106 protein-coding genes and 3 pseudogenes (2 of these 109 only partly in view) are annotated in these 115,343 nt (G+C 51.9%); 50 read left to right on the top strand and 59 right to left on the bottom strand.

Annotated elements, in window-relative coordinates; genetic code table 11:
• On the top strand, positions 1 to 72 hold the 3' end of the coding sequence (locus tag QQL62_RS12285; protein WP_284379692.1) for a protein tyrosine phosphatase family protein. 255 nt of this gene lie to the left of the window's left edge; only the last 72 of its 327 coding nucleotides appear in the window; the start codon falls outside the window, past its left edge; its stop codon occupies positions 70 to 72.
• Positions 73 to 91: 19 nt separating this feature from the next.
• On the opposite strand, the gene QQL62_RS12290 is transcribed toward QQL62_RS12285, so the two are convergent.
• The 3 genes and pseudogenes from QQL62_RS12290 to QQL62_RS12300 form a co-directional block, all read right to left on the bottom strand.
• Positions 92 to 709 (bottom strand): globin domain-containing protein, encoded by a 618-nt coding sequence (locus QQL62_RS12290; protein ID WP_284379695.1) that lies wholly within the window; start codon positions 707 to 709, stop codon positions 92 to 94.
• Positions 710 to 796: 87 nt separating this feature from the next.
• Positions 797 to 1,777, bottom strand: a complete 981-nt coding sequence (locus QQL62_RS12295; RefSeq protein WP_284379697.1) for a glutathione S-transferase family protein — start codon at positions 1,775 to 1,777, stop codon at positions 797 to 799.
• Positions 1,778 to 2,057: 280 nt separating this feature from the next.
• Positions 2,058 to 3,268, bottom strand: a pseudogene (locus tag QQL62_RS12300) (GTP-binding protein).
• Between the two features lie 103 nt (positions 3,269 to 3,371).
• Between QQL62_RS12300 and QQL62_RS12305 the strand changes: the two are divergent.
• Positions 3,372 to 3,791 (top strand): RrF2 family transcriptional regulator, encoded by a 420-nt coding sequence (locus QQL62_RS12305; RefSeq protein WP_284379700.1) that lies wholly within the window; start codon positions 3,372 to 3,374, stop codon positions 3,789 to 3,791.
• Here QQL62_RS12305 and QQL62_RS12310 read toward each other — a convergent pair.
• The 3 genes from QQL62_RS12310 to rtcR form a co-directional block, all read right to left on the bottom strand.
• Positions 3,788 to 3,976 (bottom strand): hypothetical protein, encoded by a 189-nt coding sequence (locus QQL62_RS12310; protein ID WP_284379705.1) that lies wholly within the window; start codon positions 3,974 to 3,976, stop codon positions 3,788 to 3,790. The two genes, QQL62_RS12305 and QQL62_RS12310, sit on opposite strands and share 4 nt — an antisense overlap.
• An 89-nt stretch (positions 3,977 to 4,065) precedes the next feature.
• Positions 4,066 to 4,194 (bottom strand): hypothetical protein, encoded by a 129-nt coding sequence (locus QQL62_RS12315; protein WP_284379707.1) that lies wholly within the window; start codon positions 4,192 to 4,194, stop codon positions 4,066 to 4,068.
• Positions 4,195 to 4,429: 235 nt separating this feature from the next.
• Positions 4,430 to 6,001, bottom strand: a complete 1,572-nt coding sequence (gene rtcR / locus QQL62_RS12320) for an RNA repair transcriptional activator RtcR (RefSeq protein ID WP_284379709.1) — start codon at positions 5,999 to 6,001, stop codon at positions 4,430 to 4,432.
• Between the two features lie 435 nt (positions 6,002 to 6,436).
• Here rtcR and QQL62_RS12325 point away from each other — a divergent pair, with 435 nt between their 5' ends.
• From QQL62_RS12325 to QQL62_RS13505, 3 genes are all read left to right on the top strand, one after another.
• A complete protein-coding gene (locus tag QQL62_RS12325; RefSeq protein WP_284379712.1) occupies positions 6,437 to 7,852 on the top strand; it encodes an RtcB family protein in 1,416 nt (471 codons plus the stop codon).
• A gap of 385 nt (positions 7,853 to 8,237) precedes the next feature.
• Positions 8,238 to 8,534, top strand: coding sequence for a hypothetical protein (locus tag QQL62_RS12330; RefSeq protein ID WP_284379715.1), 297 nt, complete (start codon positions 8,238 to 8,240; stop codon positions 8,532 to 8,534).
• Positions 8,535 to 8,657: 123 nt separating this feature from the next.
• Entirely contained in the window at positions 8,658 to 8,864 is a 207-nt protein-coding gene (locus tag QQL62_RS13505) for a spore coat protein U domain-containing protein (protein WP_431355782.1), read from the top strand.
• A 44-nt stretch (positions 8,865 to 8,908) separates the two neighbouring features.
• Here QQL62_RS13505 and QQL62_RS12335 read toward each other — a convergent pair whose 3' ends face one another.
• The 6 genes from QQL62_RS12335 to QQL62_RS12360 form a co-directional block, all read right to left on the bottom strand.
• Positions 8,909 to 10,219, bottom strand: a complete 1,311-nt coding sequence (locus QQL62_RS12335) for an HlyD family type I secretion periplasmic adaptor subunit (RefSeq protein ID WP_284379717.1) — start codon at positions 10,217 to 10,219, stop codon at positions 8,909 to 8,911.
• A complete protein-coding gene (locus tag QQL62_RS12340; RefSeq protein ID WP_284379721.1) occupies positions 10,219 to 11,916 on the bottom strand; it encodes an ATP-binding cassette domain-containing protein in 1,698 nt (565 codons plus the stop codon). The genes QQL62_RS12335 and QQL62_RS12340 overlap by 1 nt, the downstream gene beginning before the upstream one ends.
• Positions 11,917 to 11,964: 48 nt before the next feature.
• A complete protein-coding gene (locus tag QQL62_RS12345; protein ID WP_284379724.1) occupies positions 11,965 to 12,663 on the bottom strand; it encodes a TIGR02466 family protein in 699 nt (232 codons plus the stop codon).
• Between the two features lies 1 nt (position 12,664).
• Positions 12,665 to 13,867: a DUF4344 domain-containing metallopeptidase gene (locus QQL62_RS12350; RefSeq protein ID WP_284379727.1), complete on the bottom strand. Its 1,203-nt coding sequence runs from the start codon at positions 13,865 to 13,867 to the stop codon at positions 12,665 to 12,667.
• Positions 13,868 to 13,940: 73 nt separating this feature from the next.
• Positions 13,941 to 14,294, bottom strand: a complete 354-nt coding sequence (locus QQL62_RS12355) for a hypothetical protein (RefSeq protein ID WP_284379730.1) — start codon at positions 14,292 to 14,294, stop codon at positions 13,941 to 13,943.
• A gap of 103 nt (positions 14,295 to 14,397) precedes the next feature.
• The gene (locus QQL62_RS12360) at positions 14,398 to 16,305 is read right to left on the bottom strand and encodes a toxin-activating lysine-acyltransferase (protein ID WP_284379732.1); all 1,908 of its coding nucleotides are present in this window, start codon (positions 16,303 to 16,305) and stop codon (positions 14,398 to 14,400) included.
• 491 nt (positions 16,306 to 16,796) lie between these two features.
• On the opposite strand from QQL62_RS12360, the gene QQL62_RS12365 reads away from it, so the two are divergent.
• Positions 16,797 to 17,066 carry a transposase gene (locus QQL62_RS12365; RefSeq protein ID WP_284379734.1) on the top strand — a complete coding sequence of 90 codons (270 nt, stop codon included), beginning with the start codon at positions 16,797 to 16,799 and terminating at the stop codon, positions 17,064 to 17,066.
• Positions 17,067 to 17,167: 101 nt separating this feature from the next.
• On the opposite strand, the gene QQL62_RS12370 is transcribed toward QQL62_RS12365, so the two are convergent.
• From QQL62_RS12370 to QQL62_RS12420, 11 genes are all read right to left on the bottom strand, one after another.
• Positions 17,168 to 18,475, bottom strand: a complete 1,308-nt coding sequence (locus QQL62_RS12370) for a TRAP transporter large permease (protein WP_284379737.1) — start codon at positions 18,473 to 18,475, stop codon at positions 17,168 to 17,170.
• On the bottom strand, positions 18,472 to 19,035 hold the full coding sequence (locus QQL62_RS12375) for a TRAP transporter small permease (RefSeq protein ID WP_284379741.1): 564 nt from the start codon (positions 19,033 to 19,035) through the stop codon (positions 18,472 to 18,474). The genes QQL62_RS12370 and QQL62_RS12375 overlap by 4 nt, the downstream gene beginning before the upstream one ends.
• Before the next feature lie 170 nt (positions 19,036 to 19,205).
• Positions 19,206 to 20,222, bottom strand: a complete 1,017-nt coding sequence (dctP, locus tag QQL62_RS12380; RefSeq protein WP_284379743.1) for a TRAP transporter substrate-binding protein DctP — start codon at positions 20,220 to 20,222, stop codon at positions 19,206 to 19,208.
• A 286-nt stretch (positions 20,223 to 20,508) separates the two neighbouring features.
• Positions 20,509 to 20,964, bottom strand: a complete 456-nt coding sequence (locus QQL62_RS12385) for an OsmC family protein (protein ID WP_284379746.1) — start codon at positions 20,962 to 20,964, stop codon at positions 20,509 to 20,511.
• A gap of 43 nt (positions 20,965 to 21,007) precedes the next feature.
• Complete coding sequence (locus QQL62_RS12390) at positions 21,008 to 21,898, bottom strand: SMP-30/gluconolactonase/LRE family protein (protein ID WP_284379749.1); 891 nt, start codon at positions 21,896 to 21,898, stop codon at positions 21,008 to 21,010.
• Positions 21,895 to 22,104 carry a tautomerase family protein gene (locus QQL62_RS12395; protein ID WP_284379750.1) on the bottom strand — a complete coding sequence of 70 codons (210 nt, stop codon included), beginning with the start codon at positions 22,102 to 22,104 and terminating at the stop codon, positions 21,895 to 21,897. The genes QQL62_RS12390 and QQL62_RS12395 overlap by 4 nt, the downstream gene beginning before the upstream one ends.
• Positions 22,105 to 22,255: 151 nt before the next feature.
• Positions 22,256 to 22,987 (bottom strand): response regulator transcription factor, encoded by a 732-nt coding sequence (locus tag QQL62_RS12400; protein ID WP_284379752.1) that lies wholly within the window; start codon positions 22,985 to 22,987, stop codon positions 22,256 to 22,258.
• 20 nt (positions 22,988 to 23,007) lie between these two features.
• On the bottom strand, positions 23,008 to 24,303 hold the full coding sequence (locus QQL62_RS12405; RefSeq protein ID WP_284379755.1) for a GAF domain-containing sensor histidine kinase: 1,296 nt from the start codon (positions 24,301 to 24,303) through the stop codon (positions 23,008 to 23,010).
• A 33-nt stretch (positions 24,304 to 24,336) separates the two neighbouring features.
• Positions 24,337 to 25,251, bottom strand: coding sequence for a 2-dehydro-3-deoxygalactonokinase (locus tag QQL62_RS12410; protein WP_284379758.1), 915 nt, complete (start codon positions 25,249 to 25,251; stop codon positions 24,337 to 24,339).
• A 151-nt stretch (positions 25,252 to 25,402) separates the two neighbouring features.
• Positions 25,403 to 26,023: a 2-dehydro-3-deoxy-6-phosphogalactonate aldolase gene (locus QQL62_RS12415; protein ID WP_284379761.1), complete on the bottom strand. Its 621-nt coding sequence runs from the start codon at positions 26,021 to 26,023 to the stop codon at positions 25,403 to 25,405.
• Positions 26,024 to 26,442: 419 nt separating this feature from the next.
• Complete coding sequence (locus tag QQL62_RS12420) at positions 26,443 to 27,177, bottom strand: FCD domain-containing protein (protein WP_284379763.1); 735 nt, start codon at positions 27,175 to 27,177, stop codon at positions 26,443 to 26,445.
• Between the two features lie 135 nt (positions 27,178 to 27,312).
• Between QQL62_RS12420 and QQL62_RS12425 the strand changes: the two genes are divergently transcribed.
• From QQL62_RS12425 to QQL62_RS12495, 15 genes are all read left to right on the top strand, one after another.
• On the top strand, positions 27,313 to 28,410 hold the full coding sequence (locus tag QQL62_RS12425) for a mandelate racemase/muconate lactonizing enzyme family protein (protein WP_284379766.1): 1,098 nt from the start codon (positions 27,313 to 27,315) through the stop codon (positions 28,408 to 28,410).
• 37 nt (positions 28,411 to 28,447) lie between these two features.
• Positions 28,448 to 29,428 (top strand): sialic acid TRAP transporter substrate-binding protein SiaP, encoded by a 981-nt coding sequence (locus QQL62_RS12430; RefSeq protein WP_284379768.1) that lies wholly within the window; start codon positions 28,448 to 28,450, stop codon positions 29,426 to 29,428.
• Positions 29,429 to 29,497: 69 nt separating this feature from the next.
• Positions 29,498 to 30,049, top strand: a complete 552-nt coding sequence (locus tag QQL62_RS12435) for a TRAP transporter small permease (protein ID WP_284379770.1) — start codon at positions 29,498 to 29,500, stop codon at positions 30,047 to 30,049.
• 2 nt (positions 30,050 to 30,051) lie between these two features.
• Complete coding sequence (locus tag QQL62_RS12440) at positions 30,052 to 31,329, top strand: TRAP transporter large permease (protein ID WP_284379771.1); 1,278 nt, start codon at positions 30,052 to 30,054, stop codon at positions 31,327 to 31,329.
• A gap of 141 nt (positions 31,330 to 31,470) precedes the next feature.
• Positions 31,471 to 32,037, top strand: a complete 567-nt coding sequence (locus QQL62_RS12445) for an ImuA family protein (protein ID WP_284379774.1) — start codon at positions 31,471 to 31,473, stop codon at positions 32,035 to 32,037.
• Positions 31,979 to 33,457 carry a Y-family DNA polymerase gene (locus tag QQL62_RS12450; protein WP_284379777.1) on the top strand — a complete coding sequence of 493 codons (1,479 nt, stop codon included), beginning with the start codon at positions 31,979 to 31,981 and terminating at the stop codon, positions 33,455 to 33,457. Before QQL62_RS12445 ends, QQL62_RS12450 begins: the two co-directional genes overlap by 59 nt.
• Positions 33,454 to 36,837 carry an error-prone DNA polymerase gene (locus QQL62_RS12455; protein WP_284379779.1) on the top strand — a complete coding sequence of 1,128 codons (3,384 nt, stop codon included), beginning with the start codon at positions 33,454 to 33,456 and terminating at the stop codon, positions 36,835 to 36,837. The genes QQL62_RS12450 and QQL62_RS12455 overlap by 4 nt, the downstream gene beginning before the upstream one ends.
• Positions 36,838 to 37,106: 269 nt before the next feature.
• The gene (locus QQL62_RS12460; protein WP_284379781.1) at positions 37,107 to 37,832 is read left to right on the top strand and encodes a GntR family transcriptional regulator; all 726 of its coding nucleotides are present in this window, start codon (positions 37,107 to 37,109) and stop codon (positions 37,830 to 37,832) included.
• Positions 37,833 to 38,972 (top strand): enolase C-terminal domain-like protein, encoded by a 1,140-nt coding sequence (locus QQL62_RS12465; protein ID WP_284379783.1) that lies wholly within the window; start codon positions 37,833 to 37,835, stop codon positions 38,970 to 38,972.
• A 48-nt stretch (positions 38,973 to 39,020) separates the two neighbouring features.
• On the top strand, positions 39,021 to 40,055 hold the full coding sequence (locus QQL62_RS12470; RefSeq protein ID WP_284379785.1) for a transporter substrate-binding domain-containing protein: 1,035 nt from the start codon (positions 39,021 to 39,023) through the stop codon (positions 40,053 to 40,055).
• 58 nt (positions 40,056 to 40,113) lie between these two features.
• On the top strand, positions 40,114 to 41,250 hold the full coding sequence (locus tag QQL62_RS12475; protein WP_284379788.1) for an amino acid ABC transporter permease: 1,137 nt from the start codon (positions 40,114 to 40,116) through the stop codon (positions 41,248 to 41,250).
• Between the two features lie 3 nt (positions 41,251 to 41,253).
• Positions 41,254 to 42,336: an amino acid ABC transporter permease gene (locus QQL62_RS12480; RefSeq protein WP_284379789.1), complete on the top strand. Its 1,083-nt coding sequence runs from the start codon at positions 41,254 to 41,256 to the stop codon at positions 42,334 to 42,336.
• On the top strand, positions 42,329 to 43,066 hold the full coding sequence (locus tag QQL62_RS12485; RefSeq protein ID WP_284379791.1) for an amino acid ABC transporter ATP-binding protein: 738 nt from the start codon (positions 42,329 to 42,331) through the stop codon (positions 43,064 to 43,066). The genes QQL62_RS12480 and QQL62_RS12485 overlap by 8 nt, the downstream gene beginning before the upstream one ends.
• Positions 43,063 to 43,989: an ornithine cyclodeaminase family protein gene (locus QQL62_RS12490; RefSeq protein ID WP_284379793.1), complete on the top strand. Its 927-nt coding sequence runs from the start codon at positions 43,063 to 43,065 to the stop codon at positions 43,987 to 43,989. Before QQL62_RS12485 ends, QQL62_RS12490 begins: the two co-directional genes overlap by 4 nt.
• 2 nt (positions 43,990 to 43,991) lie before the next feature.
• A complete protein-coding gene (locus tag QQL62_RS12495) occupies positions 43,992 to 44,915 on the top strand; it encodes an aminotransferase class IV (protein WP_284379796.1) in 924 nt (307 codons plus the stop codon).
• Between the two features lie 266 nt (positions 44,916 to 45,181).
• Here QQL62_RS12495 and QQL62_RS12500 read toward each other — a convergent pair whose 3' ends face one another.
• The 8 genes from QQL62_RS12500 to QQL62_RS12535 form a co-directional block, all read right to left on the bottom strand.
• Entirely contained in the window at positions 45,182 to 45,952 is a 771-nt protein-coding gene (locus tag QQL62_RS12500; protein ID WP_284379798.1) for an SDR family oxidoreductase, read from the bottom strand.
• The gene (locus QQL62_RS12505) at positions 45,949 to 46,989 is read right to left on the bottom strand and encodes a zinc-dependent alcohol dehydrogenase (protein WP_284379801.1); all 1,041 of its coding nucleotides are present in this window, start codon (positions 46,987 to 46,989) and stop codon (positions 45,949 to 45,951) included. Before QQL62_RS12505 ends, QQL62_RS12500 begins: the two co-directional genes overlap by 4 nt.
• Complete coding sequence (locus tag QQL62_RS12510; protein WP_284379803.1) at positions 46,986 to 48,086, bottom strand: mandelate racemase/muconate lactonizing enzyme family protein; 1,101 nt, start codon at positions 48,084 to 48,086, stop codon at positions 46,986 to 46,988. The genes QQL62_RS12505 and QQL62_RS12510 overlap by 4 nt, the downstream gene beginning before the upstream one ends.
• Position 48,087: 1 nt before the next feature.
• The gene (locus QQL62_RS12515) at positions 48,088 to 49,083 is read right to left on the bottom strand and encodes an ABC transporter permease (protein WP_284379806.1); all 996 of its coding nucleotides are present in this window, start codon (positions 49,081 to 49,083) and stop codon (positions 48,088 to 48,090) included.
• Positions 49,084 to 49,088: 5 nt separating this feature from the next.
• Entirely contained in the window at positions 49,089 to 50,084 is a 996-nt protein-coding gene (locus QQL62_RS12520; protein WP_284379808.1) for an ABC transporter permease, read from the bottom strand.
• A complete protein-coding gene (locus QQL62_RS12525) occupies positions 50,084 to 51,604 on the bottom strand; it encodes a sugar ABC transporter ATP-binding protein (protein WP_284379811.1) in 1,521 nt (506 codons plus the stop codon). The genes QQL62_RS12520 and QQL62_RS12525 overlap by 1 nt, the downstream gene beginning before the upstream one ends.
• 65 nt (positions 51,605 to 51,669) lie before the next feature.
• A complete protein-coding gene (locus tag QQL62_RS12530; protein WP_284379813.1) occupies positions 51,670 to 52,644 on the bottom strand; it encodes an ABC transporter substrate-binding protein in 975 nt (324 codons plus the stop codon).
• 58 nt (positions 52,645 to 52,702) lie between these two features.
• The gene (locus QQL62_RS12535; protein WP_284379815.1) at positions 52,703 to 54,169 is read right to left on the bottom strand and encodes an aldehyde dehydrogenase family protein; all 1,467 of its coding nucleotides are present in this window, start codon (positions 54,167 to 54,169) and stop codon (positions 52,703 to 52,705) included.
• Positions 54,170 to 54,380: 211 nt separating this feature from the next.
• Between QQL62_RS12535 and QQL62_RS12540 the strand changes: the two genes are divergently transcribed.
• The 4 genes and pseudogenes from QQL62_RS12540 to QQL62_RS12555 form a co-directional block, all read left to right on the top strand.
• A complete protein-coding gene (locus tag QQL62_RS12540) occupies positions 54,381 to 55,982 on the top strand; it encodes a GMC family oxidoreductase (RefSeq protein ID WP_284380068.1) in 1,602 nt (533 codons plus the stop codon).
• A 121-nt stretch (positions 55,983 to 56,103) separates the two neighbouring features.
• Positions 56,104 to 56,811 carry a FadR/GntR family transcriptional regulator gene (locus tag QQL62_RS12545; protein WP_284379817.1) on the top strand — a complete coding sequence of 236 codons (708 nt, stop codon included), beginning with the start codon at positions 56,104 to 56,106 and terminating at the stop codon, positions 56,809 to 56,811.
• A 172-nt stretch (positions 56,812 to 56,983) separates the two neighbouring features.
• A pseudogene (locus QQL62_RS12550) lies at positions 56,984 to 57,175 on the top strand (transposase); the annotation flags it as partial.
• Positions 57,158 to 57,312, top strand: a pseudogene (locus QQL62_RS12555) (integrase core domain-containing protein); the annotation flags it as partial. The pseudogenes QQL62_RS12550 and QQL62_RS12555, both read left to right, overlap by 18 nt.
• A gap of 144 nt (positions 57,313 to 57,456) precedes the next feature.
• On the opposite strand, the gene QQL62_RS12560 reads toward QQL62_RS12555, so the two are convergent.
• From QQL62_RS12560 to QQL62_RS12625, 14 genes are all read right to left on the bottom strand, one after another.
• Positions 57,457 to 58,152 (bottom strand): RraA family protein, encoded by a 696-nt coding sequence (locus QQL62_RS12560; RefSeq protein WP_284379819.1) that lies wholly within the window; start codon positions 58,150 to 58,152, stop codon positions 57,457 to 57,459.
• Positions 58,149 to 58,832 (bottom strand): alpha/beta fold hydrolase, encoded by a 684-nt coding sequence (locus QQL62_RS12565; protein ID WP_348520668.1) that lies wholly within the window; start codon positions 58,830 to 58,832, stop codon positions 58,149 to 58,151. The genes QQL62_RS12560 and QQL62_RS12565 overlap by 4 nt, the downstream gene beginning before the upstream one ends.
• A 2-nt stretch (positions 58,833 to 58,834) precedes the next feature.
• On the bottom strand, positions 58,835 to 59,962 hold the full coding sequence (locus tag QQL62_RS12570) for a cobalamin-independent methionine synthase II family protein (protein ID WP_284379821.1): 1,128 nt from the start codon (positions 59,960 to 59,962) through the stop codon (positions 58,835 to 58,837).
• 19 nt (positions 59,963 to 59,981) lie between these two features.
• Complete coding sequence (locus QQL62_RS12575; RefSeq protein ID WP_284379823.1) at positions 59,982 to 60,950, bottom strand: cupin domain-containing protein; 969 nt, start codon at positions 60,948 to 60,950, stop codon at positions 59,982 to 59,984.
• A gap of 4 nt (positions 60,951 to 60,954) precedes the next feature.
• On the bottom strand, positions 60,955 to 61,923 hold the full coding sequence (locus QQL62_RS12580) for a nuclear transport factor 2 family protein (protein ID WP_284379825.1): 969 nt from the start codon (positions 61,921 to 61,923) through the stop codon (positions 60,955 to 60,957).
• Positions 61,920 to 62,939, bottom strand: coding sequence for a LacI family DNA-binding transcriptional regulator (locus QQL62_RS12585; RefSeq protein ID WP_284379827.1), 1,020 nt, complete (start codon positions 62,937 to 62,939; stop codon positions 61,920 to 61,922). Before QQL62_RS12585 ends, QQL62_RS12580 begins: the two co-directional genes overlap by 4 nt.
• Entirely contained in the window at positions 62,939 to 63,697 is a 759-nt protein-coding gene (locus tag QQL62_RS12590; RefSeq protein WP_284379829.1) for an SDR family NAD(P)-dependent oxidoreductase, read from the bottom strand. Before QQL62_RS12590 ends, QQL62_RS12585 begins: the two co-directional genes overlap by 1 nt.
• Positions 63,694 to 64,701, bottom strand: coding sequence for an ester cyclase (locus tag QQL62_RS12595; protein ID WP_431355774.1), 1,008 nt, complete (start codon positions 64,699 to 64,701; stop codon positions 63,694 to 63,696). Before QQL62_RS12595 ends, QQL62_RS12590 begins: the two co-directional genes overlap by 4 nt.
• Before the next feature lie 27 nt (positions 64,702 to 64,728).
• Positions 64,729 to 66,057, bottom strand: coding sequence for a histidinol dehydrogenase (gene hisD / locus QQL62_RS12600; RefSeq protein ID WP_284379834.1), 1,329 nt, complete (start codon positions 66,055 to 66,057; stop codon positions 64,729 to 64,731).
• A gap of 8 nt (positions 66,058 to 66,065) precedes the next feature.
• Entirely contained in the window at positions 66,066 to 66,599 is a 534-nt protein-coding gene (locus tag QQL62_RS12605) for an ester cyclase (protein WP_284379835.1), read from the bottom strand.
• Entirely contained in the window at positions 66,596 to 67,480 is an 885-nt protein-coding gene (locus QQL62_RS12610) for a carbohydrate ABC transporter permease (protein WP_284379837.1), read from the bottom strand. The genes QQL62_RS12605 and QQL62_RS12610 overlap by 4 nt, the downstream gene beginning before the upstream one ends.
• Positions 67,480 to 68,505, bottom strand: coding sequence for a carbohydrate ABC transporter permease (locus tag QQL62_RS12615; RefSeq protein ID WP_284379838.1), 1,026 nt, complete (start codon positions 68,503 to 68,505; stop codon positions 67,480 to 67,482). Before QQL62_RS12615 ends, QQL62_RS12610 begins: the two co-directional genes overlap by 1 nt.
• Positions 68,506 to 68,563: 58 nt before the next feature.
• Positions 68,564 to 69,793 carry an extracellular solute-binding protein gene (locus QQL62_RS12620; protein ID WP_284380072.1) on the bottom strand — a complete coding sequence of 410 codons (1,230 nt, stop codon included), beginning with the start codon at positions 69,791 to 69,793 and terminating at the stop codon, positions 68,564 to 68,566.
• Positions 69,794 to 69,872: 79 nt separating this feature from the next.
• Positions 69,873 to 70,922, bottom strand: coding sequence for an ABC transporter ATP-binding protein (locus tag QQL62_RS12625; RefSeq protein WP_284379840.1), 1,050 nt, complete (start codon positions 70,920 to 70,922; stop codon positions 69,873 to 69,875).
• A 156-nt stretch (positions 70,923 to 71,078) separates the two neighbouring features.
• Between QQL62_RS12625 and QQL62_RS12630 the strand changes: the two genes are divergently transcribed.
• Positions 71,079 to 72,065 (top strand): ester cyclase, encoded by a 987-nt coding sequence (locus tag QQL62_RS12630; protein ID WP_284379843.1) that lies wholly within the window; start codon positions 71,079 to 71,081, stop codon positions 72,063 to 72,065.
• A gap of 647 nt (positions 72,066 to 72,712) precedes the next feature.
• Here QQL62_RS12630 and QQL62_RS12635 read toward each other — a convergent pair.
• On the bottom strand, positions 72,713 to 73,108 hold the full coding sequence (locus QQL62_RS12635) for a RidA family protein (protein ID WP_284379846.1): 396 nt from the start codon (positions 73,106 to 73,108) through the stop codon (positions 72,713 to 72,715).
• 87 nt (positions 73,109 to 73,195) lie between these two features.
• Between QQL62_RS12635 and QQL62_RS12640 the strand changes: the two genes are divergently transcribed.
• On the top strand, positions 73,196 to 73,915 hold the full coding sequence (locus QQL62_RS12640; protein ID WP_284379848.1) for a helix-turn-helix transcriptional regulator: 720 nt from the start codon (positions 73,196 to 73,198) through the stop codon (positions 73,913 to 73,915).
• A 480-nt stretch (positions 73,916 to 74,395) separates the two neighbouring features.
• Here QQL62_RS12640 and QQL62_RS12645 read toward each other — a convergent pair whose 3' ends face one another.
• On the bottom strand, positions 74,396 to 76,660 hold the full coding sequence (locus QQL62_RS12645; RefSeq protein WP_284379851.1) for an adenosylcobalamin-dependent ribonucleoside-diphosphate reductase: 2,265 nt from the start codon (positions 76,658 to 76,660) through the stop codon (positions 74,396 to 74,398).
• A gap of 91 nt (positions 76,661 to 76,751) precedes the next feature.
• Between QQL62_RS12645 and QQL62_RS12650 the strand changes: the two genes are divergently transcribed.
• A complete protein-coding gene (locus tag QQL62_RS12650) occupies positions 76,752 to 77,183 on the top strand; it encodes a DUF1489 family protein (RefSeq protein ID WP_284380074.1) in 432 nt (143 codons plus the stop codon).
• Position 77,184: 1 nt separating this feature from the next.
• On the opposite strand, the gene panC is transcribed toward QQL62_RS12650, so the two are convergent.
• The 4 genes from panC to hisS are packed head-to-tail and all read right to left on the bottom strand — an operon-like array spanning position 77,185 to position 81,315.
• Positions 77,185 to 78,039 carry a pantoate--beta-alanine ligase gene (gene panC / locus QQL62_RS12655; RefSeq protein ID WP_284379854.1) on the bottom strand — a complete coding sequence of 285 codons (855 nt, stop codon included), beginning with the start codon at positions 78,037 to 78,039 and terminating at the stop codon, positions 77,185 to 77,187.
• On the bottom strand, positions 78,036 to 78,734 hold the full coding sequence (gene hisG, locus QQL62_RS12660) for an ATP phosphoribosyltransferase (RefSeq protein WP_284379858.1): 699 nt from the start codon (positions 78,732 to 78,734) through the stop codon (positions 78,036 to 78,038). The genes panC and hisG overlap by 4 nt, the downstream gene beginning before the upstream one ends.
• Positions 78,731 to 79,825, bottom strand: coding sequence for an ATP phosphoribosyltransferase regulatory subunit (locus tag QQL62_RS12665; protein WP_284379861.1), 1,095 nt, complete (start codon positions 79,823 to 79,825; stop codon positions 78,731 to 78,733). Before QQL62_RS12665 ends, hisG begins: the two co-directional genes overlap by 4 nt.
• On the bottom strand, positions 79,825 to 81,315 hold the full coding sequence (gene hisS, locus QQL62_RS12670; RefSeq protein ID WP_284379864.1) for a histidine--tRNA ligase: 1,491 nt from the start codon (positions 81,313 to 81,315) through the stop codon (positions 79,825 to 79,827). Before hisS ends, QQL62_RS12665 begins: the two co-directional genes overlap by 1 nt.
• Before the next feature lie 96 nt (positions 81,316 to 81,411).
• On the opposite strand from hisS, the gene QQL62_RS12675 reads away from it, so the two are divergent.
• Entirely contained in the window at positions 81,412 to 81,624 is a 213-nt protein-coding gene (locus tag QQL62_RS12675; RefSeq protein ID WP_284379867.1) for a SlyX family protein, read from the top strand.
• A gap of 223 nt (positions 81,625 to 81,847) precedes the next feature.
• Here QQL62_RS12675 and QQL62_RS12680 read toward each other — a convergent pair whose 3' ends face one another.
• The 3 genes from QQL62_RS12680 to QQL62_RS12690 all read right to left on the bottom strand — a co-directional run bounded on the left by QQL62_RS12680 (position 81,848) and on the right by QQL62_RS12690 (position 87,206).
• On the bottom strand, positions 81,848 to 82,165 hold the full coding sequence (locus QQL62_RS12680) for a hypothetical protein (RefSeq protein ID WP_284379869.1): 318 nt from the start codon (positions 82,163 to 82,165) through the stop codon (positions 81,848 to 81,850).
• A gap of 76 nt (positions 82,166 to 82,241) precedes the next feature.
• A complete protein-coding gene (gene dnaE, locus QQL62_RS12685; RefSeq protein ID WP_284379871.1) occupies positions 82,242 to 85,694 on the bottom strand; it encodes a DNA polymerase III subunit alpha in 3,453 nt (1,150 codons plus the stop codon).
• 48 nt (positions 85,695 to 85,742) lie between these two features.
• A complete protein-coding gene (locus QQL62_RS12690) occupies positions 85,743 to 87,206 on the bottom strand; it encodes a M20 family peptidase (protein WP_284379873.1) in 1,464 nt (487 codons plus the stop codon).
• A 120-nt stretch (positions 87,207 to 87,326) separates the two neighbouring features.
• Between QQL62_RS12690 and QQL62_RS12695 the strand changes: the two genes are divergently transcribed.
• Together QQL62_RS12695 and QQL62_RS12700 are read left to right on the top strand one after the other, a co-directional pair.
• A complete protein-coding gene (locus QQL62_RS12695; RefSeq protein ID WP_284379876.1) occupies positions 87,327 to 87,680 on the top strand; it encodes an ArsR/SmtB family transcription factor in 354 nt (117 codons plus the stop codon).
• Position 87,681: 1 nt separating this feature from the next.
• A complete protein-coding gene (locus QQL62_RS12700) occupies positions 87,682 to 88,173 on the top strand; it encodes an SRPBCC family protein (protein WP_284379879.1) in 492 nt (163 codons plus the stop codon).
• Here the strand turns inward: QQL62_RS12700 and QQL62_RS12705 are convergent.
• Positions 88,136 to 89,416, bottom strand: a complete 1,281-nt coding sequence (locus QQL62_RS12705; protein WP_284379882.1) for a TCR/Tet family MFS transporter — start codon at positions 89,414 to 89,416, stop codon at positions 88,136 to 88,138. The two genes, QQL62_RS12700 and QQL62_RS12705, sit on opposite strands and share 38 nt — an antisense overlap.
• A gap of 150 nt (positions 89,417 to 89,566) precedes the next feature.
• On the opposite strand from QQL62_RS12705, the gene QQL62_RS12710 reads away from it, so the two are divergent.
• From QQL62_RS12710 to QQL62_RS12735, 6 genes are all read left to right on the top strand, one after another.
• On the top strand, positions 89,567 to 91,345 hold the full coding sequence (locus tag QQL62_RS12710; protein ID WP_284379885.1) for an acyl-CoA dehydrogenase family protein: 1,779 nt from the start codon (positions 89,567 to 89,569) through the stop codon (positions 91,343 to 91,345).
• Between the two features lie 223 nt (positions 91,346 to 91,568).
• A complete protein-coding gene (locus QQL62_RS12715) occupies positions 91,569 to 92,564 on the top strand; it encodes a taurine ABC transporter substrate-binding protein (protein WP_284379888.1) in 996 nt (331 codons plus the stop codon).
• Positions 92,565 to 92,616: 52 nt separating this feature from the next.
• Complete coding sequence (locus tag QQL62_RS12720; protein WP_284379890.1) at positions 92,617 to 93,420, top strand: ABC transporter ATP-binding protein; 804 nt, start codon at positions 92,617 to 92,619, stop codon at positions 93,418 to 93,420.
• Entirely contained in the window at positions 93,420 to 94,751 is a 1,332-nt protein-coding gene (locus QQL62_RS12725; RefSeq protein WP_284379893.1) for an ABC transporter permease, read from the top strand. The genes QQL62_RS12720 and QQL62_RS12725 overlap by 1 nt, the downstream gene beginning before the upstream one ends.
• A gap of 70 nt (positions 94,752 to 94,821) precedes the next feature.
• Entirely contained in the window at positions 94,822 to 95,523 is a 702-nt protein-coding gene (locus QQL62_RS12730; RefSeq protein WP_284379895.1) for a M48 family metalloprotease, read from the top strand.
• 29 nt (positions 95,524 to 95,552) lie between these two features.
• Complete coding sequence (locus QQL62_RS12735; RefSeq protein WP_284379899.1) at positions 95,553 to 95,792, top strand: hypothetical protein; 240 nt, start codon at positions 95,553 to 95,555, stop codon at positions 95,790 to 95,792.
• 81 nt (positions 95,793 to 95,873) lie between these two features.
• Here the strand turns inward: QQL62_RS12735 and gltX are convergent, their stop codons facing one another.
• A complete protein-coding gene (gene gltX, locus QQL62_RS12740; RefSeq protein ID WP_284379900.1) occupies positions 95,874 to 97,190 on the bottom strand; it encodes a glutamate--tRNA ligase in 1,317 nt (438 codons plus the stop codon).
• Positions 97,191 to 97,299: 109 nt separating this feature from the next.
• On the opposite strand from gltX, the gene QQL62_RS12745 reads away from it, so the two are divergent.
• Positions 97,300 to 97,941 (top strand): thermonuclease family protein, encoded by a 642-nt coding sequence (locus tag QQL62_RS12745; RefSeq protein WP_284379904.1) that lies wholly within the window; start codon positions 97,300 to 97,302, stop codon positions 97,939 to 97,941.
• Positions 97,942 to 98,021: 80 nt separating this feature from the next.
• Positions 98,022 to 98,894, top strand: coding sequence for a DMT family transporter (locus QQL62_RS12750; RefSeq protein ID WP_284379905.1), 873 nt, complete (start codon positions 98,022 to 98,024; stop codon positions 98,892 to 98,894).
• A 5-nt stretch (positions 98,895 to 98,899) separates the two neighbouring features.
• Here QQL62_RS12750 and QQL62_RS12755 read toward each other — a convergent pair whose 3' ends face one another.
• Positions 98,900 to 100,558 carry an NAD+ synthase gene (locus QQL62_RS12755; RefSeq protein WP_284379907.1) on the bottom strand — a complete coding sequence of 553 codons (1,659 nt, stop codon included), beginning with the start codon at positions 100,556 to 100,558 and terminating at the stop codon, positions 98,900 to 98,902.
• A gap of 160 nt (positions 100,559 to 100,718) precedes the next feature.
• On the opposite strand from QQL62_RS12755, the gene QQL62_RS12760 reads away from it, so the two are divergent.
• From QQL62_RS12760 to QQL62_RS12800, 9 genes are all read left to right on the top strand, one after another.
• The gene (locus tag QQL62_RS12760; protein ID WP_284379909.1) at positions 100,719 to 102,158 is read left to right on the top strand and encodes an MORN repeat-containing protein; all 1,440 of its coding nucleotides are present in this window, start codon (positions 100,719 to 100,721) and stop codon (positions 102,156 to 102,158) included.
• Between the two features lie 651 nt (positions 102,159 to 102,809).
• A complete protein-coding gene (locus QQL62_RS12765; protein ID WP_431355776.1) occupies positions 102,810 to 103,181 on the top strand; it encodes a cupin domain-containing protein in 372 nt (123 codons plus the stop codon).
• 2 nt (positions 103,182 to 103,183) lie between these two features.
• The gene (locus QQL62_RS12770; RefSeq protein WP_284379911.1) at positions 103,184 to 104,722 is read left to right on the top strand and encodes a 2-isopropylmalate synthase; all 1,539 of its coding nucleotides are present in this window, start codon (positions 103,184 to 103,186) and stop codon (positions 104,720 to 104,722) included.
• Between the two features lie 185 nt (positions 104,723 to 104,907).
• The gene (locus QQL62_RS12775) at positions 104,908 to 105,948 is read left to right on the top strand and encodes a rod shape-determining protein (RefSeq protein WP_284379915.1); all 1,041 of its coding nucleotides are present in this window, start codon (positions 104,908 to 104,910) and stop codon (positions 105,946 to 105,948) included.
• Between the two features lie 34 nt (positions 105,949 to 105,982).
• On the top strand, positions 105,983 to 106,879 hold the full coding sequence (gene mreC / locus QQL62_RS12780) for a rod shape-determining protein MreC (protein ID WP_284379917.1): 897 nt from the start codon (positions 105,983 to 105,985) through the stop codon (positions 106,877 to 106,879).
• Positions 106,872 to 107,411 carry a hypothetical protein gene (locus QQL62_RS12785; RefSeq protein WP_284379919.1) on the top strand — a complete coding sequence of 180 codons (540 nt, stop codon included), beginning with the start codon at positions 106,872 to 106,874 and terminating at the stop codon, positions 107,409 to 107,411. Before mreC ends, QQL62_RS12785 begins: the two co-directional genes overlap by 8 nt.
• On the top strand, positions 107,408 to 109,303 hold the full coding sequence (gene mrdA / locus QQL62_RS12790; protein ID WP_284379921.1) for a penicillin-binding protein 2: 1,896 nt from the start codon (positions 107,408 to 107,410) through the stop codon (positions 109,301 to 109,303). The genes QQL62_RS12785 and mrdA overlap by 4 nt, the downstream gene beginning before the upstream one ends.
• Positions 109,300 to 110,439: a rod shape-determining protein RodA gene (rodA, locus tag QQL62_RS12795; protein ID WP_284379923.1), complete on the top strand. Its 1,140-nt coding sequence runs from the start codon at positions 109,300 to 109,302 to the stop codon at positions 110,437 to 110,439. The genes mrdA and rodA overlap by 4 nt, the downstream gene beginning before the upstream one ends.
• On the top strand, positions 110,439 to 111,386 hold the full coding sequence (locus tag QQL62_RS12800; protein ID WP_284379929.1) for a 2-hydroxyacid dehydrogenase: 948 nt from the start codon (positions 110,439 to 110,441) through the stop codon (positions 111,384 to 111,386). The genes rodA and QQL62_RS12800 overlap by 1 nt, the downstream gene beginning before the upstream one ends.
• On the opposite strand, the gene QQL62_RS12805 is transcribed toward QQL62_RS12800, so the two are convergent.
• A complete protein-coding gene (locus QQL62_RS12805) occupies positions 111,383 to 112,156 on the bottom strand; it encodes an SseB family protein (RefSeq protein ID WP_284379934.1) in 774 nt (257 codons plus the stop codon). The genes QQL62_RS12800 and QQL62_RS12805 overlap by 4 nt on opposite strands.
• A 157-nt stretch (positions 112,157 to 112,313) precedes the next feature.
• Complete coding sequence (locus QQL62_RS12810) at positions 112,314 to 112,907, bottom strand: uracil-DNA glycosylase family protein (RefSeq protein ID WP_284379936.1); 594 nt, start codon at positions 112,905 to 112,907, stop codon at positions 112,314 to 112,316.
• A 272-nt stretch (positions 112,908 to 113,179) separates the two neighbouring features.
• Here QQL62_RS12810 and QQL62_RS12815 point away from each other — a divergent pair, with 272 nt between their 5' ends.
• Both QQL62_RS12815 and QQL62_RS12820 read left to right on the top strand, forming a co-directional pair.
• On the top strand, positions 113,180 to 114,481 hold the full coding sequence (locus tag QQL62_RS12815; protein WP_284379939.1) for an extracellular solute-binding protein: 1,302 nt from the start codon (positions 113,180 to 113,182) through the stop codon (positions 114,479 to 114,481).
• Between the two features lie 64 nt (positions 114,482 to 114,545).
• A protein-coding gene (locus QQL62_RS12820; protein WP_284379942.1) for an ABC transporter permease subunit crosses the window boundary here: on the top strand, positions 114,546 to 115,343 show its 5' portion. It continues 84 nt past the right edge of the window; only the first 798 of its 882 coding nucleotides appear in the window; its start codon is at positions 114,546 to 114,548; its stop codon lies beyond the right edge, outside the window.

Below are 115,343 nucleotides of genomic sequence, written 5' to 3' on the forward strand. Positions count from 1 at the left end.
GCGCCCAAGCCCATTTTGGCATATTGCCGCACTGGCAATCGCTCGGCAGTCCTATTTCAAGCGGCGCGCTAGCCACGAAAAATTCACTAAATTACCCCCTGACATAGGGGCCATTGGTGTTCCCAAAGTAGCTTCGGTTTTCAAAGTCAAATTCCCTAGCATATTTCACCATAAAATGCGCAAGGAATGTATTTATGCTGATCCTGATACGCGGGTCGGTCTCCATGAAATCATAGGGGCTATCAAGCGTTTTCCGCATCAACTCAGACCACCGTTGCGCGCCCTTGTCATTCATCAGTTGCAGCGCATTATGGGTGTGGTGGAGGCTGAGTCGATACTCAGCGCCATGATAAAATGGGCCACCGCCCATTACATCAATCCACATGGCCGCTTGGGTATTTACATGATGATACATCGGGCCGACATTTTCAAAAACAGATGTAAACCACGCCTCATCCTGATACACTCGCGTATAAAAATCTCTGACAATGCGTACAATCGGGCGCTTGCCCAAAATCGAATATAGTTGCCAAAATTGAATAGGTTCATCGGGGTCATCGGGCGCAGTCAGCGAAACAACCTCTGCGATGCTATCGGCGTTTTGGGGTAATATCCCCCTCTCTATCGCGGATTTGATATAATCTTTCTGGCTCTTTTCGCTCATATACCCATGACTGGTCGCATAGCGCGCGAGGCTGGTTGTTGTCATTGCATTCCTCTTTCACGCCCTTGATCTAGCGCGGCCGGATTACTGCCCCCCATTATGCGCCAGCAAGCAGACTTGGAGGGCGCGCCGCTAGCCCAGACGTGCACGGTCATGGGGGCTGGTAAAATCAACAAATGGGCCCTTGGGGATGATCCGCGTAGGGTTTACACTGTTTTGGCTGGCGTAGTAATGGTTTTTGATGTGTTCCATATTGACGGTCTCGGCGATGCCTGGCTGTTGGTACAAATCCCGCAGATACCCCGATAGATTGGCGTAGTCTGAAATCCGACGGATATTACATTTAAAGTGTGCCACATATACGGCATCAAACCGTACGAGTGTGGTAAACAGGCGCCAATCGGCCTCGGTGATTACGTTTCCGCACAAATAGCGCTGACGCTCCAGGCGTTGGTCCAACCAATCAATCGTTGCAAACAGAGGGGCCACGGCCTCGTCATAGGCCTCTTGGGTGGTCGCAAAACCCGCCTTATAAACGCCGTTGTTTACCGTGTCATAAATACGCTCGTTTAGCGTATCAATTTCCCCACGTAGAGGCTCTGGATAGAAATCACCGGGCTTGGCGCCGATGCCATCAAAGGCGGAATTGAACATGCGAATAATTTCGGGCGATTCATTAGATACGATTGTCTGGGTTTTCTTATCCCACAGCACAGGCACAGTTACGCGGCCAGAATAATCCTGCGCTGCGGCGGTATAGATCTCGTACATATACCGCGCGTTGTGAATGGGGTCATCGATGACGCCATCCCCTGCCTGAAACGTCCAGCCGTTTTCGGCCATGTACCAATGCACAACAGAGATCGGGACCATCTTTTCCAGGCCCTTTAGCGCCCTAAATATAAGGGTTCGATGCGCCCACGGACAGGCCAGAGACACATAAAGATGATAGCGATCCGGCTCTGCCATAAACCCTGCATCACCACCCGGCCCTGCAGAACCATCAGCGGTAATCCAGTTCCTAAACTGCGGGGCCTTTCGTATAAATCGCCCCCCCGTTTCCGATGTATCATACCATTGATCTACCCAACGACCGTCTTGTAGCAATCCCATATTCTATACCTCTGTTAAGCGCACCCCCAAGTGGCGCCGCCCCACCAGCGTAGGCAAGAAATTCGGTTGCGGCAATGATATAAACACCGCCGCACCACCGTCGACCTATCCTCAGAACCACCTACAAAGCCATACTAGCGATATAGCCCTCGCTCAGGCACAAGCGTATCCAGACATGCCCTTGGCAGTTTTTTAGGCTTTACTGTGTTGATCCGCAGCTGAAAAACCACGCTCAAGACGGCCCGAGCCTCCATCTCTCTGCGTTAATGGCGTATCATGATTATGCGGCTTCCTCGGCGCGGCGCCACATTGGGAAAGGATCAGGGTAATCGGGCAAATCGTCTGGGCCAGCGGCCGCCAATGCAGGCACCAAACACCCATCAAGGCGCGCCCTTAGCGCAGGCCAATCTATGCCCGCCCCAATGAACACCAGCTCTTGGCGGCGATCCCCCAAGGCTCTTGCCAATGGGTCTGCATATAATCCCGCACACCCTCGTGATCTGGCCAGCTTTCTTTGGGTACCGATGCCCACCACGTACCCAGCGGCGTGATGCTGGACAATGCCCCAGCAAGGGAAAATTCCGCCACCCAGCCCGGTCTGGTAGAAATCCAGAAATGCCCCTTGGCGCGAATTACGCCAGATAATTCTCCATTTAATGCATCCATGATCTTTGCAGGTACAAAGGGGCGACGCGCCCGATAAACGAAGGACGCGACGCCGTATTCCTCGGTCTCTGGGGTATGATCCGCAAACCCATAAAGCTCTTTAGCCCACATCGGGTGTTCCTGCACCTTTTCAAAATTAAATAGCCCCGTATCAAGGATTTCTTGCACAGGCACATCCGAATGATCGGTCTCGATAATTTTGGCATCGGCATTCAGGCTGCGAATGATCTTGCGCGCTGCATCCACGCGCTGCGGCCCCGCATCCGTCACCTTGTTCAGCACAACAACATCCGCAAATTCAATCTGATCAGTCAACAAATGCACCAATGTGCGCTCGTCCCCCTCGCCCAGTGTTTCGCCGCGATCCTGTAGGAAATCATGGCTGGCAAAATCAGTCAGTAGGTTCACGGCATCCACAACCGTAACCATGGTGTCCAGACGCGAAACATCCGATAAGCTCTGGCCCGTCTCATCACGAAAATCAAACGTGGCGGCCACGGGCAATGGCTCGGAAATACCAGTGGATTCGATCAGCAGATAATCAAAGCGCCCCTCAGCGGCTAGGCGGCGCACCTCTTCCAGCAAATCGTCCCGCAGAGTACAACAGATGCACCCGTTCGACATTTCAACCAATGTCTCGTCTGTGCGGCTTAGCTCGGTGTCGGCACGCACCAAATCAGCATCAATATTGACCTCTGACATATCATTTACAATCACAGCCACCCTGCGGCCCTCGCGATTGTTTAGGACGCGATTTAATAGGGTTGTCTTTCCAGCTCCTAAAAAACCAGAAAGAACCGTGACGGGAAGGCGGATTTCAGACATAATATCTCCAGTTGTCAGCGAACACATCACGAAACTTAAATAGTTACGAGAATAATGCAACAGCAAATGTTACGTATGAATTCCCATTGAAGGATCTACCCCGATGAAACGCAACTCTCGCCTGTCACTGGCCCTGCACACCCTGGGCCATATGGCCGTAAATCCACGAAAAATGCGCACATCGGCCGAAATCGCCGAACATGCCGGCACCAACCCCGTGGTGGTACGCCGCGTCCTTGGAAAATTACGCCAAGCAGGCCTGCTGATCTCCGAGAAAGGCCACGCTGGCGGTTGGCAGTTGGCCCGTGAACCACAGGAAATCACGTTGGCGGATATCTACTTGGCGTTAGACGAGAGCCTGATCGCCACTGGGCGTACAGAGGAACCCTCGCGCTGTTCTGTGGAACATGCCCTACATCAAAAGGTCGCATCAGTGATGGCTGATATTGAGAAAAGCCTGATCGAGAGACTAGCCAGCACCACAATCGCCGAGGTCGGGGGCGCAGAGTCCGGCCACCTTTAGGCCTGCGCTGCCCTATGGGCAATCGACCCTAAATTGCCTGTGCCACCCGCATTGGCCTGCATCAAATAGCGGGGGGGGTCGCGCGTTCCTGCTAGGGGAAACAGCCCCGCCTCGGTGCTGGCCGCCCCCTTGCGATCCAGCCAGCCACCCTTGTGACGCGCCAACAGGTTGGGCGGCACATCCACGATCAGTTCTAGTTTCTCGTGCAGGGCCTTTGCGGCGCGCTTTGCGATAATCTGGCCGTTAATACCCTCCTAGAGGACTGCGTGATCCGTTATACCTCACAGAAATGATTGCCCCCGCCAATGGTGCCCAAGGACTGTGGAAACGCATCAGAAGTATAAAAAGTGGTGATGGCCGCGCAACGATCCGACGCAGATCCATCTAAGATAGAATTGCCCATAGAGTATTCCTAATTTTAAATTTTGGAAATCTGACCTGTGGTCAGCATAGATGATCCAAGAGGAAGGCGTCTCGCCCTAGGCTTGGATCCACCCGTTCAGGGCATGAAACAAAATAGTCATATAAATGCCCCTTCGATTGAGCGTTAAAATCAGGTCACACGACCAGCAAGGGCCGCGTCATAGGCTCATAGCCCCCGCCTGATCAACACACCCGACACCAATGCCGCTACTGTTCTATTCGGTCACGCTTGTCCAGCTTAGGTCAAACTTGTTTAGGTATTTCTTTAACCGGTCTGCATCGTTTTTGCTCTTCTTTTGCACACGTGATGCGCCAAACAGACGCCGCCCAGCCGCGCTTAGGCTTTCGCTTTCGCGACAGGCACGAATTACATGGGCCAGCTGCACGCGATCGAACTCATCGACATCGCTGATAGATCCGCCCATGACATCCGCCAATAGCTTGGTGTCCGCGTTCTCGGCAGTATTTTCCCACTGTTGGCTTAGCGTTTCGATCTCGCGCTCGACCATTGCCAATGTAATGCGCCCGCGCGGCGCCAATGTGCACATGCGTTGCATTGATGCGCTTAGATCGCGAAAATTACCTGCCCAATGGGTGGCGGGATTGGTTGCAAATTGTGAATACCGCTTGGCCGCATCCGCATTAAAGCTGAACCGCATACCCAATAATTTTTCGACACGGGCCAGTTCAAAATCCAAATTTGGCTGAATATCTTCGGGGCGCTGGCGTAATGAAGGCAGATGAAATGTCCACAGATTAAGCCGCGCAAACAGATCGGGGCGAAATTTCCCTTGCGCCACCAGCTGGGCCAAATCCCTGCTGGCCCCAGCGATCAAATGAAAGCGGCTGGTCACTTCGTAATCAGATCCCAGCGGAAAGTATTTGCCACTTTCGACCGCGTGTAAAATAATCGCCTGCTCATCCAAGCCCAGCTCGTCGATTTCATCCAAGAACAGGATGCCGCCATTGGCCTCTTGCAAAAGCCCGCCGCGCTCTGATTGCGTGCCCATCGCGCCGCGCCGATGGCCAAACAACGTCGACATCGCCCGTTCGCCCTTTAGAGTGGAGCAGTTCACATGCACCAAACGCCCTTTTACACGGCGGCGCTGTAGTTTTAGCTCGTAGAGGCGCGATGCCAGCTCTGATTTTCCCGTGCCCGTAGGGCCCAGCAACAACAAAGGCGCATCCGAGGTGGTGGCCACCAGTTCCATGCGTTCGATCAAGGCATTGAAATCACTGCTTCGCGTTTCAATCCCGCCCTTTAGCAGGGTGTTATATTCTTGGTGGACCAGATCAAAGCGTTTTTGCAGTGCATTATATTTGGAAAGATCAAGATCAACGACCTGAAAAGATCCCGCAGTGTCATCACCCTCGCGTGGTGGGCTGGTTTGAATCAATTTGGCAGGGATATGGCGCGACTCGGTTAGCAGGAACCAACAAATTTGCGCCACATGCGTACCCGTGGTCAGATGCACATGATAATTCTCGCGTTCGTCATCAAACCCATAGTCGCGTGCAAAATCAAACAAGGCCCCATACATCTCTTCGAAATCCCATGGGTCTTGGAAATTAATTTCCTGTAGCAAAACCTCGGTTTCTGGGCTGATGGCTGTGATGCCCTGTTTTACGTCATGGGCCAGACGACGATACCGCATATCATGGATCAGCTCGAAACGCGCCACAGGGAAATCTGCATGCTGACACAGCTGTATCGATGGGCGCCATTTGCGTTTGCGGCCCATATCCAATTGCGTGCCAAGGAATCCAATCACAACGTTTTTCTTCATATCTTATCTTAAATTATAAACTCGTATAAATTTCAATAGCTATATTCTTAGAGAAACCTCTCATTCCTAATTTTACTCAACAAAACCAACCAGTTACGCATTTTGTTATTTTCCTTCCTGCCTGACCTCTTTTCCACCAAACAAGTAGAAAGAAACAGAAAGGACGAAAGCAATGGCAAATACATCTCTATTCGCATCATACAAAGGGCCACAGCGCCTGCCCATAACAGCCCAAAAAGCGTCTTGCGAAACCCTGTCCCTCTGACCTGAAATTAATGAAATAAGGAAACATTTCTTGGCGAATGCCGATGGAACTACATCTGATATGTCGTTGTCGCGGGTTCGATTCCCGCTCTTGTAAATGCAGGATAGCTCAGTTGGTAGAGCGCGCCCGTTTCATCCCCTTGTCGTCAAGGTTTTACAAAGGATAAAATTATGACTGATACACAAACAGAAATCACATCCGAGCTTTTGAAATCTTGGGGGCATACCCCAAGCCCTGCTTTTGGCAAGGCCTTGGCCGAGGGTCAGGCGGCTTTGACTGCGGGCTACGACCTAGAACAAATCCGCGCAAAACTGCAGCGCCTTGTCCCGCCCCCTGCGCTGCCTACACTGCCGTTACACGGGGTTGGCGAAATCCCTTTTCACGTGAACATTGATGCTCAGGATGCGGACGAGGTGAAGAACGTAGAGGATGTGAAAAACACCATGACTATGGTGATGCGCACGCCAACGGTTGTCTCTGGCGCAATCATGCCCGATGCCTGCCCCGCAGGCCCTATCGGCACCATCCCAGTGGGCGGCGTTGTTGCCGCGCGAAACGCGCTTCACCCGGGCATGCATTCTGCGGATATTTGTTGCTCTGTTATGTTGTCCAACCTTGGCGATGCAGACCCAAAGGCCGTGCTAGATGCCGCGCAATCCATAACTCATTTCGGCCCAGGTGGGCGCAAGCAGGGCCAGCGCTTCACCGTCAGCCAAAAGCTGATCGATGCCTTTGCGGCCAACCCTTTTCTAAACAGCCAGAAAATGCGCCGCATGATGGTTGAGCATATGGGCACCCAAGGCGACGGCAACCATTTCTTGTTCGTGGGTAAATCCCGCGCAACGGGCGATACCTGTATGATCACCCATCACGGGTCGCGTGGGCCGGGGGCTGTTTTGTACAAGTACGGCATGGAGGTGGCGGAAAAATTCCGCAAGAAATTGTCACCCGAAACGCTGAAACAAAACGCATGGATTCCTGCGGATACACAAGAGGGGCGCGATTACTGGGATGCCCTGCAATTGATCCGCAAATGGACCAAGGTCAATCATAGCGGCCTGCACCAAGCAACGGCGGATGCCATCGGCGCAGGCGTAAAGGATCGTTTTTGGAACGAGCATAACTTCGTGTTTAAACGCGAGGATGTGTATTACCATGGCAAGGGTGCCACCCCTGCTTGGAACGATTACGCATCCGATGCCACAGGGCTGACCTTGATCCCGCTGAATATGTCAGAACCGGTGTTGGTGGTGAGAGGCAAAGACCGCGATCACGGCCTAGGCTTCAGCCCGCACGGCGCCGGCCGCAATTATTCGCGCAGCGAGCACAAGAGGCGCAAGGTTGGCATAACGCCCGAGCAATTGCTGATGGCCGAAACCGCTGGCTTGGACATCCGGTTTCACGCGGGGCCAGTTGATGCCTCTGAATTGCCGTCCAGCTATAAATGCGCCGATACGGTGGTTGAGCAGATCAAGAAATACGATCTGGCCGAAATCACCGACTATATCGACCCATTTGGTTGCATCATGGCGGGGGATTGCCCCCCACCGTGGATGTCCAGAAAGGCCCGTAAAGGCCGCAGATAAAACACCACCAGCGGGCCAACCGCTGGTGGTTTGATGCAAAAACATGCCCCAATCACGGCATTTTCTGCTGTCATATCTGTAGAGTTTCACAGAAATTTGCCATAGGTCGCCCCCAACAGGCCCAGAAACCCTATAAATCAATCATTGGCCGCAACCCCTATATCAACATAACCCCGGATAACGCCACCTTGCTCAGAGCAGCCAGAAATTTACTCTTATTTAATGCGCACACCACAGCCTTTCCAGTGATCCCGATGCACCTGCATGGGGCTAGACAGGTGGGTCATGTAAATTCGAATTTGCAAAGACTGCCGCTCTCAGCTTAGCGTTGGATCTAACCCTATGTTAAGCTATCAAAGACCTTTATGTGATTACGGCCTTGCTGTTGTCATTCACAACAGCTGCGCGCGCGGCAACCTGTGGTGTGGTTGTCTCTGATATTAGTATTGCCAATATCGAGCTGCGATCAGGCGTTAGCAATCAAGCAATCTCCAGCCTTACATTTACCAGCGCCGCTCCGTTGCTTGGCTTGGTTGGTGCTTGTATCCGCCTTGGGGCTGGCTCTGGCGGTTTTGGCACATCCAACAGCCCACGCGACCTATCCCATGGCTCGGGCCCCGGCGGCGGTAAATTAACCTATCAGCTTCGGCCAAATGGCTTCAACAGCTCGAATGGGATCTGATCTGACCGCTTTATTGTGGTGCCCATATCACCCAAGGCACGCCATCGGACGGATCCGGGGCGTATTCCTCGATCTTCAGCGGATCAGATGCGCTGATTGAATACGACATGAACAGCTGTTCAGATACGGGGGCGCAACACACCTTGGGGTGATCTGCCCACCAATGACGTGGGTTCAATGGTCATTGGCTGCGCCCAAACATTCAATGCCTATGGGCGCGTGCATCAAGGCCTGGCACCCGCATTCGGCTCATACGCAGACTTGGTTATTGTCACGGTCGAATATTCGGTTCGCAGGCCACCAGCTGGCACTGCGAAACCGATAGGTTGATATGATCAAAGGCATGGGGGCCTTGCTGATCTACCCGCAGAAACCTACCTGTCGCGAAATGCCTTCTGGAAATAACTTGCGATCGGTCTGGTCAAATAGGCAATGGGTTTTTCTGGTTGCGTAGAGATAAAGGCCGTTACGTCCATTCCGCTGACCAGCTTTTGGTGCATCAGGGCTGCATTCTCACGGTGCGAAATTTCCACAAAGGCCTCGTAGACGTATTTTTTGCGAATAGGATCCAAGGTCACATCGGCAGCAATATGCGAAATCCGACCCGATAGAATAGGCAAGGCACGCGCATTGTAGGCGCGAAATTGCAGACGCGCATCTTGTTGTTGAAACACTTGATCAATATCCACGCTTTCCACTTGGACAATGGCCTGCATGGTCTCTTGCTGGGGAATTATATCCAAAATTGGGGCCGCCGCGCGGATAACAAACCCATTCCCCGTCACCTTTAGGTTATGGATTGTACCGGCGATCGGGGCGCGCAGAACCGCCAAGCGCTGTTTGTAAATCACCGCCGAACGCTTGGCGATGGTTTCCAAAATCTCTGGCTCGATACGATCCAGTTCAATTTGGGCCTGATTGCGGGCCGTGTCCAGCGCATTGCTCTCGGACAGCTGATGCTCATTTAGCTTTTCCAGCAGCTCTCGCTGAACCGCACTCAGGCGCCCTATTTCGCCCGCTCTGTTGATGCGCTGTCGTTGCAGTGCTGAAACCCCAGATTGCCTTGCCCAGCCCGCGGCAAACAGACTGCTCTCATCAGAAAGCTCCTGCTCGATTACCGCCAGTTCGTCACGCTGTGCAGATATCTGCACATCGACCGCATCAATCTGCGCCTGCACCTGATCTATGCGGTTGTCGATGAACGCACGCCCGCGCAACAGCTGATCCCTATGGCGCTGTAACACGGCCTCTTGCGAGGCGATCCGCTCGGCCAATCCATTTATTTCTCCAATTTCAGAAATCAGCCCCCCCAGTTTGGGCAGGTGATCCAATCCGTCTCGCTCGGCGATCAAGCGGATGCGCCGCGCCAACAGCTCCGCCAAGATTTCATCGATAGACAATAGCTCTATCTTCAGCTCTTTTGAATCCATGCGCGCGATCACATCACCCGCGTCCACATAATCACCCTCGCGCACTAACACATCGCTAACGATACCGCCTATTGGGTGGCTTAGCACATGGGTGTCTTCCACTGTTTGCAGACGACCATGGGCAATAACCGCACCAGATATTTCGACCGACACAGACCAATACCCCAGCCCCAACACTACCAACAAAATGGCCCCAAGCCCAACCCGCAGGGGCATCCCATCCCTAATCGCAGCAGTAAGCCCTACAGGGTTCATCAACCGCCCCCCGCCATCAACAGCACCGCATCTTGTGTTTGCTTATTACCGTGCACCAGACGACAACGACGCTGCGCAAGGCGATATAAATCGGATTTAAACGGCAGAGTGCTGGCCCTGCGCTCCAGCAGAACTAAGCTGCCCCCACTTGCAACATAGGCTTTGAGCGTCTCGGTGCATTGGGGCAAAAACACATCACTTAGATAGGTTGAGGGCTGATCAATAACCAAAAGATCAGGCTGACGATAGACCGCACGCGCCAAGGCCAATAATTCTCGCATGGATTTTGCCAAGGGCAAGCCCAACTCGTCTATCTGGGTTTGATAGCCCTGTGGCAACTCTAGGATTTGGCGGTGGATTTGTGCAAACTGTGCGGCGCGTTGAATTTCCGCACGATCCTCTGCTTGGTCAAAACCCGAAATATTGTCAGCCAAACTACCTTTTACAAAGACAGGAATTTCCGCCACATATCCAATAGTTTTTGCCAATTCATCGGCGCTAAGCACGCTGGCGCGCACACCGCCGATTAAGACCATCCCAGAAAAGGGCCGCGCCGCCCAGACCATCGTTTCGCCCATAACGCTCTTACCACATCCCGCAGGGCCCTCTATCTGCACAATTTTTCCGCGCCCAATTTTCATGTTCAACTGCTCCAACAGGGGCTCTTGCGTTAACCCAGCCCGCAGATGCACATCGCGCAGCTCTAGTACCGGGGCCCCCTTCACAGGCGCCACAGCAATCCTGTGATCTGCGCGGTGGCGTTGCGCAAAAGTGGCGCCAATAACAGACCAATTTTCTCGGCATTGTCGCAGGCCTGGGATGGTTTTTAAAAACGCAAGAAAAGGTAGGAACACTCGGTTCAGCATAACCACACTGGCCACCATCCCCCCAATCGTCAGCTGATTTCCCAGCACCAGCCCCGCGCCCGCGCTGATTACAAAAACCGCAAATAACCAGCGGATCGTAGAGAGCGCTACATTAAACCCAACCGCAATATCATTGCTGTTCACGGACGCATTGCGCGACAGCCGGCGCTTATCTAACAGCCATTTCGCCTTGCTATCGCCGCCATATTGCCCGGATAGCCAAACCCCTGATTTCTCTAATGTGCGCATTGCACCTGTGGCCTGTTTCGAAATTTGCTCAGCACTGTGGCGCAGATTGGATGTTAGAAACCGCCCGCTAAAAAATACTGCCCCCAAACAGGCCAACCCCAACAGCGACAACAGGCCGATGATCGGGCTAATGATAAAAACAATCCCAACAAAAATCGGAATCCACACCACATCCACCAAGTTCAACAGCCCGCCAGATTGAACAAAGGCCCGCAACGCATCCAAGCGCCCCAATCCAAGGCTGTTTTGCTCATTACTATTGGTCGAATATGGGGGCAGCAACAGCAGATCAGCCTCCAGATCACGCTGAATTGCCACCGCAAATCGCACCAGTAACCGCCGCCGTGCATAATCGATAAACCCCATGGCCACGATTAACAAAGATGCAATCAACGTTAACGCCATAAGGGTTTCGATCGAGCGCGCATTCAACACCCGATCATAAACCAACAGCATAAAAAACGGGGTGGCCAAAGACAAAATGGCCACCACAAAGCTGAACCCGAAGGCCCAAAACAACAGCCAGCTGTGCGTCCAGAAGGCGCGCCAGTGCTTGTTTTGGAAACTCTCTTCACCAGACATCTTACGCTCCGGGATTATGAGGTGGCATTTTGCACAATGGAAAAATAATCAGTCTTTTTCCTGAGCCAGATTAAAGCTGATGATCACCCGATCCCCTGCAGGGCCTTTCTCGGTTGCCAGATTTGGGGCCACCGAATGGTAAAGCCAGCTGGGGAATATCAGCAATTTACCGCCCTTGGGGGTAAAATTCACCTTGCTCCAGCATTCTTGGCGGCGCTTGGTGTTTGCCGCATAGCGCGGGGGTGTCATCAAGTTCTGGGTGCGGGGATCAGTGAAATCAATATTCCCCGAATTCTTAGGCGTTTGCACATAGTAAACCCCGCTCCATTGGCATCCAGGGTGAATATGGGCGCGGTTCGAGCTGCCTGGTGGGTTAATGATCGACCACATAGAGCCAATCTTCAGGCTGTAATCCGCGTGAAAATTGTTCTGTGCACTCAGCGATCTAGAACAGCTATCAATCAGGCGCACCAGCGGTTTGTATACTTTCTCGCGGTGCAGATTATTATGGCTGTGCCAGCCCCCTAGGGCCTTAAAATTAGACCGTTGAATGCCCTTGGTATCGCGGTCTCGCTCAGCGTAAATCGCCTCTAGGATCAGCCGGTTGGCCTCTTTTTCAACCGCATCTGGTAATTGAAATGCAAATATCTGCGTTGGGAAATATAGGTTCTCGCTCACCTCTACAGAGTCATAAAATTCCTCTGCTCTGGTCGAGTTCTCTTCGATGTCAACTTTAATCTCGTTCATCTTAATCCTCCAAAATATAATCTTCGTTTTTCAAGGCCTCGCCCTGTTTAATAAATCTCTGTACATAACTATCGCACAGCAAAATTCTGCGCTCTTGGCTGTTCCAAAATGCGCCTTGGTCACAGTGATCGAAGTGAATTTCGACCGGGTGTGGCCAATTAAAGCGGCGCATTTCATTTGCAAAATCATGTAGTATCCCATCGGCCTGTAGCGCGATTTTCATCGGCCCATCGCCGTACACCAAGGACACATTCGAAGAGGGCTGATCCGCCTCTAATAAATGAGGACGCAATACGCCCCCCCAGCCCGCAATCTGATCAGGGGTGGTGTCAGAACAATCGTCTAGGTCGCGCTGACTGAAATCTAGCCACTCTACCTGTGACGCCCATTCTGCGGGATCAGCACCATATAGCAGGCAAGCCGCCTGATAGGCCCTGCGAATATCCAGCAAATGCTCTCTCTTAAAATCATAGGGGCGGTGTGCCGATTGCTGATCTTCGTATTTCCAGGAACGTACGCGATCGCCAATAATTTCAGGCGCTATATCCGTATGGATTTGCGTGATCCAAAGCGTTGCAAAGCTGTCGGCCATGGCCTCTTCGTTGGCCAAAACCGGCAGATTAAATTCTGATATCAAGGCATGCGCCATCTCGTGATACAGAACATGCATCATCGTATTGCGCGCAAATGTGCTGTCAAATGACTGTAGGGGGGGCTGGTCTGCTATGGGGGTATCACGCAATACCTCGCCCAGCGCCGCAATGGTATTTATTAGCGCTTGGTCAAATTCCCCTGCCCGCGCCGCTGGTATGAAACGATCCAGCAACACATCTTCGATCTGTTGCCCGCGCAGCCCTCTAACCCCATTCGCCACGGCAAAGGTCAGCTTCTTGGCCTCTAAGTCCATCAATAACAGAAATGGGTTCTTGAGCGTTGGCACCTCTTGGCGCCATTTCGCAAACTGCTGATCGCGGTAACTATCTAAATCGCTAAACCCCGGCACGCTCTGGCTCTGCTTTTCAATGATCACCCTTATGGTGAATTCCGAGATGTTTTCGGATTGTTCTATAGTCTGCTGTAACAGGGTGGTCTGCGTTTCATCCAACAGCAGAGCGCGATCCAGCACATCCGCATGTGCCATATTTGCAGAGGTAAATCCCAGATGCACCACAAGCATCAGCCTCGCCCATATTTGTAATGTCATGTCGTTCCTCGCTGCTGGGGTGCCGCCATCAATCGAAACTGATGGCGGCGGTTTTTATCAAAAGGTTTTGAAATTAGGCCCAGTCGTACTGGTTGCCGCTTTCGTTACCTTCGTTGTCTTCGTTACCTTCATTGCCTTCGTTACCTTCGTTGCCTTCGTTTCCGGTATTGGTGCCATCGCTGTCACCCCAGCCTAGGTGGGATTCATCACCTTCGTTGCCTTCGTTATCCTCGTTGCCTTCGTTGGATTCGTTGCCTTCGTTACCCTCGTTGCCTTCGTTACCTTCGTTGCCGCCGCCACTGCCGCTGCCGCTGCCGCCAGCGTCACCGCCACCGCCGCCGCCACCGCCGCCAAAGCTAAAGCTTGCGGTTAGGTCAGATGCTAGAAGTTCTAACAATTCAGGGGTAATTACGTTTGTTGTTGTCATTTTATTGTCCTTCAAAAATAAATTTATAGCGGCGTTGGCTAACCACCAAATGAAGGAACTGCATGTGCATGTCCCAGTTTGTCTTTTTTGCCCGACATGTCATCTAAGCAAAGCACCCAACATCTTGCATGTTGGTATCTCTTGGTCCCCGTATCGAAGCCTTTCGTTGGTTTCGTCCTGTCCATCTGTTTACGCGGCGCACAGACCCGTCTGGCGCGCGGCGCAAGCTGGTGGCGACCTCATTTGGAAACCTATGTTCTGTCATCTCTTGCAGAACACTGCGAAGCACCTTGGGCTGTGTGATCCAGTCGTTGAAAAACAACCCAGAGCCACAATTCCACTCCGCATGGGATAGGGCGCTACCGGTTTTTAAAACCCGCCCCAAAACCGCATCGGACAACCATGCCCATGTGACCATCCCTGCGGGTTGGCCGCCTTGGTCTACAAAAATCTGCAAATTCCCGGCCCTCAGCGCCGGCAGGATTTCAACCGGCAAATAATAGCTCAGGGAAAATTGCCGGTGATAGGGAGAATCCGCCAACTGCTGGATGGCCATGCCAATCGCAGATAGCCCGTCATAGCTAGGGGCCTTAATCCACGGCCAAAACGCCACATGATCAGACGCGGCGCCCGCCCGCGCCTTATCCTGATGCGCCGCAATAAATGCATCTGGCGTCATCTTAGCATCCCCGCCCCCTAGACTGGCAATCGCAAAGGCCCCCAAGGAACGCCAATACCGAAGCTGATCCAGCGGCATATCCACGCCATAGCGCACCGCACCATCCGCCTGCACCCAACCCAGCGGCCCAAAATCCGCGAACCAACCCAGATCAATCTGGCCTGTCCAACAGGGAAACAGCGCATCAGACGACAGCCCCAGTATCGCTTGCGCCGCACCGCATTCGCGCACCGATGGCACCGCTGGAATTTTTAGATCACACGGACGCGGCGCTGGCTCAAACAGAAGCCACGCTAACAGACGGCCCATATCCTCCACAAAGGCATGCAGATCCTGTGCACCCTTGCACCGCAGGGCCAGCGCCGCAGATACCGCCCCGCTCAGACGCACCAGATCATCGCCACGGTGGTCAAAACTACAGCTTATAAATTGGGTCTCGACGCCAAAGCCATTGACCCGAACCTGCTCATCACCAGAACTCACCGACTGATTCACCACACAGCTCTGGGAAAACGCATCGATCACCGCGCCCTGTCGGCCAAACACCTGCGCCAGCCCATCAATGACCGCATCAAACGCCCCTGCCGCGTCAAGCTGACAAGGGTCCCCCACCGCAATCGTTTTCCCATGCGCGATGGTTTCTATCGTATCGGCCAAATAGGCCATCGCTTGCGTGCCGCTGGCGAATAGAGACGAAATACCCGTCGCATCGGATGATGCGAAAAGTTGCACAGCAATCAACCGCGCGATTCCATAGTTCATGCGATAGTCATAGGCCCGCTCGGGGTTGGACAGGGCATCGCGGATCAGTGCTAAATCCTTGGTTGTATAGGTCGCGCTTTCTTGATGCCACACAGCAATCAAGCGCGCCTGAAGGCCTGCATCAATCCCCCCTGCCCCAACGATGGTTTTCAGCTCTCCAATAAATGCACAAACCTCGCGCGCAAGCGGGGGCATAAATTCAAACCCAGACATCAGCGCCTGAACCCCATGCGCTACCTCATGCCCTAGGCAAATAATATCCGCAGGCGTCCCAGACCAATTGAACCCAATCTCTATATCCTGATCATCTGTCACATGCGTATAGGGCCGTGAGGCTGTCTGAACAAAGCGCATGCGCTCTAGGCCTGCCGTAATGTCCGGCTGATCGATAAACAGCTCTTTGAAACTTGGGATAATCAGATCATCTAGGCAATGCTGAAGGCTGGTGAATGTATAATGCCCTGCATCAAATTCACCCAAGCCTTGCCAGATCATAGGTGATTTAACCTCTGAAATCCGCTGTAATATGGCGGGGTTTAACCCGTGAATTTTCACCCAGTTGCTGAACATGGAACACTTTTAAAATCAAACAAAACAATCTATAGGTGTATTGATATGGTCAATCTCTCCTCCCTGTCAAACAAATAAGTTAATTTTTTATTTAGGCGAAATTCACCCCAGTTCAGAATGGGTAAACACCCAATAGTCATTGGCCGGACCGAGAAAACTTATCCCCTGTGGCCTCTCAATAGAACCACCCCAAGAGGTCATCTCTGCTCGAATCTCCCATGCAGTATCCTGTCATGGGCCTTGATACAGAGCGCTAGAGTTTTTTCATGAGTCTTTCATGAAAGGTATTGGTTCCGATGTCTAAGTTTTTAAATCTAAACGGCATGAGGCAACGCATATGTGTTGTTTTCGCTATTTTAACTGCGACGCTGTGAACAGGCTGTTTGTCAACGACATCCCAGGGTGTACCGCGTCAGCACTTATGAGTGCAGCCGGTTATGTTTTGCTAAGCTAGAGTTTTTCGCTCATCCTAATCCTAAGAAGCATATAAGATGAGAACGAGAACGGGGCCGAATGGATCAGCTGACAGACATATAAAAGAGATAAAGCATAAAACGCGCAGGAAGTTTTCTGCGGAGGAGAAAATTCGTATTGTTTTAGACGGCTTGCGTGGGGAGAGTTCGATCTCAGAGCTTTGCCGTCGCGAAGGTATTGCGCAAAGCTTGTATTGCAACTGGCCCAACCCCAGTTCGCGAGGCGTTGGATCACTTGATCCAACGCCTCGCCGCCCAATAGCAAACTTCATCAAAGACCACAGTTGACGGGTTGTATCCCCTTTCTGGTCTTTCGGTGACCCGCAAGCATATTCGCCTAGCGTAGGGTCACCGAAACTGATGTGCGATCGCACAAGGCTATGGCCCCATCATTTTGCATATGCCATCTCAGGGAGGAAAGTGGCAATCGCAGGGATGAACAGTATCATAAGCAAGGTAAGAACCTCAATTTGAAGGAACCACCAAATCCCACCGAATATCTCTTTCAAGGAAAACGAGGGTGCAACACCTTTGAGAACGAAAGCGTTTAATCCAACGGGCGGTGTGATTAAGCCGATCTCAAGTGTTTTGACCACAACAATAGCCAACCAAATCGGGTGCGCACCCAGCTCGATCAGTGGCGGTACGAATATCGGCACCGTCAGGAACATTACCGATACCGGATCCACCATACAACCAAGCACCAGCAGCAAGAGCACATAGACACAGACAATGCCCATCATCGACATATCAAGGCCAATAATATACTCGGACACCGCGCCCGATGCGCCACTTACGGCTAGATAGGACGAGAAGATCAAGGCCCCAACAAGAATGATGAATATGACAGATGTTGTCTGTGCGGTATCAAGAAAAACTTCCTTCAAGACCGAAAATGACAACCGTTTGCGGATCAATGCGATTAAGAAAGACCCGATTGCACCAATAGCGCCTGCCTCTGTCGGGGTGATAATACCCGCATAAATGCCACCGATCACGATGCCTCCAAGTGCCAGAAAGCTCCATACACCTTTCAAAGACTGCAACCGCTCTTCGATACCAGCCTTAGGAAGTGCTGGTGCCATTTCAGGATTGCGGCTGACGCGGATGTAAATCATCACCAAATACGCAAAAGCTGTCAACAAACCTGGTACAATACCAGCGATCAACAACTTCGGTACAGATTCACGCGCGATGATACCATAAACGATTAGGTTGATACTGGGCGGGATCATACCTGCAAGTGTTCCAACGGTTGCAACACAGCCGGCGGCCAGCTTGCGATTCACCTTTAGCCGCAGCATTTCAGGGATCGCAACGCGGCCAAACACAGCCGTTGACGATGTGGTCGAACCAGAACAAGCAGCAAAGGCAACCGCAGCGACAGTCGTGGCGATCACCACACTGCCCTTTAGATGTCCAAGCCATGCACGTGTTGCCCGATAGATGTCCTGCGTGATACCCGCCTTAGCCGCGACATGCCCCATTAGTAGGAACAAGGGCACCGCACTAAGCGCATATCCTGATCCAATATCAAACAAGCGGCCACCAATGGTATCAAAGGTAATTGTTGTTCCACGAATGAAGGCAAATCCCGCAGCCCCAGAGAGCAGTAACGAAATACCAACCGGTACACGCATGATCATTAAAACGGCGACCATTCCGATCACAAACGGTAATTGGAGTGATTCAATCATAGCACTTCCTCAACTTCAGTGGATTTTTGATGCGGAAACTCATCATCAATGGTTTCCTCAAACAGCTCATTATTGACGATCAAGTTGATCAATTGGGTTAAGAAACGGAATGAAAACAAAGCCAACCCAATAGGAATACCCGCACGGGCCCACCATGTTTTGACCTCGATAATTCCAAGGATCGTATCCCCCATGACATAATTGCTCCACGCTGATTCAGCGCTTGTCCATGTCAGGATAGCGAAAAATAGAAATGCCATTGACAGATAGAGACCTTCAACACCCTTTCGGATGCTGCGGGGTAGGTGATCGTATAGAATACCTACCGTGATATGAGCATCGCGACGTTGCGAATATCCCAACCCCAGATAAATTAGATATACAAACATCAGGCTTACGTACTCATACGCGCCAGGTAAGCTTTTGGAAAACAGTGCCCGCGCTGCGACTTCGAGGACGGTGATTGTCATCATTGTCGCAACGGCCATGGCCGAGGCATAACATGCGATTTCCTCTAACCTTTTTTGTAGCCATAAGACCCTACTGGTTAAACTTGCCATCGAGGCATCCCTCCTTCAAAAAATTAGAATTTCGAACTGGCGTCACACGTACAAATCTGTACTGCGCTTTGGCAGAATACACAATTTTCCGGTGTTTCGACATTCTTGCGCCGCCCAAATCCTGTTCAAGTGTTCTGGACGGCGCGCTTGTTATTCGTGTAGGCAGGCTTTTAGCCTTCGTGTTTCGCAAGTAACTTCAAGAAGTCATCCAGAACAGCCTGACCAGGTAGGCCGTCTGCTTCGCGGGCTGCGACCCAGCTCTGCCATGCGGCATCGCGCACGTCTTGCATCTTAGCCTTCTCAGCGGCATCAAGTTTAACAACTTCGGTCTGCTCGCTCAGTTTAGCGTGAGATTCAATTTCGGCCACCTCAAGAAGGCTACGGGCTTTCACAACCATCTCATCGTTCAAATCTTCGATCACAGCCTGAACATCAGCAGGAAGCGCGTTCCATGTGTCTAGATTGATGGTCACAGGCAATGGGAAGAAGAACCAATCTTCGTCATCCCAGTAGCTGAAAATCTCGCCAAAACCAAAGGCATAGGCATCAGCAGGCGAACCAATGATTGCGGCTGTCACAACTTTGCGCTCCGCAGCAGCAGGCAATTCACCCCATGGGATACCGTATACTGTGATATCAAGCTCCTTAAGGATCTCCGCTGCGCCACCGTGGGCCCGAATTTTGGCGGCCTTTAGATCGTCAATCGTACGGATCGGCTCGTGCGACAACAGCTGAATAGATGTCCAAAGACCTGGGAACAGGTACTTTTGGTTCATTGCTGTAAATTCTGCTTCTACAGTCTCAGATTTGAACAGCTCGTGACCTGCCTTTGCATGCGCCAATGGATCGTCGCTCATGAAAGGAAGTGACGTTACGTTCGCAAGCGGGAAAAGACCAGGGTTGTAGACCGGTGAAAACTCACCCAAGTCAAATGCACCAACCTTAATGTTTTCAGGTTGACCAGAAAGCTTCCCGAGCGCCCCACCAAAAATCCGTGTAAAGTCTACCTTGCCTTCGGTGCGTTTTTCAACTTCATCCATCCACCAGCGAACAGCAAGGTTAGACGGGCCCTTGCCAGTAAAGGCGTGGTACTTGAGGTTAACTTCCTCGGCCATGGTTTGGGCGGGGATGGCCAGCGATGTTGCTGCCACCAGCGCACCGGCGATAAGTGTCTTATATAGTTTCATTTCAGTTCTTCTCCCTAAGTTTGTTTTTCGCCCGTCCAGACGATGAGCAAATGCTCGGTTTGGCGACACAGTCGTTCGGCGCGCTCCTCGTTACCGATTGTCAACTGCTTGGTGTTGTCACCTATTATCGAATACCCGACGTGCACAACGGTGCACATGAGGGATCACGCCCTGAATTTGCGGAAACCCGCAGCAATTTGATCAGCACTGGCATAGGATGATCTTTCGGTACCAGTCTTGGTTGATCGCTGTAGTTCCTAATAAAATCAGGGCGGGAATCATTGGATTACTTCCTAACCCAGTTTTCTTGAATTTCGCATCCAGCACGGCGCAACAGCACCGAGACCGGGCATTTTTGTCCAACGATTTCCGCTAGCTTTGCGATCTGTGCATCGTCGGCATTGGTATCCAAGGTGACTGTCAGTTCGATCACCGGAAACGGCGTGCCAATCTCGGCCTTGCCAAAAACACCGCGGGTGTCGAAATGGCCACAAACGTCGAATTCCATTCCACGAACATCCATTTTCAACAAACCGGCAACGTAGTTAGCAATTACATTTGTACACCCCAGCAAAGAGGATAACATTGTCTCAAGTGGCGTTGCGAAAAGATCCGTCCCACCACGTTCTATTGGCTCATCAGTTGTAACAACCTTGCCACGTGCAACCATTTCGGTGCGCGCATCACTTACTGCGTGACCTGTGACATCAATCTTGAACAGATCTGGCATAACATGTGCCATTGGCGTCTCCTTTATACTCTATATCTAGGTTATGGTTTCGCGCCTAAAACAGCGCAAGACCCGGTGTCTTTACCTTGATGCGATACAGCGAGGTAGAAGAGGTAAAATACATATCCGTTAGATCCGCCCCACCCCATGCGAAATTTGCCGTAAATTCGGCCATGCGGATAACACCCAGCGTTTCGCCCTCTGGTGTGATAACATGAACCCCACCCGGGCCCGTGCAATAGACATTGCCCTTGCTATCAATTTTCATCCCATCGGGATGACCCTCGCCTTCGCCAGTTGTCACCTCTACCCAGACCTCGCCGCCGGTGGCGGTGCCGTCCTCGGCAATGTCAAACTTGCGGATATGTTTGTGCTCGGTATCATTCACATACAACGTTTTGTGATCCAGCGAAAAGCACAGCCCATTGGGTTGAGCAAAATCATCCGCAAGCTGGGTCACGGTCTTGCCATCCGGCGTAACACAATACACACCCTGCGCACCCATTTCTAACGCACGCTCGACACCGAAATAATCCATGCGCCCATAGGTTGGATCAGTGAAGTAAATCAATCCATCATTGCGTACGACAACATCATTTGGGCTATTTAGCGCCTTGCCATTGTAATGGGTAGCCAAGACCGTCAGCCCGCCATCATGTTCTGTACGGGTTACGGAACTTGTAGCGTGCTGACAGGTCAACATACGCCCCTCGGCATCATAGGTGTTTCCATTGCCCATTTCACTTGGCGCGCGGTAGGATGAAACCTTACCATCGGCCCCTAAACGAAATTGCTCGTTTCCCGGAATGTCAGAGAAGGTTAGGTGCTTTTCAACAGGGTGCCAGATTGGGCCCTCTGTAAACAAAAAATCCCCTGCAATTTTTTCCAACGTTGCATCAGCGTCAACAATGTCGTGCATGCCTTCTGCGCGGATCTCAATAGTCATGTCTCTGCCCTTTGCTCTTTCACGCGCTGACCGCCAGAGAACCAATCGGTTTCATCAACCTCATCAAAGGTCACCCAAACATTTTCTTTTGGGATGCCTGCGGCCTGCGCCAAGGATTCGGTCACATCGGCTTGTACCTTGGCCTTAATGCCCTCGGGGTCATTTTCTATAACTTGCTTAACGATGCGAATGTTGACGAACGGCATCAAAGTCCTCCTTGTTTGGCATTTTGGATCAGACCCAAAACAACGTTTCTGGAATCAACCATAAATCAGAGAAGTCACTAAGTATCCGTAGGGTCGCGCATGATAACAGCGGGAACCCGCAAAACCTTGATGCTTTTAGGGGAGGTAAAGGTTAGTGAGACTTCGCCGAAAGCCAAGACATAAGCATTTCCTCTTCCCGGCGCAGCGCGTCAGCATTCAAAATGCCGCGTGTCATCGCGATCGAAATAGCGCGGGTGCGCGAATTGAAACTGGGGCCCCAGTCAGACGACGGAATATCACCCTTCTCCAATCCCAGCTTTTGATACAAGCTTTGCAATCTGCTTTGCGCACCGCGCAACGATACATTGCGCCGAGCAGCCATTGCCTTGTCCGTCAGGCCAAGGCACAAATCTACCAATGCTTCATATTCAAGCTCACTAAGCCCAGACAAACGGTTCCCCGCCCGTTGTTGAACACCACGAACCTCACGGTCGATAACGCATTGTTCGGCGACAAAAACCCCCTGCAGAGCCAGCTTTAGTTGTTCTTCGGGGGCAGATTTAAGAATGTATCCATAGACAGCCGCCGCAGGTACAATTTTTGTGATACCGCGGATATAGGCCTCTTCTGTGTAGTTTGACCAAAACAAAATCTTGGTCGCCGGTGCCCGCGCCCAAATCGACTTTGCAACCTCGACACCGGTCATTTTTGGCATTTGAAGGTCCAGAATTACGCAATCGTATTGTGCGGATTTAAAGGCCTCGATCGCCCCCTCTCCATCGCTGGTCAGGGTCATTTCAGCCAAATCAGCAAAGGTGTCATTTGCCACATCTTCTAGAAAAGATCGGTGAAGTTTGTCATCTTCGGCAATTAATAGTCGCATGAAATATCCTGCATCAAAGTTTAGGGGGCGTCATAATCCGGCTGGCCTGCGGTTGCAGGGACTGTGATCCTAACACGCGTGCCCACAGGGTTTTGCAATCGTTCGAAATGAACCTTTGCCGAGATTAAATCAGCACGCGTCTTTATGTTTCCTATCCCGCTATGCGATTGCAATTCGGTATCTTGGATTCCCTTGCCATTGTCGTCGATCGTTACACTTATGTCACGGCCCTCATGTGCGATACGAACTTCGATGCGTCCGCATTCCGCATGCTTCAGCGCATTATTCACCGCCTCTTGTACGATGCGATACAAGGCAGTACGCACGGTATCCTGTAGGTCGTCCAATTTTCCATGCGACGCATCTTCGACATGCATCTCTACCGGACGATGCATGTTTTTATTGCAGCGCTGTAGATGGGCATCGACGGCCTCGGCAAAGCCAAACAGCTGTAAGACACCAGGCTTCATATCTTCGACAATACCACGCACCTCGTCTAGACAATGATCTAATTGTTTTTGAATCGCTGCAATTTCATCCATTGCCGCCTTTGATCCACCTTCGACACGTGACATGCGTCGGCGAATACGCGCGAGATCCGCAAGCGTTTGATCATGAAGATCCATCCCCAATCTCTGGCGTTCGCGCTCCATACCTTCGGTCAAACGCAAGGCCCCAATACGCAACGTACGTTCGCGCCCTGTTGCCTCAAGCTCGGCAATTGCGGAATTCTTCGCCTCTTTCCCGCGCTCTAACGCAAATAGATAGGCCGCCACCAGATCGGCCGCGCCCTGCGCCAGCACCACCATTTCTTCGCTGTAGAAATTCTTTTTGTGGCTCGAAATCGCAAGCGATCCAATCAGTTCCCCCTGTACACGAAGGGGAACAACGATGCGGCTGCGTAAATTCGCTTCAAAAATTGGCTTGCTATCAGAACCCTCAAAATGGAACACAGGGTCAGTCCAAGCGTCATCTGTTATGATATAGTCAGCATCGCCGCGCAGCACATCTCGGATGGGGCTTTCCTCCGTTGGCTTTGCTGGTGCCTGTGTGTGGTTCCACGATGTGTGCATGCGTGCCTCGTAGCAGACCTGCGTCCCTGTGGCCAACAGCAGTACAATATCGAGATGGTCATGAGAGATTAAGGCGCGCAGACGGCTGGCAAAGTTTTCAAGCACAAGTTCATAATCAGTCGGGCCAGCAATCGCCCGAGCGATAGATAAATAACAATCCAATGCTTCTGCTTTATTCGGCATAACAGCACATGCACCCTCCTGAGGTGCCTTCACATGAACATAACCTGTCTCTTTTTTCAACGTTTCCTCTTATGGTTAGGTCTTGGCATAGGCTTAAGCACAGCCTCTGGCGCATGCCCAAGCATTTGCAACAGGGGTCAAACCGTCAACAATCGCTAGCGCTCCATCATAAATCAACGGCGCCAAGTCGTTTTGAGCCAATGCTATTTGATATAGCCGAGAATTTCCTGGATCTCCGATAATTACGACGTCTTGCCCTCGCCACATTTCGCGCATCGCGGTGATTTCCGCACCAATTAACAAACCAGAAAGATGCGCCCTAAGAAGACCATTATCCGTTCCACTCAACAGCCCTCTGGGCCGTAGGCCAAATAAATGTGCGGTCAATCTATCAGAGTTCAGCATCGCAGTTTCAACACCTTTCAGAAACGCGCTGTCATCCCATTCGTCACTGGCGGTACAGAACCGCAACACAGAATGGCGCGTCAACAGGTCGAACAATTCGCCAGTCATGAAGGTCGTAAAAGATTGAACTTTCCCATGTGTAACCCGTGCCCATTTTGAATGGGTTCCAGGCAAACAAATGGTACCGCTGAAACTTGGGTTTTTGGCAAGATATCCAGCAATCTGGGTCTCCTCGCCGCGCATGATATCATCGGGCTCACGCTGACAAACACCTGGCACAATGCGCACCGATAAACGCGGGTCATTCGTTGGTGCATCAACAACAGAGGCCATTTCCACAGGAGAACAAGGCACCTGTGAATAGGCAGCCTCTAACCAACCTTGCCTTGCGCCCACCATGCCACAGGCCACAACCTGCATACAGTGGTTATCAGAAAGCCAGTCCCGGATCACATTCAATAAGGTAGCCTCAAATTCGCTTGGGGCCAGCTGGGACATACCCTTATTGCTATGGATCCGATCAATTATTACACCCTCTTCACCAATCGCATAGGCGATGAGGTTAGTTGTTCCCCAATCGAGGGCCACCCACTTAATTGCCATCTGCTCTTTTCCACTAAGTTAGTTAACGGCCCATCACCTAAGGGTGCATCTCCACATCTGCCTGACGTAGACGAATATATGCACCGCAAAGCGCGCAGCAGTTCTGCGGGAACCCGCAACATCCCCCTTAGTGGCAGCAACAGATGTATTGCTATCCCAAAGAGCACTCTTGTAGTGCAACGTTATAGGCCTCGACAATTCTTCGCGCCTTGGCTTGAACATCTTCTGCACGATCATTGGGTGCATAAATCGCAGTGCCGATTCCAAACCCTGCAATGCCGGCGCGAATCCAATTTGCGAAATTATCTGGCCCTGCTCCACCCACCGCATAACATTGGGTTCCTGTGGGCAAAACAGCGGAAAAGGCCTTAAATCCGTCGATGCCAATCACAGACGACGGAAATAGCTTCAACCCGTCAGCACCGTGGCGCAAGGCCGTGAAACACTCTGTCATCGTCGCCACACCCGGATAGGACTCTAGCCCAGCAAGCTTTGTCTCGCCAATGACATCCGGATTGCAATCGGGGGAAACGATGATTTGCCCCCCAACCTCAGCCACAGCTTTTACATCGTGGCGAGAAAGAACGGTACCCGCTCCGATTTTAGCATCAGCGCCGAAGGCATTTACAAGCTTGGAAATAGACCGAAGCGCCTCTGGCGAATTTAAAGGGACTTCAATCGTTGAAATACCTTCCTTCAAGATGGCCTCACCGATCGCCTCCACCTCTTCAGGTCTAACGCCTCTTAAGATCGCAATTATAGTCTCTGTCATGGTTTTTGCTCCAAATCCAACGCGCAACATTGATAAATCAGCCACATATTTTATGTCCTTCGGTCAAATCGTTGCGATCGATTACAGACAAACATGGCCCACCAACTAAGAGCGCTATACGGCTTTGGATTCTGCTAAAACGGCATTTCACGTAATAAATCAGCGGGAACACGCGGCAAAACATCCAAGGTGTATTGGCCCTATGGTCAACTTTTAGGTTCATCTCTGATATCTGGTTGAGAGGCCCGAGAGTCACTGACCGCTAAGGCCCCAATTTTTAACACGGAATGTCACTGGGCACCTTTTTGCTGAAATGATTGTTTTTCGGTGTTTTGCACCCCATATAAAGACATTTTTCTGGCCTAGGATCGTTTTCCACGGCCCCTCGCCAACATTGTTTCAAAACTACTTTGGTGTGGTTAAACTTCGTCAAACGTGTGCTCGACCTGCCTCCATGCGTCCGCCAGATGCGCACGCAATGCGCCCTCAGCTGAATCGGGGTCTCTTTCCATGATGGCGTCTAGGATGTCCTTATGCGCGTAATAATTACGCTCGTTTCGATCTGGCAATCGTTGCATTTGCCGCCAATATTCACTGAGCCATTCAATGAAGGATTTGTGTATCGCTGGAAAAATAGAATTCTTCGGAATCGTATACAATATTGCATGGAAGGCCATGTCGGAATCATAGAACCTTTCCGAATCTTGTATGCAGGTTTTATTATGCTCTAGGGCGCTTCGTAGCTTCTTGATGTCCTCGGTTGTTGCCTCTAATGCGGCCATTCTGACAAGACTGGCCTCGACGAATGTGCGAATTTCAAACAGCTCTTTCACCCCCCCAGGGCTCATGGTCAGATGTTTGACCATACCCCCAAGAACGTCAACAACAGTGCTGTATTTTGGCTTGCGTATGATGGGGCGGTGGCGCGGGCGGGTCTCTATCAACCCCTTGCCGGCCAAGATATTCACGACTTCTCGCCCAACAGTTCTACTGACAGAAAATTGCTCAATTATTTCTCGCTCTGCAGGGAGCATGTCTCCATCCTGAAGTTCGCCAGAATAGATTTTCTGTTCCAAAACAGCAACGATTTTATCCGCCGCGCGTGTATGGCTTTGTTCGCCAATCATAGGTGGAGCGTTGGGTTTTAGGTTCATACTTTCTTTTTTCACAATCAGAATTACATGACAAGGGCCTGTTTTTCGTCATACAAAAAATACAAATTATATCCAATTTTGCATAGTCTTGACTAATCAATCTATTTTAGGCATACAAAAAGCAAGGGAGAAGCAATGAATTCGATAATTTCAATAGATGTTGACCATTTCAATCTGCCACTGGCAGAAGTGCTAAGCGATGCAATGCATGGGGATCATACTCATTTTGAATTAATCACGGTTCGCCTAAAAACATGTGACGGCACTGTTGGCACTGGATATACCTACACCGGTGGCAAAGGCGGCAGCGCAATTAAGGCGATGATCGAGACCGACCTCGTTCCCTTTTTGATGGGCAAAGATGCAACAGATATCGAGACCCTAAATACGCAAATGGATTGGCATATCCACTATGTTGGACGCGGTGGGATTGCAGCTTTTGCTATATCTGCGGTCGATATTGCCCTCTGGGATGTGCGGTGTCGCCAACAAGATATCCCCCTATTCAAAGCGGCAGGCGGGGTATCAGATAGATGCAAAGCATATCGCGGTGGAATTGACCTAAACTACCCATTACCCAAGCTTTTGAAAAGCGTGCAAAGCTATCTGGATGCTGGATTTAATGGTGTAAAAATAAAAGTTGGAAAATCCGATTTAGGCGAGGATATCGAACGCGTGCGGGCTGTACGTGACCTTATCGGCCCAAATATCGCATTTATGGTGGATGCAAATTACGCGCTTGATTTTGAGCGCGCTAAGGCTGCGGCGATCGCATTCCAAGAATTTGATATTCTTTGGTTCGAGGAGCCAATGATACCCGATAACTATGTCGGATATGGCGATATAGCGCAGACCACAGGATGCCCACTGGCGATGGGTGAAAATCTTCATACCATTCACGAGTTTGAATACGCATTTCGCGATTCCAGGCTTTCGTTTGTTCAACCTGATGCATCTAATTGTGGTGGCATAACGGGTTGGCTTCGGGTCGCCAAATTGGCCGACCAACACAATATCCCCGTCTGTAGCCACGGGATGCAAGAATTACACGTCAGTCTAGTTTCCGCGCAACCAAATGCTGGCTGGATTGAGGTGCACAGTTTTCCAATCGATCAATACACAACTCGGCCATTGGTGGTGGAGGACCATCTGGCTGTTGCCTCCCCGAATGCGGGGACCGGTGTGGCCTTTGATTGGGAGAAACTTCATAGCACACATGATAATCAAGTGTAGACACTATGAAAAAATTTAACCTAAGGGAGAAGAGACTATGAAACAAATAACAAAAGTTGCGTTGGCTGCAACGGCATTTGCCGCCAGCACGCTTACAGCTTCTGCAGATGTGTTGAAATTTGCGCATGTCTACGAAACGAGCCATCCTTTGCATGCGGCGGCATTAGCCGCGGCCGAGCAGTTTGCAGCGGCGACAGAGGGGCGTCACTCTATCGAGGTATTTCCAGCATCTGCACTTGGTAAAGAGACCGCACTAAATGAAGGCTTGGGCCTTGGTACGGTGGATATTATTTACACAGGGGCCGGTTTTGCCGGCACGATTTACGGCCCTGCTTCAATGACAGATTTCCCATTCACCTTGCGAAATATCAAACATTGGGAAGCGTACTACGATAGCGATCTGTTTAAAGATGTCGCAGAGGGGTATACTGACGCAAGCGGCGGCAACCAAATCGCTTCGGTAAGTTACTATGGTTCTCGTCACGTGACCGCGAATAAACCGGTTTTGACACCAGAAGACATGAAAGATTTGAAGATCCGTGTCCCCAATGCGCCGGCCTATGTCTTATTCCCAAAAGCAATCGGCGCGAATCCAACGCCAATGGCCTTTGCTGAAGTTTACCTCGCTTTGCAACAAGGTGTTGTTGACGCACAAGAAAACCCATTGCCAACAATTCAGGCGAAAAAATTCCACGAAGTACAAAGCAACATCAACCTTACAGGCCATATCGCCAACTCGATCTTTACAGTTGTTTCCGGTATCACAATGTCCAAGCTAAGTGATGCGGACAAAGAAGCATTGGATGCCGCATTGGATGCGACAGCGGATCAATCTACCGCAGCAATTTTAGAAGCAGAGGCAAATCTTGTTGCTTGGTTCCGCGAACAAGGCATAACAGTAAACGAAGTTGATCGCGCGCCATTTATTGCAGCGGTTGCGCCAGCATTAACCGCTGGTGACTTGCCGTTCAGCGATGACCTATACAACGGCCTTCAGGCTATTCCCGACGCGAAGTAATTCTTAAAGACAACAATTAAGTTGGCCTTCTTTTGCAGGCCAACTTATTATTTTCTAGAGGAGGGAATAATGGGCGTTGATAACATCAAATCGTTGATTGACGAACTAGAAGAGGTTTCCGATGACATCTCGGATGTTCGCTGGATGGACATTCCGGTTTTGGGGGTGTTTTCTGTTCTTTTCTTCATCGTCGCTTTGCAATTTTTCACACGATACGTTTTAAATGACAGCTTGGGTTGGACAGAAGAGATTGCAAGATACCTTCTTATCCTACTTGGGTTCATTGGTGGGATCACCTGCGTTCGTAAGGGCAAGCACATCTATCTGGAATTCATTTTCGGGTACCTTCCTCGACAAATCATCAAACCAATTGTTGTTTTGACAGAAGTTCTAGTCACGTATTTCTGGGGATACTGTGGCTGGCTAGCGATTGAATTGGCGCAAAAATCACGTAGCAATATGGTGTCGATCGACCTACCAAAGGCCTATGTTTATTACATCGTTTCTGCCGGTTGCTTCTTCATGGCGCTGTTTGCCGCGCTCAAATTCCTAGAAGCTGTACGAAAACCATCGGATCAAGTTGCTCGAGAAAAAGCCGAAGCCCAAAGCGAGGGAATATAATCATGGCACTTACTGTATTATTCGTACTTTTGATTTTGTTTTTGCTGTTTGGGGTTCCTGTCGCGGTGGCGCTTGGCCTGTCTTCTTTGGTCTATATTATGATGTCGGGTTTGCCTGATGTTTTGCTGATCCACACCATGAGCGGCGGCATCGACAGTTTCCCACTCTTGGCGATCCCCTTCTTTATTCTTGCGGGACACTTAATGAACACAGGCGGCATTACCACCAAGATCTTCACATTTGCGCGGGCCTTGGTGGGCTGGTTGCCTGGCGGTTTGGGGCATGTCAATGTCGGTGCCTCAGTGATCTTTGCGGGGATGTCTGGCGCCGCTGTTGCTGATGCTGGCGGATTGGGAAATGTCGAAATCAAAGCGATGCGCGAAGCAGGGTATGACACCGATTTTTCAGTGGGCGTAACCGCCGCATCTTCGACAATTGGGCCAATTATCCCTCCATCATTACCCTTGGTGATCTATGGGGTAATGGCTGGGGTTTCTATTGGCGAATTATTTGCCGCGGGCTTGATACCGGGCTTACTTATGGCGTTCTCCTTAATGATCATGGTTGCCTACTATGCACGCAAGCGGAACTATCCCAAGGATGGCGGCATAGATCTATGCAACATTTGGCGTACGTTTAAGGATGCGTTTTTACCACTGTTGACCCCGATTATTATCGTGGGGGGCATTGCCACAGGTATATTCACCCCAACCGAGGCGGCAATCGCGGCAGTTTGCTATGCGATGTTCCTTGGCTTGGTTGTGTACAAATCGTTGAACTGGAAACATTTGGTTCGGGTTTCGATTGATACGATTGAAACATCTGCCTCTATCTTGATGATCATCGCCAGCGCCGCCGTTTTCGCATGGATTCTGACCTCGAACCAAGTTGCCGTTCTCTTGGGAGATGCGTTGCTCGGCATGACCTCGAACAAACAAATCTTGCTATTAATTATGATGCTAATGGTTCTGGCAATTGGGCTATTTATGGAAACCATTGCCGCGATTACTATTTTGGTCCCCGTCCTTTTACCTATTGCACTTAAGGCGGGAATCGATCCTGTTCATTTGGGTATACTGGTCATCCTGAACCTGATGCTGGGTTTGCTAACGCCACCCGTTGGCATGGTTTTGTTCGTTTTGTCAGATGTGTCAGGTGTGAAATTTAGCCAATGCGTCAGGGCCACAATGCCATTCCTTGTTCCATTAGTTGCTGTTCTATTGATGATTGCATTCATCCCAGAAATCGCTCTTTGGTTACCCAATTACGTTTACAGATAAAGGGGCTAAAGTTACCCTTCGGCATTCGCACCTGTGTGACGCCCCTACTTTTACAATGCCCACTGGCACATGATCTCGCTATGCCTGCACTGATGCCTGATATTTGTTTTCCGACCGCTATGTCTATGGTATAGATCATTCATGCGCTCTTCCATCCTGCCGTTCTTCCCTCCTGCTGATGCCCGTATGCACGAGGTTTGCGGTGCTGGGGCATATGCTTTCGCTTTTATGCTTTCAGCACAGCTTGGCGGCCCGTTTATGTGGGTGCGCGAAACTTGGGAAACGGATCAGATTAATCCAGATGGGTTTGCTGACTTTGTTGAGCCCACCGACCTGACGATCTGTCATACCAAGGATCAAACCACGACCCTAGCCGTAGCGGAAGAAGCACTGCGATCAGGGGCCGTTGCACTCGTCGTGATGTCGCTGAACAAACCCTTGGGGCTAAATGCAGGGCGGCGCCTACAGCTTGCGGCAAGGGATAAGAAGTCGACGTGTTTAGCCATTATCCCCGAAGGCATGGGCAGCAATGCAGCAGAAACACGGTGGCGCTGCAATCCGGTTTTTGACCCAGAACTACACCTACAGGACTCGACACTGCAAAATTGGGAACTTATAAAGAACAAATCAGGAACATTAGGTGTTTGGCATGTTCGATGGAACAAAGCGTCGCGTTGTCTCGGTATGGTTTCCCCGGCTAGCAAGTGACCGGGTTCTGCGGATGAGCCCAGTGGATGGCCCGTTTGCGCTGACCCATAACCAGAAGAACGCCAATCGGTTATATTGCCTGAATTCCACCGCAACAGAACAAGGATTGCAACAGGGTATGCCCTATGCCGATGCCCGCGCATTTTGTCCGGCCCTGCAAAGTCGTGTAGCAGAGCCCGCACTGGATCAGCGGTTTTTGAAAATCTTACGCCGCTGGGCCACACGATATTGTCCCTGGGTAGGATTAGAGGGGCAAGACGGTCTGGTAATGGATATCACCGGCTCTGCGCATCTATTTGGTGGCGAGGGCAGGATGCTAATGGATATGCGCGCAAGCTTGATGCGTACGGGGCTGTCTGTCAAAATCGGATGCGCGGATACGCGCGGGGCGGCATGGGCCTTGGCGCACTATGGCGAAGGGGTTGCGGCGGTAGGTGACACCTTGGCTGCCATAAAATCCTTACCTGTGGCAGCATTGCGGATCGAGGATAAGATGTCGATCACATTACAGCGTTTGGGCTTGCGTCGCATTGGCGATTTGGCACATGCGGCGCGTGCGCCACTTACCCGTCGTTTTGGGCCTGCGCTTTTGTTACGGCTTGATCAGGCCTTGGGAACACAAGCGGAAGAAATTTCTCCTTATTGCGACCCTCCACATTATGCTGCACGTATTTCACTACCTGAACCTATTGGTTTGGTGTCGGATGTGATGGCCGGAACCGAAAGGTTGCTTGCTCAGCTCTGTACAAAACTAAAAGCACAAGAGATGGGCGCGCGCAAACTATGCCTCAGCCTGTATAGGGTTGATCAGGATCATCAACAGGTTGAGCTACGCTTGGCACGCCCCCTGCGTGATCCACACCGTATTTTGCCTCTTTTCGAACGTGGTCTCAAAGAGATCGATGCGGGCTTTGGCATTGATCGACTCAGGCTAGAGGCAACGCAGATTGAATCCCTACAGGCACAACAAATCAGTCATGTGGCAGATGGGCGAAAGGACAAGCTGGATGATTTAATCTCACGCCTTGGCACCCGAATTGGTCTTGATAATATTCGCCGCCTGCTGCCTGCGGATAGCCACATCCCAGAACACAGCTTTATCGTGGCCCCCGCCGCCTATTCAGACCCGGCCGGAAATTGGGTCAGTATGAAGCCACGCCCGATATGCTTGTTCCCACCCGAATTTATTACAGCCAATGGGCCACGACCACCCAACCGATTTCGATGGCGGCGGATGCCTTTGACCACCGGCCGCGCAACCGGGCCTGAACGCATCACGCCGGAATGGTGGCTAGAGAATGAAAATTGGCGGTCGGGTGTGCGCGATTATTGGTTTGTGGAAACCATGCAAGGGCCGCGACTTTGGTTATTTTATACGCCCCAGAACCCAGGCTGGTATGTACAGGGGGAATTCGCATGATTGAAAGAAATCATACACATCGCCCCATTGAGGTGTTCAATCGGAACGTGGTGGAAACTCGCACACAAAACCAAGACTATGCCGAACTGTGCGTCACAACGAATTTCACGTTTCTAACTGGTGCATCCCATCCAGAAGAGCTGGTTCTGCGCGCTGCAGAGCTTGGTTTATCCGCCATTGCCATCACGGATCATAATTCATTAGCCGGAGTTGTACGCGCATGGAGCGCATTGAAGGAATTGAACCGTGAAACAGAGAAGGCATTGCAAGTGCGCTCTCACCATCAACAGGATTCATCCTCTCGACAACAGGTCGGGCACAATAGGCCCATTACAAAACCAGCAAAGATGACCCTACCAAAACTGATTGTCGGATGCCGCCTTGTTCTGCAAGACAGCACTGTTAATTGGATCGCGCTACCGCAGAATCGTGCGGCCTATGAGCGTCTCAGCCGCCTACTGACCAAAGGTAAGCGGCGCGCAAAAAAGGGGCACTGCATTCTCTATACCAAAGACATTACCAAGGCTTGCAAAGGCATGATCCTCATCGCCCTACCCCAGGGGCGCCTAACCAAAGCGACTTCGGATATCCACACAATCGTTCAACAGTTTCCCAGTCACGTCTTCCTGGGGGCTGCTCCTCGTTATGACGGCAGCGATCAGGCCTATCTGGCGGCTTGCGCCCAATTGGCCCAGCGAACATCTGCGCCATTGGTTGCTGTTGGGGATGCATTGATGCACCACGCCAAACGTCGGCAATTAGCCGATCTGCTGACCTGTATGCGCGAACATATCACCATTGATAATATCGGCACCCGCGCCCTGCCCAACGCCGAAAGACGACTAAAGGCGGGGGCAGATATGGCACGTCTTTTCCGCGATCACCCGGCAGCGCTGCGTCGCACCATAGAAATCGCAGACAGGTGTAGCTTTGATCTGGGTGAACTATCCTATGAATACCCGCATGAGGAAACAGAGGCCGAAACACCACAGGAACGTCTGGAACGATTGGCGAAGGAAGGATTGAAACGCCGCTATCCTGACGGCCCGCCGGATCGAGCGCTGGAGCTGATGCAAAAAGAGCTAACCGTGGTCAAAGAGTTGAAGTTTCCAGCCTATTTCTTGACCGTGCATGACATTGTGCAATTTGCCAAGTCACAGGGCATTTTATGCCAGGGCCGCGGGTCTGCGGCCAATTCCATCCTGTGCTACCTTTTGGGGATCACCGATGTCAGCCCAGATATGATTGCCATGGTGTTTGAGCGTTTTGTGTCAAAATACCGTGGCGAGCCACCGGATATTGACGTAGATTTTGAACACGAACGCCGCGAAGAGGTGATCCAGTGGATTTATAAAAAATATGGGCGCCACCGTGCCGGGCTATGTGCAACGGTGATCCACTTTCGTACCCGTGCAGCCATCCGAGAGGTTGGGAAGGTCATGGGGCTTAGCCAAGATGTAACCGCAGGGCTGTCTAGCCAAATCTGGGGTATGAGCAACGGCGGTATCGACCTTGATCGCATGCGCGAACTTGGCCTTAACCCAGACAATCGCCGCCTGATGCAAACCATCCGATTAATCGGCGAAATTATCGGTTTTCCCCGACATCTGTCTCAACATGTGGGGGGATTTGTCATCACCCGCGGGCGATTGGATGAATTGGCCCCGATTGAAAATGCCGCCATGGAAGATCGCACCGTCATTTGCTGGGACAAGGATGACATCGATGCCTTGGGCATTCTTAAAGTAGATGTGCTGGGTCTGGGCATGCTGACGTGCATTCGAAAAGCCTTTGCCTTGATGGAACATCACGACGGGCAAAGCCTAAACATTGCAACCGTCCCCCAAGAGGATAAACCCACATATGACATGCTGTGCCAAGCTGATGCGGTAGGCGTTTTTCAGGTAGAAAGCCGTGCGCAGATGAATTTTCTGCCCCGAATGCGACCCCGAACCTTTTATGACCTGGTGATCGAGGTCGCCATCGTGCGCCCCGGCCCTATTCAGGGGGATATGGTTCAGCCCTATATCCGTCGCCGCAATAATCAGGAAAGATCTGAACCCTTTGGCCCTGCATTAGAGAAGGTCACGAAACGCACATTGGGCGTGCCCTTATTTCAAGAACAGGCGATGCAAATCGCGGTTGTGGGGGCTGGATTTTCTGCGGAAGAGGCGGATCATCTGCGCCGTTCATTGGCTTCGTTCCGGCGCATGGGAACCATCGGCACATATCGGGACAAGTTCATCAATGGTATGTTGAAAAACGGCTATAGCCCAGAAATCGCCGAGCGCTGTTTTGGGCAAATCGAAGGGTTTGCTGACTATGGATTTCCGGAAAGCCATGCCGCCGCTTTTGCCATGCTGGCCTATGTCTCGGCTTGGATCAAATGTCATCATCCAGCCGTTTTTGCCTGTGCCTTGTTGAATTCCCAGCCGATGGGTTTTTATGCCCCTGCACAAATTGTGCGTGATGTCCGTGAACATGGGGTAGAAACGCGCCCCATATGCATAAATCATTCGGATTGGAATAACACGCTAGAGCGCCGCCCCGACGGTGCTTTGGCGTTACGGCTGGGGTTTCGCCAAATCAAAGGGTTCAAGGAAGAAGATGCCAAATGGATTATCGCAGCGAGGGGTAATGGCTATCCAGACCCAGAGGCATTATGGCTACGCGCAGGGTTACACCCGAATGCATTGACGCGACTGGCCGAGGCCGATGCTTTCACCGATGCTGGGTTAACGCGCCGCGCCGCACTATGGCAGGTCAAGGCGATTCAAAGCCCCAAACCCCTACCGCTTTTCAATGACCCGATTGATGGAGAGATCGTGCGTGAGCCCACTGTTCACCTGCCGAACATGCAACTGGGCGAAGAGGTCGTCGACGATTACGTCTCAATCCGGCTAAGCCTGCGTGCCCATCCCATGGAGCTGTTGCGCCCGGCACTTCCAGGGCTTGTGACGCATGCTTCTTTACAAGACATCGCTTTGGGTCATTATAGCGTCTGCGGCCTGGTTATCACTCGGCAACGCCCAGGCACGGCATCGGGTGTGATTTTTCTAACGCTTGAAGACGAAACAGGGGTCAGCAATATCGTTGTCTGGCCGAAGGTTTACGAACAGTTTCGCCAGATTGTGATGGGCGGGCGGCTACTGCGCGTAACGGGTTATCTACAGCGCGAAGGCATCGTTGTGCATTTAATTGCTCAAAAAATTCAAGACATGTCACATAAATTATCGGAACTGGGGCACCCACAAACCGAAGCGCTGACCACCGAAGGTTCTCGCACCGACGACACCCCCAAAACCGCGCGTTACCCCACCAGTGCTATGCACCCTCGTGATCAGGCAAAACGGCTATTCCCAAGTCGAGATTTTCACTGAGCAAAACATGCGCGTAATTTTCGGCATCGCTGCGATTATACGCAGGATAAGAAATATGCCCTGAGCCTCAGCGCAATATTTTTTCCAAAGCAGGCACTCGAAGGGGCAATCTAGCTTCACCGTAGATTTTCAACGATGGCCACAGGTTACCATTCCCCGCGTGGACAACGCGAGAAATTTAGGTGCTCAAAAAAAACTTCTGGACTCAATTTCATTTTGTCGACACAGTGTCGACAATAATAACTTCAACTGCAAGGCTTAGTCCCATCGTGGCGAAACAAGAAACATCTTCGACTTTTCAGCGTGGCGCGGCGTCGGGTGAAATTTATCGCGTTCTACGCGATGAAATCCTGACACTTCAGCTTGAGCCCGGGAAATCACTAGACGAGACAAGCCTTTCAAAGCGATTTTCTGTTTCCCGATCTCCTATCCGCGAGGCGCTCAATCGCTTGTTGGCTGAACGATTGGTAGAAACCCTTCCAAACAGATCAACCATTGTCGCACAGGTTGAACTGCGCAATTTTCCAGCACTTATTCAGGCACTGGATATCCAGCAACGTCTTGCCACACGTCTCGCCGCGCAAAATAGGCTAGAAACAGATTTACCTCGACTAAGAGAGTTGGCTGATGTGTTTAACGACAGTGTCGGCCAAGCCTCACCTCTGACAATTTTGCAAGCGAATTTTGCATTTCACATTGCCGTCGCAGAGGCGGGGCGCAACCCCTATGTCACACGGCAGTATCGCGAGTTGCTATCTGAGACGCGGCGTCTTTTGCATATCCATGTCCAGTTTCTCGACAACGCCGATCGCGTAGAGGTGATGCGTGATCAGCATCATGATTTTGTCGATGTCATTGAAGCACAAGATATCGCAGCAGCTGATGCCATTGCCCATGCGCACACAATGCAGTTCCATGACCGGTTTCTCAAGGCGCTGCGATATGCGCCGGAGGCTAATTTTGATTTGGGTCTCACAATCCCAGAGGGCCTTTAGATGAGTTCGAAAATCAAGAAAATCAAAGTTCACACACATTGTAATGATCTGGGTGGTAAGATCTGGAACCCATCAATCCGCTGGACAAACAAATATGCAGTTTTTGTCACACTTAACGACAGTGCAGGCAACGTCGGTATTGGTGAGTGCTGGTGCTTTGATACCGCACCAGATGCATTGGTTGCGTACTTACGCACAGAGGTCGCCCCACATTTCCTTGATCAAGCACTAGCGGATGTACCCGTTATTGCACGTGGCCTATTCGAAAAAGCAACACTCACCGCGCGCCATGGGATGCTTGCTTCTGCGTTGGCCGGGATCGATATCGCAATGTGGGATCTTACAGCAGGGCACGAGAACACCCCCCTATGGCGCTCACTGAATAAGCAGGGTTCTGGAGCCGCTCATCTTTATGCCAGCGGTGGATTGTACGGCGAGGGGAAATCTGTCGATGACCTCTGCAAGGAAATGTCCTCTCAGACGGCGCGCGGGTTTGCACTGACGAAAATGAAAATAGGCGCTCTATCGTTGCAGGAAGATACGGCGCGGGTCAAAGCCGTCCTTGCAGCTATTCCAAAGAGCACAAAACTCATTATCGACGGCGTTTATAGTTATTCCTACGAAGACGCACTGCGCCTATTTGAGGCGCTCCCGGCAGAAAGGATCGAGGCGTTTCAGTCCCCCACCAAGGCATGGGATTACAAGGGGATGGCGCATCTGACGAAGGCAGGCGTGCCCGTTATGGCAACGGAGGCTGAATATCGGCCCGAAATACATGACCGGCTTATAGAAGACGTTGGCGTAGCGTTTTTACAGACAGCACCCGTTGCCGTCGGGGGACTGACCCAAGTTGCAACACTTGCAAGCAAGGTGAACGGCACCCAAACGCGCCTATCGCTTGAGGTTTCCTCAACCGCCATTGCCTTGATGGCGGCCATACACGCAGCAGCAGCCTACGTCGAAGTTGCCCATGTGGAATACCATACGGTTCATACAGTTTTTTTCGACTCGCTAGCATTGGAACGCCGCAAGGAAGAACCGTTCCGAATGGCCCCGCCCAACAAGCCAGGCCTTGGTATTTCGTTACCAGAGCACAAAGTTCTGATGGCATTCGAGGAGACGAGCAACACCTCACCATAAGATGCCGCATGAAACGGCACGCAACCAATCACAACACTGGAGACAAAGATGAAAACCAAACTTACAAATCTTCTGACGGCAGGTGCAATCGCATTTGGATCAGCGACGGCCGTTCACGCCCAAGATCAAGGGCTTCTTGACACGATCATCGAACGCGACAGCCTATTGTGTACCGGCCACAATGGCAGCTATCTCGGCTTTGCAGAGGTAGATGGCGCAGGCGAATGGCAAGGATTCGACATCGAATTTTGCAAGGCCCTCGCTACCGCCATTCTGGGCAGCCCTGACAAACTTCAGATCATTCCCCTCAGCTGGGCACAGCGATTTCCTGCCATCCAATCCGGCGACATCGATGTGATTATTAAAGTCACGGGCTGGACTATGACGCGCGACACCGAATTGGGTCTCCAATATTCGCGACCCTATTTTATTGGCCCATTCTATGTCATGTCCAAGACCGAGCTTGGCGCAACGGGCATTGCGGATCTTGAAGGAGGCGTATTCTGCGTAAACGCAGGAACTACGGTTGAACGTGTTCTGACAGATTACATGGAAACGAATGGAATCGATTATGAGCCACTTGCGTTTGAAAAGGGCGAAGAGCTGCGCGCCGCTTTCTACGCCGGCCGTTGCGATGCGATTGCTGGTTTTGGGCCGTTCCTATCTGCCACCCGTGTAAATGCCGATAATCCTGATGATTTTGAAATCCTTGGGGATGTGTTGGCACTTGAACCAGAAGGCATTGTCGTAAAGCAAGGCGAAGATGACCTATTGGACGTGGTCAACTGGATGGTCAGCGCTTTGTTGATGGCCGAAGAGAATGGCGTCACACAAGCAAACGTGGATGAGATGAAGGCCAATCCACCTACCGCATCAGTTGGGCGCCTGCTTGGCTCAACCCCGGGGGTTGGTACACGTCTGGGGCTCAGCGATGATTGGGCCTACAATGTAATCAAGACCGTTGGTAACTACGGCGAGATCTATGAACGAACAGTAGGCGAAGGATCACGCTACAAGCTACCACGTGGGTTGAACAACCTATGGAGCAACGGCGGTCTACTTTACCCGCTTGTTCTTGACTAAACGATTTGGCCCGGGCGATAGAAATTGCCCGGGCTATTTTATATGGATAGGGGGCGCTATGTCACAGCTATTTTCATCTCAAAAATTCCGCAGAACCGCACTTCAGGGTGGTTTCATTCTGGGCGTCGTTGCACTGATTGTATCTACAGTCTTGGTTGGCAAGAGCAACATTGCGGATCAAGGTATGGCAACCGGATTTGGCTTTCTTGAACAGACCACCGGCTGGCCCGTTAACTTCTCTATTATAGAGGTCACAGGCAGATCGACATATGCCCTTGTTCTATGGGCAGGCTTGCTCAACACCATGCTCGTTGGGTTTCTGACCCTCATTTTCGCCACTATACTTGGGCTCGTGCTGGCATTGATGCGGGTGTCGTCCAACACATTGATAAAACTGGTCGGCGCAAGCTACGTTGAGGTGTTCCGCAATGTCCCTGTGATCCTTCAAGTTTTCTTTTGGTATGCGATCCTAACGCATCTACCGAGCCCAAAGCAGGCCTATTCACTTGGCGAGTCCTTCTATCTGTCCAACCGCGGCATTATGATGCCTGCGCCCGCCTTATCAGGGGGGGATGTATTGTGGCTCACAGCTTCGGTCATTCTGGCCGTCATATTTCTGCTCCTAACCCGCAAACACCTGCAAAGTGGCCCAAGGTGGGCAATAGCCGCCGGTGCCATCTTCATCGTGTTCTGTATTTTACTTCTGACCGGCCGGGAACCAGATAGCGCCCTGATCTCTGTACCACAGCTGAAGGGCCTGCGCTTTGTAGGCGGTATAACACTCAAGCCCGAATTCACCGCTCTTCTCGTCGGCCTGACGCTTTTTGGGGCCTCCTATATCGGTGAAATCATCCGTGGCGGTCTCCTGTCGGTCGATCGTGGCAAATTGGAAGCTGGCCGCGCTTTGGGCTTCTCAACGCTCCAAATCAATCGCCTGATCCGCATCCCGTTGGCCTTTCGTGCCATGCTTCCCTCCCTTACAAACCAGTACATCTGGCTGATGAAGGGCACAACTGTTGGCATCGCAGTGGGCTATCCAGATTACTTTGCCATTGTGTCGACCTCGATCAACCAGAGCGGCCAAACGATGGAACTTTTGGCATTGTTGATGGGGGGGTTCATTCTGATCAACTATTCTATCGGCTTCCTCATGAATTTACTGAACGAACGCATCAAGCTGAAAGGGAGGAATTAAACTATGGCAATAGAAGCTCAAGCGCCCCCACCAAGCGCAACGGGGCCGGCTGTTTGGCTACGCAAACATTTCTTTGCGACATGGTACGACACTGTATTCTCTCTGGTCTTTGCCGTCCTAATCTACCTCGCCCTGAAGGCCTTTATCGGTTGGGCATTTGTCGACGCAATCTGGCGGGTTGAAAACAAAGACCTTTGTACTCATGATGCAGGTGCCTGTTGGGCCGTGATCGAAAGTCGCGGGCGCCTGATCCTGTTTGGATTATACCCCTACGAGGAACAGTGGCGCTCAACACTGGCATGCCTTGCGGTGATCATCACGATAGCGCTGTCTTGCCTGCCAAGCTTTTGGTCTATCCGACGTTTACCAATCCTTTGGATCGCCGGGTTCGCGACATTTGTACTTCTAATGCGCGGCGGGTTTGCTGGCCTTGAATTGGTTACATCAGAACAATGGGGCGGCCTGTCTCTAACAATCTTCATATTCTCCGCGGTTTTTGTTATTGGCATGCCGCTGGCTGTGTTGTTTGCTCTGGCGCGGCGCTCTAGCCTGCCTGTCATCGCCAAATCCTTTGGCTTTTTCATCGACATTGTACGCTCCCTACCGCTTCTAGCGCTGCTTTTTGCAGCAGCAGTTGTCGTGCCACTTCTGGTGCCCGACTGGTTACAGGGAAACAAGTTGATGCGGGTGGTAATTGCTTTCGCGATCTTTTTCGCCGCCTATCAGGCCGAGATTATCCGCGCAGGTCTGCAATCCATCTCGCAAGGACAAGAAGAGGCCGTTGCCGCACTTGGCATGCCCTATTGGTCACTGGTGATAGATATCCTATTGCCACAGGCCTTTCGCAACACCCTGCCCTCGACCATCAATCAGGCGGTGATCACGTTCAAGGAAACGTCCATCGTAACGATCATCGGTTTCTTCGAGGTCATGGCCTCGGGCAATGCGGCAATCGGAAGCGGTGAATGGGGCAACCAATATGTCGAGGTCTATGTCTTCCTCGCCCTTATCTATTTTGTTTTTGTCTTCGGACTGTCACGCTATGGTGCGTGGCTAGAAACCAGAATGAGGCTCGGCCATGCATAATTCAGCAATCTCAATTCATGGACTGGAAAAATACTATGGTGATTTCCACGCTTTGAAAAACATCACCCTAGAGGTGCCCGACAAACAGACCTTGGTGATCTGCGGCCCGTCCGGGTCGGGAAAATCTACTCTAGTCCGTTGCATGAACGGATTGGAAACCTATCACTCGGGTACGCTGAAGGTGCTGGGATTACCCATCGGGGATGATACCAAGGTAATGGATCAGGTGCGCAAGCGTGTCGGTATGGTGTTTCAAAATTTCAATCTGTTTCCACATCTAACCATTCTGGAAAACTGCGTATTACCGCAGATCCGCGCGCTAGGGCGGGACAGAACGGCCGCGACACGCGAAGCACGTGAACACCTACAGAAGATGCAAGTAGATATCCACGCAGAGAAATACCCAGATCAATTGTCAGGTGGCCAGCAACAGCGCGTCGCACTGGCCCGTGCTTTGGCATTAAAGCCTGAAATTATGCTGTTTGACGAACCCACCTCCGCCCTAGATCCAGAAATGATTTCCGAAGTTCTTGAGGTGATGCAGGAGCTGGCCCGCGCAGATATGACCATTGTCTGCGTTACGCATGAGATGGGTTTTGCAAAAGCGGTTGCAGACCGTGTGATCCTAATGGCAGAGGGTGAAATCGTTGAAGAAGGCACACCCGAGCAGATGTTCAACAATCCGCAGCATCAGATTACCCGAGATTTCATGGAGGTGGTGAACGGATGAAATTCATAACACGCGAAACTTTTGGCCCAGTCACGGACTGGAGCGTTTTTACCAAGGCCATTGATGCGGGCCATGCCTTGCCAAAGGCAGAGGTAGAGGATGTCTTTCTAGGGCCGCCAGGGAATACCCTCCTTAGCCGTGCTGCCCACATTAAAGGGATCGGCTTTGGCGTTAAATCTGTAACCGTGATTGCCGAGAACACCCAACGTGATCTGCCAAGTGTGCAGGGCGGCATGATCGTTTTCGATGAACAGACCGGCACCCCAACCGCGCTGATCGACAGCGCATTGATCACGGACATCAAAACCGCCGCTGATTCCGTGCTCGGGGCCCGTTATCTCGCGCGCCCAGATGCAAAGCATATGGTCGTCCTTGGGGCCGGCAGCGTGGCAGGCAACGTCATTGCCGCCTATCGTCAAATGTTTCCAGATATTGAACGATTTACGCTTTGGAATCGCACCCATGCTAAGGCTCAGGCCCTTGCTGAAACCTTGCAAAGCAAGGGTTTGCCTGTATCTGTGACACGTGATGTTTCAGAGGCTGTGTCAAATGCTGATATTGTAACCTGCGCGACAATGTCCATCGACCCGGTTTTGAAGGGCAAGTGGCTCCGCCCCGGTACTCATGTCGATCTGATTGGCGCATTTCGCGCAGACATGCGAGAGGCCGACGACGACGTTCTAACCCGTGGGCAAATCTACGTTGATAGCCGTGACACAACGCTTGCGCATATAGGAGAGCTGAAAATCCCCTTGGACACAGGCGTGATAACCACGGCCGACATTCTTGCGGACTTATATCAACTCAAGGCGACCGGACCAAAGGATCGGCATCCGGACAGCATCACAGTTTTCAAGAACGGTGGTGGCGCACACCTTGATCTGATGATCGCAAATGCAATTCTCCAATTGAAGGCTGAATAGTCATGACCGAAAACAAGCACACCACCCACGATGCGGCGGATGACATACGCAATGCCGACATCAAAATCTACGTGAACGGCGACATCCTACATCGCGATGACGCCAAGGTTTCTGTCTATGACAGCGGTTTTATGCTGGGCGATGGTATGTGGGAAGGAATGCGCCTCTACCATGGGAAATGGGCGTTTTTTGACGAGCACATGGATCGTTTTTTTTCCTCATGTAAAGCGATCTCATTAGAGGTTGGTATGAACCGCGCAGGCATTCTGGACGCCCTATCCAAAACCGCTGATGCCAACGACATGCATCACGACGTGCACTGCCGGCTGATGTTAACTCGTGGAACAAAAGTGAAGCCGTTTCAGCATCCCTCTCTCAGCCAATCCGGACCAACACTGGTCATCATCATGGAACATTCCAAACCCGTCGAATCCTTGCTATCGCAGGGCATTCGTTTGGCCACGGTTCCTCAGGTACGCGGGCTACCCATGGCGCAAGATGCAAAGTATAACAGCCATTCCAAGTTGAACTGCGTGATTGCCAGCCTGCAAGCGGATCAGGCCGGGGCCGACGAAGCACTGATGTTAGATCCGCATGGCTTCGTAAACACGACAAATGCCTGCAATTTTTTTATTGTTCGTAAAGGCGAGGTGTGGACCTCAACAGGCGACTATTGCATGAATGGCGTTACACGGCAGAAGGTCATCGACCTGTGCCGCAGCAATGGCATACCGGTCTTCGAGAAGAATTTCTCACTCTACGAGGCTTACGGCGCCGACGAGGCCTTCCTAACTGGTACGTTTGGGGCCCAGACCCCGGTGGGCGAAATCGATGGCAAGCGCATTGGAACTGGCAGCCATGAAATGACCATGCGGATCAGGGCCCTGTATAAGGATCTTGTGGCTGAAAACACCGCCTCGGTATGATTGAAGAGATTTCATAACATGGGCCGTTGAAGGTGGATTGCAGGTTTATCTGTACAGGCCAAGCAGCAGCGGTGACAAATCTAATCAGTCCTCCCTATCCCAGTTTTCCCGTGCCGCTCATTTTCGATTTCTCTGTTCACGTCGTTGGAGCCGAATGGCGCCTACGCTGGCCGCTCACCCCGCAATTTTTAGCGCGGATGAGACGCCAGGTATAGAATTTCAATCTAGCGGAAAAGGATGCAACCCTTCGTCTGGTAGAACCGACATCAGCGCCCCATCCAACCACCATCAACCACCAAGGTTTCCCCATTCACATAGTTTGCAGCGGAAGATGCTAGAAAGACCACTGGGCCGGCAAAATCTTTAGGAGTGCCCCAGCGCCCCTGTGGTATGCGCTCAAGAATAGATTTTGAACGCGCTGGATCGTCTTGTAGCGCCTGTGTGTTATCTGTTGCAATGTAACCAGGCGCTATTGCATTCACATTAACACCTTTAGACGCCCATTCATTTGCCAATGCTTTGGTTAATTGCCCCACCCCACCTTTGGATGCCGCATACCCCGGTACGGTGATACCGCCCTGAAATGTCAGCAAGGATGCGGTAAAGATAATCTTGCCCGAACCACGCTCGACCATGCCCCGCCCAATTTCACGAGACAATACGAACTGTGCAGACAGGTTAACCTCTAAGACCTCATCCCATAGATCATCAGAATGATCGCTTGCGGGTGCGCGTTTAATTGTGCCCGCGTTATTTACCAATATATCAGGTTTTACGCCATCGGCCTCAATTTGGGCGGCAAAATTGCGCACAGCGTTCCTATCAGAAAAATCACATTGATAGGCCTTAAAAGAGCGCCCAATTCCTTGAATTGATTTTTCAACTGCGCTGCCTTCAACTTCTAGCGACGCACTCACCCCAACAATATCAGCACCAGCCTCGGCCAATGCTTCGGCCATTCCGCGACCAATGCCCCGCTTGCAACCGGTTACCAATGCGGTTTTTCCCGTTAGGTCGAAAGTAGAAAGAACACTCATGCCAACTCTCCAACTTTAATCAAGCTTTTCATTGCTGTAGGATTGCGATCCAAATCTTCAAATGCGGCTTGGATATCCGCCAATGGGCTGATGTCTGTGATGACGGTATCTGCATCGACGCCACCGCTTTTAATAACCTTGATCGCCTTTTCATAGTCTTGCGGCTCATAGACACGCGCGCCAAGTAGCCTCAGCTCTCGCCAAAAGAATTGGAACATATCAATCGTTGGCTTGGATGCATGGATGGCCACCATAACAATACGCCCCCGTGTGGCTGCAACGGTCGTCATAGCATCGACGCCGGGCTGTGATCCGGATACTTCGAAAACGACCTCAGCGCCCTTCCCATTGGTTTTGGTATTTATTTCAGAAGCTAAATCCGCCTTTAATGGATTTATGGTGTCAAAACCCAACTTCTGGGCTATTGCTAAACGGTTCTCATTTACCTCTGAAATGGTGACCTTGCCCCCCAAGTCGCGCGCAACCATGGCAACCAGGATGCCAATCGGGCCACCGCCGATAACAACCACGTCTTCACCGTCTTTTAGCTCTGATAAGCGCACGTCGTGACAGGCAACAGCAACGGGTTCAATAAGGGCGGCATGATCCAAGCGCAAATCATCTGGTAAAATATGCAAGGTGTGCGCTGGAACCGTCCAATACTCTTGCATAGCGCCGTCCGTATCAAGACCTAAGAATTTAAGATTATGACATACATGTTCATACCCTTCGTTGCATGCAGGACAATCACCGCAATGATCCAATGGGCGCACGACAACCTTTTGTCCCAGCTGTACGTTTTCCACGCCTTCGCCCACTGCCTCGATGATACCAGACATTTCATGGCCAACAATGCGGTTCAAACCAACGCGCGCGTCCATATTGCCGTGATAGACGTGCATGTCAGTGCCACAGATACCACAGTAAGCTATACGCAGGGTTACCTCGCCCGCTTTGGGGGCTGTTTTATTCGCCTGTTCGACAACAAAAGTTTTATCGCCTCTGTAGTATGCGGCTCTCATCGTTTCGTTATTCATATATGCATTTCCTTATGGGCATTTTGCAATTTGTCCCAGTCAAACGACACACCAATACCAGGGGTATCAGGTGCGATTGCCAGATGGTCTCGAACCACCAAAGGACGGGTTGTATATTCATCGATTGGGAAGGAATGCACCTCTATCCAACCTGCATTTTCTTGGGCAGAAACAAGGCTCACATGCAACTCTTGCATGCCATGAGAACAAATCGGAATGGCGTGTTCAAGGCTAAGTTTTGCAACCTGCAACCACCCCGTAATACCACCACAATTTGACGCATCAGGTTGCAAAAACCCCAGGTTCGCTTGATCTACCGCATATTGAAACTCATGAATCGTATGCAGGTTCTCCCCCATCGCCAGCGGAATAGTGGTGGATTTGGCGATTTCAGCAAACCCTTTGTAATCATCGGGAATTGTAGGTTCTTCAAACCAAGCCAAGTTATAGGGCTCGAAGGCTTTCGCGGCCTCGATCGCCTGTGGCACCGACATCGAATAATTAGCATCTACCATGAACATGATATCGGGGCCGATCAATTCACGTACTTTCTTGATCCGCGCGATGTCCTCATCCAAGGTTGGTTGACCAATTTTGATTTTGACAGCGTTAAACCCGCGATCCAAATATCCTTGAATCGAATCCAATAACTTTGGCATAGGGAAGTTCAAATCAATCCCCCCCGCATAAGCACGACAGGCATTCGATGTGCCACCAATAACTTTCCAAAGTGGTTTACTAAGCGCTTTGCACCGCAGATCCCAAAGAGCGATATCAACCGCCGAAATCGCAAAGGATGCGATACCACCGCGTGCAACATAATGCACATGCCACTGCATCGCGTCATAAAGCTCCTCAACGTCGCGCGCATCTCTGCCAATCAAAAAACCAGCCAAATCATGCTCGATCATTGCCGCAATAGCGCGACCACCCTTACCGCCAGTATAGGTATAACCTGTGCCCTGCGATCCATCGGCTAAATGCACGGTTGCTGTCACCAACTCAAAATGCGTGTGGTCTCCGTGTTTCGCATCGGTCAATACCTCTGCAAGGGGAACATCAAAAATCCTGACTTCAACTTTGTTAATATGAGCCATATTAGTGTGTGCCCCTCTTGCCAGAGTTTGCAACTCGGCTTTGGAAAACGATCACAAAGAACAAAAATGCCCCTCGAATAATCATTTGCCAGTAGGCACTTAGGCTGATGACCCCGCGGCCATTTTCGAAATTGAGTATGTTAAAAACAAGACCAAGCAATAGCGCACCGGCAACCGTTGCCGTGATAGATCCCATACCACCCGTCAGAAGGGTACCACCAACAACAACCGAGGCAATAGCCGTCAGCTCCCAACCGATACCTTCAAGCGGTTGTCCTGCACCAAATCCAGAGGCCAGAAAAACACCAGCCATACCAGCACAACCACCGCTAAGCACATAGACAAACATTTTGGCACGCCTGACATTTAGGCCCATCATAGCGCTCGCATCTTCACCACCGCCAATCGCAAGCACAGTGCGGCCAAGTGATGTTTTTTCAAGGATGATCCAAAACAAGACAACAACAAATGCAGTGATAACAATTGTCCAAGGTAAAACGCCAAAGGCAAGTTCTAGGCCCAGCTTGGTGAAGTTTGATGACCAATCAATCGAGATCGTCTGAGCACCCGATATGACCAATGCGCCCCCTTTGGCACCCAGCATCGTTGCCAGCGTTGCAATAAAGGGTGGGATGCGCATTACGACGATGAAAAAACCATTCAAGGCACCAAAAGCAATACCGGCCAAAACCGCACCAGGTAACGCGACCTGAATCCCATAGGGCGAAAGATAAGCGGCAATCACCGATGTAAAGGCGGCAACCGACCCAACAGAAAGGTCAATTCCCCCCGCCATAATTACAAAACACATCCCAACAGAAATCACGATGAACATCGCATTGTAATTTAAAAACGATGAAACGTTGTATGTCCCACCGAAGTTTTCATAGCGCAGCAGACCAAAAATAATCAAAGCGAACAATGTGATCCAGACACCCAAATTATGGGTGTTACCCTGAATGTAGCGTCGTAAATCAAAAGCAGAAGTATCAAGCATCTGGTTCATTCCTTCCGTGCTTGTTGGACATAAACAGCAAGAATAATAATGCCCGCCTTTGCAATCAGCGCCACTTCGTCAGCTACGCCATTTGCAAGCAATGTATATTTTACCAGTTGGATGATTATAGCACCAAGGATGGCACCAAAGATTGGCGCCTTGCCGCCCTGTAATAAGGTGCCACCGACAACAGCAGCAGCAATCGCATCAAGCTCCATCAAGTTACCGATCCGCGCAGCATCGGATGCAGAATTAATCGCCACAACAATCAAGCCCGCAAGACCTGATAAACCCGCGCAGATGACATAGGCACCGATCTTGACACGTTTCACTGGAATGCCTGACAACTGCGCCGCGCGCTCATTACCACCAACTGCCAATAATTGACGACCAAAAACGGTGTATGCCATTAACCACCAAACTGCGACGGCAATGACAATCACCAGATACCCTTGAAATGGAAACCCTAGAATCTTACCAGTGCCCAGATAACTAAAGGCGGGGTTCGAAAATGTCTGAAGGTTGCCGTTTGTCAGGACCAACGCGATCCCGCGACCAGATATAAAGAAAATCAGCGTTGCAACAATGGGTTGCACATTCAGAAAACTTACCATCGCACCGTTGAACACCCCGCAAAGTAGCGCAACAAAAATCGGGACGATGATCGCCAAGGCCAAGCCCAATTCTGGATTTGCCTCTGCGAAGGCAGACGTAAATATCAAAGGCGCAATTGCACCCGCCAATGCCATGATCGCACCGACACTAAGATCAATACCCCCTGTCGCGATCACCAAGGTCATACCGACGGCAACAATAGCGATGGTTGCGACTTGGCTAATATTCACAAACAATGTTTGCGGGTGCAGGAAGTTGGGCGTAACCAAAACATTAAAAAGAAGGATCACCAACAGCGCAACAACACCGCCGTTTTGTGTAATCATACCCCAGCTAAGCTTACGCGTCGTATCAGACGCAACAGCTGTGTGGTTATCTTGTGTCATTAAGCTGTCCTCTCGTGGTGATGCGCAATGGCCGCGATAAGGCTTTCCTCGGTCACGCCTGGATTCTGTAGCTCAGAAACGGAATACCCATCTTGAAGAACAACAATGCGATCCGCGCCTTCGACGAGTTCTTCGAATTCCGAGCTAATCAGTAAAATACCAAGCCCCTTATCTACATATTCACGAATGATAGATTGAATTTCTAGCTTTGCTCCAACATCCACACCGCGCGTCGGCTCATCCAGAATAAGAATGTCAGGCTCTAAGGCCAACCAGCGTGCCAACAAAACTTTTTGCTGATTGCCGCCAGATAATTCACGTATGGGCTGTTCCATTCCAGCGGTCTTGATGCCAAGGCTCTTGATGAAGCCCTCGACAAGTTCCGTCTCTCGTTTGCGATCTACATGCCCCATTTTTTTAAGCTGGGGTAACAAGGCAAGCGTCATGTTCTCTCGCACCGACATGTGCGGAATAATACCTTCGCGTTTGCGATCTTCGGTTAAAAAGCCAACGCCTTCGGCGATCGCCTCTGCAGGTGTTTTAAACGCCGATTTTCCACCCCCGCGTGCAATGCTTCCAGATCTTAGCGTGTCTAAACCAAACAAGGCCCGTGCCGCCTCGGTTCGTCCCGATCCCAATAATCCACCCAGCCCAACAATCTCGCCCTTACGAATAGCAACGGACACATCCTTTAGCCCGCGGCCGGTTTCAATACTCTTTGCTTGCAATAGCACCTCCCCTGGTGCCTTAGAATTGCCCCCAAGCCCCGTCATGCCCGCGGCTTTAATCTCTTCTGGGTCACGCCCCAGCATTTCAGAAATCAAACCAAGTTTGGTTGTTTCAGAGATCACATGCTGTGCCACGGTTTGGCCGTCACGCATGATCGTAACGCGATCACAAATTTGATAAAGCTCGTCTAGGAAATGCGAAATATAGAGAACGGCAACGCCCTCTTTCTTTAGCTCACGGACCACACCAAACAATATCTCGATCTCTTGATCATCCAACGAAGACGTTGCTTCGTCCATGATTACAAGCTGTGCGTTCATCGAAACCGCTCGTGCAATCGCGACCAGCTGTTGGATCGCGGTCGAATAGGATCCAAGCTGTGCACGCACATCAATATCAATCCCAAAACGAGTAAGAATTTCTTGTGTTCTTTTGTGCGCTGCGGTCCAATTTATCAATCCAAGCCGCGTGCGGGGCTCGTACCCCATCATCACATTTTCGGTAACGCTACGCAGTGGAACCAAACTGAGTTCTTGGTAGATCGTTGCAATCCCTGCGTCCTGCGCTTCGCGCGGCGTCGAGATGACGGCAACATTTCCGTTTATTTTCACTTCACCGTCGTCTTTTCGATAAACACCGGTAAGAATCTTAATAAGCGTCGATTTTCCCGCACCATTTTGACCAATGATCGCGTGTACTTCGCCAGGTGTTACATTAAGATTGGCGCTTTGAAGCGCGGCGACCCCAGCAAAGGATTTTTTGATCCTGTTCATTTCAATAAGATTGGGCATCCCCAAGCCGCCTTTCGTTAGAGGACAGAGGGGCCACGAATGGCACCCTCTTCTCTGGGAAAAATTTAGTAAGCTTCGTCGATGTGATCAGCGGCATTTTCAATCGTGAAGACACGGTCTTCTACCTTGACCCAACCTGGGATTTTTTCGCCAGCAGCATATTTTTTCATGACATCACATGCCAACGGGCCAAAGAACGGGGAGCTTTCAACCGTTACACCCATTTTGCCGTCAATAATCGCCTGTAATGCGTCACGAGTACCATCGATAGAAACCACAGTGATATCCACACCTGGCTTGCGACCCGCAAGTTCTAACGCTTGGATCGCACCAATCGCCATTTCATCATTATGCGCATAAACAACATTTACGTCCGGATGCGCTTGCAGCAATGTTTCCATGACTTGGCGCCCTAGATCACGCGCAAAGTCACCGGTTTGCGAGGCAACAATTTCAAAACGATCATCTTGAAGAATACGATCATCAAAACCCTTTTTGCGATCATTCGCAGGAGAAGATCCCGTTGTGCCTTCCAGTTCAACAATCACACCCTTTTCACCGGCGAAATTATCTATAAGCCATTCGGCGGCGCGATTACCTTGTTCAATAAAATCAGACCCAAGGAATGCAACAAAATGCTCGCCCGCTTGGGCAATGTTTGAATCCACCGAGCGATCAATCAAAAATGTTGGAATGCCCGCCGCCTTGGCTTTCATTACTGCAGGAAGCAATGGCTTCTCTTCGCGTGGTGGCAAGAACAACACATCAATGCCCTGTGCAATCATAGAGTCAACATCTGCAACCTGTTTCGCCGCAGAACCCGCAGCATCTGTGGCAATCAACTCCCAACCACATGATTTTGCTGTGTCATGGAATGACTTGGTTTCAGCAATACGCCATGGGTTGTTTGATTCCATTTGCGCAAAGCCAACACGGTATGTGTCCTTAACTGCCAATGGTGGTGTATCAGCAAATGATACACCTGCACTTAGGCTTACACTCACGGCAATTGCTGCTCCAAGCAGAATTCGTCTTTTCATTAGTATTCCTCCAGTTTAATTGACGGCCTTTTCCTCCCAGCCGTAGTTTTGAATGAGGCTACCCCCAATTCATATAAAGGCTCTGCTTGCGCATATACCCATCGAAACCATATTTACCGTCTTCGCCGCCTAGCCCCGATTGCCCCCAGCCATTGTGGAAGGCATGGACTTGTTCGCCATTGGCACGGTTTACGTAAATTTCACCGAACTTAAGCGCATATGGCGTTTGCATTATGCGCCTGTGGTTTTCGGTGAATATGTAGGCAGATAAACCAAATTCTGTGTCGTTTGCCTGCGCAATCGCATGATCAAAATCATCAACCCGCATGGCCGCCACAGCAGGCCCGAACACTTCGCTTTGAACAATTGGCGAGGCATTATCTTTAACCTCAAGCACAGTCGGTGCATACCAATGCCCGCGTTTGAACCGCCCCTGCGTTAACGGGCCGCCCTCCAAAAGCACCTCGGCACCATCCGCTAGCGCGCTTTGAACGATGGATTGAACTTTATCAACCTCGACACCGCTAACCTTTGGGCCCATATCAGGGCTTTCCATCGGGTCACCAATCGTCAATGCCGCAGACTTGGCGACGAACTTCTCTAAAAATTCATCCGCAATATCTTTGTGCAGGTACATGCGCTCGTTGCAGGTGCATATCTGACCACAGTTGGTATATCTCGCAGCAACGGCCGCCTCGACCGCTTTGTCAATATTGGCATCCCCCAACACGATAAATGGTGCTTTACCACCCAATTCAAGGCGCAGCACCTTCATGCCATCGGCGGCCGCTCGGAAAATCTCTTGGCCAGCGCGATTGCTACCGGTCATTGTAACCAATGAGGTAATTGGGCTTTGCACCAACGCCTGCCCAACAACCCGACCATATCCCGTAAGAACATTGAATAGCCCCTTTGGAACCCCCGCTTGTTCTGCCAAGGAGGCGATAAATAGTCCTGACAAAGGTGTAATTTCATGCGCTAATAGGACGAAACCGTTACCCGCCACCAACGCAGGCCCCAACTTGCGTGTCGCCAGCGCCGCAGGATAATTCCAAGATGTCAGACCAACTACCACACCATAGGGATGGCGCCTAATTTGCACCTCTTCGTTCACATTGTCAGAGGCAATAATATCCCCTTCAATGCGGCGTGCATTCTCGGACGCATAATAGAGAAATGCGGCCGCCGCGGCGACTTCGCCTCTTGCTTGGTCTAGGGGCTTACCCTGCTCTGCTGTAATCAATGCCGCCAGATCGTTAGCGCGCGCTGTGATCAAATCTCCCAGCTTGCGCACAACCTGACCGCGCTGCACGGCGGGAACCTTTGCCCAAGAGGCCTGCGCTATTTGCGCCACTTCAAGGGCGCGAATAGCATCTTCCTGCGTCCCAATGGGGGTTGTCGCAATCACCTCTTCAGTTGCGGGGTTTTCCACCGCAACAGTTTCGGTTGTTGCACCTGCAACCCAATCGCCACCGATATACATTGATGCGTTCTGCACCTTTCCGGATGTCATATCGAAGTCCATCACCATTCCTTTTGGTCATACCAAACTAAGGCAGTTGTCGGTCATCCTGTTAAATTCGTCAAGCATTTTCTAAAAATATGTTACTCTTGCTGATTTTGGTATGATCATATACACTATATATCTGTACACAGCAACGTATGCGTTAGCCTGAACCCTTTCGCGGCCAATTGCACCACCACATAGGAGTAGTAACATCGACACATTTGATTTCATTGTTGTTGGCGGCGGCGCATCGGGCTGTGTAGTCGCCGCGCGCTTGGCATCCGAGGGCGATTACAAAGTTCTGTTACTTGAGGCTGGTTACTCAAATAAACACCCCTTGCTGGATATGCCTCCTGGAATTTTTAAAATGATCAACGGTACGAAATATATGCGATACCACAAAACCGTGGCGCAACCGCATCTGAATAACCGCGTACATGAAATACCACAGGGGCATGTGTTGGGCGGCGGATCTTCTGTCAACGCACAGGTTTATATGCGTGGTCGCCCAGCCGATTATGATGACTGGCACAGTGAACTTCGGGGCAGCAATGATGGGGTAGATTGGGATTGGAATGCCGTTTTACCCCACTTTAGAAATATGGAAGACAACAATAGATTGAACAATGATCTGCACGGATCAGGTGGCGCGCTTCTCGTGTCTGATCCCGGCCATGTTGATCACCTTTCACGCCTTTTCGTAAAATCGGTTCAGGGCTTGGGCGAGCCGTTTACGCCAGATTTTAACGGCAAGCGGCAACGGGGCGTTGGTTTTTATCAATTTATGAACAGAAACGGCCGCCGCTCCTCGGCAGCATATGCATATATCACCCCCCAAGAATCCAACCCAAATTTGACAATCCGATTGCAAGCCGAAGTGCATTCGCTTGTGATCGAAAACGACACAGCAATCGGTGTTAAATATGCCGACAAATCCGGTCGAATACACACCGTCCACTGCACCCGCGAGGTCGTCCTAGCAGCAGGGTCCCTGATCACCCCCAAAATACTGATGCTTTCAGGAATCGGCCCGCGTGAACACCTAGAAGACATCGGTATCACCTGCAAAAATCACCTAGCTGGCGTCGGTCAGAACTTGATCGACCATCCCGAAGTCCCCATTACCGCACGTGTTAAGGGTAAACATGGCTATTACAAACAAGGCGAAGGATGGCGAATGCTCAAAAACGGTCTGCAATTCAAAATGTTTGGCAGCGGCCCTATTACGTCTGCGGGTGTCGAAGCCGGTGCATTTGTTAATCCAACCAGCCCCAATGACCCGCCCACTATACAAGCCTTTTGCGTCCCGATCGTCTATGTGGATCGTGATACGCGTGATCTGGTTCAAGACGGCTATGGCCTGACGGTGACCACAGTCGTGGTAAAGCCAAAATCACGCGGCACGGTTAAACTTGCCTCGGCAAATCCCAAAGATATGCCACTGGTTTCGCCGAACTTGTTAAAACACTCAGATGATATGGATGCGATGATTGAGGGACAGAAGTTTTTCCTACGCGCATTTGACACAATGCCGCTTTCAGAACACGTTGACAGGGTCATGCTTCCGGATCCAAAAGAAAAAAGCGACGAAGCCCTGCGAAATTACTGTAAGCGCTTTGTCAAAACCAACTATCACCCAGCGGGCACCGCGCGAATGGGCAAAGACGGAGACCCCATGGCCGTGTTAGACCCACGCATGCGCGTTCGCGGCATCAAGGGGCTACGTGTTTGTGACCTGTCAGCCATGCCCAACATAAATGCAGGTAATACACAAGCACCGGCAATGATGATGGGTGATCGATGTGCTGATATAATTATGGGACACATTTAACACTTGGCACCTAAATCCAGAATTCACATATGGGCCGAGCTCATCTACACCAAGGAAACGGGATGTTGTCTACGCTCGTTAATATGCAACACAAACCTATGGTCACCAAAGGAGAACTTTCTTGTCAGATAAAGACAACACCGACCGCGCAGCGGATCTTGTGGTTCGCCAACTTTCCCTTAAAATACAATCAGGGGAACTAAAGGACGGACAAACCTTGCCCGCAGAGCGCGATCTGATGGAAGAATTCGGCATCAGTCGCACCGTAGTTCGCGAGGCAGTTGTTGCTCTTTCAAACAAGGGTTTAGTAGAAGCGCGACCACGTTACCGCCCCGTAGTTCGCAAACCTGGATACGATGCCGCGTTCAATGCATTAGAAAGCATTGTCACGCATCTCTTGCACGAACCAGGTGGTGTAAAGAACCTGTTCGACACCCGTATTATGATTGAATCGATGTTGGTACGCGAAGCCGCAAAGGACGCCGACAAATCAGACATCGCAAGGCTTAAAGAGGCACTTGCAGCAAACAAAGAGTCCATTGAAAACAGCGCCGCTTTCTATCAAACCGATATTGATTTTCACAAGGTTCTTTATGGCATCTCGCGCAATCCGGTTTTGCCCGCAATAAACAAAGCATACACAACATGGCTTGCCCCACATTGGTCAAAGATGCCGCGACTCCCATCACGCAATGAAGCAAATTACCAAGCACATCTCGCAATTTTTGATGCAATCCTGATGCGCGACGCAGATCTGGCAGAGGCTGCGCTACGCGATCATCTGCAGAATGCTTGGTCACAAGTAAGAGAAACTTTCGGAGATATATAATAGCGAACTTGTCCCATTTAGTGCCGCTCCAAGTTTTCATTTAGGCCGCCATTCGCTCGAAAGCCAAGGGGCTTTTCCATCCTACGGTCGAAAGTTTTCGACATGGATCTGACCTGCGCCTCTAAAATTCCCCCAAAATGATGCAGAGTCTGCCCAAGCAAAGGACAAACCTATGAAGAGGCGATTTACCGACGAACAGATAATATCAATCTTGAAGGAACAGGAGGTTGGTGAGCGGACTGCAGACCTATGCAGAAGGCACAGGACCAGCGAGGCGACGTTATACAAGTCCAAGGCCAAGTGCGGCGGAATAGAGCCATCCGATGCGCGCAAACTGAAGGCGCTGGAAAGCTGTAACGCCAGACCGCGTGATGAATTGCTGAATGGAGAAATATGCTACACACTCAAAGAAGCGCAGATCATCATTGAAAATGGAGGAATCTCTACAACACAGAAAGCCCCCACAGCGCACTGGGATACAAACCATCAGCGCCAAAAAGCATCATGCTAGACCAAAGGCCGATCATGCACCGATATTAAACATGAACCAACTCGGCGGGGCTAAGCCACGCATGGCATTTCAGGTAATTGAACAACATAGGGAAGCGGCTACCCTGTCAGCATAAATTACATTTTCTTTTCAATTCAGGTACGACTTTTCTCAAACTCCGTCCATGCAGCTTCAAATTTATCGAAGTCAAAGTTGGGTTCAGATGCGGGGCCAATAATAAGATGTTCAGTGGACAAAAGTTTTTCGATTGCGGCTTCCAATTTACCGATCACGTCACGCGGAACAACGACTGCGCCATGGCGATCTGCATGAACTAAATCACCTTCTTCAACGCATAGCCCAAACACATTTACAGGTGTGCCAATCTCACGGACATGAACAAACCCATGGCTAGGCCCAATTGATCCTGCAACCACGGGAAACCCATCTGGCATATCGCCCAAGTCGCGCATCACACCATTCGTCAAGGTCCCTGCCATACCAAACCCTTTGTGGATTGTTGTATTAACCTCGCCCCAATAGGCACCAATACAATCGGGATAATCCACATCTTCGATCACAACAACTGACGGTGCTGGCGCCTCTGCCATGTACCTGTAATAATCCATGCGTCTTTTTTTGATGACATCAGTCGGTTCGCTTGGCGGGTTAACAGCTGCAATTTTTGCAGTTCGCGCAAAGCCGACAATGGGCGGCTCGTCTGGCGCGCTGCATAACATCGTCCCACGGGTAAATGCGGAAAACCCGCGTTTACCTTGCGCAACTTCGATAGCATTGCAAACCGTCGGCGTGTCTACAGATCTTAGTTTTTTAAGTAGGGATGGGGTCATACTGCCTCTAACCAGCTTCGCAATGCGGCTGTCGTTTGGGTTGGGTTTTCAAGTGTTGGCAAATGGGCCGCGTTTTCAATCAGTGTTAGTGTGGCGTTTGGAATAATGTTCGCCATCTCCTCGTGTCTTGATACTGGGCATAATTGGTCATACGCTCCGCACATGACTAAAACCGGACAGGAGATCGCCGCTAACGTATCGCTTTGATCGCGTCGATCCATTAGGGCGTTGGACTGGTTGACAAATGCCTCCGCACCTAAATCCATCGCCATGTCCATACAAATATCCAAAATACGTGATTTGTTTGGCCCATCTACCAAGTAGCGAGGTTTCATTTCTTCGCGCATTACCGCCGACAAGCGTCCCGTGTTGGCCGCCTCAATTTGCGGAGCCCGCGCCTGCTTCACCGCATCCAATTCCGCCCGGTGATTGGTATCCATCAATGCTAGGCGTCGAACGCGTTTAGGTGCCAATCGCATGATTTCCATGGCAATAATACCGCCCATGGACAATCCCGCTAAGTCAAACTGATCTGGTGCTTGTTGTAGAACATTTTGCGCCATATCCGTCATACTATTCTCGCGGACGGGCGTATAAACAACAGTATCGTCAAAGGCTTCGATCTGTGGCGCAAACAATCGTTCATCGCACATCATTCCAGGCAACAAAACCAACGTCATAATCAGCCACTCACCAGCGCCGCGCCATCAACAAGACTGGCCAATTTAGCATAGGCAATATCCGGATCAACCGCACCAAATCCGGCAAAGGTGCCAAATCCGCAATCTGATCCAGCAATAACACGATCCGCCCCGACAATCGAAACAAAGCGCTCAATGCGCTGCGCCACCAATTCCGGGTGTTCAACAAAGTTAGTTGTCGTATCAACCACACCTGGCACCAAAACTTTATTTTCTGGAATTTCTGATTTACGGTTTTGAAAGACCGTCCACTCATGCGCATGGCGAGGGTTGGATGTTTCGAATAACACATATTGCGGCTTGGCGGACATCAATGTCGAAAACACTGTATCCATCGGGATATCGCAACAATGCGGCCCCTCATAATTCCCCCAACAAATATGCAAACGTATTTTCTCGGCTGGAATGTTTTCCAATGCATGGTTTAACGCTTCAACATGCATTGCCGCGACTTTCAGAAACTCTGCATCACTTAGATCGTTAAACAACATGTGCCGCGACAGTGCTAAATCTGGGCAGTCCAGTTGCAAATCTAACCCCGATGCAACAATCGTTTCATACTCATCCCGCATGGCATCTGCCAAAGCCGCCAAATAAGCTTCGCGAGTTTTGTAAAAATCGTTTTGCAAAAACAATGAAATCACGCCCGGTGACGCCGCATTCATGAAACCACGCGTAACACCGTGTTTCGCCATCCCAGCCTTTAGGTTGTCGATGTCCTTTTGCAATTCTCCTTGACCTTTGGATTTCACCTCGCCCGTACACATTGGTCGGGCATATTGCGGTGTTCCACCATCATCGGCCAATCGCTTTAGAAACCCGGGAAACATTTTTAGATCCTCTGGCGCATTGCGTTCACTGTCACCCGAAAATCCCGTGTAGCGATCCTTCACATAGGTCGCATAGGAAATTTTGGACGTCTCGCCATCACTCACAATATCAATACCAGCTTTCGCTTGTTTACCAACTGTGTCATCCACTGCCGCCGTCATCGTGGCATCAAAAGCGGCAGTGTCGTATTCTTTGCCATTTTCCCGCGCAAAAATAAAATCAACCACTTCTTGGCTGCGTGGCAGGCTACCCACATGTGAGGTTAGTATTTTTGTCAATTTCTATCCCTTTCAAAAACTACAGGTTTGTCCACGTCGGGCCGGCAGGGTCGTCATTCGAAATTATACGATAAAGGCTGGCTTCACCCGTCATTGAAGGTGCCAAGAGATGCTTGAAATTTGCCGGCAGCAAACATGTATCACCAGGGTTCAACGTGGCTGAGCCCCCTTCCCATTCAAGTTTCCAATGCCCCCGCACCGGCATCAGAACAACATTATCTTGGAATTCAATTTCTTCGCCTTTCAGCGAACCACGTGACACGAAATCAATTTCAAATCCCGGTTTGTCACGCAGGATGCCATCTTCGGCGATAACTTTGGCAGGTGCATTTCGGGACAACCCCATCAAATCGAGGTACCTCGCGACATACTGTGGGATAACCTCGGTGGATGTTGGTTCTGGAATTCGTTCCAACAAATCCTCCGTTAAGGTTTTCATTGGCGCAACATTATCGGGTAGCTCCTGACCCTGTTTGGTGTCGTACAAACGCCCATTTTCACCCAGAACCAAACCGTGATCCGCCGCATCTTCAATCACCTGTGGGGCCCAGGTTACGCCGCCACCCGCATCATCACCGCCAAGAACTGCCATGATCATCCCATAGTCGGTGCCAATGTTCTCAAAACCGCGGAAAATTCCGGTTGGAATATTGAAAATATCACCTTCTTCCAACGTCACCTCACCGGCTGTACCCCAACGTCCCCAGAAAAAACGCCATCTTCCCTTTAGAACAAAAAACACCTCGGCTGTTGTGTGAGTATGCAATGAATTTCTACACTTTGGTGGCTGGCCGGCGGCGCCGATGTTAAACCCTGGCGTGTCACGAATGTGAACATGTTGATCCGCGCTTTCGCTGACACCGCCACCAATAATCGTAAAGTTTTCTTTTTGATCGCTTCCAGGCGTGTGTGCATCAATGAATGCGGTTTTACATGGCATCAATTCGCCATATCTTACGATGCGTGCTTCCATTTCTGTCGGTGTCATCACTCTATCCTGTGTGCATTGCGATTTGTTTCCAAATCGCGGTTTCGTCAAATAATGTATATTCGCGGCGAATACCCCAAGGGCCGAATTCGACATGGCTGATGCCCATCACGTGAACTTCCGCACCTGTTGGCTTGCCAAAATCGCCCCAACCTTCATGTTTACCTGTCAGGCTCCAGCGAATTGCGGCGCGTGGCGGCATCATTGGATCTTCACGTCCGATTTGGTGTTCTATTTTGAACTCTGCGGACGGGAATGATGACCGCAGTCCAATCCAAAACTTGTCAACACCATCCGTTGATAGCAATTCATGGCCACCCGGATAAAATCCGGTCACAGCACGGTCGTATTCAGCGGGTATCACCCCTAAATCTGCACCCATAATGCGGTTCAAAACATCCGCGTATTTCTGCCCCCACACATTGTCATTTCCACGCCCCTTGTAGGGGCCTTCTTGATCCATGCGCGGGTGGAACGGCGCGCTACAATGTTCCGGCCCGCCTTCCTTTTCAATTAAATCAACAGCGTATTGTTTTGGATCCCACCCCATTTGGCGCACGATTGCACCTTGGTCTCGGATCAACCATTCGTCGTTGATTTGGTTATTGATCGCATGACAATCTGCGATGATGCGATACTGTAATTTTTTACCAGTCGCGGCGCCATAAACACCATTTCCGGCGTGTGTGGCCGTTGACAAAATACGGTGCGACGACAGCATCCCCTCTTCAGGTGTACCAGACCATATCACATCCTCGCCCAACAGGCGGCGATCTGGAAATTCGGCCAATGTCGCCATCGTTGCGGCAATAACACCCTTATTTCCAATCACGATGGATGATGGCGAACGCACGGGAATGTCGGGTGCGTAATAGTGGTGCAATGTCGCCAAACCGCGATCTTCCCAAATCTCTTTGGTGATCCCGATTATGTAATCTGGGAAGTCGCTAAATTTTTCCGAGAAACCTTTCATGTGTCCCATCCTTTTGGAATTTTGGCTGATCCGCGCACAATCAAAGGGCTTTCAACCTTGATATGGCGTGCAACAGATACAGGATTATCAATTTTCTCGATGATCAGGCTTACCGTTTCTTCAACCATAACATTTGCCCTTTGGCGCACGGTCGTTAGATTATAAGCCTTCAATGCTGCGGGTGGCACATCATCATATCCCACAACGCTGACGTCTTCGGGAATTTTTAAGTTCAATTCGAACCGCAAAACATCCATCACCGCCAACGCCATGTGATCCGTTGCCACGAAAACCGCATCGGGGTGATTGCTCACTGAAAACATCTCACGGGCGACGTCTTGCGCCTTCTCAACAACAAAATCCCCCAGCCCATGCGCCGCCAAGGTATGACCTGCATCATTCAAACCCGCACGAAACCCTGCTTCGCGGTCACGTTGTGTCGATGCCCCTTCCCAACCGCCTATATAGGCAATCCGATTGTGACCGCCTGCCACCAGAAACTGCGCGACTACTTTGCTACCTGCGAAGTTATTAGAGGTGACGGCGGAATGCTCCGTTGTCTCTTGCGATCTGTTGAACAAGACCACTGGAACGCCAACCGCCTCGCAGCGTGCCGTCAACGTGCTGGAAATGCCAACGCTGGCTACGATAATTCCATCCACTTGATAATCTAACAATTCATCAATCACTGTCTCTGTGGATTGAGTGTCGTTTGATGCCATGAAAACCAACACGTGATAACCCTGCGCCTGCAAGGCGTTGGATAACTTTTCCAAAGCAACAGGGTAAAAATAATTATCCAAATATGCGACAACCAAGCCGATGATCCGACTTTTCCCAGTGATTAAGGAACGCGCCAAAACGTTTGGCCGATACCCCAATTCCATCGCCGCTTCGCGCACCTTTTGCACTGTTTTCGGGCTGGCTGATGCCCCGGGTGTAAACACGCGGCTCACCGCGGATTGGCTGACGCCGGCAAGTTTTGCAACTTGTGATGAAGTAACCTTCTCTTTCATCAGCCTGCTGTCCAACCCCCATCAATAATCATATGCGTACCCGTCACCAAAGACGCCGCATCAGACGCAAGGTATAACGCCGCCGCCATCACGTCCTCGACCTCGCCAACACGATTAAGTTTGATTTTATCGTTGATCCACGCGGCCCGCTTCGGATCGTCCAACGTCGCCCGGGTCAAAGGCGTGCGAATGAATGTGGGGCAGATGGTATTGATCCTGATGCCCAATTCACCCCACTCAATCGCCATCGCCTTTACCATACCTTCAAGCGCATGCTTTGACGCGGAGTACACCGTACGATCAGTGCCGCCAACATGCCCCATTTGCGAAGACAGATGGATAATTGATCCTTGAACACCATTATCCTTCATCGCCGACGCCGCAAATTTCGACAGAAAATATGCAGACCGTAAATTAAGTGACATCACCGCATCGTAGTCTTCTGGCGTTGTTTCCAACGCGGGTTTATGCCGGCCCATACCCGCCGAATTGATAACAATATCAAACGGTTCACGCATGGCTGTTTCCAACTGATCCAAATTCGTTTGATCCAATTGTAACGCACTGGCATCCCAGCCTTGTTCCTGCATGTCATCCACGGTTTTGTTTAATGGTCCAGCCGTGCGCGCCGCGCATACTACAGATGCACCAGCTTCAGCCATCGCCACGGCACAGGCTCGTCCAATCCCCGACGATGCACCGGTGATCAACGCACGTTTTCCCTTCAGCGAAAACGATGGTGTTTTAGGCAACATCATACACATCCTTCTTGTAAAACAGGCGCCGTATTCCTTGCCATATTGAATGCCCGCAATCTGGCAAACACATCGACACCCAACTGATGGTAAACATCTAAAAGATCAACCAAAACCCAGTTTTCGCGAATTTTCCCATTCTCCAACCGCCAGAAATCCAACGACCGCAAAGAAATCTTTTGATTATTTGGAACAATCCCTAACCAACCGTCACCTGTTAGGGTTTGCACCATGTCTGGCCACCCAGTAACGGCAACATATTCTCCTTCGCCAAAAAAATGAGGCGCGATTTCATCTGGGAATTGCCCACGGTCGGGCATCGCATTTAAAAACGGAATTTGATGCCATTTGCGAAACCCTTCAATCCCGCGTGCCGTGCCGATCCCCGCTGGGCCATACCAATTCATTTTTGGATGCCAGAACTTTTCCAATTCCATTGCTTCGACTGGTTCAACGGGATGCCTGATCAAGGCCGTCAACATGTCCAAAACATGTTGAACACTTGCATCGGTTTTGCAGAGATCGTGATCGGTTAAACCATCTTGGGTCATCGGTGCGGGTGTTGCCCATTCGCGCCCTAAACTGGGTGCCATTGGCCAGGCATTCGCCTGCATCATCAATTCGGGGATATCCCAAATCGCTTGGACCTCTACGATCTTGCCGTTTTCAATCATGAAAAACTCGTGAAACCGCATATGTGCCAAATGGCCCGTTGGTGGGATGTCCAAAAACGATGCTTTAAAGGTGCCAACATAACTGCCACAGTAGCCAATCCAATCACGGCCCTCTGGTGTTTGACCGGCCACAACAATTGTATCGCGACACTCGACGTCGGGCATCGCCTGAACCAGCGGTGCAAAACAAGTGTCATAAAAATTATCCGCCCCTAAATCACCAAACGGATGGCACATGTGCACAACGGCATTTGGATCCATGAGCGCGCCCAAGCGTTCGCGTACAATCGCCCCATCAAAATCCCGCAACGCCGCGCGAAGCGGCGCAATCATGTGCTTATGGTTGGTTGGGTTTGACATCTATTCTGTGGGTTCACGGTGCGGGGCGCCTGTGCCATATGGCACGTTAATCCCACCATAGCGACGTACGCGAATATTGCATTGCTCTGCATGCCCAACAAAACCTTCTAGCATGCACAATCGGCTACCATATTCCCCAACCAAGGTTGCGGCCTCATCCGTTGTAATTTTTTGATATGAATGCGTTTTTAGGAATTTTCCAACCCACAAACCACCGGTGTAACGACCTGCTTTCTTGGTGGGCAATGTATGGTTGGTTCCGATTACTTTATCCCCATTAGAAACATTGGTGCGCGCACCCAAAAACAATGCACCATAACAGGTCATTTTTTCCAAAAACCAATCATCTCGGTCCGTCATAACCTGTACATGTTCGGACGCAATATCATCTGCAACCTGCAACATTTCATCGTAGGTATCGCACAGGATCACTTCGCCATAATCCGCCCAACTGACGGATGCTGTATCTGCCGTTGGCAGAATTTTCAAAATACGCTCGATTTCGCTTAATGTGTCTTCGGCCAGCTTTTTAGAATTGGTCAACAAAACCGCGGGGCTGTTGTACCCATGTTCGGCTTGGCCCAGCAAATCTGTGGCACATAATTCACCATCCACAGTGTCATCCGCAATCACCATGGTTTCTGTCGGCCCCGCAAACAGATCAATACCCACACGCCCAAACAATTGACGTTTGGCCTCGGCCACAAATGCATTGCCTGGCCCAACTAGCATATGCACGGGTTCCAGTGTTTCCGTTCCAATTGCCATCGCGCCAACGGCCTGAATGCCGCCCAATACGTAAATTTCATGCGCACCGCCCAAATGCATGGCCGCAATCACCGCCGCATTAGGCTTTCCTTGGAATGGCGGCGTGCAGGCAACAATGCGCGGCACCCCCGCTACGGACGCCGTCGCCACGGACATATGCGCGGATGCAACCATCGGGAATTTACCACCCGGCACATAGCACCCCACAGATTGCACGGGGATATTCTTATGGCCCAAGATCACCCCAGGCATTGTTTCTACTTCAATGTCCAACATGCTATCGCGCTGGGCTTGGGCAAAATTGCGAACCTGTTCTTGGGCGAACTTGATATCTGCCAATTCGCGTGGCGTCAGGCTGGCGATCAAATCGGAAATTTCCTGTTCCGTCAGTTTGAATGATTTTGGTGAGTAGCCGTCAAACTTTTCCGACAACTCGCGTACGGCCACATCTCCGCGTTGCTCTATATCTTTCAAAGTGCTTTCAACAACCGCTTTCGTTTTCGCATCGTCCTCTGCGCGTTCTGTATCGGGTTTGCCGTGTTTAAGATATGTAATCGCCATCTTTAATCCTAATCGCTCTTCGGTTTGGGCGGTGTCTTTTCGCCCTTGTCATATGCTTCCCATCCGTGACCGTTGAAAACATCAACACCCAGTTGGGCCAATACATGCGGGAAATCGACCATCACCCAATTGTCCACAATCTTGCCGTCAACAACTTTCCAAAAGTCCATGTATCGGATTTCAATTCTTTTGCCCGTAGGCTCGATCCCCATAAACAATCCATGATGGGTCGCTTCTTGGCGGCCAAAAGCGGCTGCCCATTCGCCCATGTAAAGACGGGCCTCATCAACGCAAACCTTGTCACCAAACGCCGCCTGAAAAGGCTTTTGCCAATTGTCCTGAAATTCACGCACCCCCTGTTTGGTGCCACAGCCTCTATTTCCCATCCAACGGAAGGTCTCGGAAAAGAAATCGCCAATGTCGGCAATGCGGTGATCGTTCAATCCATCAACCATGCCTTCGATAACCGCCCGTGTTTGCGCGGTTTTCGCCATATCTGTATCGCGTGACAGAACCGCCTGCTCAGGTCTTGAACCCCTCATCCTTTTACCGCTCCTGCAGTTAGGCCAGAAACAATCTGGCGTTGGAAAAACATAACTAAAACAAATAATGGGGCCGTTGCGGATACAACCGCCGCAACCGCAAACATCACATTTCCTTCGGTTTGTGTGGTGCCCAAAAACGCCGCGATTGCGGGGACCATGGTGCGGTTCTCTTCGCTCAGCAACAAGGCGCCAACCACGAAATCATTATAGGCCAACAAAAAGCTGAACAAACCTGTCGTAATCACACCCGGCCACATGACGGGGATAATAACATGGCGAAATGCTTGGAACTGTGTACAGCCATCGACCTTTGCGCTTTCGTCCAACTCTTTTGGAATTTTCTGGAAGAAACTGTGCAACATCCATAAGGTAAATGGCTGATTAATCGCCACCAGAACAACAATCGTCGTGGGCAAATAGCCCCACAGGTTCCATTGAAAGAACGGTAACAAATACCCAGAGACCAAGGTGATTGGCGGCATCGCGCGGAACATCAACGCGGCAATCAACAGCCAGAAAGTATAGCGGTAATTGGAACGCGACAACGCGTATCCCCCCAAGGTTCCCATGGTCAGCGACAAACAAACCACACAGAAACATACAACCGCGGTATTTATTACTGCGCGCCAAAATTCTTGCTCTATCCACGCGCCATGATACGCGGTTGTGGTTGTGGTCGTTCCGTAGGCACGTTCGGTATTCGCACCCGTCAACGCATTCGTCCAATCCGCAATGGAAAAGAAATCCAATTCAACTTTAAAACTACCCCAAAGTGTCCACAAAAATGGGAAAGCGGCCAATATTAACCAGAAAACTACAAACGCATTCGCGGCAATACGAAGACCCTTTGGGCGACGCTGGGCGGAAACTGAGGACATTAGGTTTTCTCCTGAAAATCGCGCCACGTGCGTACCAGCACTGGGGATAACAATATGGCAACGCCAACCAGCGTCATCACAGATGTCGCCGCCGCCGAAGACAACAGTTGCGTTTCGCCACTTAAGTCATTCAAAATCATCCACGACAGCGATGTCGCATGCGCCTCGGCATTAAAACCAATGATCTCTTCAAAGACGCGAAACTTATCCATCAGCTGGATCAAGGCAACGAAGGTCACCAGTGGCATGATATGTGGGATCACAACATAACGCACCTGCTCCCAGCGAGACGCACCGTCAATTTGCGCCGCTTCCATTTGATCTTGGGGCAATGTTTGTAAACCTGCATAGAAAACCACGAATGCAAATGGCGCTGAATGCCAAATTCCATAAACAATAATCATAACCCACGTCAGGGGCGTCGATGCCTTCATCGATAAATCAGGATCATTTGCAAGGTATTGAATAAACGTCCCCAATACCCCGCGACTATCAACCATCCAGTACAACACCAGTGACCCAACCAACGGCGCAACAATCATTGGTAATAAGGAAAAGAAGATCACAACGCCCTTAAGGTGTCGGTTCAACGAATTCACCGCCAATGCTATGATAAATCCCAAAATAATCAGTAAAGGCACCGAAATGAATGTGAACGTAAGCGTAAACGTCATCGCGCGATAAAACGGCAGGTTATAAATACTTGAAAAGAATACGCCCATGGTTTCCGAACCACGCCACGCCGCACCAATTTCACCAAAGGCCAAATGTCCACGATCGGTAAAAATTTCTGTTCCCACAAATTTCCCCAGCGGTTCAGCGGCGCGCAAACTTGCCGTAGCTTCTTGATCAATTGTGGTTGCTTGCTTGCATCCAAATGGGCCGCAATTTTCCACCGTGATCAAAACTGCATCATGCGGGGTATACATTGATTGAATAACAACTGACACAATCGGAAACGCAATGAATAACAACATCGCTAGTCCCGTAGGTAAGAAAAACCAAAAGAAGGTCTTATGTTTCATGTTTTCAATCCAGTAAAGTGGTTCAGGGGAAGGTTATCCTCCCCCTGAAATGGGTTTCTTAGTTCAAGAAACCTTTTTCTTTTGCCGCGGCAGTGTACGCCGCTTCTGTATCTGCCAATGCTTGTTCCGCAGACTCTTTGCCCAACATAAAGTCGGACAATTCCGCACCCAATGCTGTGTGCAACAAACCTTGGTACGGTACCATCGGATAAGGTGTAGAACCCGCGCTCGCCGCATCAAACACACCAACAGCCGCTGGTGTTGGCTCGTATCCGTCAATCAACCAAACCGCTTGTTTTGCAACTTCTTCGTCGGCCAAAATTTCAGGACGAATTGCATTTGTTAGCGCGATAAATGTAGCTTCGGCTTCTGCATCGCTGATGTTTTTGGCAACAGTCCAACCGTCCCACCACAACGTCGTGGCCGGTGTGGAACCACCAGCAACTGTCATTGGGCCAGCGATTGCCATGCCGTTTTTCACTTCATCTGAAACGCCTTCGGCATCGCTCAATGTTGCCGCACGTGATCCCCACATGTTCATCAATGCAACGTTGCCCGCGCGGTATTCCGCGTTGGTCGCGTTTGAATCATGTGTCAAGAAATCTGGATTCATGTATTCAGACAATGATTTCATCATATTCAATGTCGCAACACCTTGCGCATTGTTGATGGATACTTCTGCTGAACCAGGCTTAAAGAATTCGCCACCATGACCAATGTACATGTTGTTGAATTCTTGGGCCAAATTCCAACCCGCTTTGTAGGCACCGCCAACTGGGTTTTCCATGATACCCATTTCGCGAATTTTCTTGGCAGCTTCCAACATATCTTCATATGTTTTTGGTGCTTCTACGCCTGCTTTTTCCAAAACATCCGCACGGTAAACAAGGTGCTGCGCATTCGCCATAAAGGCAACGGCCATCACTTTGCCATTGATTGTAATCAACTGGTTCTTCTTCAAACCTGCGCCGTGTTTTGCAACCAGATCATCCAATGGACGAATGACATCTTCGTTCATCAATGCAACGATAGAAGAGTTAGCAACAATCGCAGAAGTGTATTCTGCTGGATTCCCGGACATACCCGCCAAGTTGATTTTTTGGTGATCTGCAGTCAGGTTAGTCGATACTTCGCCACCCTTACATTCTTGTGCCGCCGCACCAACGGTTTGGATCGCGGGGAATTCATTCCCAACAATTGAAACACGTGCACCAATTTCACACGCATACGCGGATGTTGACGCCAAAAGCGACAAAGCACCAGCCACAGCTATCCTTTTGAAATACATATATTTTCTCCCTGTTGTGATGAATGCATCTTCGAATAATGCACCCATGCTGTTGACCCAATTGAAGGGTATGCGGGGGTTACCCCCCAATTCGCGCACCTGTTTGTGCATCAAACATATGGCAAATCTCTTTGGGCACAGAAATGCGAACCATGTCGCCAATTTCTGCGCGGTAATCTTTTGCGGCTTTCACGGATACCAATTCACCGTTGACCTTGACTGTAATCATGGTCGCATCGCCCAACAATTCCATGGTATAAACAGGCGCTTGTATTTGCCCGCCCTTCTCCACAATAGCGGCATCCTCAGCACGAAACCCAAGGGTTACAGGGCCATCAGGCAAATCAAGTCCGCTGACGCTAATTGTATCGCCAGAAAACGCTTTCTTGGTGACTTCGCCGTTTATCAAATTCATCGCGGGTGATCCAATAAAGCTGGCAACAAACGCATTTGCGGGTGTGTCGTAAATCTCTGTTGGGCTGCCCACTTGTTGAACAATGCCCCCCTTCATCACCACAACACGATCGGCCAATGTCATCGCTTCGATCTGATCGTGCGTTACGTAGATTGTGGTCACTTTCAATTCATGGCTCAGATTTTTGATCTGTGCACGTGTTGAAACACGCAACTTCGCATCCAGATTGGACAATGGTTCATCCATCAAAAACACATTCGGTTCGCGCACAATCGCACGCGCCAGCGCAACACGTTGCCGCTGACCACCGGATAATTCTGCGGGTTTACGATGTAAAAAATCGTCCAACTCCACCATCGCAGAGGCACGCATCACACGCTCTTCATGCTCTGCTTCAGGTACCTTGCGGACTTTCAATGGAAAGCGAATATTCTCATATACGTTCATATTCGGGTACAATGCGTAAGATTGGAAAACCATCGAAACATCGCGGTCTTTGGGTTCAAGGTCGTTGATAACCTTCCCATCGACCAAGATCTCGCCATCGGTCACATCTTCCAGCCCCGCAATCATGCGCATGGTTGTGGTTTTGCCACATCCTGACGGGCCTAACAGCACCAAAAACTCTTGATCAGCAATTGTCAGGTTAAAATCCTGAACCCCAACAAAAGAACCCCATCGCTTCGACAGATTGCGTAATTCAATCTCGGACATTCATTTCCCCCTGTTGGCGCAATCGCATTCTTGCATACGAATGCAAAACCATAGACTCCAACCACGGATTAGTGCAAGATTTTTTTAACAGGCGGAATATTTCGCCCAAATCGCACACACCACAATGTCGTAAAGACTATAAAAACAAGGGCCCCCATGTCTGGATTTCAAACCGAAAAAAATCTAATCCGCACCTATTACACCGCATTGGATAAGGCCACTGACCAGGGAATCACCCAAGTCCTGCGGGACTTCACAGCCCCGCAATACACGTGGCGCGCCTACCATCCGTTTCATGTGCAAACTGATGTGGCCGAAATCTCCGCCACTTTTTGGCAACCGTTCCGCCATGCGATCACCTCCATGCAACGCCGCATTGACGTATTCTTTGCAGGCGACAATGTGATAGATGGCGGTCAATCAACATGGGTGGTTTCGATGGGCCATCTTATGGGATTGTTTGATCACCCCTGGCTTGGCATTCAGCCAACAGGTAAAATGGTGATGCTGCGCTACGCGGAATTTCACAAAGTTGAAGATAACAAAATCACCGAAACCGCATTCTACTTCGACATCCCACACCTGATGGCACAGGCGGGACAATCCCCGTTTGCCGATCAACGCGGCGCACACAACATTCAACCAGGACCGCAACCACATGACGCAGTGATGTATGATGACGCGGATCTCTCAGAGGGCCGCAAAACCATCGATGCAATCCATGCGATGATTACAGATCTTGGAACATGGCAAAGTGGCCTCCCAATCGAGGAAGAGCTGGCCCGCACTTGGAGCAAAGACATGATTTGGTGGGGGCCTGCTGGAATTGGTTCAACCTACACAATCGAAAGATATGCAAAACAACATGCCATCCCATTTCGCGCGGCATTCACCGACCGATCCTCAACGGGTCACATCGCCCGCTTGGCCGAAGGCCAGTACGGTGGCTTCTTTGGTTGGCCAAATTTTACTGCCCGCCCCACAAATGGGTACCTCGGCCTGCCGCCCAGCGATAGGTTGTGCGAGTTCCGCGTGATTGACCTTTATAGACGAGAAAATGACAAGCTTGCTGAAAATTGGGTATTCATCGATCTACTGCACTTCTTCAGCCAAATGGGCGTAAACCTGTTGGACGAGAGTTAAGCTTTCATAGATCTCAGCCGGCAGGAAACGTAGGATGTCGTCATACAACGGTTAACACGTCTCAAAATATATCAACTACAATCTTTTAGAAATCTCGGCGCTACACCGATTACACTCCGATACAAAAGGCTTTTCGAATTTCAGGTTTATCGTCAAATATCGTTCCTATGTTTGCCGTAGCAAGCGTCTCCTTTCCGCCCTAATCAGCTTTCTTCACAATGACTTAGTAAAAAGTAGGGGTTTGAACTTAAAAGGGCAAAAAGAAGCGCTTTTGGCAAGAAATGCTATGCTTTGTAGCACATCACACAACATGTAACCTGCCACAAAACATCGCCTTTTTAATAAAGTTAAGCCCTTGATTTAATTGGTAGTATATTCTCAATCCCGCATTAAAGTAACCTTTTTTGCCAAAATAGTCGTCATTTTACTTCTCGTTGTTCAAGCCCGAGTAAGACATACGTTTTAGCTCAAAAGCCGTTGCGTTGAACTGAAACCCGCCTTCCCCCAAAAGCATCTTGCACTAGAGGGCGGGCGATCAAAGTGGGTTCACGCTACAAATGCATAGACAGAAGACCGTTTGAGGTCCGCTTTGCGGACAAAGCGGTCATTTAAATATATACATCACAATGACCGCGCGCCTTTTTCGTCTAAGCTGTGGCCGTTGCTTCAATTTCGAACAAAAGACCTGGTATCGCAAGACGTGTGACACCAATCAGTGTCATAGGTGGTGCAACTTGATGTGGGCCAAAGCGTGCACCCATGAGATCAAAGTTCTTCAGCGCTTCGTCAACATCTGTGACGTAGACGCCCAGTTTGGTGACATTGCTCACATCCATTCTGGCGTCCTTCAACACTGCTTCGAGATTATCCAGTGCCAAATTGATTTGACCGCGCATGTCGCCTGGGTGTTGCGGATTGCCATCCCCGTCTACAGCCGTCTGACCGGCACAGATAACTTGGCGCGTAGCACCTTCAATCACTTCGGCCTGATTGTATCCCAGCTTCAAAGACCAGTCCCATGGATTCACTGCAGTACGTTTCATCTTTTTTTCTCCTTGTTTGATGTTGCTGAAATTGGTTTAAACCAAAATAGTGCCAAAATATGTCACTATTTATGATATGGTAGCCAAATGAATATTCGACTCAGACATGATGCAATTGTTCGCAGCCTTCGCCGTAACGGAACTACCACTATAGATCAGCTTGCTGAAGAAGTGGGAGCGTCGCGCCGCACTATTCTGCGCGACATCAGTACATTACGCGATGAAGGGTTTGTCGTTCATTCCGATGTTGGACGTGGAGGTGGCCTACAGCTTGATCCGCAATCAGTGCAAACCAAAGCGCGATTAACAGTGCCCGAGGTGTTCGCCCTTTTGATTTCCGTCGCAGCGATGCGGGCTGAAGGCAACTTACCCTTTTCAGACCTTGCTGATGCTGGCCTTGCCAAGATAGAAAAATCACTGCCCTCTGACAAAGTTCGTGACCTGCGCGCCTTTCTCGACTGCTTGCATGTTGGAAGCCTGTCTTCGCATCAGGACCTGTCAGACGTGACTCGGATAGACGCAGATTTGTTGCCTGTATTTGAAACGACTTTCCTAAACCACCAGTACATTCGCTTTGATTATCGTGATGCGAAAAACCGCAAATCGCAGCGACAGGTGGAGCCACAGGCCATGCTAATCCTTCCACCGCTTTGGTATCTAGTTGCTTGGGATCCAACAAGAAAAGACTTCCGGCACTTTCGAATGGACCGGATCAGCAACCCCACCGCCATAGTGGATCAAAATTTCCGCCGTCGCCATGTCCCATTCGAAGACGACGTTTGCCCGTACAGTGAATTGGTGCGTTGAGATCGCCAAAACCGCCGCAGCACCGGTCAAATTGGGCTCAAAGCTGACGTTCGGAATTTGGACGGATTTTTAATACAAGTGACCTGCGCCCCAAGTTCCCTCCAGCCTTAGTAGAGTCCTTGGTTTAATTTTGATGCCGTCATGCGGCCAGTTTGTCTAGTTTAATGTTCTCCACAAATTCTGATGGTGTTAGGTTTCCGATTGATGAATGAGGACGGACAAGGAGCAGCTAGCTTCATGGTTGGAGGGGCCGCTTTCGCTGAGTACAATGGGCTATAAATACTGGTAACCAGTGTCCGCATTCTACCCACATCAACACACCAGCTTACGGCACAATATTGGCAAACAACTTAATCGAAAATATCGAAAGCAAACCTTTAAGAAAAGGGTATTTGATCCTTAAAAAAGGCAAAAAGAAGCATTTTTGGCAAGAAGTGCGATGTTCAGTGGCACATCACACAACACAAGGACATTCCCCAGCTACCCGCATTTAGAATGACCACAGGACGCACAGGTCATGCACCCCTCTACCATGCGCATTCCCGGCGTGCCACAGCTGGGGCACGATTTTCCACCAGCGTTGCCGCCCATCTGTACAACAGTTGCTTCTGGATCCGCCTTTAGGTACTGGCCCTCGCCTTCGATAAACCCGATGGCAACCATATGTTGCTCTATCACGCTACCAATAGCGGCAAGGATCGACGGGATATATTTCCCCCGCACCCACGCGCCGCCACGCGGATCAAACACCGCCTTTAGCTCTTCAACAACAAAGCTGACATCACCCCCACGACGGAACACCGCAGAAACCATACGCGTCAACGCCAACGTCCATGCATAGTGCTCCATGTTCTTCGAATTGATAAACACTTCAAACGGGCGTCGCTCACCATTGGAAATCACATCATTAATGGTGATGTAAATGGCATGCTCGTTTTCAGGCCACTTGATTTTATAGGTCATGCCATCCAGCGCCTCTGGGCGGTTCAACGGCTCTGCCAGATAGACAACATCCGCGCCAGTATCAATCTCAGGGGTTTTCTCGCTCTCTTCTGATACAGACAGAACAGAACCCGTCACATCATTGGGGCGATAGGTTGTACAGCCCTTACAGCCCTGATCCCACGCGGCCATATAGACCTCTTTGAAATCCTCAAACGAGATATCCTCAGGGCAATTAATGGTCTTGGAAATAGAGCTGTCGATCCACTTTTGCGCCGCCGCCTGCATGCGCACGTGATCCAGCGGGGCCAATGTCTGTGCGTTCACAAAGCTCTCTGGAAATGCCCTGTCGCCAAATTTTTCGCGCCATAAATCTACGGCATAATCAACCACTTCTTCTTCAGTACGAGAGCCGTCTTTTTGCAAAACTTTGCGTTTATAAGAATAGGCAAAAACAGGCTCGATGCCGCTGGACACATTGCCCGCATATAGGCTGATTGTGCCGGTCGGTGCGATGGATGTCAGCAGGGCGTTGCGTATCCCCTTTTCACCAATCGCCGCGCGCACATCTTCGTCCATTTCCTGCATGGTTTCAGACGCCAAAAACGCCTCGCGATCAAACAAGGGGAATGCCCCCTTTTCCGCGGCCAAATCCGCGCTGCCCAAATAGGCAGAGCGCGCGATTTGCTTCATCCATGCCTCGGTTTGGGCCGCCGCCTCTTCTGAACCATAGCGCAAGCCCACCATCAGCAAGGCATCCGCAAGACCCGTTACGCCCAACCCAATGCGCCGTTTGGCCTTGGCCTCGCCGCGCTGTGCATCCAATGGGAATTTCGACGCATCAACCACGTTGTCCATCATCCGAACAGCCGTGCGCACCAAATCATCCAATGCATCCAAGTTCAGCTTTGCCGCCGCATCAAAGGGCGCCTCGATCAGGCGGGCCATATTGATAGACCCAAGCAGGCAAGCCCCATATGGAGGTAAGGGTTGTTCGCCACATGGGTTGGTCGCGGCAATGGTTTCGGCGTAATGCAGGTTGTTTTTAGTGTTGATCCGGTCAATAAAAATCACCCCGGGTTCGGCAAAATCATAGGTGGATTGCATTATTTTATTCCACAAATCCAGCGCCTTAACCGTTTTGTAGACACGGCCATTGAATTTCAACTCCCAGTCGCCGCCGCTCTTCACCGCCTCCATAAAGGGATCGGTAATCAAAACAGATAGGTTAAACATCCGCAGGCGCGCGGCATCTTGTTTTGCCACAATGAAATCTTCGATATCTGGGTGATCACAGCGCATTGTTGCCATCATGGCCCCGCGGCGAGAACCCGCAGACATGATCGTGCGACACATGGCATCCCACACGTCCATGAATGATAATGGCCCAGAGGCATCCGCAGCAACGCCCTCGACCAAGGCCCCCTTGGGGCGAATGGTCGAGAAATCATAGCCAATACCACCGCCCTGTTGCATGGTCAGCGCCGCTTCTTTTAGCATCTCGAAAATGCCACCCATGCTGTCTGGGATGGTGCCCATAACAAAACAGTTAAACAAGGTCACCGAACGATCCGTCCCCGCGCCTGCCAAAATTCGCCCAGCAGGTAGGAATTTAAAATCCTCTAGCGCGCTGTAAAACTTGTCTTCCCACTCTTTTGGGGTGTCCTCTACCTTCGCCAATGCCCGCGCAACACGGCGCCAGCTATCAGAAACAGTGCCATCTAATGCCTCGCCGTCTGCAGATTTCAGGCGATACTTCATATCCCAAATTTGTTCGGCAATAGGGGCAGAAAACTGGCTCATAGGGACATCTCTTTTTGATTCAAATGGAACGGCTTGTCTAAAATAACAGATGCCGATTTACAATTCAAATTCAGGAGGTATTTTGAAAAATATGCAGGGGAAACTACATCTAATAAAACTAAGCGTAGGCACCGAGGATTTAAGCGGGCTTGAACAATGGCAAAAGGGCCAGCGCCTGTTGCATGGCCGCGAACACGGTTTGCACATCACCCGCATGTGGCCCAAACGCGAGTCAGAGCTTTTGTCCGGTGGCAGCATCTACTGGGTGATCAAAGGCGCCATTCAGGCACGTCAGCGGCTTGTTAGGTTCGATGAGATCATCGGCGACGACGGGATTCGACGCTGTGGTTTTGTGCTGGATCCTGAAATCATTGCCACCACCATGGCCACACGGCGCCCCTTTCAGGGCTGGCGCTATTTGGCGGGTAATGAGGCCCCCAAGGATATGCCCAAATCCCGCGCATCAGAACCAGACCTACCCGATGATATGGAACAACATCTGGCGGATCTGGGCCTGTTATAGCCTAGTTTACAGCCAAGTTATCAATCAGCCGCGCCGACCCCAAATGCGCCGCCGCAAACAGGCGCGCGGGGCGATCTCCAACCTCTTCGATCAAGGACAAATCCTGCGCATCGCGGCACTCTACATAATCGATGGACTCAAACCCCGCATCCAGTATCGCCTGCGCAGCCGTTGCGCATTGCGCCTGTGCAGGGCCACCGGTGCCAATATCATAGGCCGCACGTTTCAAGATCACGTTCATTTTGCGCGCCACCTCCAGCTGTAGATCGCTAAGGTAGGAATTGCGCGAAGACAGTGCCAGCCCATAATCATCGCGCACAATCGGCACACCAACGATGCGCGTGGGTATATCCAAATCCTGCACCATACGCCGGATCACCGCCAGCTGTTGCCAGTCTTTTTCCCCAAACAGCGCCATATCGGCACCTGCTTGGTTTAGCAATTTCGACACCACCTGTGTCACACCATCAAAATGCCCGGGTCTGCGCGCACCACACAGCATATCCGTTAGCCCAGCCACCTCTACTTTGGTCGCAAAACCCTCGGGATACATCTCGCGGGCACTGGGGATAAACACCCCCGCCCCGCCGCTCTCGGCAATCATCGCCACATCCACCGCCTCTTGGCGCGGATAGCTGTCTAAATCCTCGCCCGCGCCAAATTGTGTAGGGTTCACAAAAATCGTGGTGATCACCCGATCCGCCATCTGCACCCCGCGCGACACCAGCGATTGATGTCCCGCATGTAACCCGCCCATGGTGGGCACAAGGGCGATCCGATCCCCCGCCGCGCGCCACAGGGCAACCTGTGCGCGCATATCAGCAACAGTTCTAAAAATTATCGGACGTGTGCTCATAACTGTGGAACCTCCCAGCCCATTTTAGTGCAGAATTCGGCCAATGGCGCGGCTCTGTAATCCGCAGATTTTGATGCAAAAACAGTGGCCTGAGATTTCAACAACACACCATCGCTTAAAATCTTCAAATGGTTTGCCTCTAGGGTCGCACCGCTGGATGTGATATCAGCAATCGCCTCTGCGGTTAGGTTCTTTACCGTGCCCTCGGTGGCGCCTTGGCTATCCACCAGTTGATAATCTGCCACGCCAAAATCGCGCAACCCCGCGCGCACCAGATTATGGTATTTGGTGGCGATGCGCAGACGAAACCCGTGATCTTTGCGAAACTGTGCCGCCGCCGCGTCCAGATCATCTAGGCAATTTACATCCACCCAGACCTTAGGCACCGCGATGATCAGATCGGCAAAGCCAAACCCCATCTCTTCTAGCGGGATCACCTGCCCCACATGATCGGGCAGTTTCTCTTGGATTAGATCAGTGCCTGTAACCCCCAGATGAATACGCCCCTTGGCCAGCTCTTTGGGGATTTCTCCGGCGGATAATAGCACCAGCTGTACATTATCCACGCCTTCAACACTGCCGGTGTATTCGCGATCAGACTCTGTGCGCTTTAGCGTGACACCACGCTGTGCGAACCATTCAAACGTATCTGCCTGCAAGCGTCCTTTGGACGGTACACCCAATTTCAGCATCACATGGCCTCCTTTTGTGCCAAGAGCAAATCAGGGCGAATAACCCCACCCACCGCCGGAATATGGCGCCCATTGCCCAGCACCGTCGTTAGCGCATCATAGCGCCCGCCACTGGCAATCACCGTGCCCTGATGGGCAAAGCTGAAAACAAACCCATCGTAATATTCCATAGAGGTCAGCCCATAGGAGCCCTCGAACGGCAGCTTGGCCAGATCAATACCCCGCGCATCCAGCGCATCTAGGCGGCGCTGAAATCCAACCAAGGCGGGCCGTATCTGCACCAAAGTCTCAGCCAAGTCATTCAACGCGCCCAGCGCGGCGGCACAGTTATCTTTTAGGGACAGCAGAGCATTGATCGCCGCGACTTCCTCTGCGGATAGCGGGGCCTCGGTACTGTCAGCCCTTAGGCCCTCGATGCGCGCCTCTATTTCGGAAACACTGCGCAGGCCGATGAATTTACCCGCAGTATCGATCATGGTTTGGGCGCCCAGCGCCTCGACCTTGGCCAGCATCTCTGCACGCCCCAAGGGCTGTGCGCCAGCGCCAGAAAACCGTGCGAGCAATCTGCGAAACCGTTCGGGGCGCCATAGGTGGCGGGTCAGGGCCGCGCGGCGCCGTGCGCTGGTCTTCAGCCCATCAACAGCGGCGCGCAACAGGCCCACATCGCCCGAATGAACCTCTAGCCCATCGGGCATCAAATCTCGAAACAGAGCGAATACCTCGGCGTCAGACCCAGCAGGATCAGCACGATCAAACAGCTCGAACCCCACCTGTACAAATTCAGTGGCACGGCTAGATCCCGCGTCCTGCATCCGCCAAACGGGGCCATTATAGGTATAGCGGGCGGGCTCTTCGCCCTCGGTCATGTGCTGTTCTACGATTGGCAGGGTGAAATCAGGGCGCAACATCCGCTCGCCCAACACTGGATCATGGGTCACATAGGCGCGGCTACGAATATCTTCGCCGTAAAGGTCCAGCAAGACCTCGGCAGGTAGCAGTGCATCCGCCTCGATGCGCAGAGCACCCGCATCGGCAAAGGCGGCCTCTAGGCGTGCGGCCTCGGCGCGGATGGCGGCGCGGCGGTCATTCTGCATCAGCCTTGCTCCGCGTTACGCGCGATCATCTTCCGCACCTCAGCCACCAGATCGCCGCGTTTGATTTCCATCTGCGCGGGTTGGGCCTTCCATTCTTCGGCGGTTTCGATTTCTGCAGATAGGCGCGCACCCAGCGCCAGATCTTTTATCTGCACCACGCCATTTGCATGCTCGTCGCCCCCCTCGATTACGGCCACGGGACTTTCGCGTTTATCGGCGTATTTCAATTGATTGCCAAAGTTTTTAGGATTGCCCATATACATTTCTGCGCGGATGCCAGCGCTGCGCAATTCTGCAACCATAGCCTGATAATCGCCCAGACGATTACGATCCATCACCGTGACCACCACGGGGCCTTGGGCGGTGCTGTTCATGCGGCCCTTTTCACGCAGGGCGGCCAGCAGGCGATCCACCCCGATAGAAACACCGGTGGCGGGAACGGCCTGGCCGGTGAAACGCTTGACCAGATCATCGTAACGCCCCCCGCCCGCGACAGAACCAAACTGGCGCTTGCGGCCCTTATCATCTAGGATTTCGAAGGTCAGCTCTGCCTCGTAAACAGGGCCTGTGTAATAGCCAAGGCCACGCACAACCGAGGGGTCGATATCGACCCGTTTGGCACCGTAGCCGCCAGCAGCCATCAAATCACCAATGGTTTCCAGCTCGTTAATGCCCACCAGCCCAGTATCAGAACCGCCCACCGCATCGCGCAGATTAGCCAATGTTTTAGCGGCATCTGCGGCCTTGGAGGTCAGAAACGCCAACACCGGCTCTGCCTGATCATCCGACAGGCCGACACCGTCGATATAGGCCCCCGATGCATCAAGGCGCCCGCGGCCCAGCAACTGGCGCACGCCGTCCTCGCCAACCTTGTCGAACTTGTCGATGGTGCGCAGAACATCCGCTTGTTGTGCGGCGTCGGTGACGTTCATGGCCTCTAGCACACCGTTCAGCACCTTGCGGTTATTCACACGCACGATGTAGTCGCCGCGCGGAATACCCACGGTTTCCAGCGTATCAGATAGCATCATGCAGATCTCGGCATCGGCGGCCACACTGGGCGCGCCAACCGTGTCCGCATCGCATTGATAGAATTGGCGATAGCGCCCGGGGCCTGGTTTTTCGTTGCGCCAAACGGGGCCCATCGCGTAGCGGCGATAGGGGCTGGGCAGGTCATTGCGAAACTGCGCATAGACCCGCGCCAAGGGGGCAGTCAGGTCATAGCGCAGCGCCATCCATGCATCATCCTCGTCTTGCCATGCGAAGACACCCTCGTTGGGGCGATCCACGTCTGGTAGGAATTTGCCCAGCGCCTCTACTGTTTCAACGGCGGCACTTTCTAGTGCATCAAACCCATAGCGATGATAGACCTCGGTAATCTGGGCCAGCATTGCATTACGCTCGGCCACTTCGGGGCCGAAATAGTCGCGAAAACCCTTGGGCGGGAGCGCCTTTGGGCGTTGTTGTTTTGGGGGTCTGTTACGGGCCATTTTCTCTGTTCCTGTGTCTTGGGTCTGCTTTAGCGGATTGCGCATTGCGGGGCAAGGCGGGCTTGTGCAATTGCTGCGCGGGGCGTATCAGGGGGCATGGAAAATGACAGCCCCTTAATCAATTTAGAAATCAAGCTAGCCGAGGCCCTGCGGGTCTGTGACGAGCTATCGGATATCGTGGCCGATCAGGCCAAGCGCCTAGAGGTGGCCGAACGCCGCATAGAGATGCTGATGGCGCGCGCCGCCGAGACAGAGGCCGCAGAGATGAGCGGCGTGGCCGTGGGCAATGCACCCCCGCCGCATTGGTGATCGCGCACGCTGGTTTTACCTTTGGGCGTAAAAAATGCCGAGGGTCCCTTAGCCACGGGGAAATATCCGATTTATTTTTGATGTTTTAGCGCCCTGCGGGGAGGAATACCCCTGTACGCCATGCAAAACCTTCCCCGCGGGGAAGGTTTTTGGTGGTGCGCGGGGTGGTTAAGGCCGCGCGCGGTTGGGTATGGGGGTGTTAGGGGAGGTTAATGGAAGGCTCTTAGGTCAGCCAGAACGCCACACCGATTGCCGCCGACAGTGCCACGGCGCCAATCCCTACGCGCCATGATCCCAGATGGAATTCGGCAAAGACAACCGTAACCATGCAGGGAAACCAGAGCAAAAGCCACAAGCCCGAGGGGTATATCACCCAGCTAAGCGACAGCACAGCCGCCAGTACAAAGGCCCCACCTATGAAGGCGATCGCCCGTACCGAATACCGCCAGACCCAATGGCGCGGACGTTCCTCGGTGCCGTAGATACAATAGCTAAGAAAGCTTACGATCAAATCTATGATTAACTCTGAAATTACGGACATGCAGAATACCTAGTGCCCCAAAGGGGTATTTCAAGATGATGGGTTCGACGGCGCGCGCCGTTCATTGCCGGCCGCCCTAAAACTCCTCGACATCCAGCACCCCGCTGATGTGTTTGATCGCGCCTTTAATCTGCGGGTTCATTGGGTATTCACCGGGCAATGTAATTTCCACCTCGCCCGGCAGGTCTGGGTGGGACAGCACCAGATGCACAGGTCCGCGCCCGCGCGGGGATGCGGATTTTCCGGTGTCGGTTAGGCGGGTGGCGATGCTGTCGATGGCGTCCTCGTCTGATACGAAAATCTTTAGCCCCATTGAGGCGGCATCTTGGGCGGTGGTATCGGCCAATTGCACGCTGCGGCACAGCAGTTTTAGCTGATCCGCCTCGACATTCGCCTCGACAGTCAGCACCACGTTTTGCCCAACCTCTAACAGATCACCAAATTTTTCCAGCGTGTCGGAGAAGATCGTCACCTCATAGGCGCCTGTTGGGTCGGTCAGCTGTGCGAAGGCAAAGCGGTTGCCGCGGGCGGATTTGCGGATTTGTTTACCAGCCACCGAGCCTGCGATTTTTGCCCCCACCTTTTTGGCCTGTGCCTTTTGGGTTAGTTCCACCAATGTCAGCACACCTTTGCGCTTTAGCGCGCCCATATAATCATCCAGCGGGTGCCCAGACAGATAAAACCCGATGGCGCGGTGCTCTTCTGATAGGCGCTCGACCGGCAACCAATCCTCACACATGGGCAAGCGCGGTGCGGGCAGATCCTCGCCTGCATCGCCAAACAGCCCCCCTTGGGAGGAGTTGCGCTCTGAGTGGGTAGCGGCGGAATAGCCCACCAGCGCATCAAGGGATGCCAGCACCTTGGCGCGGTTATTATCCAGCTGATCAAAGGCACCTGCGCGCGCCAGCATTTCCATCGGGCGTTTTCCGACGCGTTTCAGATCAACGCGGCGTGCCACATCCATCAGATCAACGAAATCGCCGCCCTCGGCGCGGGCATCGGTGATCAGGCGCATGGCCTCGGCACCTACGTTTTTCAAACCGCCCAGCGCATAGGCTATTTTACCGTCCTTTACGCTGAACAATGCCTCGGATCGGTTAATACAGGGTGGGGTGATTTCTATTTCGAGGCGTTTGACCTCTTCGAAATAGACGTGCAATTTATCCGTCAGGTGCAGATCGCAATTCATCACCGAAGCCATGAATTCCACGGGGTAGTTGGCCTTTAGCCAGCCGGTTTGATAGGAGACCACCGCATAGGCGGCGGCGTGGGATTTGTTAAACCCGTAGTTGGCGAATTTATCGAGCAGATCCCAGACCTCTTTGGCCTTTTTGGCATCCACCCCGTTTTTGGCCGCGCCGTCTAGGAATTTGGGGCGTTCCTTGTCCATTTCGGCCTGAATTTTCTTACCCATCGCGCGGCGCAGCAGATCAGCGCCACCAAGACTGTAGCCCGCCATTTCTTGGGCGATCTGCATCACCTGCTCTTGGTAGACGATGATGCCTTGGGTTTCCTCTAGCAGGTGATCAATACTGGGGTGCATCAATTCGCGATCTGCGCGGCCGTTTTTAACATCACAGTATTGGGGGATGTTTTCCATGGGGCCGGGGCGGTAGAGCGCCACAAGGGCCACGATGTCCTCGATACAGTTGGGTTTCATCCGGCGCAGAGCGTCCATCATACCGGTGGATTCCACCTGAAACACAGCCACCGTTTTGGCCGAGGCGTAAAGGTCGTAGGTTTTCTGATCCTCTAGATCAATGGCGCCGATATCGATATCGATGCCGCGTTGTTTCACAAAATCAACCGCCCCCTGCACCACCGTTAGGGTTTTCAGGCCTAAGAAGTCGAATTTCACCAGCCCCGCCTGTTCGACCCATTTCATATTAAACTGGGTGGCGGGCATGTCGGAACGTGGGTCTTGGTAGAGGGGTACCAGATGATCCAGTGGGCGATCCCCGATCACCACCCCCGCCGCGTGGGTGGATGCATTGCGCAGCAGGCCTTCGACCTGTTGGGCATAGGTCAGCAGGCGGTCCACCACCTCTTCTTCTTTGGCCATTTCGCGCAGTTGCGGTTCCTCGGCGAGGGCTTTTTCGATGGAGACGGGTTTTACGCCCTCGACGGGGATCAGCTTGGACAGGCGATCCACCTGCCCGTATGGCATTTGCAGAACACGACCAACGTCACGCACCGCCGCCTTGGACAGCAAGCCCCCGAAGGTGATGATTTGGCCCACTTTGTCGCGGCCATATTTTTCCTGCACATAGCGGATCACCTCTTCGCGGCGATCCATACAAAAATCGATATCAAAGTCAGGCATCGACACACGCTCTGGGTTCAAGAAACGCTCGAACAACAGAGAATAGCGCAAGGGATCAAGGTCTGTGATGGTCAGCGCATAGGCCACCAAGGATCCCGCACCAGACCCCCGCCCTGGCCCCACGGGGATATCATTATCCTTGGACCATTTGATGAAATCCGCCACGATCAGGAAATAGCCCGGAAACCCCATGCCTTGGATAATATCCAATTCAAACTCTAGGCGCTTTTCATAGTCTTCGACAGGTGCCGCATGGGGGATTACATCGAGACGGGCCTTTAGGCCCTCGCGGGCTTGGCGGGCCAGCTCTTCGACCTCGTCATCGGCGAATTTTGGCAGAATGGGCGCGCGTTTATAGGCCTTGAAGGCACAGCGGCGTGCGATTTCTATCGTGTTTTCAATGGCCTCTGGGATATCCTCGAACAGGTTGCACATTTGTTCGGGCGATTTGAAGTAATGTTCGGGCGTTAGGCGGCGGCGGCCCTCGGCCTGATCCACATAGGCGCCTTCGGAAATACACAACAGCGCATCATGGGCCGCATACATATCACGATTGGGAAAGTAGACATCATTGGTGGCCACCAAAGGCAGGTTATGGCGGTAGGCAAATTCTACGAAGAATTGCTCTGTTGCGGCCTCAGCGGCGGTGTGTTTCTCGCCATCTGAACCGTGGCGGTGCAATTCAATATAAAACCGATCTGCATAGATTTCGGACAGATGCTTTAGCAACATCTCGGCCTTGTCTATTTGATTGTCCTGTACCAGTTGCCCCGCAGGGCCTGTGGCGCCCCCGCTGAGGCAGATCAGGCCCGCGTGGTGCTCTTGTAACTGGGTGATAGAAACCTGTGGCAGGCTATCGCCCGCACCCAAGTAAAGGCAGGAATTCAACAACATTAGGTTGTTGTAACCTTCTTCGTTTTGGGCCAGTAGCACGATCGGCAGAGGTTTGGGGGCGCGGTCGCGCGGGTTATCGGCGGTGGCGTAGGTCAGGTCTATTTGTAACCCGATGATCGGTTGCACCCCTGCACCTGCCGCATATTCTGAAAATTCCAGTGCGGCGAACATGTTGTTTGTATCAGTTAGGGCCACGGCTGGCATACCGGCCTTGGCCACGGTGGCGGGCAGTGGTTTCATCTGCATTGCGCCCTCTAGCAGGGAATAGGCAGAGTGTAGGCGCAGGTGGATGAATCGGTTTTTATTGGTCATGCGCCATGCTACCCTAGGCGTGGCTTTGCGAAAACCGCTAATCAGCTATCAAGGGCGGATGTTCTGGATCAGCTGTGTGTAAAACTGTACCCCCAGTATCAGATTATCGATGCTGATCCGTTCGTTACGCCCATGAATGCGTGGGATATCCTCGCCGTAGAAAATAAACGGGTTGATGCGATAGCTGTCGTCGGCCACCTCTGCATAGTGGCGGGTATCCGTGGCGGCAATTGTCAGGCCGGGCACCACGATCACATCGCCAAAGGTCTGGCGAAAGGTGGTAGAAAGCAGCTGATACCCCGTGCTGGTTGTGCTGGACACGGGGCTGGCGGCGCGCGCAGATGTCTCGCGCAGGCGCACTTGGGTGGTTTCGCTATCGATCTGGCCCCTGACATGGTCCAGAATATCGCCCACGCTATCGCGCGGATGAATGCGAAAATTCACCGTAGCACTGGCCTGTTGGGCCAGAACGTTTTCCGTATCAGAGGCGGTGAGCATGGTGGGCGCCATAGAGGTGCGCAACATGGCATCCGTGGCCGCGGATTTTGACAGCTCGGATTCCAGAAGCGGGCGAAACAGCCATTGATTGGCAAAAAGCATACGCTGAAGCAGGGAAAAATTCGGCCCCAAGCCATCAAAGAAATCGGCGCTAACATCCCGCAGGCCACCGGGCACGGGGTTATCTTGTAGCTGTGTCAGTGATCCCGCCAGCGCCCCAACCGCCGTCTCGCGCGGTGGCAGCGAGGAATGCCCCCCTGCCCCGCTGGCCACGATATCCACGGTCATATAACCCTTTTCGGCGATGTTAATGCTGGCCATATCTTTTGACAGGCCAGGGATGATTTCACGCAAAACCATCGATCCTTCGTCCAGAGACCATTCCAGCTGAATACCCTGATCCTTGAAATAATTTACAACCGCGCCGGCCCCCTGATTGCCGCCAATCTCTTCGTCATGGCCAAAGCTGAAATAAATATCGCGCGCAGGCGTGAATCCCTTTGCGGCCAGCGCATCCACCGTGTGCATCATGGCGATGATCGCGCCCTTGTCATCCAAGGTGCCCCGCCCCCAGACGAAGCCGCCTTCGATCACCCCATCAAAGGCGGGTTGATCCCATGCCTGAAAGGATCGCGCCGAGACCACATCGTAATGGCCCGTTAGCAAGACCGGCGCGGCGGTGCGATCGCGACCCTGCCACAGGTAGAGGGGCGTATAGTCATTGATCAGTTCGCGCTGCATTGCGCCGTGGGCATTGGGGAAGGTTTGTGCCAGATAATCCACAAAACCGCGGAATTCCCCCTGGGCGGCGGGCAGATCCCGTGCCAGCGTTTTAAATCTTATGGCACCCGAAAGTTCCTGTGCGATTTGCTCTCCATCAACCGCAGGTAGGTTAGGTGTAGATACGGATATGGTATCGGGGCTGTAACGCCATGTATTAAAAACCAAAATACCGATAATTATCACCAGAGATATGGCCAAGATCTTGGTTAGTTTTGTCAGAAATTTTACCATATCTAGATCCTTTTGTCTGTGGTTTCAGTAGATGCTAGCAGTGTTTTGGCGCGTTAAACAGATAACCCTGCGTAAGGTTTGGGGTTGCAATGTGTCTCGCCTCAACATAACCATATGGTTATGAATGATTCCACCAGCACCCAAGCCGCAGATCTTGATGCGATATTTAGCGCCCTTGGCGACCCAACGCGGCGCGCGCTGTTGTGTCAGCTGGCCAAGGGAGAGGCCAGCGTTGCGCAATTACGCGCCCCCTTTGAAATGAGCCAACCTGCCATATCAAAGCATCTAAAGGTTTTGGAAAACGCAGGCCTGATCACCCGTGCAACGCGTGGTACCAGCCGCCCCGCCAGATTGCACGCCGCCCATTTGTCCGAGGCCCTAGGCTGGCTAGAGGATTTCCGCAAGTTTTGGCAGGGGAATTTCACGCAATTAGACACATTACTGGCAAGCATGCCGCAACAAAAAGAGGACTAACATGAGCGCATTACCGGAGTATATGACCACCCATAAATTCAAGGCCAGTCGCGATCAGGTTTGGCACTGTTGGACTGATCCAGAGCTTTTGGCGCGCTGGTATGGGCCGGGTGCTGAAACGACAATCCATGGCTATGATTTACGCGTGGGGGGCACATGGCGCAATGAGATGAAATGGGGCGAAAAGCAAGATTTTAGCCTGATGGAATTTCAAGAAATTAGTCCCAAGGATTTATTGGTATGGTTGCATTCATCGGTGGATGCAGATTGGAATCTCTGTGCCAACCCGATGATGCCTGACTGGCCACGCCAGATGACCACCCGTGTGGAATTCAGCGGGGGTGCAGGCGAAACGCTGGTGAAACTAAGCTTGATCCCTGTAGATGCCAGCGCCGCAGAAATCGCCTGTTTTGCCGCGATGATGGGCGGCATGGACAGCGGTTGGGGGGCTGGGTTTAAGGCAATTGATCAGATTTTGGCAGAGGGGGGGTAACCGCCGCTGGGACGGTTTCGGGGGCATTGGTCGCGCCCCTGCGCCGCTGACGCCAGATAGAGTAGACCACGATCAGCACAATCAGGTCAAAGATACCCGCCAGCAGATACGGTGCACCGGGCATATAGAACGGGGCCTTTGGGCCGCTGAAATAGCCAAAAACAAATGTCATCAGCAGCGGGCTAATGATAACCGCCAACGCGCTGATACTGGTCAGAACACCTTGCAATTCGCCTTGACTATCATCGGGGGTTAGGCGGGACATGATCGCCTGTAGCGCCGGTGTAATCAGAAAGCTAAGCGCCATGGAAAAAATAAGGCCGTAGATCATCCAGCCTTGGGTTGCCAGCGAGATCAAAACGCCAGCAGTAATCGAGCACACCAGCCCGATCATCAGCACCCCCCATTCACCAAACCGCGCAACCAGTGGCCGCATCAGCCCCGCCTGCGCCACGGCCACCGTCAGCCCAAACGCCGCCAGCGAAAAGCCCACCTCTTTGGGCGACCAGTCAAAGCGCTCTATGGTGAAATAGGCCCAGACGCTCGGATAGGCGAAAAAAGCCACATTGTGCAGGAAAACCACCCCCAGCATCATAGCGCCGCTGGGCAGGCCAGAGACGTTCATTAACGCACCTAGCGGGTTTATCCGCCGCCAGCTCAGGGCGCGGCGAATTTTGTCGGTAACGGTTTCGGATAAGATCAGCCAGCCAAACGCGCAATTGGCCAAGGCCAGCGCGGCGGCGGCAAAGAATGGCGCGCGCGGGCTGATTTCCGCAAAAAGCCCCCCGAGAACCGGCCCCAAAATAAAGCCAATACCAAAGGCCGCCCCCACCAAGGCAAAATTCTGCGCCTTGGTCTCAGGATCAGAGATATCGGCAATAAAGGCCGAGGCGGTTGACTGGGTCGCAGAGGCGATCCCGGCGATACAGCGCCCGATTAACAGCACCCAGATCGAGCCCGTAAATCCCATAATCAGGTAATCAATTCCCACCACGAAAAGTGACAACAACAACACAGGTTTGCGCCCATAACGATCGGACAGCCCTCCGATAAGCGGGCTAAACAAAAACTGCATAACCGCGAATGACGCCGATAGAGCCCCCCCCCACAGCGCCGCCGCGGCCAAATTTGCGCCCAGCAACTCTTGGATCAAATCCGGTGTTACAGGCATGATAATGCCGATGCCAATGGCATCAATTACCAATGTCAGTAAAACGAAGATCAAGGCGAGGCGTTTATTCATGTGGCATCCAGTACATTTACGCGGGATAAAAAGCCAATATTGAACAATTCGCAACGCCAACTAATTAAAGACTGTGTTTCGTGACCCCACGTAATGGGTGCACCCCGCGACAATCTCCGTATTTTAAGCGAAAATTGGGAGAGAAGAATTATGTATGATCCATCAGAGAACGATTTAAGTTTTGCCATTAAGCACGGGCTAGATGCGGAAATGCGCGCATTGCTAGAAACCCGGTTCGATCTAGGCGATGATTTGGTGGATGCGGTTTTATCCGAGGCCGGGCGCGTGGCGCGCGATGTGATCGCCCCGCTTAACCAATCCGGAGATATCACAGGGTCAGTTTGGAATTCTGATTTCACGGTCACCACCCCTGCTGGTTTCAAAGAGGCACATAGGGCCATGGCCGAGGGTGGCTGGTGCGGGATTGAGGCCGGCGAAGAGCACGGCGGCCAGGGCATGTCCAAGGTGATATCCACCTCGGTTGCGGAAATGTGGCACGGGGCCAATATGGCGTTTGCGCTGTGCAGCCTGTTGTCACAGGGTCAAATTCATGCGCTAGAGGTCTTTGGCACGCCTGCGCAAAAGGCCACCTATCTGCCTAAACTGGCCAGTGGTGCGTGGACAGGCACCATGAACCTGACAGAACCGCAGGCCGGCACCGACCTTGGGGCGCTGAAAACCAGCGCCAAGCCAGATAAAGATGGCGAATACCGCATCAAGGGTCAAAAGATTTTCATCACCTACGGCGAACATGACATGGCCGAGAATATTGTGCATCTGGTGCTGGCCCGTGTAGAGGGCGCCCCCGAGGGCATTAAAGGAATTTCCCTGTTTATTGTTCCCAAGATTTTAACCAACGAAGATGGATCATTGGGTGCGCGCAATGATGTTAAATGTGTATCCCTAGAGCATAAGCTGGGCATCAATGCATCGCCCACTGCGGTGCTGCAATTTGGCGAAGACGAGGGGGCCATTGGTTATTTGGTGGGCGAAGAAAACCAAGGTCTTTCGATTATGTTCAAGATGATGAACCATGCGCGCTTTGGCGTTGGGGTTCAGGGGCTTGCTATGGCCAATCGCGCGTTTATGGCCGCCAAGGCTTATGCCGGCGAGCGGGTTCAGGGGATTCCCTTGGATGGGAAGGCCGGCGATACGATTGATCGCCATCCCGATGTGATGCGCCTATTGGCGGGAATGCGCAGTGAAATCGAGGCCATGCGCGGCATGATGATCTATACCGCGGGGGCCATTGATTTGGCGGATAATCAGTTGGGTGATACCGCCTATTGGCAATCGCGCGCAGAGCTGATGATCCCGATCCTAAAGGCGTGGCTGACTGAACGCTCGGTCGCGCTAGCCTCTGATGGGGTACAGGTGCACGGTGGTATGGGCTTCATCGAAGAAACCGGTGCGGCGCAACATTACCGCGATGCGCGTATTCTGCCGATCTATGAGGGCACCACCGCCATTCAGGCCAATGATATGATGTATCGCAAAACCCTGCGTGATCAGGGGGTTGGCGTTCGCGCGCTATTGGCCGATATTTCCGCCAGCGCCACAACAGCGATGGCCAGTGACAATAGCGATATTTCCGCCACGGGGCGGGCCTTGGCCGCCGCCTGTGAAACAGCCGAGGATGCGCTGGGCACCGTTTTGGCGGGGGGGCTATCTATGCGTCACGCTGGGGCGGTTTCTGTGCCCTATTTGATGATGCTTGGCACATTGACGGGGGGCTGGATGGCCCTGCGATCCGCCAGTGCAGCCGCCGCACAAGCCGAGAGCGCCCATTGGGATGCGACCTTCCTATCCGCCAAGCAAAAGCTGGCGCGGGTATTTGCAGATCACAGTCTACCAGAGGTGGCGCGCTATAGCCAAATCATCCAATCTGGGGGTGCCGCGGTGGAAAACATCACGCCAGAAATGCTGTAGCATCAACAGGTAAATTGATAAATTGATACAAAAATAGTCATTTCCCGCAGAAAGGCGTCGCAAATCCGCGCCTTTCTGTCGAAGAGTGACAACAGATAGCTTCAGTTACAGAATTCATTAGGTGACAGACCGATACATGGTGCAGGATCAAGATGGATTCGAGGCCCAAGGCTTTGAATTTTCTAACAACAGTAACATCAAGCACAAGTATTAGGAGCTACGCATGAAAATAACAAAGACCTTAACAGCAATGGCTGTGGCATTGGCGGCGACAACCGGATCAGCGGCGATGGCGTTAGACGAGCTGGTTGTGGCCTATTTCCTAGAATGGCCAACACCTAACCAATTTGCACAGGCCAACAACCTGTATTCAGAAGAATTGGGCATCCCTGTAAAATGGGTCTCGTTTGATGCGGGGACGGCTATGTCTGCGGCCATGGCATCTGGGGATGTGCATATTTCATTTTCACAGGGCGTAACCCCCTTCTTGGTGGCCACGGCGGCTGGTCAAGATTTGCAGGTGGTTGATGTGGCGGTTTCTTATTCAGATAACGACAACTGTGTTGTGCGTTCTGAGCTGGAAATCGATGCCTCTAATGTGGCCGAATTAAAGGGCAAGAAGGTTGCGGTACCACTGGGCACAGCGGCGCATTCGGGCTTCTTGGCACAGATGAAACACTTCGGCATTTCCGAGGCGGATTTGAATGTGGTGGATATGTCTCCATCTGATTCAGCAGCGGCGTTTTCACAGCCAGGTACGGATCTGGCCATGGTTTGTGGTTGGGGCGGTTCATTGCGCACCATGAAAGAGCACGGCAATGTCTTGATGTCAGGTGCAGAAAAAGAAGCCGTGGTTGGCAAGGTGTTTGATGTAACATCTATCCCCACTGGCTTTGGTGAAGAGAACCCTGAGATTTTGGCCAAGTTCCTAGCGTTGACCGGTAAAATGAATGCCATGTATGCGGCGGATCGCGCGCCTATGATGGCCGACATTTCCAGCAAGGCTGGTATGGATATGGATGCCACCACCGCAGTGATTGATGTATTTGCCTTCCCTACTATTTCAGAGCAGCTTAGCGAAGCTTGGATGGGTGGATTTGTTGCGCAGTACCTAACCGAGAGCGCGAAAACGCTGGAAAGTGATGGCAAGATCACCGCATTGGATGATTACAGCGCCTTAGTAAACACCAGCTACCTAGAAGCTGCATCAAAGATGTAATCAACATAGGTGGCCCCTGCGGGGGCCGCCTCTTTAACAAGCTGGGGAACCTATGTCGGGATTCGAGATTAACAATATTTCCATGACCTTTGCTCTGCCTAATGGCGGCAAAGTAGAGGCCTTGAAGAACATCAACTTAAATATCAAAGAGGGCGAATTGCTTTCTGTTCTGGGGCCATCGGGGTGTGGGAAAACCACCCTGCTGAATATCCTTGCGGGTTTTTTGGCGCAGACAGAAGGTGCAATGACGCTAAATGGTGCCCCCGTAGAGGGCCCAAGCTCAGAGCGGGGCATGGTTTTTCAGCAGGGCGCGCTGTTTGAATGGATGACGGTTGCCAAGAACATTGGCTTTGGCCCCAAGATGAAGGGCACGCCTCAGGCAGAAATCAATGCCAAGGTTGACGAGTTACTGTCCATTGTTGGCCTTCAAGATTTCGGCGAGAAGATGATCTATGAATTGTCAGGCGGTATGCAGCAGCGCGTGGCGCTGGCGCGGTGTTTGGCCAATGATCCAGACGTGATCTTGATGGACGAACCGCTGGGCGCCTTGGATGCGCTAACGCGCGAAAAAATGCAGAGCCTCGTTCTGGATATCTGGAAGAAAACCGGCAAGACGATTATTTTGATCACCCACTCTGTGGAAGAGGCATTGCTATTGGGCGAGCGCCTTTTGGTGATGGCCCCGCGCCCTGGGCGCGTACACAAAGAATACGCCCTGCCCTTTGCTGAATTAGGTGTGGGCGCGGATCTGCGCGAGATAAAGCAACATGCTGAATTTGCCCCAACGCGGGATGAAATATTGAACATGATTTGGAACATGGAAGATGAAATCATGGGCCGGACGGAGGACGCGTAATGGCAAAAGAGATTTTTGATGTAATCGCCACCACATTGTGGATGGCCTTGGGGATATTCGCGATTTTTGCGCTGTATCTGGCCGTCAGCGGATTGTGTTATCTGGTATGGCGAATGATCAGCAAGGGGCGCACGGCATCGGGTGGGTATACCAGCCTAAAGACCGTGACCTTTGGCGATGAGAGCGCCGTTCTGGCCAACCGCACCGCATCGGTGGCGGCGGTGATCACGCTGTTTGTTTTGTGGGCCATTGCCACGGGATCCAGCCTGTTGCCCTTTGGCCTGCCGGCACCCTTTGTAGGCGATACCTCGTTTGAATACACCGCGCAGAATGCGGCCGGAGATAGCGCCAAAGCCAAGGTTTTTGTGCGCGTGCACCACGCAGATGACAAGGGTCAGAAGAAGCAGGACGTGTCTGGCATGGCCAGCGATGGCTTTGCCCAAAATGACAGCATTATCCTGCCAGAACGCCGTAGCAAGATCATCAAGGTGCAAAGCAATGATACCGGCGGCACCGAGGACGGCTATCGTGTGACTCATGTGAATGGCCAGCCTATTGTTGCAGAACAGCTATTAGAGCTAGGCGATGTAGATGTATTCATGACCAAGAAGGGCAGCCTATCAGTGCGCCCGGTTACCGGCATGACCATGGAGGCACTGTATCTGCCGCCACCAGAGAAGGTCTGGTCGCGTTTTGTCAAGCTGAACAAAGAGGGCTATCTGGGCGTTGGATTGTGGGAAAATGTCTTCTGGTCATTGATCCGTGTTGTGGTTGGGTTTTTCTTGGGCTGCTTGTTTGGTATTCCCTTGGGCTTTGCCATGGGGTTGAATTCATGGTTGCGCGGCTGGTTTGAGCCGATTGTTGAATTTATGCGCCCGGTGCCACCCTTGGCATTGATCCCCTTGATCATCATTTGGTTTGGTATTGGCGAGCAGGGTAAGATCAGCCTGCTATTCCTAGCGGCATTATGGATTATGACCATTGCCGCGCGTTCCGGTGTATCGGGTGTGAATATATCCAAGGTACATGCGGCCTATTCACTGGGTGCCAGTAAATGGCAGCTGTTGACCAAGGTGATCCTGCCTAACTCTTTGCCTGAGATATTCACTGGGGCGCGGGTTGCCATGGGCGTGTGCTGGGGCACCGTTGTGGCCGCAGAATTGGTAGCCGCGGAAAAAGGGGCCGGTAAAATGATTATCGCCGCGTCTAAATTCCAGCTGACGGATATCGTAATCATCGGCATCATCATCATCGGCATTATCGGATACGGCATTGACGTATTGATGCGGATCGCCGAAAATCGTCTTGTACCATGGAAGGGGCGTGGATAAGCCCGCCCCAAAGCGGAGTTATCGAATGAAGCGCATCTTACTTGCGACAGCATTATTCCTAGGGGCGTGTATGGAGACGCCCGCCCCTAGCGAGCCACCAAAACCAACGCCAGACAGCGATACGCGTGTCGGCAAGTTTCAATACTATCAAAGCCACAATTCTGGTCTAGCGGCCTATAACCGCGTTTCTGCACGCATGCGCCCCGTGGTGGTGCGCGTCTGCAAACAACACAGCCAAGGTTTGGGGGCAAATTTTTGCAATTTCCAATTCAAGGTCATTGATAATCCCAAACAGCCGCCGAACGCCTTTCAGTCGCTAGATGCCCACGGCCGCCCGATCATTACTTTTAACGCAAACATTTTGCGGGCCATGAAAAATGATCACGAGATCGGGTTTATTATTGGCCACGAGGCGGGCCATCAAATTGCCCGGCATTTGCGCCAAAAGCGTGGCAACGCCAATGCCGGTGCCGTTATCGGGATCATCCTAGCGGGTGCGACGGGTGTGGATGTTGGTGTGGGTATGGATTTGGGCGGCGCAATTGGTGCGCGCAGATACTCACAAAAATTCGAACTAGAGGCAGATCGCATCGGCACATATCTGGCGCATCTGGCGGGCTATGACCCGATTATTGGCGCCCGCGCCTTCCCGCGCATAGCCGGCAGTGGCGGTGGGCCTCTGTCCACCCACCCGCCATCGAACGCCCGTGTGGCAACGGTGCACAGGGCCAACCAAGAGATCAAATCAGGCAAGCCGATTACCAGCTGGTAATCGGTAGGGATTTTGCGAGATTGGGATCCATGACTATACCAAGGCTAAAACGGATAAAGGTGTCCTCGACAACAGAGTTGCGGAATTGGCTGGATAAAAATGCCGGGCGCAGGCAGGAGGTTATGATCGTGACCTGCGACAAGACCTCTCGCACGAAGCACATCAGCAGGGATCAGGTGAAGGATGCCCTTGGCAATGCTGGCTGGAATGCGGGGCGCAGTTATACGCTGGACGGGAACCTTGTGGGACATGTCATCAGCCACCCATAGCATCCTGTATAGGCTAGATTACACCGATAGCGTGCCAAGCGGCGCGAGGTAATACGCCGCCCATAGGGGCGGCGTATAAAGTCAGAAATTGATCTTTTGCAGCAGAGGCAACAGCTTGGACATATCGGGCCCATGCTCCATGCCTGTCAAGGCTTTGCGCAGCGGCATAAACAGGCCCTTGCCTTTGCGGCCAGTTTCGGTTTTCAGAGCCGCCGTCCACGTTTTCCATGTGGTGTTATCCCAGGGAGTTGTAGGCATCATCGATTTGGCGGCGGCGATAAAATCTGCGTCTTCATCATCAATCAGCGGGGTGGCGCCATTGGTGCACAGATCCCACCATTTTGAAATATCGGCGCGACTATCGATATTTTCGCGCGCCACATCCCAAAACGCCGCCTGTTGATCCGCTGGCACCCCAAGGGCACCCAACGCTTCCGCCATATCTGCTACATCCAGCCCCGCCACGATTTTCGTGCTCAGCGGGCCAAGGTCATCCACATTGAATTTCGTAGGTGCCGCACCAAATTGGGCGATATCAAACCCCTCGATCAGCGCATCAATGGTTGCACGCGGCTCGATCGGTTCGGATGAGCCAAGGCGGGCCATTTGTGACAACAGCGCCATCGGCTCGATACCCTGTGTGCGCAGATCGCGTAGTGCCAAGGTGCCCAGCCGCTTGGACAGGGCTTCACCTGCGGGGCCGGTTAGCAATGAGTGATGGGCGAAATCAGGCACTGTGCCGCCCAGCGCTTGGATGATTTGGATTTGGGTGGCGGTATTGGTCACGTGATCGGAACCGCGCACCACATAGGTCACGCCATAATCCACATCATCACAGACCGAGGCCAGCGTATACAAGAACTGTCCGTCACCGCGGATCAGAACCGGATCAGATACCGAAGCCGCATCGATCGACAAATCACCCAGAATGCCATCTGTCCAATTGATCCGCTCGCGATCCAATTTAAAGCGCCAATGGCTTTGGCGTTCTGCGCGCAGCGCATCCTTTTCGGCCTCGCTAAGGTCAAGCGCCGAGCGGTCATAGACCGGCGGTTTGCCCATATTCAGCTGCTTTTTGCGCTTTAGGTCTAGCTCGATCGGGGTTTCAAAACATTCATACAGCCGCCCCGCATCGCGCAGCTCTTGTGCTGCGGCCTCGTAGCGGGACAGACGGGTAGATTGTTTCTCTATACGGTCCCATGTCAGGCCCAACCAGCGCAAATCTTGCTGAATCGCATCGGCGTATTCGTCGGTAGAGCGTGTAGGGTCTGTGTCATCAAGGCGCAGGATGAATTGCCCGCCCTGTTTGCGCGCGATCATATAATTAAACAGTGCGGTGCGCAGGTTACCAACATGGATATAGCCCGTGGGGCTGGGAGCAAAGCGGGTGGTTGTCATGATCTGGGTCTCTTTTGATTTGATGCCTTTTAGCGAATGCTATGCCAAACGCCAAGGGGTGCAATTTTAACGAATCCTCTCTAAATTAGGCCCAAAGAATGGAATCTGAATGCGACACTTGTTTATCTCTGGGTTTATTACGCTGTTTCTTGCCCTACCCTCTGGTGCGAATGTGGTCGTTGTGGATGGGGATACGCTGATTTTGTACGGTAAATCCATCCGTCTAGAGGGCATTGATGCACCCGAAGCTGGCCAAAGTTGTTTGGACAAGCGGGGTAAAAAATGGGCCTGTGGCACCGCCGCCAGCGCTGCATTGGTTAAGCTATTGCGCGGGGGAAAACTGCGGTGCAAAACTTTGGATATTGATCGCTATGGTCGTAGTTTAGCACGCTGTCATGTGGGGCGTAATGATATCAACGCAGAAATGGTTTCCATGGGCATGGCCTGGGCCTTTGTGCGGTATTCTCAGGAATATGTTCCCCAAGAGCAAGATGCCAAACGTGGCAAACGTGGCATCTGGCAGGGTAGAGCAACCCCCGCGTGGGAATATCGTCGCCAGAGTTGGCGTAATGCAGAAATAACGGAGGAATGCCCCATCAAGGGTAACATCACCGAAAGCGGGAAAATATATCACATGCCATGGTCAAAATGGTACAATCGTACGCGCATCAGCCCCTCAAAGGGCGAGCGGTGGTTTTGCAGCGAGGCTGAGGCGCGCGCCGCAGGATGGCGTGCCGCGCGGAATTATTAGACAAAATGACCCAGAGCAGGCAAATTGGTCTTGTGCCCCGAACACAAGGCTGACACAGTTTTAAAAAACAGGCCCCTGATATGACCCCCAGTCTACGCATTCGCCTCATTCCATTTTTGTTTGTTTGGCTGTGGTCTACGGGGTTTGTGGGCGCACGTTTTGGCCTGCCGTATATTGCGCCGTTTTACATGTTGGTCTTGCGCTTTGCGATCACTATACCCTGCTTATTGTTACTGATAGCGCTGTTGCGGCGGCGCTGGGTGACATGGGCGCAGGTGCCTGTACAAATGCTCACGGGGGCCTTGTTACATGGGGCCTATTTGGGGGGGGTGTTTTTTGCTGTCAGCATTGGCACCCCTGCGGGGATTGCCGCTATTATTGTGGGGCTACAGCCCATTTTAACCGCCACGGTTAACCGCCTGTTCTTTGGAGCCAAAATCTCGCGCAGGCAATTATTTGGGCTGTTTTTGGGTTTTTTCGGCTTGTTGGCGGTGATTATCGGCAGCCAAGAAATCAGCGCAGGCGAGAATGGAATGCTGGGATTGGCGGCCTGTTTGGTGGCCTTGGTTGGCATAACCGCCAGCACAGTGGTGCAAAAGAGGTATGCCGGCGATGCGCCGTTGCTCTCGGGATCTTTGTGGCAATATATCGGGGCGTTCATGGTGGTTTGTGCGGCCTCTTTGGCCCTTGGGGAACCTTGGGACTATCAGCCAGCGTGGCAATTATATGCCTCTGTTGTTTGGTTGGTTCTGGCCCTATCCGTGGTGGCGATTTTGTTGCTGATGTATATGATACGCGAGGGTGAAGTGGCCAAAGTGACCAGCTATTTCTATCTGGTGCCCCCTGTAGCGGTTCTTCAGACATGGGTGCTGTTTGGCGAGAGCCTCAGCATGATCTCCTTGGTGGGATGCGTTGTTGTGGTGCTGGCGGTGGCCTTGGTGGTGCGCGACTAGCGCCCCTATGACGGATCGCGCCAGCGATTGGCGATAGGATAGCGGCGATCCAGCCAAAAGGCGCGCAAAGACAGGCGCGGACCTGGAGCAGATTGGAACCGTTTGTATTCGGAAATATACAGCAAATGTTCGACCCGTTTTACCGTATCACGATCATATCCAGCGGCCACGCATTCTGCCACTGATGCGTCCTGATCCATCAACATTTCCAGGATACCATCCAAAATTTCATATTCTGGCAGGCTATCGCTGTCTTTTTGGTCATCGCGCAGTTCTGCCGTTGGCGGTTTGTCGATGATGTTTTGCGGGATCACGCGGCCCGTTGGGCCCATCATCCAATCGCGGTGGTTTTGATTGCGCCAGCGGCATGTTTCAAACACCCGAATTTTATAGAGATCCTTGATCGGGTTATAGCCCCCCGCCATATCACCATAGATGGTGGCATAGCCCACAGAAACCTCGGATTTATTTCCCGTGGTCAAAAGCATCTCGCCGAATTTGTTAGACAGGGCCATCAACAGTAACCCGCGGAGGCGAGATTGGATATTTTCCTCGGTCAGATCTGGCTCTAGCCCTTCGAATATGGGGGCCAAGGTCTGGGTGATTGCTGCGCGCCCTTGCGCAATGGGGATAGTCTGGATCGATGCACCCAACAACGCGGCACAACCAGCCGCGTCATCTAGGCTGTTTTGCGATGTATATTCGGACGGCAACATCACAAGGCGTACATTTTCTGCGCCCAGCGCATCGGTGGCGATGGTCGCAACAATCGCGGAATCAATCCCGCCCGACATGCCCAACAGTACCTTTTTAAAGCCCGTCTTAGCCATGTAATCGCGCAGGCCCAAAACCATGGCGTGGTAGTCCTGCTCCCATTCATCCGGATAGGTTACGCGCGTGCCTTCTTGGGCCTGCCAGCCGTTGTCTGTCCGATCAAATGTGATGGTTTCGATTGCTTCCTCAAACAGGGGCATCTGGCTGGCTAAAGCGCCGCCACCGTTTAGCACAAAGGAGCCGCCATCAAATATCTGATCATCCTGCCCACCGATCATATTCAGATAGGCCATGGGCAGGCCGGTTTCCACAACGCGCGCTACCATATGGGTCATGCGTTTATCGAATTTTCCGCGGTAGTAGGGTGATCCATTTGGGCTGACCAAAATCTCCGCACCGGTTTCGGCCAAGGTTTCGCAGACATCAGGGAACCAAGCATCCTCGCAAATGGGGGATCCGATGCGCACGCCGTTAACCACATATGGCCCGTGGATTTCGCCAGATTTAAACACGCGTTTTTCATCAAATACCTTGTAATTAGGCAGATGATGTTTGCGGATCAGGGTTTTGATTTCACCGCCCGCTAGAATGGCATAGCAATTATAAACATCATCGCCTGCCTGTTCAGGACAGCCGATACCGATTGTTGGGCCATCGGCGCAATCAGCGGCCAGCTGTTGCAGGGCCTGCATGGCGGCGGCGTTAAAGGCGGGTTTTTGCACCAAATCCTGCACTTGATAGCCCGTTAGGAACATTTCAGGCAGGCACAGCATATCTGCGCCATCAGCTTTGGCCCGATCGAAGGCCCGCTTGGCCTTGGCGGCATTGGCTGCGAAATCCCCGACAGTTGCGTTCAGCTGTGCCATCGTTAACGTAAATTTATCAGCCATTATTTATCCTCGCACTACAGCTTTTGCTGGTTCAACATTTAACAGAGTTTCTAGGGTATGAAAGAACAGATATGAAAAACATTGCCCAAGCAGTGGCGACAATCTATGTTTGCCGTCAAGCTGTGCGCATTGCACGATTTTGAGTAGAACAGGCATTGCTATGAAAATTCTTTCTTTTGGCGCCATTTGCGCCACCTCATTGGTGATGGGGGCAAGCGCCCTTTATGCGCAGGTTGAAACCAAACAATACGAAGAAGGCGGCGTCTATGAGGGCAGCTTCTTGGATGGGGTGCGCCATGGGCGCGGCACCTATAGCCTGCCTGATGGATTAACCTATACCGGCGAATGGGTACACGGCGAAATCAGCGGTCAGGGCATCGCGCAGTACCCTAATGGATCACTGTATGAGGGAACATTTGCCAATGGTAAGCCCGAGGGTCAGGGCGCGATCACATTTGCAGACGGTGGCACCTATCAGGGTGACTGGAAGGCCGGTAAAATCACCGGTTCCGGCACCGCTCAATATGCCAACGGGTCTCTTTATATCGGTAGTTTCAAAGACGCCCAGCATCATGGGCAAGGGCTGTTGAAGACCAAGAGCGGCTTTGTTTACGAGGGGACATGGGTCGATGGCCAACAAACGGGTCAGGCCCGCATCACCTATGCCAATGGCGGTACCTACGAGGGTGCCATGCTTAGCGGCAAGCGCCAAGGGCGCGGGGTGATGGAGTTGCCAGAGGGGATGATCTATGATGGTGAATGGAAAGATGATGCCATTACCGGCGAGGGCCGCCTACAGGAGATCAGCGGTGAGGTTTATGTCGGAACATTGATCGATGGAGTGCGCATGGGCAAAGGTCAAGTGACCTATGTTAACGGCGATGTTTACACCGGCGATTTTTCCAAGGATCAGCGCCACGGAGTTGGTTCATTCATCACCCAAGACGGATATCAGATCAGCGGCGATTGGGTCTATGGTGTGTTACAGGGCAAGGGGCGAACCATTTACCCAGATGGGGCTGAATACGAAGGCGAATATGTAGATGGGCGTGCGCAGGGTATTGGCCTGTTGCGTTATGCCGATGGCAGCACCTATTTTGGTGAATGGATCGGCGGTAAAATCGAGGGCAAGGGCATTTCAAAATATCCCGATGGCACCGTTTACGAGGGTGAGCTGCGCGATGCACGCAATCACGGGCAGGGCAAGATTGTATACATGGATGGCCACACATATGATGGCGAATGGCGCGATGGCTTAAAACATGGAATGGGTATCGAAATCCAAGCTGATGGATCAATTTATGAAGGTGAGTTCGTTGACGGCAAGGCGCATGGCGCTGGAAAATTGCAACTGAACAGCGGATTCACCTATGAGGGACTGTGGGAAAATGGTGTTATCCGCGGGGACGGTACCGCCAGCTTTCAAAACGGTGATGTTTATGTAGGTGCCTTCAAGGATGGCAAACCCGATGGCGAAGGGCGCATGACCTATGCCAATGGCGATGTTTTCTATGGCATTTGGGCCGAGGGCGTGGAACAGGCAGGGTTAGAGGATCCTGAAAACCCATCAGACCTTCCGCCATTACCCATTCCTGAATAATTAGGGCCCTACTACAAATTAATTTGCGATGCACACATAGCCATCGGGCCCAAAGTGAGGTCAATGCTCTCTATGCATATTTACTAGGGCATAAAGCGTGGGGTATTTACAGCCGCAAGCCTGCGAAAGGCGCAAAAAACGACCAATGTAGGACATTACCCTATGCTCATCAGTGGCAATGATGTTTCAAATGATCAGTCTTACAGCAATAAACCGATCGAGGTTGGGCATGATAAAACCGCGGTGGCCCTAGCCAACCCAACAGACCTTCGCTCACCCTGCCCTTTGGCGCTAAGCTCTAGGGACCACATTGGATTGCAAATGTTTTGACGTCGGTGAATTAAACCGTTCACCACAGTGAAGCATATCGGCACAGGCTTGGGCGCCTATGCCAAAAACTGATACCTTTGTTAACTTTGGGCTTTCCTTCATGGCGAATCTAGGTATTAATCCCCCGCATGAGAAACAATGCACCCAAAGTTGCAGTTAAAGCTGCCCCTTGCGCTACACCGCTGAATGCGATGTTGGCGCTATCTGCGTTGATCCTTCTACTTAGCTGCCTCTGAGCGTGCCTTTTCGGGCGCGGACGCTCGGGGGATGGACATTGCGCTCAAAAAACCTAAAACATCAGCTAAGCTACGAGACATCCACATGACCCAGAAAATTTCCAAGGTAAACTTGGCTCAGAAACTTGCGCTTTTTGACAGCCATTGGGACCCCAAGGTGATTGCCGATTATAATGGCAATGACATTATGGTGGTGAAATTCGTCGGTGAATTTCCCTTTCACAAACACGAGGAAACAGATGATTTTTTCTTGATCCTAGAGGGCGAAGTGATCCTTGATCAAGAGGGTGGGCATTCTATCACGCTTGGGGTGGGTGAGTTATGCGTAATTCCCAGGGGAATTGTGCATCGCCCCCGTGCCGAACATGAGGCCAAGGTTTTGCTAATAGAACCCCATGGGATAGCGAATTCAGGGGATGGAAACGAAAATATGGCTGCGCCAAAAGACTGGATATAAACATGACAAATTCAAAACAAGACCGCGTATTAATTTTTGACACCACATTGCGCGATGGCGAGCAAAGCCCCGGCGCCACTATGAGTCATAATGAAAAGTTAGAGATCGCCACCCTATTGGATGAGATGGGGGTGGATATTATCGAGGCTGGTTTCCCTATTGCATCCGAGGGTGATTTCAAGGCCGTATCCGAGATCGCCGCCAATGCCAAGAACGCCCAGATCTGCGGGCTGAGCCGCGCGGTATACAAGGATATCGACCGCTGTTGGGAGGCCGTGAAACATGCTGCCAACCCGCGCATTCACACCTTTATTGGCACCAGCCCTCAGCATCGGGCGATCCCAAACTTGACCAAGGATCAAATGATCGAGCGCATTCACGACACCGTCAGCCATGCGCGCAACCTATGCCCAAATATCCAGTGGTCCCCCATGGATGCCACCCGTACCGAGGATGATTACCTATGCCGTACGGTGGAAACCGCCATCAAGGCCGGTGCCACCACCATCAACATCCCCGATACCGTGGGCTATACCGCCCCTGCCGAAAGTGCCGATATTATCCGCATGTTGTTAGAGCGTGTACCCGGTGCCGACGAGATCATTTTTGCCACCCATTGTCACAATGACCTTGGCATGGCCACCGCCAATTCATTGGCGGCTGTGGCCGGTGGTGCGCGTCAAATCGAATGTACCATCAATGGCCTAGGCGAGCGCGCCGGCAACACCGCCCTAGAAGAGGTGGTGATGGCCCTGCGCGTGCGCAATGACATCATGCCCTATGAAACCCGTGTGGATGCAACCAAGCTGATGAACATCAGCCGCCGTGTCGCCACCGTATCAGGCTTTCAGGTGCAATATAACAAGGCGATCGTCGGCAAAAACGCATTTGCGCATGAAAGCGGCATTCACCAAGATGGCATGTTAAAATCCGCAGATACATTTGAAATCATGCGCCCCGAGGACATTGGCCTAACCGAAACCAATCTGGTGATGGGCAAACATTCTGGCCGTGCGGCTCTGCGTTCTAAGCTGGCGGATTTGGGGTTTGATCTGGGCGACAACCAGCTAAAGGATGTTTTCGTGCGATTCAAGGAATTGGCTGATCGCAAGAAAGAAGTTTATGATGACGATCTAATTGCCTTGGTTTCTGACGAAGGCACAAATGCCATGCACGATCATTTGCAGGTGGAGAAACTGAGAGTAGTGTGTGGCACCGATGGCCCGCAATCAGCCGAACTTACCCTCAGCATTGATGGTGTGGATCACCAGACAAAGGCGACCGGCGATGGGCCGGTGGATGCGGTATTTAATGCTGTTAAGGCGCTGTTCCCCCATAGCGCGCATCTGCAATTGTACCAAGTAAGTGCCGTAACCGAGGGCACAGACGCACAGGCCACGGTATCGGTACGCATGGAAGAGGCGGGCAAAATTGTCACCGGCCAGTCCGCAGATACCGACACAGTTGTGGCCAGCGCTAAGGCCTATGTGAACGCTTTGAACAAGTTGTTGTTGCGGCGTGAAAAGAACGCCCCTGAATAGGATAGCGGGCGGATCTACACAGCGGATCCGCCCCATTTTTGCCTTAGTTTCAGCGTGATTGCGCCGAAACTACCAAATTTAGACATTGGCACGGCTGTGCGGCGTAGTCTTTGCTTTTCATATGAATAATCTGCACTTATAACATTGACCACGCCCAATTAAGGGCGAAATTAAATGAGGGTTACATGCTAGGCGCAATTTCGAGCATTTTTACCGCGGATATGGCCATCGATTTAGGGACGGCCAACACGCTGGTTTATATCAAAGGCAAAGGCATTGTTCTAAATGAACCCTCGGTTGTCGCCTATAGTATCAAGGATGGACGCAAAGAGGTCTTGGCAGTGGGCGAAGACGCCAAGCTGATGCTGGGGCGTACCCCTGGTAGCATCGAGGCCATTCGCCCCATGCGCGATGGTGTGATTGCTGATTTCGATGTGGCCGAAGAAATGATCAAACATTTCATTCGCAAGGTCAACAAGCGCTCTAAACTATCAAAACCGCGTATCATCGTTTGTGTGCCCCACGGTGCGACCCCTGTGGAAAAACGCGCCATTCGCCAATCAGTGTTATCCGCTGGTGCACGCAAAGCAGGCCTGATCGCAGAGCCGATTGCTGCGGCCATTGGTGCGGGCATGCCGATTGCTGATCCCACTGGTTCTATGGTTGTGGATATTGGTGGTGGAACCACCGAGGTGGCGGTTCTGTCCCTGGGCGATATCGTTTATGCGCGTTCTGTGCGCGTGGGCGGGGATCGCATGGACGAGGCACTGATCGCATTTTTACGCCGCCAGCAAAACCTATTGGTAGGCGAGAGTACCGCAGAGCGGATCAAGACCGAAATTGGTACCGCGCGCATGCCCAAGGATGGCAAGGGCAAGTCCATCAAAATTCGCGGACGTGATTTGCTAAACGGTGTGCCCAAAGAGGTAGAGCTAACGCAGGCACAAGTGGCGGATGCCTTGATGGAGCCCGTGCAGCAAATTGTAGAGGCTGTGATGCAGGCACTGGAGAGCACCCCCCCTGATTTAGCCGCCGACATCGTAGACCGCGGTGTGATGTTAACCGGTGGCGGCGCATTGCTGGGCGATTTAGATTTGGCCCTGCGCGAGCAAACCGGTCTGCCGATTTCCGTGGCCGAAGACAGTTTGAACTGTGTGGCCTTGGGTACCGGCAAATCGCTGGAATATGAAAAACAACTCTCACATATCATCGACTTTGACAGCTAGGGCCCACGCTCAGTTTTGGCCCAAGGGATAAATCTTGGCACGTAACGACAGCAGTGATGTACAGTTTCTTAAAATGCTCGGCCGATTAGGCTTGGGCATTTTTTTGCTGATTTGTTTCGCGCTGTTTATGCTATGGCGGATTGATAATCCGCGCGCAGAGCGATTGCGCATGGCGGTGGTTGATCGATTTGTTCCCAATATGGATCCTTTGATGGCGCCGGTGAACAAGCTGTCGCAGATGGGGCGCGATTTTCAATCATATGAGCGAATCTATAGCCAGAACCAAGAGTTGCGCCGCGAATTACAGCGTATGAAATCATGGCGCGAAGCCGCCATTCAGCTAGAGCAAGAAAATGCCCGCCTGTTGGATTTGAATAAGGTAAAGCTAAGCCCGAAGTTAAGTTCGGTATCTGGCAAGGTGATCACCGACAGCGGTAGCCGGTTCCGTCAATCTGCGCTGATCAATTTGGGCCGCGAGGATGGCATGACAGAGGGTTGGGCCGCGATGGACGGGCTTGGCTTGGTTGGGCGGATTGTGGCCGTCGGCGAAAAATCATCTCGCGTGGTATTTGTCAGTGACACCTCTAGTAATATTCCGATATTGATCAAACCCTCGAATCACCGTGCGATACTAGCAGGCGACAACACATTACAGCCGCCGCTGAAGTTCGTGGAAAGTATTGCGCAAATTCAGCCCGGAGATCGGATCATCACCTCAGGAGATGGCGGGGTTTTCCCCTCGGATCTGCTGGTTGGGCAGGTGGTTTTGGGGGCAGATGGGCAACTGCGCACGCAACTGGCCGCAGATTTCCGCAGGCTTGATCTGCTGCGTGTTATCCGCTTTGCGCCCAGTGCGCCGATCACCGAGCCTGACCGCCTGATTGGGCCGGTATTGCCCAAGGATTTTGATCAGGAGGCGGTAGATGGATAAGGCATCTCCCCTGCGTATTGCCAGCATGCGCTTGTTATTCATTGGGTTGTGTTTCATGGTTATTTTCATGCAGTTGATCCCAATATCAATGACGCCGCAATCGATCGTTTGGCCTGATGTGATCCTATTGGCGGCATTGGCGCTCGTTATCCGTCGCCCCAGCTATGTTCCCTTTTGGGCCTTGGGGATTGTTTTTTTGCTCTGTGATTTCTTGCTGTCGCGGCCATTGGGGTTGAACAGCTTTCTCGGATTGATTGTCAGTGAAATGGTGCGGCGCAATCGCGCAGCCTTTCGAGAGATGGTTTTTCTCGTCGAATGGGCCAGTGTTGCTGGTCTGTTGCTTGGCGCGGCAATTGCCAAAGAGGCGCTGTTGTTTTTGACATTTTCCGATGTCACCCCGTGGTTTGATTGGCTGATACAGCTGGGTGTTTCTATCCTGTGCTACCCGCTGATGGTGATCACAGTATCGACCCTATTTTGGGCATGGAAATCACAGCCACCCATCTCCAAGGTCTTTGGGCGCGCCACATGAAGCACAAAAAATCACCAACGGACAAGGATTTCACCAGCCGCATCAGCCGGCGCGCGCTATTGTTGGGCTCGGGTCAGCTGGGCTTGGCGGGGGTTTTGGGTTGGCGGATGCATCAGTTGGGTGTGAAACAGGCCGACCAATTCCGCCTGTTGGCGGAAGAGAACCGCGTGAATATTCGTCTACAGCCCCCGGCGCGGGGATTGATTTATGATCGCTCAGGCAATCCGCTGACCCTAAACCGTCAGGTTTACACCATCGAGATTGTACGCGAACAGGCCGATGACCCAGAAGAGGTCTTGCGCCGCCTAGCACAGCTGATCCCCCTGCCCGACAGCCAAATCCAAAACGTTCTTGCGGAAATGGCCCGTAGGCGAGCCTTTGTGCCCGTAACGGTTGCTACGGGGCTGGAATGGGAACATATCGCCGCCGTATCTGCCAATTCTCCGGTTTTACCGGGCATCACGCCACAGTTGGGCCTGAATCGCCAGTACCCGCGAGGGGCCGATTTTTCTCATGTGGTGGGCTATGTGGGACCGGTATCTGATTATGACCTGAGCCAGACCAATGACAAGGATCCGCTGTTGCTGATCCCAAGGTTCCAAATTGGCAAAAACGGCATCGAGGCCAAGATCGAGCAAACGCTGCGCGGCAAGGCAGGCCTTAAGCGTATCGAGGTGAATTCCGTTGGCCGGGTGATGCGCGAATTAGATGCGCAGGCCAGCACACCGGGCACCAATGTTCAGCTAACCGTAGATGCCGAATTACAGCGCTTTGCCTTAGAAAAGCTACAGGGCCAAAGTGCGGCCGCCGTGGTGATGGATGTAAACAATGGCGATATTCTGGCTCTTGCCAGCGCACCTACCTTTGATCCAAATAAGTTTGTCGATGGGATTTCTGTGCCTGATTGGAATGCACTGAATGGGAACAAATACCGTCCGCTGGCGAATAAAACCGTACAGGGCACCTATCCCCCTGGATCAACGTTTAAGATGGTTGTGGGGCTGGCAGGATTACATTTTGGGCTGATCAACGAACGCGAGCGGGTTTATTGCCCGGGCCATATGGAAATTTCTGGTCGGCGGTTTCATTGTTGGCGTCGTGGTGGTCATGGCAATGTGAATCTGCGCGAGGCCTTGCGCGGATCGTGTGATGTGTATTTCTACGAGCTGGCCTTGCGCATTGGAATCGAGCGGATATCACAGGTGGCGCGGACATTAGGGGTGGGTATTCGCCCCGATATTCCCCTGCCTGCGGTGCGCGAGGGGCTGGCCCCCACCAAAGATTGGAAAAAGCGTGTCAAGCAGGAGGATTGGCTGATTGGGGATACCGCCAATTCCGGCATTGGTCAGGGATTTGTTTTGGCCTCACCTATTCAGCTGGCGATTATGACAGCGCGCTTGGCCAGTGGCACCCAGATAGAGCCGCGCCTTGTAAACATGTTTGATGACAAGCTGGAACCGGTAAGGGGTGCTGAGAAATTGGAATTTGATCCGCGGCATTTGGATATGGTGCGCGCAGGCATGTATGATGTAACCAACCACACCCGTGGCACCGCCTATCGTTCCCGCCTTAAGGATACGGTAATGGCCGGCAAAACCGGCACCACACAGGTGCGTGCCATTTCCAAGCGCGAGCGCGAGCAAGGCATTATCAAAAACAAAGACCGCAAATGGGAATGGCGCGATCATGCGCTGTTTGTGGGCTATGCGCCTTTTGATAATCCGCGCTATTCTGTGGCGGTGATTGTCGAACATGGGGGGGGTGGTTCAGCCGCCGCCGCACCCATTGCCAAACTGGTGATGGAGAAGGCAATAGAGTTGGGCCAGAGCGGCTATGGGCCCTTGCCCAGCCAAAAGCGCAATGACCTGCGCCTTCGCGAGGAGCCTACGTGACCTATCTGATCAACTCCATTCAGCGGGTACCACAGGGATTTCGCAAAGTATTGTATTTTCACTGGCCGTTGGCGCTATTGCTAACGGCGGTTAGCAGTGCGGGCTTTTTGATGCTGTATTCGGTATCTGGCGGGGATTTTTCACGCTGGGCAGAGCCGCAGCTGACGCGCTTTGTCATGGGATTTATCCTGATGATAATTGTGGCGTTTATCCCGATAAAATTTTGGCGCAACATGTCAGTTGCGGCCTATATCGGCGGGGTGGTTCTGCTGGTTTTTGTGGAAATGTTTGGCGCGGTGGGCATGGGGGCCCAGCGCTGGATTGACCTGGGGTTCATGCGCCTTCAGCCCTCTGAATTGATGAAGGTTGCCTTGGTGATGATCTTGGCGCTGTATTATGATTGGTTAGACGAGGATCAGGTATCCAAACCCCAGTGGCTCATCCCGCCCCTGTTTTTAACAGCCCTGCCAATGGCATTGGTTCTGAATCAGCCTGATCTGGGCACCGCGATCCTTTTGGCCGGTGGTGCAGGGGTTGTGATGTTGTTGGCGGGGGTTAGCCTTTGGTATTTTGCCGCTGCGGGGTCATCGATCATTGCGATGGTTGGGGCGATTTTGCAATCGCGCGGTACCGAGTATCAAATCCTAAAAGATTACCAGTATCGCCGTATCGAGACATTTTTGGATCCTGCATCGGATCCTTTGGGGGCTGGGTATCACATAACCCAGTCAAAGATCGCCCTTGGGTCGGGCGGGTTTTCCGGCAAGGGTTATATGCAGGGCACCCAGAGCCGCCTGAACTTTCTACCTGAGAAGCATACGGATTTTATTTTCACCACCCTTGCCGAGGAGTTTGGCTTTGTTGGCGGAATCACGTTATTGGGGCTATATATTCTGATAATTGTCTGCTGTTTCCTAACCGCAGTGCAAAATAGAAATCGCTATGCGGCGTTGCTAACCTATGGGGTGGCGGCCACATTTTTCTTCTATTTTGCCGTTAATATGCTGATGGTGATGGGCATGGCCCCCGTGGTGGGTGTGCCATTGCCATTGGTCAGCTATGGTGGTTCTGCAATGCTGGTTTTGTTGGGGGCCTTTGGGCTGGTTCAATCTGCGCATATTCATAGGGCCAGATAATGACCGGTGTCCTATATGCGGGGCGCTCGGCGCAGTGGGAAACCTATCGGGGGTTGTTGGCTGAACCTCTTAGCGCATTGCGCCCTGACCTTTCGTTGATAAACATGAGCGATGGTCAGGTTTCAGCACCAGAGGATGTGGAATACATCCTTTATGCGCCAGATGGGCCCTTGGTTGATTTTGCACCATTCATAAATACCAAGCTGGTGCAGAGCCTTTGGGCAGGGGTTGAACGGGTGGTGGGTAACCCCAGCCTCAACCAGCCATTGGCCCGCATGGTAGAGGATGGTTTGCGTCTGGGCATGGCCGATTATGTGATGGGCCATGTGATGCGCCATCATCTGGACAGCGATTATTTTGCACAGGCCGCGGCGGGCACGTGGGATCCCCACCGTGTCCCCCCCCTAGCCCGAGATCGCAGGGTCGGTATTTTGGGGCTGGGTGCGCTAGGCGGTTTCGTCGGCCAAAAACTGGCGCAATACGGGTTTAACGTAGCTGGTTGGTCACGCAGCGCCAAAAACCTGACAGGAATTACCAGTTATCACGGGGATGCGGGGCTGGATCAACTCATACGCCAAAGCGAGATAGTGGTTTTGCTGTTGCCCCGTACCGCGGCTACCGAGAATATCATAGACGCCGCGCGTCTGGCGCAAATGCCGCGCGGAGCGGCCATCATCAACCCCGGGCGAGGCCAGTTGATAAATGATGCGGATTTGCTTGCGGCGCTGAATTCTGGGCATATATCGGGGGCCACGTTAGATGTGTTTAGAACCGAGCCATTGCCCGCCCAGCACCCCTATTGGGCGCATCCCAATGTTCTGGTGACCTCGCATATCGCCAGCGTAACCCGCCCAGAACATGCCGCAGAGGTTATTTTGGATAACATAGCGCGTAGCCTAGAGGGGCGAGAAATTCTAAATCTGGTTGATCGCGATGCAGGGTATTAATGTAATTTAGGTGGTTTAGCCGGGTTCATTCCTGGTGCATCTGGCGCTGTAGGCGCGATGACCTCGGGTAAATCAAAGCGAAGCCCCTGTGTGGCCAGCTTGGCACAAATTGGGTCAGAGGCGCGCAAAAACAGCACATCCAATGCCGCCGCTTCGATCCCGCTAAAAGTGATGGCCTCGGATATGGCATTGGCGATAGCCGTTTGCGCATCCGGGGCGGCATTCACAAAGGCCAGTGCAGCGTTGCGGGTTTGATTATCATAGGTGATATCCGCTAAATAGGCAGTATCTGCCAGCCCTGCCATAGCGGCCAATTTCAGATCCAGCGCCACAACGATTTGTTCTGGCACGGATGTGGGGGGGGCGACAGATTCTGGGGTGGCAGTGGTTTCCGCGGCGCTGGTGATCATGCTGGCCATCCATTCAACCGCATCCGCAGGTAACAGGATAGAAGAGCTGGCCACAGCCAAATTCAGGCCCAGCCCGATGTTGCGCCCCGCCAGCATTTGTACGATGTTGCGCCCCGATAATCCCACATAAGGCACGGGTTTTTCTGCAAAGGCCGCAAGGCGTTCTTCGCGGTCAAATATCAGCGCGAAATCTTGGCCCTCGGCGGCAAAGATCTCTGGTGTGGCGCTGGTGTCTGTGGGCTCTTGTGCCAACATCAGGAACAATTCTGCCTCCATCAAGCGCTCGTAAAAGGCAAGGCGTACAGTTTCGTTACTGGGCTCGGCTTCCATGGCGCTGTGGGCTTTGTCAATCGCGGTCATCTTTACGAATCCTAAGTGTTATGCGGCGCAGGGCTGGCAAAGGGTGGCGCGCAAACCGCAGAGTTAGCCCCCAGTATTGCGCCCTACCCCAAGCGGCAAGGAAAAAACATGCGAAACAGGGTCGCAGTGTACGCCAGCGCGGTGTTTGGCCAACCTATCAGGTATGATCTGGGGCCAAAATTTGGGTAACCTTTGCTTGGATGCGCGGGATCACCGCCTGTTCGAACCAGTCATTCTTGGCCAGCCATCGATTATTTCGCGGGCTTGGGTGGGGCAGAACGAAGGTTCCATCGGGTGCCTGAGCCGCCTGTTTCACCGCATCTGTAACCGAGAGCTTTTTCAGCGCCGGAAGGTGCCATGCGATGGCATAGCGCCCCAACACCAGCGTCAGCTGTACCTGAGTAAGGGTTTCCATCACATCTGTGCGCCAAGCCTCGGCGCATTCTGTGCGCGGTGGTTTATCGCCCGCGGGTGTTGAGCCTGGAAAGCATAGCGCCATGGGAAAAATTCCGATGCGGTCATCGTGGTAAAAGGTCTGGCGATCCAGCCCCAGCCATTGGCGCAATCGATCCCCAGAGGGATCATCAAAGGGGCGGCCCTTTTTGTGGGTAATGCGCCCTGGCGCCTGACCTGCGATTAGGATTTTTACATCTGGCGAGAGTTTAAATAGAGGTTTGGGGCCAAGCTCTAGTCCAGTGCATAGGGTACAGTTGTGCATTTTTCTAAACAGCGCTTGTGCCTTGGTTGGCATATGTCCCCCTGAAGATGGCCCAAGTATTGGGGCATTTTAGGGGACGAGCCTGTGCTGTCCAGTGTCTAGTAGGGATCGTATTGACGCGTGGAATAAACAGACAGGTCAGGCAAATCAGTCAGCGACTGCATCAGACCCATGCCCATGCCGATTAGGAATTTGTTAATAAAGTTTGCTCTGTTACATCTCTGCGACAGGATATTCATTTGGCTGTCGCATATGACTTCTAGCCTTTTCCAAGGAATAATCCTCAACCACTTGGAGAAGACGCTATGTCCCTCAAAAAAACTCTGCTTGCTGCGACCATGGTGGTCTCGTCAAGCACATTGGCTTTCGCAGAAACAAACATCACATGGTGGCACGCAATGGGCGGTAGCCTAGGTGAAACCGTGAATAAAATCGCGGCTGATTTCAACGCAAGCCAAGATAAATATGAAATCACCCCTGTTTTTAAGGGCACCTACGAAGAAACACTTACTGCGGGTATCGCAGCGTTTCGTGCCGGCGAACAACCAAATGTTCTACAGGTTTTTGATGCCGGCGCGGCAACAGTAATCGGTGCCCAAGGCGCCACCATTCCTGTTCAAGATTTGCTCAGCCAGAATGGCGTGACCTTTGATATCAATGACTATATCGCTGGTGTTCGTTACTTCTATGCCGATGCAAATGGCAAAATGATCGGCATGCCGTTCAACTCGTCTACACCGATCATGTATTTTAACACCGAAGCCTTGGCCAAGGCGGGCGTTAGCGCCCCGGCAACATGGGAAGAGTTCGCAGAAACAACCGCACCCGCCCTAAAGGCCGCCGGTTACATCCCGCTAACGCAGTCTCACCTGCCGTGGATTTTCACCGAGAACTTCTTCTCGCGTCATGACATTCAATTTGCTTCGAATGACAATGGCTACACGGGCAGTGATACCGAAATCAACATCAACCACCCTGCAATCAAGGCGCATTTCACTGCCCTAAAAGAGTGGAAAGATGCTGGTTTGTTTGAATGGCTGGGCACCAGCTGGGGCGACAATGCGAAACCCTTCGAAGAAGGCAAGGCCGCGATGTGGCTTGGCTCTTCTGGGTCATTTGGCGGGTTAACCAAAAAGGTTGATTTTGAATTCTCAGCCACCATGCTGCCCTATTGGCAGGGTGTAACCGAGACCCCCAAGCAGACCTTTATTGGTGGGGCGGCATTGTTTGCCATGTCTGGCAAATCTGATGCGGAAAACAAGGCAACCGCTGAGTTCTTTCGCTATCTAACATCTGCGGATGTGCAATACATGTGGCACCAAGAGACCGGCTATGTGCCGATCACCGAGGCCGCCTATGAATTAGCAAAGAGCGATGGCCATTATGATGGCGCGCCTGCGGCAGAGGTTGGTATTCAGCAATTGTCTTTGCCAGCTGGCGAATGGACCAAGGGCTACCGCATGGGGTTCTATGTGCAAATTCGCGATGTGATGAACCGCGAATATGGGCGCATCCTAACCGGTGAAACCACCGTCGAGGATGGCTTCGCCGCGATTGAAGCCGAGGCAAACAAATTGCTGGCTCGTTTCGCAAAAACCCAAGGCTAATTTCCCCAACAATCCCAAGCGGCCCGGGCGTTCTTCCGGGCCGCATTTTTTCGGAGTATCTCTTTTGAAACGTGCTGCTTTTACCCACCCATGGATGCCGGTATTGTTGCTGATCCCACAGCTGACGATCATCGTCTTCTTCTTCTACTGGCCCGCTGTCGAGGCCCTTCGCTCTTCTTTTTACCTTCAGGATCCCTTTGGATTTGGGGGCACATTTGTGGGGTTGGAAAACTATTTTACGCTGTTTCAAAACAAAGAATACCTGCGCATCAGCCTCTTTACCGTTATCTTCACCCTAAGTGTTACGTTCTTCTCTTTGGCATTTGGATTGGTGTTTGCGGTCAAGGCAGATAAGGTGCTGCGCGGTGCATCCACCTATAAAACCATGCTGATGTGGGTTTATGCCGTGGCGCCGCCCGTTGCGGGCCTGTTAGGGGTTAGCCTGTTTTACCAAGGTCATGGGCTGATCACGCAAATATTTGCCCTATTCGGATATGAGTTTGTGGTGGGCGTGAATTACAAGGATACCGCATTTGCGATGATCGCCGTTTCCATATGGAAACAGGTGCCGATCAATTTCATCTTTTTTCTGTCGGGCTTGCAATCTGTGCCACGCTCTATTCGCGAGGCGGCCATGATCGAGAATGGCTCTCCCTTCAACCGGTTTTGGACGATCACGTTCCCTCTATTGGCGCCGACTGCTTTTTTCTTACTGATCACCAATATCACCTATTCACTGTTCGATACCTTTGGAGTGATTGATGTGATGCTGCGCAGCGAGCCGGGCAACAACCCGATGACCCTGACCTACAAGGTCTATGTAGATGGGTTTCGCGGTAATGAATTGGGCGGTTCTTCCGCG

This window comes from Amylibacter marinus, from assembly GCF_030160015.1.
GTDB classification, from domain to species: Bacteria; Pseudomonadota; Alphaproteobacteria; order Rhodobacterales; family Rhodobacteraceae; genus Amylibacter; species Amylibacter marinus.

Coding starts and splice junctions, on each gene's coding strand:
- QQL62_RS12480 (WP_284379789.1), top strand. CDS start 41,254: ATGGCAATAGAAGCTCAAGCGCCCCCACCAAGCGCAACGGGGCCGGCT.
- QQL62_RS12715 (WP_284379888.1), top strand. CDS start 91,569: ATGAAAATAACAAAGACCTTAACAGCAATGGCTGTGGCATTGGCGGCG.
- QQL62_RS12735 (WP_284379899.1), top strand. CDS start 95,553: ATGACTATACCAAGGCTAAAACGGATAAAGGTGTCCTCGACAACAGAG.
- QQL62_RS12680 (WP_284379869.1), bottom strand. CDS start 82,165: ATGTCCGTAATTTCAGAGTTAATCATAGATTTGATCGTAAGCTTTCTT.
- QQL62_RS12610 (WP_284379837.1), bottom strand. CDS start 67,480: ATGTCCTCAGTTTCCGCCCAGCGTCGCCCAAAGGGTCTTCGTATTGCC.
- QQL62_RS12420 (WP_284379763.1), bottom strand. CDS start 27,177: ATGAACCTAAAACCCAACGCTCCACCTATGATTGGCGAACAAAGCCAT.
- QQL62_RS12575 (WP_284379823.1), bottom strand. CDS start 60,950: ATGACACCGACAGAAATGGAAGCACGCATCGTAAGATATGGCGAATTG.
- QQL62_RS12360 (WP_284379732.1), bottom strand. CDS start 16,305: ATGTTCAGCAACTGGGTGAAAATTCACGGGTTAAACCCCGCCATATTA.
- QQL62_RS12560 (WP_284379819.1), bottom strand. CDS start 58,152: ATGACCCCATCCCTACTTAAAAAACTAAGATCTGTAGACACGCCGACG.
- QQL62_RS12495 (WP_284379796.1), top strand. CDS start 43,992: ATGACCGAAAACAAGCACACCACCCACGATGCGGCGGATGACATACGC.
- QQL62_RS12390 (WP_284379749.1), bottom strand. CDS start 21,898: ATGACTATTGAGATCCGCGCAGAAGGCATGCACGACATTGTTGACGCT.
- mrdA (WP_284379921.1), top strand. CDS start 107,408: ATGAAGCACAAAAAATCACCAACGGACAAGGATTTCACCAGCCGCATC.
- QQL62_RS12440 (WP_284379771.1), top strand. CDS start 30,052: ATGGCACTTACTGTATTATTCGTACTTTTGATTTTGTTTTTGCTGTTT.
- QQL62_RS12635 (WP_284379846.1), bottom strand. CDS start 73,108: ATGAAACGTACTGCAGTGAATCCATGGGACTGGTCTTTGAAGCTGGGA.
- QQL62_RS12700 (WP_284379879.1), top strand. CDS start 87,682: ATGAGCGCATTACCGGAGTATATGACCACCCATAAATTCAAGGCCAGT.
- QQL62_RS12415 (WP_284379761.1), bottom strand. CDS start 26,023: ATGACAGAGACTATAATTGCGATCTTAAGAGGCGTTAGACCTGAAGAG.
- QQL62_RS12305 (WP_284379700.1), top strand. CDS start 3,372: ATGAAACGCAACTCTCGCCTGTCACTGGCCCTGCACACCCTGGGCCAT.
- QQL62_RS12430 (WP_284379768.1), top strand. CDS start 28,448: ATGAAACAAATAACAAAAGTTGCGTTGGCTGCAACGGCATTTGCCGCC.
- QQL62_RS12475 (WP_284379788.1), top strand. CDS start 40,114: ATGTCACAGCTATTTTCATCTCAAAAATTCCGCAGAACCGCACTTCAG.
- QQL62_RS12615 (WP_284379838.1), bottom strand. CDS start 68,505: ATGAAACATAAGACCTTCTTTTGGTTTTTCTTACCTACGGGACTAGCG.
- dctP (WP_284379743.1), bottom strand. CDS start 20,222: ATGAAACTATATAAGACACTTATCGCCGGTGCGCTGGTGGCAGCAACA.
- QQL62_RS12445 (WP_284379774.1), top strand. CDS start 31,471: ATGCGCTCTTCCATCCTGCCGTTCTTCCCTCCTGCTGATGCCCGTATG.
- QQL62_RS12340 (WP_284379721.1), bottom strand. CDS start 11,916: ATGTCTGGTGAAGAGAGTTTCCAAAACAAGCACTGGCGCGCCTTCTGG.
- QQL62_RS12470 (WP_284379785.1), top strand. CDS start 39,021: ATGAAAACCAAACTTACAAATCTTCTGACGGCAGGTGCAATCGCATTT.
- QQL62_RS12640 (WP_284379848.1), top strand. CDS start 73,196: ATGAATATTCGACTCAGACATGATGCAATTGTTCGCAGCCTTCGCCGT.
- QQL62_RS12765 (WP_431355776.1), top strand. CDS start 102,810: ATGACCCAGAAAATTTCCAAGGTAAACTTGGCTCAGAAACTTGCGCTT.
- QQL62_RS12755 (WP_284379907.1), bottom strand. CDS start 100,558: ATGGCTGATAAATTTACGTTAACGATGGCACAGCTGAACGCAACTGTC.
- QQL62_RS12595 (WP_431355774.1), bottom strand. CDS start 64,701: ATGATTGCGCCGCTTCGCGCGGCGTTGCGGGATTTTGATGGGGCGATT.
- QQL62_RS12520 (WP_284379808.1), bottom strand. CDS start 50,084: ATGACACAAGATAACCACACAGCTGTTGCGTCTGATACGACGCGTAAG.
- QQL62_RS12530 (WP_284379813.1), bottom strand. CDS start 52,644: ATGAAAAGACGAATTCTGCTTGGAGCAGCAATTGCCGTGAGTGTAAGC.
- QQL62_RS12490 (WP_284379793.1), top strand. CDS start 43,063: ATGAAATTCATAACACGCGAAACTTTTGGCCCAGTCACGGACTGGAGC.
- QQL62_RS12710 (WP_284379885.1), top strand. CDS start 89,567: ATGTATGATCCATCAGAGAACGATTTAAGTTTTGCCATTAAGCACGGG.
- QQL62_RS12500 (WP_284379798.1), bottom strand. CDS start 45,952: ATGAGTGTTCTTTCTACTTTCGACCTAACGGGAAAAACCGCATTGGTA.
- hisS (WP_284379864.1), bottom strand. CDS start 81,315: ATGGCCCGTAACAGACCCCCAAAACAACAACGCCCAAAGGCGCTCCCG.
- QQL62_RS12650 (WP_284380074.1), top strand. CDS start 76,752: ATGCAGGGGAAACTACATCTAATAAAACTAAGCGTAGGCACCGAGGAT.
- QQL62_RS12630 (WP_284379843.1), top strand. CDS start 71,079: ATGTCTGGATTTCAAACCGAAAAAAATCTAATCCGCACCTATTACACC.
- QQL62_RS12400 (WP_284379752.1), bottom strand. CDS start 22,987: ATGCGACTATTAATTGCCGAAGATGACAAACTTCACCGATCTTTTCTA.
- dnaE (WP_284379871.1), bottom strand. CDS start 85,694: ATGACCAATAAAAACCGATTCATCCACCTGCGCCTACACTCTGCCTAT.
- QQL62_RS12385 (WP_284379746.1), bottom strand. CDS start 20,964: ATGGCACATGTTATGCCAGATCTGTTCAAGATTGATGTCACAGGTCAC.
- QQL62_RS12810 (WP_284379936.1), bottom strand. CDS start 112,907: ATGCCAACCAAGGCACAAGCGCTGTTTAGAAAAATGCACAACTGTACC.
- QQL62_RS12410 (WP_284379758.1), bottom strand. CDS start 25,251: ATGGCAATTAAGTGGGTGGCCCTCGATTGGGGAACAACTAACCTCATC.
- QQL62_RS12395 (WP_284379750.1), bottom strand. CDS start 22,104: ATGCCGTTCGTCAACATTCGCATCGTTAAGCAAGTTATAGAAAATGAC.
- QQL62_RS12720 (WP_284379890.1), top strand. CDS start 92,617: ATGTCGGGATTCGAGATTAACAATATTTCCATGACCTTTGCTCTGCCT.
- QQL62_RS12705 (WP_284379882.1), bottom strand. CDS start 89,416: ATGAATAAACGCCTCGCCTTGATCTTCGTTTTACTGACATTGGTAATT.
- QQL62_RS12355 (WP_284379730.1), bottom strand. CDS start 14,294: ATGACAACAACAAACGTAATTACCCCTGAATTGTTAGAACTTCTAGCA.
- QQL62_RS12695 (WP_284379876.1), top strand. CDS start 87,327: ATGAATGATTCCACCAGCACCCAAGCCGCAGATCTTGATGCGATATTT.
- QQL62_RS12290 (WP_284379695.1), bottom strand. CDS start 709: ATGACAACAACCAGCCTCGCGCGCTATGCGACCAGTCATGGGTATATG.
- QQL62_RS12350 (WP_284379727.1), bottom strand. CDS start 13,867: ATGACATTACAAATATGGGCGAGGCTGATGCTTGTGGTGCATCTGGGA.
- QQL62_RS12335 (WP_284379717.1), bottom strand. CDS start 10,219: ATGAACCCTGTAGGGCTTACTGCTGCGATTAGGGATGGGATGCCCCTG.
- QQL62_RS12510 (WP_284379803.1), bottom strand. CDS start 48,086: ATGGCTCATATTAACAAAGTTGAAGTCAGGATTTTTGATGTTCCCCTT.
- QQL62_RS12745 (WP_284379904.1), top strand. CDS start 97,300: ATGCGACACTTGTTTATCTCTGGGTTTATTACGCTGTTTCTTGCCCTA.
- QQL62_RS12620 (WP_284380072.1), bottom strand. CDS start 69,793: ATGTATTTCAAAAGGATAGCTGTGGCTGGTGCTTTGTCGCTTTTGGCG.
- gltX (WP_284379900.1), bottom strand. CDS start 97,190: ATGACAACCACCCGCTTTGCTCCCAGCCCCACGGGCTATATCCATGTT.
- QQL62_RS12645 (WP_284379851.1), bottom strand. CDS start 76,660: ATGAGCCAGTTTTCTGCCCCTATTGCCGAACAAATTTGGGATATGAAG.
- QQL62_RS12690 (WP_284379873.1), bottom strand. CDS start 87,206: ATGGTAAAATTTCTGACAAAACTAACCAAGATCTTGGCCATATCTCTG.
- QQL62_RS12565 (WP_348520668.1), bottom strand. CDS start 58,832: ATGACGTTGGTTTTGTTGCCTGGAATGATGTGCGATGAACGATTGTTT.
- QQL62_RS12760 (WP_284379909.1), top strand. CDS start 100,719: ATGAAAATTCTTTCTTTTGGCGCCATTTGCGCCACCTCATTGGTGATG.
- QQL62_RS12505 (WP_284379801.1), bottom strand. CDS start 46,989: ATGAATAACGAAACGATGAGAGCCGCATACTACAGAGGCGATAAAACT.
- QQL62_RS12590 (WP_284379829.1), bottom strand. CDS start 63,697: ATGATGTTGCCTAAAACACCATCGTTTTCGCTGAAGGGAAAACGTGCG.
- QQL62_RS12805 (WP_284379934.1), bottom strand. CDS start 112,156: ATGACCGCGATTGACAAAGCCCACAGCGCCATGGAAGCCGAGCCCAGT.
- QQL62_RS12775 (WP_284379915.1), top strand. CDS start 104,908: ATGCTAGGCGCAATTTCGAGCATTTTTACCGCGGATATGGCCATCGAT.
- QQL62_RS12345 (WP_284379724.1), bottom strand. CDS start 12,663: ATGAACGAGATTAAAGTTGACATCGAAGAGAACTCGACCAGAGCAGAG.
- QQL62_RS12370 (WP_284379737.1), bottom strand. CDS start 18,475: ATGATTGAATCACTCCAATTACCGTTTGTGATCGGAATGGTCGCCGTT.
- QQL62_RS12425 (WP_284379766.1), top strand. CDS start 27,313: ATGAATTCGATAATTTCAATAGATGTTGACCATTTCAATCTGCCACTG.
- QQL62_RS12785 (WP_284379919.1), top strand. CDS start 106,872: ATGGATAAGGCATCTCCCCTGCGTATTGCCAGCATGCGCTTGTTATTC.
- QQL62_RS12435 (WP_284379770.1), top strand. CDS start 29,498: ATGGGCGTTGATAACATCAAATCGTTGATTGACGAACTAGAAGAGGTT.
- QQL62_RS12800 (WP_284379929.1), top strand. CDS start 110,439: ATGACCGGTGTCCTATATGCGGGGCGCTCGGCGCAGTGGGAAACCTAT.
- QQL62_RS12675 (WP_284379867.1), top strand. CDS start 81,412: ATGGAAAATGACAGCCCCTTAATCAATTTAGAAATCAAGCTAGCCGAG.
- panC (WP_284379854.1), bottom strand. CDS start 78,039: ATGAGCACACGTCCGATAATTTTTAGAACTGTTGCTGATATGCGCGCA.
- QQL62_RS12665 (WP_284379861.1), bottom strand. CDS start 79,825: ATGCAGAATGACCGCCGCGCCGCCATCCGCGCCGAGGCCGCACGCCTA.
- QQL62_RS12465 (WP_284379783.1), top strand. CDS start 37,833: ATGAGTTCGAAAATCAAGAAAATCAAAGTTCACACACATTGTAATGAT.
- QQL62_RS12315 (WP_284379707.1), bottom strand. CDS start 4,194: ATGGGCAATTCTATCTTAGATGGATCTGCGTCGGATCGTTGCGCGGCC.
- QQL62_RS12535 (WP_284379815.1), bottom strand. CDS start 54,169: ATGGACTTCGATATGACATCCGGAAAGGTGCAGAACGCATCAATGTAT.
- QQL62_RS12585 (WP_284379827.1), bottom strand. CDS start 62,939: ATGAAAGAGAAGGTTACTTCATCACAAGTTGCAAAACTTGCCGGCGTC.
- QQL62_RS12450 (WP_284379777.1), top strand. CDS start 31,979: ATGTTCGATGGAACAAAGCGTCGCGTTGTCTCGGTATGGTTTCCCCGG.
- QQL62_RS12365 (WP_284379734.1), top strand. CDS start 16,797: ATGAGAACGAGAACGGGGCCGAATGGATCAGCTGACAGACATATAAAA.
- rtcR (WP_284379709.1), bottom strand. CDS start 6,001: ATGAAGAAAAACGTTGTGATTGGATTCCTTGGCACGCAATTGGATATG.
- QQL62_RS12625 (WP_284379840.1), bottom strand. CDS start 70,922: ATGTCCGAGATTGAATTACGCAATCTGTCGAAGCGATGGGGTTCTTTT.
- QQL62_RS12515 (WP_284379806.1), bottom strand. CDS start 49,083: ATGCTTGATACTTCTGCTTTTGATTTACGACGCTACATTCAGGGTAAC.
- hisD (WP_284379834.1), bottom strand. CDS start 66,057: ATGGCGATTACATATCTTAAACACGGCAAACCCGATACAGAACGCGCA.
- QQL62_RS12750 (WP_284379905.1), top strand. CDS start 98,022: ATGACCCCCAGTCTACGCATTCGCCTCATTCCATTTTTGTTTGTTTGG.
- QQL62_RS12580 (WP_284379825.1), bottom strand. CDS start 61,923: ATGAAAGGTTTCTCGGAAAAATTTAGCGACTTCCCAGATTACATAATC.
- QQL62_RS12725 (WP_284379893.1), top strand. CDS start 93,420: ATGGCAAAAGAGATTTTTGATGTAATCGCCACCACATTGTGGATGGCC.
- QQL62_RS12455 (WP_284379779.1), top strand. CDS start 33,454: ATGATTGAAAGAAATCATACACATCGCCCCATTGAGGTGTTCAATCGG.
- QQL62_RS12485 (WP_284379791.1), top strand. CDS start 42,329: ATGCATAATTCAGCAATCTCAATTCATGGACTGGAAAAATACTATGGT.
- QQL62_RS12605 (WP_284379835.1), bottom strand. CDS start 66,599: ATGAGGGGTTCAAGACCTGAGCAGGCGGTTCTGTCACGCGATACAGAT.
- QQL62_RS12325 (WP_284379712.1), top strand. CDS start 6,437: ATGACTGATACACAAACAGAAATCACATCCGAGCTTTTGAAATCTTGG.
- QQL62_RS12730 (WP_284379895.1), top strand. CDS start 94,822: ATGGAGACGCCCGCCCCTAGCGAGCCACCAAAACCAACGCCAGACAGC.
- QQL62_RS12375 (WP_284379741.1), bottom strand. CDS start 19,035: ATGGCAAGTTTAACCAGTAGGGTCTTATGGCTACAAAAAAGGTTAGAG.
- QQL62_RS12525 (WP_284379811.1), bottom strand. CDS start 51,604: ATGCCCAATCTTATTGAAATGAACAGGATCAAAAAATCCTTTGCTGGG.
- QQL62_RS12815 (WP_284379939.1), top strand. CDS start 113,180: ATGTCCCTCAAAAAAACTCTGCTTGCTGCGACCATGGTGGTCTCGTCA.
- QQL62_RS12770 (WP_284379911.1), top strand. CDS start 103,184: ATGACAAATTCAAAACAAGACCGCGTATTAATTTTTGACACCACATTG.
- QQL62_RS12295 (WP_284379697.1), bottom strand. CDS start 1,777: ATGGGATTGCTACAAGACGGTCGTTGGGTAGATCAATGGTATGATACA.